Raw genomic sequence first — 115343 nt, forward strand, 5'->3', positions numbered from 1 at the left:
GCTCGACCCGGGCGCGGCGGCGGAGGCGATCGCGACATTGCGGCTACCCTACGACTTCCGCGCGGCGGTCCGTGCGCTGGCGCAGCGCGGCCCGGTCGAGCGCAGCCGGGCGTGACCCGCGGATCGTTTCACGCGTTGCTCGACGCCGACGACCGCGTGCTGAGCGGCGACGCCCGCTTCGTCCAGCTCAACGATCGGGCCGGCGGACGAACCGGGGCCGGGCTGGCGCTGGCCGCAGTCGGCGCGCTGGTGCGGATCGCGCGCGGGTTGCGCGTCCCGGTGGCACGAATCATCACGATCGGAGACGAAGACTGCGACGGGGAATGGCACGTCCGTGCGGTGCCCGGCGAGGACGCGACGGTGGCACTCGCCGCCTCGCTACTGCGCGAACGGCCGACCACGGCGTTGGCGCCGGGTGCGATCGTCGCCGCAGAGCCGCCCGCCGACGCTGCCTGGTCGTGGGAAGTCGATGCCGGGCTGCGCGTGCTGCGGGTTGATGCCGCGGCGGTGGCGCGGCACGGGATCGATCCCGTCGCGGTTCTCGGGCTGCCCATGACGAAGCTGTTCGTGCTGGAGGCGCGAGGTGACGGTGCGATGCCGCTGCTGGAGGCAATCTCGAACGTGCGCGACTTCGCGGGGCAGGCCGCGATGGTTCGCGCCAGCGGGGCGCATGTCGCACTGGCCGGACGGGTCCGCTACGACGCGGCGGGCGGCTTCGCGGGCTTCGTGGGCGGGGTTTATACCGGGGTCGCTGCCGGCGTGCGCGACGGGCTGACCGGCGCGTTCAATGCGCGGCTGCACCGCGTCCTGCGGGCGCCGCTCGATACGATCATCGCGCAGGCCGAAAGCATTGGCGCTGCCGCCGACGGCGCACTCGACCCGCATTATCGCGACTATGCTGCCGACATCGCCAGCGCGGGGCGGCATCTGCTGGGACTGGTCGACGATCTGGTCGACATGGAGGCGATCGAGCGCGGCGACTTGGCGGTGGCGCGCGACGCGATCGATCTGGCGACGCTGGCCCGCGAAGGAACGGGCCTTCTCGCTGCGCGCGCGGCGGAGCGGGGGGTGATGATCGCGCCGCTGGCGGGCGAGGCCGGCGCGCTTGCGTTCGGCGATTATCGGCGCGCGTTGCAAATCGTCGTCAACCTGCTGAGCAACGCGGTGGATTACTCGCCGGCGGGCGGGGTGGTGCGGTTGCGCGCGCGGCGCCGCGACGCGCAGGTGCGGCTAATCGTCTGTGACGAGGGGCGCGGCATCGCGGTACACGAGCAATCGCGGATCTTCGAAAAGTTCGTGCGCGGCGACGACAGCGTGCCGGGCGGCAGCGGCCTGGGTCTCTATATCGCGCGGCGGCTCGCGCAGGCGATGGGCGGGTCGCTGACCGTGGAAAGCGAGATCGGACAGGGCGCGTGCTTCACGCTCGCGCTGCCCGCGGCGTCAGCGCAGGCGCCGGGCGAGCAGGACCAGCAGCAAGCCGAAGATCGCTAGGCCGCTGCCGTAATCGGCCCAGATGCCGCGCCCCAGCATGAAGCTGGAGCGCGGCCAGTTCACATAACCCAGCCCCTGCGCGATCCACAAAGCGCCCATCAGCGTGCAGAGCACGCCGACGATGGTCAGGAGCGGGCGGAGCCGGAACATGCGGGCCTAGCGCTGCGCGACCGGAACGTAGCTGCGCTGCGTCGGGCCGGTGTAGAGCTGACGCGGACGGCCGATCTTCTGGTCGGGGTCGGTGATCATCTCGTTCCACTGCGCCACCCAGCCGACGGTGCGCGCCAGCGCGAACAGCACGGTGAACATGCTGGTCGGGAAGCCGATCGCCGACAGGATCACGCCCGAGTAGAAATCGACATTCGGGAACAGCTTCTTCTCGACGAAATACGGATCGTTGAGCGCGATCTCTTCCAGCCGCAGCGCGGTCTCGAACAGCGGGTCCTGGACGTTGAGCGCTTCGAACACCTCGCGCACCGTCTTCTGCATGACGGTCGCGCGCGGATCGTAGTTCTTGTACACGCGGTGGCCGAAGCCCATCAGGCGGAACGGATCGTTCTTGTCCTTGGCGCGCGCGATGAACTCGGGGATGCGCTCCGGCGTGCCAATCTCGTGCAGCATGTTGAGCGCTGCCTCGTTCGCGCCGCCGTGCGCCGGCCCCCACAGGCAGGCGATGCCGGCCGCGATGCACGCGAACGGGTTCGCGCCCGACGACCCGGCCAGACGGACGGTCGAGGTCGACGCGTTCTGCTCGTGATCGGCGTGGAGGATGAAGATCCGATCCATCGCCTTCTCGACCGCCGGGTTCACCACATAGGGCTCGGCCGGGACGCCGAAGGTCATGCGCAGGAAGTTGCCGGTGTAGGACAGCGAGTTGTCGGGATACAGGAACGGCTGTCCGACGCTGTACTTGTACGCCATCGCCGCGATCGTCGGCATCTTGGCGATCAGCCGGTGCGACGCGATCATGCGCTGCTGCGGATCGTGGATGTCGGTCGAATCGTGGTAGAAGGCCGACAGCGCGCCGACGACGCCGCACATGATCGCCATCGGATGCGCGTCGCGACGGAAGCCGCGGAAGAACTGCGCTAGCTGCTCATGAACCATCGTGTGGCGGGTGATCGTGCGCGAGAAGGAGTCGAGCTCGCCCTGATCCGGCAACTCGCCGTTGAGCAGCAGGTAGCAGACTTCCATGAAGCTCGACTGTTCGGCCAGCTCGCCGATCGGATAGCCCCGGTGGAGCAGGACGCCTTCGTCACCGTCGATATAGGTCAGCTTCGACTGGCACGAGGCGGTCGAGGTGAAACCCGGATCGTAGGTGAAGGCGCCGGTCTGCGCGTACAGCTTGCGGATGTCGACGACGTCCGGGCCGACGGAGCCCGAGAGGACCGGATAGTCGAGCTCGTTGCCCGACAGCGTGAACTTGGCGGCTTCGGTCATGATCTTCTCCTGTCAGGCCCCGGTCGGGGTCATGTGGTCCGCGATGCGGGCCAGGCTTTCCGCGCGTCCTAGAAGGACGAGTACGTCGAAGATGCCCGGCGAGGTCTTGCGGCCGGTCAGCGCGACGCGGAGGGGCTGGGCGACCTGACCAAGCTTGACGCCCGCGTCTTCGGCCACCGAACGCACCACCGCTTCGGTCGTCTCCGTATCCCAGTTGTGCACCGCGTCAAGCTTCGCGTGCAGGCGCGAGAGCAAGGCGGGTGCCTCGCCGCCGAGCAGCGGCTGCGCCGCTTCCTCGATCGGGAGCGGACGCGTTGCGAACAGGAAGGCGGTCGCGTCAGTCAGCTCGTTGAGGTTCGCGGCGCGCGGCTTGAGCGACGGCATTGCTGCGCAGAGGATCGAACGACGGGTATCGTCGTGATCGAAATCCAGTTTCTCCGCGACCAGATCGGCGAGCCGTGCATCGTCGGCGGCGCGGATATAATGGCCGTTGAGGTTCTCGAGCCTCTTGAGATCGAAGCGGCTCGGCGACTTGCCAACCCCGGCGAGGTCGAACCATTCGATCGCCTCCGCGCGCGAGATGATCTCGGCATCGCCATGCCCCCAGCCGAGCCGGAGCAGGTAATTGTCGAGCGCTTCGGGCAGGATGCCGAGCTCGTCCCGATATGCCTCGATCCCGACCGCGCCATGGCGCTTCGACAGTTTCGCGCCGTCGCTGCCGTGGATCAGCGGGATATGCGCGTAGACCGGATCGGACCAGCCGCCTTCTATAGCATTCATCGCGCGATAGATCGGCAATTGCCGGAAGGCGTTGTTGAGGTGATCGTCACCGCGAATGACGTGAGTCACGCCCATGTCGTGATCGTCGACCACCACCGCTAGCATATAGGTCGGCGTGCCGTCGGAACGGAGCAGGACGAGATCGTCGAGTTCGGCATTCTGGACGGTGACGCTGCCCTGGACGCGGTCCTCAATCGTCACCGCGCCCTCGGCCGGCGCGCGCAGGCGGACGACATAGGGCTTGTCGGCGGGATAGTCGGTGCGGTCACGCCATGGCGAGCGGATGCGCAGCGGCTGCTTGGCGGCCTGTGCCGCGGCGCGCATCGCGTCCAGCTCCTCCTGCGTCAGATAGCAGCGGTAGGCGTGGCCGTGCTCGACCATCGTCTGCGCGACCGCGGCGTGGCGATCGGCGCGTTCGAACTGGTAGACCTCCTCGCCGTCCCAATCGAGTCCGAGCCAGCGCATCCCCGACAGGATCGCGTCAATCGCGGGCTGCGTCGAGCGCGCGCGGTCGGTATCCTCGATCCGCAGGCGGAAGGTGCCACCGTGATGGCGGGCATACAGCAGGTTGAACAGCGCGGTGCGCGCGCCGCCGATGTGAAGGAACCCCGTCGGCGACGGGGCGAAGCGGGTGACGACGGCGCGGCCGTCCGCGCTGGCGGTTTTGTCGGTTGCGCTCAAGCGCGCTTGCTCCCAGGCTGGATAATCGGATGGCCAGTTCAGCCGCGCCCGCCTCTAGCAAAGCATCGTCGGCGCTTCAAATACGCGCCGCGTATGGCATCGCTTTGATACAGCAGGCGCTGGAGCAGCGACTGGAGGCCGAGCGCGATCAACTCGTCCTGTGGGTGCCGGTGGCGGTGGGGGCAGGAGCGGCGGCGTGGTTCGTGTTGCCCGATCCGCGGAGCTGGGCGGCGGTGCTGCTGCTCGCGCTCGCGACCGCCTCGGCGTCGCTGGCGGTGGCGCGGGGCGGGCGCACACCGGTGCTGGTAGCGGTGCTATCGCTGGCGGTGGCGACCGGGCTGACGCTGACCTGGGCGCGCGCCGAGCGCGTCGCAGCGCCGGTGCTGGCGCGGCCGACGATCACGTGGGTGACCGGGCGGGTCGAGCAGGCCGAGCCGGTTCCTGCCCGCCGGCTGACGCGCGTTACGCTGACGGTGCTGGCGTGGGACGGTGAAGGAAGCGCGCCGACGCGGGTGCGGATCAACCTGGATGCCCCCGCCACGCCGGTCGGACTGGCACGGGGAGCGACGATTCGGCTCCGCGCACGCCTGATGCCACCGGCGCCGCCCGCCGTGCCCGGCGCCTATGATTTCGCACGTGTGGCGTGGTTCGCGGGGCTGGGCGCGACCGGGCGCGGCTTCGCCCCGGTGCACGTCGTGACCCCCGCGGCAGCCGGAGCGACCGATATCCGGGCGGCGCTCACGCGGCACATCGAGGCGCGGCTGGCGGGCAGCGCAGGCGGGATCGCGGCGGCGCTTGCAACCGGCGATACCGGGGCGATCGATGAGCCCGATGCCGAGGCGATGCGGCGCGCCGGGCTGGCGCACCTGTTGTCGGTCAGCGGGTTGCACATCACGGCGGCGGTCGCACTGGTCATGTGGCTGACGCTGCGGCTGCTCGCATTGTCGCCGCGGCTGGCGCTGACCGGGCGCCTGCCGCTGGTCGCCGCGACAGCGGGGGCGGTCGCGGCGATCGGCTATACCTGGCTGACCGGGGCGCAGGTGCCGACGATCCGCAGCTGCGTCGCGGCATTGATGGTACTGGTGGCGCTGGTGCTGGGGCGCGAGGCGCTGACGCTGCGGCTGGTCGGCGCGGGCGCGCTGGTGGTGCTGCTATGCTGGCCCGAGTCGGTGGTGGGGCCGAGCTTCCAGCTGTCGTTCGCGGCGGTGACCGCGATCATCGCCTTCCACGAACATCCGCGCGTCAGCGGCTGGTTCGGCGCGCATGAGGAATCGCGGTCGCGCGCGCTGGTGCGCGAGGCGGCGTCGCTGCTGCTGACCGGGCTCCTGGTCGAGCTGACGCTGATGCCGATCGCGGTCTATCACTTTCATCAGGCGGGATTGTATGGCGCGGTCGCCAATATCGTGGCGATCCCGCTGACCACCTTCGTCGTCATGCCGGCGGAGGCAACGGCGCTGCTGCTGGACGCGATCGGCGCGGGCGCACCGGCTTAGTGGATCGCCGATCGCGCCCTCGCAGTGTTGTTGTGGATCGCGCGGACCGTGGCAGCCGCCCCGGGCGCGGTGACGCCGCTGCCGGTGATGCCGCCAGCGGCGTTCGGTGCGATCGTCGTGGGCGGGTTGTGGCTCGCGATCTGGCGGACGCGGTGGCGCTATGCCGGGCTGGTGCCGGTGGCGATCGGGGCGGTGTGGACGATGGCGACACCGGGGCCGGACCTGATCGTGACTGGCGACGGGCGGCATCTGGCGCTGCGCGGTGATGAGGGTGGCGTCGCAATTTTGCGTGATCGTACCGGGGATTATGTCCGCGACCTGCTGGCAGAGGCGGGGGGGCTGGACGGCGCGCCGGCGCTGCTGAGCGAAACGCGGCGCGCGCGCTGCAACCGCGATCTGTGCTGGATGGAGCGGCATGTCAACGGGCGCGTCTGGCGGGTACTGGCGACCCGCAGCCTGTATCTGGTCCCGGCTGGCGATCTGGTGCCGCTATGTCGACGGGCGGATGTGGTGGTCAGCGAGCGGCGGTTGCCGCGTCAGTGTCGCGGACGGTGGCTGACGCTCGACAGGACGACGCTGGCACGGACCGGCGGGGTGCGGGTGACGTTTGCGACCGGGCGGGTCGCCGCCGTGCGGGCGGCAGGGGATGCGCATCCGTGGATCGTCGGTGGTGAGCATGAAACACGGCAGGCGGCAAAAGGGTCGCCGATGCTGGCAGGGTGGTTGTCGATGTTGCCGGTTGCGCGGTCGGATCAGGCCCAACCGTGACGATCGTCGCTTGCGGCACCGAGCGCTGGCGGATGGCTGCGTGTTCGTTGAGCGGGCCGGGGTGCAGTTGGCGGGCCGTCGTATGTCATTGCAAAAGTTCGCCAAACTGGGCTCCGGCGTTCGCCGGGGTGGCGGGTGAGGGCGGCGCGCAGGCGCGCGCAGACGCTTCGATGTTTGCGAAGGTTGTGCAGAAACGGGTCGATTTGGCCTCGACATCGGAAGAAGGGGGCCCCGGATCAAGTCCGGGGCGACGGCCTGTATTCCTATGAGTAACGCCGCAGCAGGCCCGCGAGCTTGCCCTGCACGCGGACCTGCGCGGGGGCGTAGCGTTGCGGGTCGTAGGCGCGGTTGGCGGGGTCGAGGCGGATCATCGCGCCTTCGTGGCGGAAGTATTTGAGCGTCGCCTCGCTGTCCTCGATCAACGCGACGACGATCTCGCCGTCGCGCGCCACTTCCTGACGGCGGATCAGCGCATAGTCGCCGTCGAAGATGCCGGCCTCGACCATCGAGTCGCCCGCCACCTCCAGCGCGAAATGCTCGCCCGCGCCGAGCAGTGCGGCGGGCACCGGGAGCATCGTCGAGCCCTCGAACGCCTCGATCGGCACACCGGCGGCGATCCGGCCGTGCAGCGGGATCTCGACCACGTCGTTGGCGGGTTCGGGCATAGTGCGCTTGACCGAGGGCGGCGCAGGGCGCTTCGCCTCCGGACCACGCTCCGGCGCCTTGATGACCTCGAGCGCGCGGGCGCGGTTGGGGAGGCGGCGGAGATAGCCGCGTTCCTCAAGCGCGCTGATAAGACGGTGGACGCCCGACTTGCTCTTCAGCTCCAGCGCGTCCTTCATCTCCTCGAACGAGGGCGAGACGCCCGTGTCGGCGAGGCGGTCCTCGATGAAGCAGATCAGCTCGTGCTGCTTGCGCGTCAGCATGTCCGGGCGCCTTCCTAGTGAACGGAGTGCGAACCTTTATGGAACATAGCGCTGTCCGTCAAGCGATCATCAGGATTTCCGCCGAGTCGCCAGCGCGGGCCGCGGGGGCGTACGGATCGCGCACGATGAGGCAGGTCGAGCGCGCCAGCGTGCGCAACATCGAGCTGTCCTGGATGGTCGAGGCGAAGGCGCGACCGTCGCGCAATTCGGCGCGCAGATAGTCGGTGCGCTCGTTGTTGGCGGGCAGGTCCTGGCCGAGCAAGGCGCGGGAAACGGGCGGGAAGGGGTCGGTGGCGCCGGCGAGATGCGCGACGAGCGGGCGCACGACGAGCAGCGCGGTGACGAACGCCGACACCGGATTGCCGGGCAGCCCGACCACCGCCATGTCGCCGCGTCGCCCGGCGAGCATCGGCTTGCCGGGGCGCAGCGCGATCCGCCAGAAATCGAGCGTCGTGCCCGCCGCGAGCAGCGCCGGGCGGACGAGATCATGGTCACCGACCGACGCGCCACCGGTGGTGACGAGGACGTCGGCGTCGACGCTCGCGAAGGCGTCGGTCAGCCGGTCGAGCCGGTCGGGGAGGATGCCGAGATCGACGATCTCGACCCCGGTGCCCGCGAGCAAGGCGCGGAGCAGCAGGCGGTTGGATTCGGGGAGCGCGTCGCCGGGGGTGCCCGGCTCGACCAGTTCGTCGCCGGTCGCAGCGAGCGCGACGCGTACCGGCCGCGCGACCGCGATCCGCGCCACCCCGCCGGTTGCGGCGACCGCCAGCCGGGCGGGGGTAAGCCGCTGGCCTTGCTCGACGAGAACATCGCCCTCGGCGAAGTCGAGCCCACGGCGGCGGACGTTGCGGCCGCGATGCGCGGGGCCTTCGCCGTCGAGCGTGAGCGTATCGCCGTCACGCGCTGCTTCTTCCTGGACGAGCACGGTGTCCGTGCCTCGGGGCATCGCCGCGCCGGTGAAGATGCGGACCGCCTCGCCTGCACCGATCGTGCCGGAAAAGGGGGCACCCGCAGCACTTTCGCCGATGACGTTAAGCGGGCCGGGCAGGTCGGCGAAACGGAGAGCGTAGCCGTCCATTGCCGACAGATCGGCCGATGGCTGGGTGCGGCGGGCGATGACGGGGGCGGTGGCCCAGCGGCCAAGTGCTTGATCGAGCGGCACTTCGACCGTGTCGACCGGACGGCCAAGCGCGAGGACGCGCGCCTGCGCCTCGGCGACCGGGAGCAAGGTCACGGCGCGCGCCAGTCGCCGGAGCGGCCGCCGCGCTTTTCGAGCAGGCGAATGTCCTTGATCGTCATCGCCTTGTCGATCGCCTTGGCCATGTCGTAGACGGTCAGCAAGGCGGTGGAGACGGCGGTCAGCGCTTCCATCTCGACGCCGGTCTTGCCGTCGGTCGCGACGGTCGCGGTGGCGGTGATGCCGTCCGCGACCGGTTCAAGATCGAGCGATACGCGCGTGATCGGCAGCGGGTGGCAGAGCGGGATCAGGTCGCTGGTGCGCTTTGCGGCCATGATGCCGGCGACGCGGGCGACCGCAAGGACGTCACCCTTCTTGACCGCGCCGTCGCGGATCGCGGTCAGCGCCGTATCGGACATCGTAATCGTGCCGGTCGCGACTGCCTCGCGGCGGGTGACAGCCTTGTCGCCGACATCAACCATGTGGGCGGCGCCGTCGGCGTCGAGATGGGTAAGGTTCGTCACTTGGCGGTCGGCGTGCCGTGGGTACGTGCTTCGACAAGCTCAGCACGAACGGTTGGAAGGAAGCAGGGCATGTGGAGTGACGTCTAGCCGACCATCGCGCGCGTCGCGGCGGCGACGTCGGCGTGGCGCATCAGCGCTTCGCCGATCAGGAAGCAATGGACGTCATGCGCGGCCAGTTCGTCGAGGTCGGCGCGGCTGGTGAGCCCGCTTTCGGCGACGAACGTGCAGCCGGCGGGGGCGTGCGCGATCAGGTCGTAGGTGAGGCGGAAATCGACCGCGAAGGTGCGCAGGTCGCGGTTGTTGACCCCGATCAGGCGCGTCTTGAGGCGCGCGGCGCGTTCCATCTCGGCGGCGTCATGCACCTCGACCAGCACGTCGAGGCCCTGTTCGATCGCGGCGGCCTCGCATTCGGCCATGCAGGCGTCATCGATCGCGGCGGCGATCAGCAGGATCGCGTCGGCGCCGATGCTGCGTGCCTCGACGACCTGCCACGGGTCGACGGTGAAATCCTTGCGGAGCACGGGGAGGTCGCAGGCGGCGCGCGCGGCGATCAGATAATCCTCATGGCCCTGAAAATATCGGGCGTCGGTGAGCACCGACAGGCAGGTCGCGCCGCCTTCGGCATAGGCGCGGGCGTGCGCGGGCGGGTCGAAATCGGCGCGGATCAGCCCCTTGGACGGGCTGGCCTTCTTGATCTCGGCGATCAGCGCGTGGCGGCCAGCGGCGACGGTCGCGTCGAGCGCGGCGCGGAAGCCGCGCGGCGCGCTCTGGGCGGCGGCACGGGCGGTCAGGTCGGCGAGCGAGGTGGCGGCCTTGCGCGCGGCGACCTCAGTGCGCTTGGTGGCGCAGATGTCGGCGAGGATGGTCATGACCAGGCGATCCAGCGATCGAGGAGCGTGTTGGCGTGGCCGGCGTCGATCGCCTCGGCCGCCTGCGCCGCGGCGGCGCGCAGATCGGTCTGGCGACCGGCGAGCACCAGCGCGGCAGCGGCGTTGAGGAGCACGGCGTCGCGATACGCGCCGTGTTCGCCCGTGAGCAGGCGGCGCAGCGCGGCGGCGTTATAGGCGGGGTCGCCGCCGCGGATCGCGATCGTCGGGTGGCGCGCCACCCCGGCATCCTCGGGGACGATGCGTGGGGGTAGCGGCACGGCGCCGACCGTCACGACGCGCGTCGGGCCGGCGCCGGAGATTTCGTCGAGTCCTTCCTCGCCCGCGACCACGGCGGCGGCGTCGCTGCCGAGCTGCGCGAGCGCCTCGGCATAGATCGGCGCGTAATCGGGGCGCGCGATGCCGATCAGCTGGCGCGTGACATGCGCGGGGTTCGCGAGCGGACCCATCAGGTTGAAGATCGTCCGCCGACCGATCTTGCGGCGGATCGGGGTGATGCGGCGCATTGCGGGGTGATGATTGGCGGCGAACAGGAAGCAGATGCCGAGGTCGCGCAGCGTCGCCTCGGCCTGTGCGCCGGCACGCTCCATGTCGAGCCCGAGCATCTCGAGCGTGTCGGCCGCCCCGGCCTTTGAGGAGGCGGCGCGGTTGCCGTGCTTGGCGACCGGCACGCCGCACGCGGCGACGACGAGGCTGACCGCGGTCGAGACGTTGAGCGTGTGCTGGCCATCGCCGCCGGTGCCGCAGACGTCGATTGCATCGGCCGGGGCGGCGATCGGGATCAGCCGCTGGCGGAGGGCGCGCGCGGCCTCGGCGATCTCGATGCTGGTTTCGCCGCGTTCGGCGAGGCGGATCAGGAATTCGGCGACCGCTTCCTCACTGGTGCGGGCGTCGAGGATGTCGGCGAATGCCTGCGCCGCCGACTCGCGCGCCAGCGGCGACGACGGATCGGGCAGCAACGCCACGCTCGTCACGCGGCGATCCGACCCGCATGGTTGACGCCGGCGAGTCGCAGGAAGTTGGCGATCAGCTCGTGGCCGTGCTCGGTCGCGATGCTCTCCGGGTGGAATTGCACGCCGTGGATCGGCAGCTCGCGGTGGCGCAGCCCCATCACCGACGCGTCGCCGGCGGTGGCGTTGACGATGAGACTGTCGGGCACGTCGGTGACGATCAGCGAATGGTAGCGCGTCGCAGTGAACGGCGAGGGAAGCCCCGCGAAGACGCCGGTACCGTCATGCTCGACCGGGCAGGTCTTGCCGTGCATCAGCCCGCCACGCACGACCTTGCCGCCGAAATGCTGGCCGATCGATTGATGGCCGAGGCAGACCCCGAACAGCGGCCGGCGCGCCTCCGCGCAGGCGGCGACGAGATCGAGGCTGACGCCTGCCTCATTGGGCGTGCACGGGCCGGGTGAAATCAGGATCGCCTGCGCGCCGCTGGCCAGCGCCTCGGCGGCGGTGAGCGCGTCGTTGCGGACCACGCGAACCTCTGCGCCCAGTTCCATGACGTAATGGACAAGGTTCCACGTAAAGCTGTCGTAATTGTCGACCACCAGGATCATGCGTCCGCCATAGCCGATGCGCCGCCGACCGCAACCGCCGAGCGATGCGGCGCACCGAAGGAATGTTGCGTCGGCGCAAAGATTCGTCATGGCGGGGCAACCAGCGGCGCGGAGAAAAGCGCCCCCCTGCGCGTTCGCGGGATCAAGGAGAAAGACGATGCGCCGTCCGATGATCGCCCTGCTGAGTGCCGCAGTGCTGGCGTTGCCGACCGGGGTGGCGGCGCAGGTCCAGTCCGCCGGCGAGACCGGACGCGCGCCGCAGCGCGTGCGCAGCGTGACGCTGGAGGGCGACGAGAAATGTCCGGTCGCGCAGGGCGACGAAGTGGTGGTGTGCAGCCGTCTCAATCCCGACGAGCAGTTCCGCATTCCCAAGCCACTGCGCGACAGCGCCGAGCCGGCCGCGAAGAATCAGGCATGGGCGAACCGCGTCGCGACCGCCGATCAGGTGGGCCGCGTTGCGGGCGGGTTGCCCGATACGTGCTCGCCGGTCGGTTCGGGCGGGCAGACCGGTTGCGCGCTTTCGATGAACCGCGCGTGGGCGGCGGAGCGGCGTGCGGCGGAAAAGAACGATTCGATGATCCCCGGCGGGCGGTGAGCGGTCAGGGCAGATGATCGCCTTACCCGTCATCGGCGCCGTTCGTCGCCACGCCTCATGCTGGCGAGCGAGGGTAGAAGCACGATCCCGCATCAAGTCCGGGATGACGGCTGGGTTGTGGGCCCGCTAAGCAGGCAGGCATGTCCTTTCTCGATCGGCTGACGCTCGATCTGCCCTTGATCCAGGCGCCCATGGCCGGGGTTTCGACCCCGTTGCTGGCGGCGCGCGTGTCCGAGGCGGGCGGGCTTGGCTCGATCGGTGTCGGGGCGGTGGATGCCGTGGCGGCGCGGGCGATGATAGCGGAGGTGCGGGAACGCACTGCGCGCGCGTTCAACGTCAATCTGTTCGTCCACCAGCCGGCATCGGCCGATCCGGTGCGCGAGGCGAAGTGGCTCGCGTTTCTCGCGCCGGTCTTCGCGGAATATGGCGCGGCACCACCGGCATCCCTGCGCGAAATCTACCGGAGCTTCGCCGACGATCCCGAGATGCTGGCGATGCTGCTGGAGGTCGCGCCGCCGGTGGTCAGCTTCCACTTCGGACTGCCCGACGCCGACGTGATCGGCGCGCTACGGGCGCGTGGTATCTACACGATGGCGACGGCCACCAGCCTCGCCGAGGCGCGGTCGATCGCGGCCGCGGGGGTCGACGCGGTCGTGGCGCAGGGGATCGAGGCGGGTGGACATCGCGGCGTCTTCGATCCCGACGCGCCCGACGATGCGTTGGGAACAGTCGCGCTGACGCGGCTGCTGGTGCGCGAAGCGTCGCTTCCGGTCGTCGCGGCGGGCGGGATCATGGATGGCGCGGGGATCGCCGCCGCGCTCAATCTGGGCGCAGTCGCGGCGCAGCTCGGGACCGCGTTCGTCGCCTGCCCGGAATCGGCGGCGAGTGACGCCTATCGTGCCGCGTTGGCGGGAGAGGGCGGGTATCATACCGTGCTCACGTCGCTGATTTCTGGGCGACCGGCGCGGGCGCTCGCCACTCGGTTCACCGCGCTTGGCGAGCATCTCGCCGGGCGGCGGTCGCCCGCCTACCCGATCGCTTACGATGCGGGGAAAGCGCTGCACGCCGCGGCGGCGGCGAAGGGCGAACATGGGTTCGGGGCGCATTGGGCGGGGCAGGGCGCGCCGCTGGCGCGGGCGTTTCCGGCCGCCGCGCTTGTTCGGCTGCTGGGGGAGGAACTAGCGGCATCCCGGCAGTGAGCGGCTCACCGTTTAGACCTATCGCTCGCCCAGCAGCGACCCGATTGGCGAGCGGGGCAAGACCGGTGGCGTGTTGTCGGCGTAGGTGAGCCATTGTGCCCAGATCGCGAACGTCCGCAAGCGCGTCAGACGGATCTCGCAGTCCAGTTCCATCGTGCCGCGGATCGTTCCGCCGGACCAGTCGGCGAACACGGCGCCGCATTCTGCCTCGCGATACGACAGCCATCGCCGCTGTGAATCGACGAATTTGATCGCGACATCCTTGGCGCTGTTGCGCCGGAGACGAGCCAGCGCGGCGTCGTGGTAGCGGGCGAGTTCGGCCTCCTGCTTCGTCAGGTTCTGCCGGAGACAGGCTTCAACCGCCGGCGTGGTCTCGCCGCGACAGTCGATTGACCGGTCCTGATCAGCGAACAGGGTCAGGGCGGCGAGCAACAGCATGGCGAGTTCCCGCTAGGCGACAGCGCGATGCTAATCGTCGATCATTACGACTCGAAGGCCGAACGGGGTCGACGCGCAGCGCACCGTCATTGCCCGAAGTCCGGCGTCGATGCCTGCCGGACCGCCTCGCGCGCGGCGGCGAGGATCGCGCTGGCCTTGGCCTCGCATTCGCGCTGTTCATAGGCCGGATCGCTGTCGGCGACGATGCCCGCGCCCGACTGGACATGGATCGTGCCGTCCTTGACCACCGCGGTGCGCAGCACGATGCACGAATCCATCGACCCGTCCGGCGAGAAATAGCCGACGCCGCCGGCGTAGGCGCCGCGTTTTTCGGGCTCCAGTTCGGCGATGATCTGACAGGCGCGGACCTTGGGCGCGCCGCTGACCGTGCCGGCCGGGAAGCCCGCGAACAGCGCGTCGATCGCGTCATGCTCGGGTGCGAGCCGGCCGACGACGTTCGAGACGATGTGCATGACGTGGCTGTAGAATTCGATGCCGTAGCTGTCGGTCACTTGCACCGTGCCCGGGGAAGCGACCCGCCCGACATCGTTGCGGCCGAGGTCGAGCAGCATCAGATGCTCGGCGCGTTCCTTGGGATCGGCGAGCAGGCTGTCGCGGTTGGCGGCGTCCTCCAGCGCGGTCTTGCCGCGGGGGCGGGTGCCGGCGATCGGGCGGATCGTGACTTCGCCATCGCGGGCGCGGACGAGGATCTCGGGGCTCGATCCGGTCAGCGCGAAGCCGGGCAGGTCGAGGTGATAGAGGAACGGCGAGGGGTTGATGCGGCGCAGCGCGCGGTACAGCTCGAACGCGGGGAGCGGGAAGGGTGCGGTGAAGCGCTGCGCGAGCACCACCTGAAAGATGTCGCCGGCCGCGATATAATCCTGTGCACGCGCCACCATCTCGCCATAGCGGCCGGGGGCGAGCACGGGGGCGAGCGCGATGTCGGTGAGATCGGCGCGGGCGCGGGGCGGGAGCGCGGCGGCAGCGAGGCGCGCCTCGACCGCATCGAGGCGTTCCTCGGCCTCCGCGATCTGCGTGTCGGGCGCCTGCGCGGCATCGGGCCAGACCGGCGCGACGAGGAACAGCTCGTCGGCGAGGCGATCGAACATCAGGATCACGGTCGGGCGCACGAACATCAGATCGGGCAGGCCGAGCGCGTCCTGTTCGGGCTGCGGCAGTTTCTCGACCAGCCCGATCGTCTCATAGCCGAAATAGCCGACGAGGCACGCGAGCGCGCGCGGTAGCTCGGGCGGCAAATCCATACGGATCGAGGCGACGAGGTCGCGCAGCGCCGTCAGCGTGGGGGCGGCGCAGGGCGCGAAGGCGTTGCGGTCCTCCAGCCAGCGCGGGTTGATCTCGGCGCGGTCGCCTTGCGCGCGGAGCACGAGGTCGGGAGCGAGGCCGATCATCGAGTGGCGGCCGCGCACCGCGCCGCCCTCGACCGACTCGAGCAGGAAGTCGCCGCGCCCGGGCTCGATCAGCTTGAGCGCGGCGGCGACCGGCGTCTCGGTATCGGCGATCCGCCGCCGCCAGACGAGCGCGGGGCGGCCGGCGGCGAGCGCCGCAGCCGCCGCATCGGGGGCGTCACTGGCTGGCGTCGCCACCGAGCAGGTCCTTCTTCAGCGTGGCGATGGCGTCGGGATAGCGCTTGGCGCCCTGTGCGGCGGCGACAGCGTTGGCGAACTGCTGCGCATATTCGCCGCCGATCGCGCGGCCGAGATCGGCGCGGGTCGCCTGGATCGCCGCCGGCTGCTTGCTGGCGTCGCCGGGCACGATCTGCTCGACGCGCAGCACCAGCCAGCCGCGACCGTCGGGGGCCTGGATCGCGCGCGCGCTGCCCTGCTTCAGCCCGAACATCATCGCGAGCACCGGATTCACCTGCCCCTGATTGGCGGTGATCTGGGCGCGGGTCGCCTCGACGCGCTCGACCGGTGCCTTGACCCCGGCCTGTGCGACCGCGGCGGCGAGCGGGGTACCGGCGTTGACCCTGGCGACGATCGCGTTCGCGGCGGCCTGTGCGGCGCGGCGGGCGCGGTCGGCGGTGAGATCGGCGACTACCTTGGCGCGGGCCTGTGCGAGCGGGATCGGCGTGGCGGGGACGATGCGGTCGAGCGCGGCGATCGCGAATCCGCCGTCCTGCCCGATGCCGACCGTCGTCGGCGTGTCGCCGTCCTCGGCCGCGAAGCCGGCGGCGATCACCGGCGCGAGCGTCGCATCGGGCTGTGCCTGCGGCTGATCGGGGTTGATGCCGCTCGACAACACCGCCGGCGTGGCCTGCACGTTGAGCTTCTGGTCGCGCGCGACCTCGGCGATGTTGGCGTTGTCGGCCAGCGAATCCTCGACCGCGTCGCGGATCTTGCCGATCGCCTCGTTCGCTTTCTGCTTGGTCAGCGCGGCGACGATCTCCGGGCGGGCCTGCGCCAGCGTCTTGCCGGGGTCCTGCGTCGCCTTCTCGACGCGCGCGACGACGAAGCCGATCGAACCGCGCAGCGGACCGACGACATTGCCCTGCGACGCCGCGAACAGCGCGGCGGCGACCGCAGGCGAGGTCTGGGTGGCGAGCGCGGATTGCTCGACGGCGGTGATCGTGCGTGCTTCGAGCCCGGCGGCGCGCGCGGCGGTGGCAAGCGGGGTGCCGGACTTGACCTTGTCGGCGAGCGCCTGTGCCGCCTTTTGATCGAGCACGGTCGCCAGCGTCACGTCGCGGAGCGGCTTGGGCGCATATTTCGCCTTGTCGGCGTCATAGGCTTTCTGGATTTCGGCATCGCTCGGCACCGCCTGCGCCGCGACCTGCTGCGGCGTGACGAGCGCATAGCGGATCACGCGGCGTTCGGGCGTGGTGTAGCGCGCGACGTTGCGCTTGTACCAATCCTGCACCTCGGCCTCGGTCGGCGCGGGGCCGGATACCGCGGCGGGGATCAGCGCCGCCTGACCCGCGCGACGCTCGAGCAACAGCGAGGCGTAGCGGAGCGCGAGCTGCTGCGGGACCTGCGTGGCGCCGACCGTGGGGACGATCAGGAATTGCGCCATCGTCTCGCGGGCGATCTCACGCTGGACCTGCGCGTCGGTCATGCCGCGCTGCGCGATCAGGCGTAGATACGCCTGCTGGTCGAACTGGCCGGTCGCACCCGCGAAGGCCGGGATCGCCTTCAGCTCGCTGCCGACCAGCGCGCGGCTGACGCGCATGCCCTGTTCCTCGCCGAACGTCTCCAGCGCCAGCCCGGTCAGCGAGCGGGTGATGAGGCTCTCCACGCCACCGGCGCGCACGAAAGTCGCCATGTCGAGATCGGGCTGCTGCTGGCGCGCGGTGCGGATCTCGTCCTGCGCGCGGCGGCGGATGTCGTCCGCGGTGACCTTATCGCCGTCGACCGCGGCCAGCGGGTGGCCGAGCAGCCCGCCGCCGCTCGCCAGACCAGTGACGTCGCCGGCCGCGAACGCCAGCGCGATCACGATCAGGATGCCGAAGGTGACGATCATGCCGACCTTCGAATGGATGATGCCGCGGAGGAAGCTGAGCATGGAAGAGGCAGACCGGGACAGGAGTGAAGCTCGCCGCTTTAGGCACACGTCCGGCTGGCATCAAGCCGCGCACGCGTCTAACAGGTTTAACAACTGAATGGGGAGAAGCATGGTGCGGCGCAAGCTGGTGGCGGGCAACTGGAAGATGAACGGCGATCTGGCGTTGCTGGCGGAGCTGGACGCGGTGGCGGTGGCAGCGGCGCGGTTGCCCGAGGTCGACGTGGCGGTTGCGGTGCCGGCGACGCTGATCGCGCCGGCCGCCCAGCGGGCGCCGGGGCTGGCGATCGGTGCGGAGGACGTCCACGAGGCGGACAACGGCGCCTTTACCGGCTGCGTCTCGGCGGCGATGGTGCGCGAGGCGGGCGCGCGGTTCACGATCGTCGGGCATTCGGAGCGGCGAGAATATCAGAACGAGACGAGCCAGGACGCGTGGGCGAAGGCGGCGACGGCGCATCGTCATGGCCTGTCGGTGATTCTGTGTTGCGGCGAGACGGGGGCGGAGCGCGACGCCGGACGCGCCGAGCGCGTGGTGCAGGCGCAGATTGAGAAATCGCTGCCCGAGATGGCGAACGGCGACTGGCTGACGCTGGCCTATGAGCCGCGTTGGGCGATCGGCAGCGGGCGGACCCCGACGCTGGAGGAGATCGCCGCGATTCATGCGATCGCGCGCGCGAAGATGCGGCAGCTGATCGGCGAAGCGGCGGATGGGGTGCGGATTTTGTACGGCGGGTCGGTGACCGGCGACAATGCGCGCGCGATCATGGCGGTGCCGGATGTCGATGGCGCGCTGGTCGGGGGCGCGAGCCTGACCGCGGCGAAGTTCGTGCCGATTATCGAGGCGGCTGGGTGAGGGTGCCGGCGGTCGGGTAAGGTGGCGTCGCCCCTGCGGAGGCAGGGGCCTGTGGCTGTCTAGTTTTTTTGGGCGATTTGACTCACCGATGGGGGATCGTGTGTCAGGCCTTGCGCGGCACGACGCAGACATGGGCCCCTGCCTTCGCAGGGGCGACGGTTTCGAGACTGGAGTGCGCTTCTCTACCGTCGCCCCGGACTTGATCCGGGGCCCCGCTTCTTCTTGGCAGCCGGGCAGCAAGAAGCGGGATCCCGGATCAAGTCCGGGATGACGTAGAGAGTCGATTAGCCGAACTTTTTCTTTAGCAGCGCCCATGTCGCGCGAAGGCCGTAAGCCTCGCCGCCTTTCGGGCGACCCGGGCGCGCCGCCGGACGCCATGCGAAGGTGTCGAGATGCGCCCATGGCACGCTCGCCGGCACGAAGCGGCGCAGGAACAGCGCAGCGGTGATCGAGCCGGCGAAGCCGCCGTCGGGGGCGTTGACCATGTCGGCGACGTCCGACTTGAGCATGTCGTCGTAGCCGTCCCACAACGGCAGCCGCCACAGCGGATCGTAGACCGTCGTCCCCGCCGCGAGCAGCTCGCTCGCGAGCGTCTCGTCCTGCACGAACGTCGCAGGCAGATCGGGGCCGAGCGCGACGCGGGCCGCGCCGGTCAGCGTCGCGAAGTCGATCAGCAGGTCGGGGGCGCCCTCGACCGCCCTGGTCAGCGCATCGCCGAGGATCAGCCGCCCTTCGGCGTCGGTGTTGGTGTTCTCGACGGTCAGCCCCTTGCGCGTCGTGAGCACGTCGCCGGGACGGAAGGCGTTGCCGGCGATGGCGTTCTCGACCGCCGGGATCAGCAGGTGCAGCCGCACCTTGAGCCGCGCCTGCATGACCAGCGCGGCGAGCGCCAGCGCGTGCGCCGCGCCCCCCATGTCCTTCTTCATCAGCCGCATGCCCGACGACGGCTTGATGTCGAGCCCGCCCGAATCGAAGCACACGCCCTTGCCGACCAGCGCGACGCGTGGCGCAGACGGGTCGCCCCATTCTAGTTCGATCAGCCGCGGCGCGCGGTCCTTGCTCGCCGCCTGACCGACCGCATGGATCATCGGGTAACCGGTGGCGAGCGCGTCGCCGCGCGTGACGGTAACGGTCGCGCCATGTTGCGCGGCGAGCGTGTCGGCCTCCGCCTCCAGCTCGGCGGGGCCGAGGTCGCTCGCGCCGGTGTCGACCAGATCGCGGACGCGCGCGGTGGCGGCGGCGAGGCGGACGGTTTCGTCGATTGTCGCGACGTCGGTGGTGAGCAGCACGCGCAAGGCGGCGGGCTCGACCTTGCGGTAACGGGTGAAGCGATGCTGCGCGAGCAGCCAGCCGAGCCCGGCCGCGCCGGTCGCGCCGCCGTCGGCGAGCCGGTATGTGCCCTCGGGGAGCGTGTCGGCGAGCGAGGCGATCCGCCACGGCGAGTCGAGCGGCTCGTCGCAGACCAGCAGCATCGCCCACTCGTCCGCCGCGTCGCCGGGCAGGATCGCGCGATTGCCGGCGCGCCCGGTCACCTTGTTGGCGGCGATGGCGGTGCGGATGCGGACCGGCTGCGTCGCGAGCCAGTCGGCGAAGCGGTCGGGGTGGACGACGTGGATGTCGCGGGCGGGCTGGCCGCGATCGGGTTGGAGCAAAGCGGTAAAGTCGGTCATCGCGGGACCAAAGCAGGACTTGGGGCGGGGCGCAACGCGCGGTTCCCTTGCGCCACGCGCCATCCTACATCGCGCGCATGACGACACATTCGACTCGCATGTTGATCCTGGGCTCGGGCCCGGCCGGGCTGACTGCCGCGATTTACGGCGCGCGCGCCGGGATGGCGCCGATCGTGGTGCAGGGCATCCAGCCCGGTGGCCAGCTGACCACCACCACCGACGTAGAGAATTATCCCGGCTTCAAGGAGGTGATCCAGGGGCCGTGGCTGATGGAGCAGATGCAGGCGCAGGCCGAGCATGTCGGTACGCGGCTGATGTGGGACACGATCGTCGAGGTCGACCTGACCGCGCGTCCGTTCCGGCTGATCGGTGACGGCGGCGACGTGTATGAGGGCGAGGTGCTGGTGATCGCGACCGGCGCGCAGGCCAAGTGGCTGGGGCTCGACAGCGAGGATGCGATGAAGGGCAAGGGCGTCAGCGCGTGCGCGACGTGCGACGGCTTCTTCTATCGCGGCAAGAAGGTGGCGGTGATCGGCGGCGGCAATACCGCGGTCGAGGAAGCACTGTACCTGACCAATCACAGCGACGATGTGACGCTGATCCACCGTCGCGACACGTTGCGGGCCGAGCGGATCCTGCAGGAGCGGCTGTTCGCGCATCCCGGCATCAAGGTGCTGTGGAACAAGGAGGTTCGCGAGTTCGTCGACGGCGGCGGCACTGCCGGGCTGGTCGCGCTGACGCTGGAGGACACCGTCAGCGGTGAACATTCGCGGATCGATGTCGATGGCGGGTTCGTGGCGATCGGGCACCATCCGGCGACCGAGCTGTTCCGCGGGCATCTCGCGCTCGACGAGGACGGCTATATCGCAGTCGAGACGGGCTCGACGCGCACCAGCGTCCCCGGCGTGTTCGCGTGCGGCGACGTGATGGACAAGGTCTATCGGCAGGCGGTGACTGCGGCGGGGACCGGGTGCATGGCGGCGCTGGATGCCGAGCGGTTCCTGGCAGAGGCGGAGTTCGAGGCGATCAAGGAAGCGGCGGAGTAAGTCGTGTCGTCGCCCCGGACTTGATCCGGGGCCCGCTTTCTGGCTGCGGGCGAGAAGAGGAAGCGGAAGCGGAAGGCTAACGCTTTCAACTTCGTCATTCCCGCGCAGGTGGAAATCCAGACGCGCAGGTCTTCGTGAAAGTCGTAGCTGTCAGTGGTTCTGGATCCCCGCGGTCGCGGGGATGACGGAAGATCAAAACAGCGCCTTGCCCGCCACGAAGGTCACCAGTGCGCCAAACGTCTCAAGCATCTCGCCGTCGACTTCGTCGTCCTCGATGACGATGCCGAGCCGGTCTTCCAGTTCGGTCAGCACGCCGGCTACCGCCATCGAATCGAGCTCGGGCAGTGCGCCAAACAGCGGGGTGTCGGCGTGGAAGACGGCGACGCGCTCGGAGTCGAGCGCCAGCACGTCGACCAGCACTGCGCGCACGGTCGTCTCGATTTCGCTCGTTCCTTCGGGGATCACGCAACCTCCACCTTCGCCGCATCGGTCCGGCGGCAAGCCGGCGTCGCGTTAGGCGCAAGGGGTGGATTCCGCAACGCCTGAGCCTAGAAGCCGAACGCATGGTATCCCCTGATGCTACGCCGCGCCCGATCGACCATGTGCTGCTGGGAGCGCCGCATGCGCCCGCGCTGATCGATCGCGAGGGAGTGGTCGATTACGCCGCCGCCGAGGATGCGGTGGCGCGGCTGGCGGGGTGGCTGGCGGGGTTCGGGTTTGCGCCGGGCGCGCGGGTGGCGACGTGGCTGCCGAAGACGCGGGTGGCGTGCTGGATGCCGCTGGCGGCGGCGCGCGCGGGGCTGGTGCATGTGCCGGTCAACCCGGTGCTGCGGCGCGCGCAGGTCGCGCACATCCTTGCCGATAGCGGGGCGGCGCTGTTGCTGACACAGGCGGCGCGCGCGGCGACGCTGGAGGCGGGTGACGTGCCGGACGGGTGCCGGGTCGTGACCGAGGCGGGCGCGGGAAATCCTTTGCCGCGCTCGGACGCCGATCCCGATACGTTGGTCGCGCTCCTTTATACCTCGGGGTCGACGGGGCTGCCGAAAGGGGTGATGCTCAGCCATGCGAACCTGTGGCTGGGGGCGGTCGGGGTCGCGCACTATCTGGCGATCGCGCCCGACGATCGCGTGCTCGCGGTGCTGCCGTTCGGGTTCGATTACGGGCAGAACCAGTTGCTTTCGACCTGGGCGGCGGGGGCGTGCGTCGCGCCGCTCGATTATCTGACGCCGCGCGATGTCGTGAAGGCGGTCGCGCGAGTCGGGGCGACGACGCTGGCGGGGGTGCCGCCGCTGTGGACGCAGCTTCTGGAGAGCGACTGGCCCGACGACGTCGCCGGGCGGTTGCGGCGGCTGACCAACTCGGGGGGTGCGCTGACGCCGACGATGGTGCGCGCGCTGCGCGTGCGATTCCCGGCGGCGCGGCTGTTCCCGATGTACGGGCTGACCGAAGCATTCCGGTCGACCTATCTCGACCCCGATCTGGTCGATGCGCATCCCGAGTCGATCGGGCGCGCGGTGCCGTTCGCCGAGGTGCTGGTGGTGCGGCGCGACGGGTCGCTGGCGGCGGCGGGGGAGCCGGGCGAGCTGGTCCATGCCGGGCCGCTGGTCGCGCAGGGCTATTGGCGCGATCCGGAGCGGACCGCCTTGCGCTTTCGGCCAGCGCCGGCGGGGTCGCATTACGGCGGGATCGCAGTGTGGTCGGGGGACACGGTGCTGGCGGATGGCGACGGACTGTTGCGGTTCGTCGGGCGCGACGACGAGATGATCAAGAGCGCCGGTCATCGCATCAGCCCGCAGGAGGTCGAGGAGGCGGCGACCGCTGGTGCGGAGACGGCCGAGGCGGTGGCGGTCGGCGTTCCCGATGCGCGATCGGGGCAGGCGGTCGTGCTGGTCGCGCGCGGCGATCCGGCGGCGGAGGCCGCGCTGCGCGAGCGGCTCCGCCGCGAGTTGCCCGCCTACATGCAGCCGGTGCGGATCGAGTGGCGTGCGGCGCTGCCGCGCAACGCCAATGGCAAGCTGGACCGCGCGGCGATCGCGGCGGCGGTGAAGGAGGTGGGTGCATGAAGCCGATGGGGCCGATCCCGCCCGCCTTTGCTGCGCAGAGGGGCGCGCTGACGATCGGCGGGCACGATGCCACGGCGCTGGTCGCGGCGCATGGCTCGCCGCTGTTCGTGTACGACGCGGCGCTGATCGCGGCGCAGGTGGCACGGTTTCGTACGGCGATGCCGGCGGAGATCGACCTGCATTATGCGATCAAGGCCAATCCGTTGCCGGCGTTGCTGGAGCGGATCGCGCTGCTGGTCGACGGGCTGGACATCGCCTCGGCGGGCGAACTGGCGCGCGCGCTGGCGGTCAAGCCGGGCGCGGCGATCAGCTTCGCCGGGCCGGGCAAGCGTGACGACGAACTGGCGGCGGCGATCGCTGCGGGTGCGACGATCAACCTCGAATCCGCGGGGGAGGCGCGGCGCGCACTGGCGTCAGGCGAGCGGCTGGGCGTGGTGCCACGGCTCGCGGTGCGGGTGAACCCGGACCTCGAACTGCGCGGGTCGGGCATGAAGATGGGCGGGCGCGCCTCGCCCTTCGGGATCGACGCCGAACATGCCGCTTCGGTGGTGCGCGAGGTAATCGCGGCGGGAGCGGACTGGCGCGGCTTCCATATCTTTGCGGGTTCGCAGGCGCTGGACGTGGCGGCGGTGATCGAGACGCAGGCGGCGACGCTGGCGCTCGCGGCGCGGCTGGCCGAGGATGCGGGAGCGGTGCCGCCGCTGGTCAATCTCGGCGGCGGGTTCGGGGTGCCATATTTCGCAGGCGACGTGGCGCTGGATGTCGCGGCAGTCGGGGCGGCACTGGGCGAGGCGCTGGCGGTGCGCGGCGAGGTGCTGCGCGACAGCCGGTTTGCGATCGAACTCGGGCGCTGGCTGGTCGCGGAGGCGGGTGTCTATCTGACGCGCGTGGTCGACGTGAAGCAGAGCCGTGGCGAGACGTTTGTCGTGGTCGACGGCGGGCTCCACCATCAACTGGCGGCGAGCGGCAATTTCGGGACGGTGGTGCGCCGCAACTACCCGCTCGCGGTGGCGGCGCGGATGGGGACGGCGGCGGAAGGCGCGATGTCGGTGGTCGGCTGTCTGTGCACGCCGCTCGATCGGCTGGGTGACCGTATCGCGCTGCCCCCGGTCGCGGTCGGGCAGGTGATCGCGATCTTTCTGGCCGGCGCCTATGGTGCGACCGCCAGTCCGGCGGCGTTTCTCGGACATCCTGCGCCGGCGGAAATCGTGGTGTGATCCCGCGGTAGATGGTCATGCATGGCGATCAGGCGGCGAGGCCGGGGACGAAAGGAACGCCGTCCTGCTCGAGGCGGTCGCGCCCGCCGCGCTTCGCACGGTAGAGCGCGCGGTCGGCACCGGTGAGCAGATCGTTGAGCGTCGGGGTTACCGGGTCGCTTTCGGCGAGACCGATGCTGACGGTCATCCGCGCCGCGCCGGGCGTATGGCGCAGCTCGCGGACGCGCGCGGCGATGCGCAGGCCGAGCGCCGCTGCGTCGTCGCGCGATCCACCGGGCAACAGCACCGCAAACTCCTCCCCGCCGATCCGCGCCGGCACCGCCCCGACGACGCCGCCCGTCGCATCGAGCAACGCGCCCGCGAACAGGACCAGCGCACGGTCACCCGCCGAATGGCCCCAGAGATCGTTGACCTGTTTGAAATGGTCGATGTCGAGCATCAGCAAGGTCGCGCCGCGCGGATGCTCGGCGGCCGGCGTGGCACGTTCCAGGAATGCACGCCGGTTGAGCAGCCCGGTCAGCGAGTCGGTGGTGGCGGCCTCGCGTTGCCGCTGCGCCTCGTTGCCGAGTTCGAGCGAGGTGAGCGACAGCACGAGCGTGATGTAGATCGCGGTGTAGAGCAGCAGCCACAATCCCGGGAGCGACGAGGCGCTCGCAAGCGGGCGCACCTGCGCGCTATCCAGCCCCGAATAGCCGGCGAGCGCCAGCGAGGCAGCGGACACGAGCACGAGCAGCCCGCCGGTGAGCCAGCGCGCCGGCAAGCTGCGACCTTGGGCGTGGCGCAGCAATTCGCCGGTCATTGCCAGACAATAGAAGGTGAAGGCGAGCGTCGCGACGACGTTGCGCAGCGCCTCGGCGGCGAAGAACGCCGGGATCAGGCAGATCGTGGTCCATGCAAGGCTGCCGCTCCACACCACCCACGTCGGGCGCGATCGTGCGTGAACCAGCCGGACGCCGCCCCAAAGGAACGCGAAGACCTGAACGAAGCAAACCTGCGCCGCCCAGACGGTGATCCACGCCGGTGCGACGCCGCGCAGCATGTAGCAGAGACAGCCGAGCACCCCGGCGGTGATCGAACAGGCCACCCATAGATGAAGGCGCTGGTCGCGTCGGCCGAGCCACAGCGTCCAGAAATAAAGCGCCATGACCGCTTCGATCGCCATGCTGGCGATGAACAGCGTCGCCACGTCCAGCGTCACGGAATTCCCCCCGAATCACGGCCCCCCGGCGCGATATGGAGTGTATAGCCTTAACTTGACGCAAGCGGCAAGTGTCCGTCATATCTAGGTTTGTTATTTTATGTCGCGGCGCTCAATGAAAGAGCAGCGCGAGCGCACCGATCAAAGTCGCCCCGCCGATCGGCGCGATGAGCAGCAGCACGACGTTCAAGCCGATGATCACAGCCAGCGTCTTTTCCTGTTGCGCGGTCAAGCGCGGGCGGCGGCGCGGCGGCTGCCATGGCGGCGGTGGCGGCTGGTCGCGGAAGTCGACGAACATGCGCGTCCTTTGCGGGAGACCGTTGGAGGGCTGTGCCTCCGTAGCACGAAACGCTTTCTTCGTCGCCCCGGACTTGCTCCGGGGCCTCGCTTCTTGGCGGTAGGGGCAGATAGAAGCGCGATCCCGGACCAAGTCCGGGATGACGGGATAGCGGCGACGCTTACGCCGCTTGCGGGATCGGGTCGCGACGGCGGTGGCGGATATGGTCGTCGATCGCGGCGACGATCGGGTCGACCAGCTCGGGGGGCAGGGTGTGGCCCATGCCGTCGATCTCCAGCAGCCGCGCGCCGTCGATCGCCTGCGCCGTGGCGCGGCCGCCGGCAATCGGGACGAGCGGATCGTCGCTGCCGTGGATCACCAGCGTCGGCGCGGTGATCCGGCGCAGACGGTCGGTGCGGTCGCCGTCTGCGACGATCGCCGCCATCTGGCGCAGGAAGCCGGTCGGGCAGCGGTTGCGCAGCGTCTCGGCGCGGATCCGCTCGGCCATGATCGCGTCCTCGATCGGGAACCGTCCGCCGACCGCGCGCCCCGCCATCGTGCCGTGCGCAACGATCGCCTCGATATCGTCGCTCCTGGGGTGGCGCAGCAGCAGCGCGGTGGCGCGCATCGTCGGACGCGAGCAATGCGGGTGACCGGTCGTCGACATGATCGAGGTGAGCGTTCGCACCCGCTCCGGCCAGCGTGCCGCGATCAGCTGCGCGATCATCCCGCCCATCGAGGCGCCGACGACGTGCGCGCGCTCGATCCCGAGCGCGTCGAGCAGGCAGACCCCGTCCTGCGCCATGTCGGTAAGCGTGTAGGGAACCGCCGGTACGCGCCCGAACTGCATCTGCATCGCGGTCCATACGATGTGGGGCGTGCCGCATTCGTCGAATTTTGTGGAGAGGCCAACGTCGCGATTGTCGAAGCGGATCACGCGATAGCCATGCTCGACCAGGGCATCGACCATCGACTGCGGCCAGCGGACCAGTTGGGCACCAAGGCCCATCACCATCAGGATCGGTTGCCCGTCGCGCGGGCCTTCGTCTTCGAATTCGATCTGGATACCGTTCGCCGTGATCGTTGCCATCGTCTGCTCCGTTGCGCCTCCCGAATGTGACTCCGTGAAAGTGGACGAGTGTCCTTGTGCCCTGTGTCACATTAATGCAACGTTTCAGCTTCTGGTTCCGACCGTTTGTTTCATGTCCTTCGCGCAGGTGTCCCATGGCAGAACGCCTCCATCTCGAGCAGTTTCTCCCGTATCTGCTCTCGGTCACATCCAATCGCGTCAGCGGGCGGATCGCTGGCGCCTATGAGGCGTTGTTCGGTCTGACCGTGCCCGAATGGCGGCTGGTGACGCTGATCGCCGAATATGCGCCGGTGACGCAGGCGCAGCTCGGCGAGCGCAGCCGGATGGACAAGGTGACGGTCAGCCGCGCCGCGATCGCGCTGACCGAGCGTGGGCTGCTGACGCGCACCCCGAACGCCACCGACCGGCGATCGCACCATCTCCGCTTGAGCCCGGAGGGCGAAGCGCTGTACGCGCAGGTCGCGCCGCAGGCCGTCGCGCTGGAGCGCCGGATCTTCGGGCGTTTCGACGCGGACGAGCTGGCGCAGTTCACGGACATGCTGCGGCGGATCGACGCCGCGGCCGAGGAGGAAGACTGAATGGCGCAACTGCCGTTGATCGCGGGCGTGGAACTGGGCGGCACGAAGTGCATCGCGGTGCTCTCCAGCGGCCCCGACGCGATCCTGGAGGAAGTGCGCGTTCCGACCACCCGCCCCGAAGAGACGCTGCCGGCGCTCGAGGCGGCGATGGACAAGTGGCGCGGCGTCGCGGCGATCGGCATCGCCAGCTTCGGTCCGGTGTCGATCGATCCGCAATCGTCCGACTACGGCAAGATCACCTCCACGCCCAAGCCGCACTGGGCCGGGACGGACATCGCGCGGCGGCTGGCGGCGCGCTACGACGTGCCGGTCGGCTTCCACAGCGACGTGGTCGGCGCGGCGATGGCCGAGGCGCGCTGGGGCGCGGGGCAGGGGCTGGGCGATCTGGCCTATGTCACGGTCGGGACCGGCGTCGGCGCGGGGATGATCGCGCACGGGCGGCCGGTCGACGGGCTGACGCACAGCGAATTCGGCCACATCCGCCCGGTGCGGCTGCCCGGCGACGACTGGGCGGGATCATGCCCGTATCACGGCGCGTGCGTCGAGGGGCTGGCCGCCGGCCCGGCGATCGCGGCGCGGACCGGGATCAAGGGCGAGGACCTCCCGCACGATCACGCGGCGTGGGAGACGGTGGTCGGCGCGCTGTCGTCGCTGTTCGCGACGCTGACGCTGACCGGCGTGCCGCGGCGGATCGTGCTGGGGGGCGGCGTGATGGTCGGCAACCCGTGGCTGCTGCCGCGGCTGCGTGCGGCAACGGCGGCGAGCCTGAACGGCTATGTCGCACTATCGGCGGTGGCGGATATGGACACGTTCATCGTGCCCGCCGCGCTGGGCGGGAATGCCGGGCCGCTGGGCGCGGTGGTGCTGGGCGCGCAGGCACTGGAGGATCGGACCGGGACCAAGGTGCTGGTATCGTGACCATCGTCACCCCGGACTTGTTCCGCGGCGACGGGTGGCGCGGTGTGACCTCAACCTGATCCGTCATTGCGAGCGCAGCGAAGCAATCCAGAGTTGGACCAGGACGCCCTGGATTGCTTCGCTGCGCTCGCAATGACGATTGGCTTTGTGCCCTGATCAGCTCAGCGCATATGCCTCAGCCGCGGCGACCTGTTCGTCGCTGGGCCGCACGCCGGTGTAGAGGACGAATTGTTCCAGCGCCTGCAGCATCGCGATCTCCGCACCGGTGACGACCGTCTTCCCCGCCGCCTGCGCGGCGCGAAGCAGCGGCGTTTCTACCGGTTTGGCCACCGCATCGATGACGATCTGCGCCGCGGCGATCTGCTCGGGCGCGAAGGCAAGCGCGTCCTGATCCGCGCCGGTCATGCCGAGCGGGGTGACGTTGACGAGCAGCGCCGCCTCACCGTCCGCCTCCGCCTGCCAGCGGCAGCCGAGCCGGTCGGCGAGTGCGCGTCCGGCGACCTCGTTGCGCGCGACGATCGTGCCGTCGGGAAAGCCGGCGTCGACCAGCGCGGTGGCGACCGCCTTGCCCATCCCGCCGCTGCCGCGCAGCAGGAACGGCACGCGCGGCAGGTCCGCGATCAGGTCGCGCACCGCGCTGTAGTCGGTGTTGTAGCCGAGCAACTCGCCATCGGTGTTCACGATCGTGTTGACGCTGTCGATCGCCGCCGCGCTGTCGCGCAGCCCGTCGAGCATCGGGATCACCGCTTCCTTGAACGGCATCGACACTGCGCAGCCGCGAATGCCGAGCGCGCGGATCCCGGTGATCGCGCCGGCCAGATCGTCGGTGGAGAATGCCTTGTAGACATAGTCTAGTTCGAGCGCGTCGTAGAGATGATTGTGGAAGCGCGACCCGAAGGTGCCGGGGCGCGCAGCGAGCGACATGCAGAGGCGGGTGGCGGGGCCGATCGGCGGCTTCATCGGCAAATCCTTCGTTTTCAAAGCGGCAGCGCAGGCTGAACGACCTCTTCGTCGCGCAGGATGCCCGACAGCGTCAAGCCGAGCAGCCGGATTCCGCCCGGTGTCGGTAGCAGCGGCAAGAGCAGACCGCGCCCGAGATCGAGCAATTGTCCTCGCGTGTCGATCGTACCGGTGACCGAGCGGGCACGGGTGAGCGTGGTGAAATCGGCGCGGCGCAGTTTCAGCGTCGCGGTGCGCCCGCGCACGTCGGCACGCTCGACGCGCGTCCAGGCGGCAGCGGCGACCGTCTCCAGCGCCGCGTCGATCTCGGCCGGGTCGGTGAGGTTGGTGTCGAAGGTGCGTTCGGCGCCTACCGACTTAGCCTGACGCTCGGCACGGACCGGGCGGTCGTCGATCCCGCGCGCCGCGCCGTGGAGATAATCGGCGTGGCTGCCGAAATGCGCGCGCAGGAACTCGATCGGGCGGTCGCGCAGGTCGGCGCCGGTGTGGATGCCGAGCCGCGCCATCTTCTCGGCAGTGACCGGGCCGATCCCGTGGAAGCGCTTGACCGGCAGCGCGGCGACGAACGCCGCGCCCTTGGCGGGCGGGATCACGCACAGGCCGTCGGGCTTGTTCTGGTCCGAGGCGAGCTTGGCGATGAACTTGTTGTAGCTGACCCCGGCCGAGGCGGTCAGCCCGGTATCGGCCTTGATCCGCGCGCGGATCTCGGCCGCGATCGCGCTGGCCGAGCCGAGCGCGCGGCGATCCTCGCTGACGTCGAGATAGGCCTCGTCAAGCGACAGCGGCTCGATCGCGTCGGCGTAATCGGCGAAGATCGCGTGGATCTGCCGGCTGACCGCGCGATAGACGTCGAAGCGCGGCGGCACGAACACGAGGTCGGGGCAGCGTCGCGCCGCGACCACCGACGGCATTGCCGACCGCACCCCGAACTCGCGCGCCTCATAGCTCGCCGCTGCCACCACTCCGCGCGCGCGATTGCCGCCGACCGCGACCGGGCGCCCGCGCAGTTCGGGAGCGTCGCGCTGTTCGACCGACGCATAGAAGGCGTCCATGTCGATGTGGATGATCTTGCGAGCGGTGGCCACGGGTGGGTCGTGCTTTAGCAGCGGCTTACCCGGCTCGCCAGCATTTTGCGGAACAAAGCGGGTATATGGCCGGCGGGATGTGGTCGATTTACCGCCGTTTGCCCTAAGCCTGTCGAAGCCTGTCCTGAGCGCCTGCCTTGGCAGGCAGTCGAAGGGGGCGTGTTACGGCACACGTGCTTCGACAAGCTCAGCACGAACGGGGTGAGGGGGTGGCTTGGTGCGGATTTGGTGGGGGCGGCTCAGCGAACATTGAGGCCGCGCGCGCGGCCTCCTAGAGCGTGATGACGTCACCTTGATCCGTCATCGCGAGCGTAGCGAAGCAATCCAGAGCCGGACCAGGACCCCCTGGATTGCTTCGCTGCGCTCGCAATGACGGACGAACGGTTCCACTTCATGTCATCGCACTCTAGCGCAGCGCGCTGACGGCGGGCGTATCGAGGCAGGCGAGCATCGCCGCGGGCGTGGTCGTCGGCGCGGGGGGCGGCGTGGTCGCGAGGGGCACCTCGACCGTCCGTCCAATCGCCACCGCGTCGAAGCCGGTGCGGTTCAGGCACTTCATCGCCGCCGACAGCATCCGCGGCGGGGTGTCGCGCGCCTCGTAGGACAGCCGGAACGTGCCCCAGTGGATCGCCAGTGCGTGCGCCGCGCGCAGTCGCTCGAACACCAGTGCGGCGTGTGCGGGGCCGATGTGCGCACCCGACACCATCTGGCCGGGGACGAAGCGGAAGGCGCCGATCGGCAGCAGCGCGAGCCGGATCGGGCCGAGCGCGGCGGCTTCGGCGGGCCATTGCCCGTCGCCGAAGCCGGTGTCGCCGGCGAAAAACAGGTTACCGCCGGTGGGGAACTGCACGACGAAGCTCGACCACAAGGCGCGGTTGCGATCGGCGAACCAGCGGCTGCCCCAGTGATGGTTGCGGGTCACCGCGACGCGCACGCCGGGGCGAACCTGCACCGCGCCGCGCCAGTCGAGCGCGGTGGCGCGCGCGCCGGTCTGCGCGATGACGCTGTCGTTGCCGAGGCTGGTCACGATCGTTGGACGGTCGCGCTGCCAAAGTCGCTTGAGCGTCGCCTTTTCGAGGTGATCGTAATGATTGTGGCTGACCAGCACGAGATCGATGTGCGGCAGGTCCTCGAAGCGGATGCCGGGCGCGGCGACGCGGCGCGGGCCGAAGCCGAGCGGGCCGGCGCGTTCGCCCCAGACCGGATCGGTGAGGATGTTGAGCCCCTGCGTCTGGATCAGCACGGTGGCGTGGCCGACCCATGTGACGAGCATCCGCGTGCCGGCGACGCGCGCCGGCGGGCGGGCGGGCGTAACCGCGACGGTGTCGGGCCAGACGGGGCGGTCGTCGCTGCCGGTCAGTTGCCGCCACAGGAACCCGCCGCGGCTGCCGCCGGCCGGCGGGGCCATCGTGTCGTCGCCATCGGGGTTGAAAAAGCGCGCGCCGTCATAATGATCGGTCGCCGGGCCTTCGTAATAGAGCCGGTCGAGGAAGCGCGGGACGATCGTGATCGCAGGGCCGATCGCGATAACGAGCAACAGCATGGCGGCGAGAAGTGCCTTGGCGATCTTGCTGACGACCGGCACGCGCCGTTCCTTCCGCGGGAGGTGAGGTGCCGGAATGATCGCGGAGGCGGTTCGATCCCGTTGCGAACGGGCGTTCGTCATTGCGAGCGCAGCAAAGCAATCCATGGCGTCCTGGTCCGGCGCCGGATTGCTTCGCTACGCTCGCAATGACGGAAGCGAGCACGCGGCTGCCTCTTCTAGGGCCGATCGACATTTATCGGCTACCCGCCTTCTCGTCATCCCGGACTTGATCCGGGATCCCGCCTTAACCGCGATGGCGAAAGAAGCGGGGCCCCGGATCAAGTCCGGGGCGACAATAGCTGGCTTACTGGCAGGCGAGGCACTCGTCATAGTCGGTCGTCTCACCGATCGAGAATTTCGGCGTGGCGATCGTGTTGTCGGCCTCGACGCCGCCCGATCCTTCCGAGCCCGCGAAGCCGGCGCGCTGCACCGACTTGGAGCGGAGATAATAGAGCGACTTGATCCCCAGTTCCCACGCGCGGAAGTGGAGCATCAGCAGGTCCCACTTCTCGACGTCGGCCGGGATGAAGAGGTTCAGCGACTGCGCCTGATCGATGAACGGCGTGCGGTCCCCGGCGAGTTCGAGCAGCCAGCGCTGGTCGATCTCGAACGACGTCTTGAAGCAGTCCTTTTCCTCCGGCGAGAGGAAGTCGAGGTGCTGGACCGAGCCGCCGTGTTCGAGGATCGAGTTCCACACCGTCTCGGCGTTCTTGCTCTTCTCGTTGAGCAGCTTTTCAAGATACGGGTTCTTGACCGCGAAGCTGCCCGACAGTGTCTTGTGGGTGTAGATATTCGCGGGGATCGGCTCGATGCACGCGCTGGTGCCGCCGCAGATGATCGAGATCGATGCGGTCGGCGCGATCGCCATCTTGCAGCTGAACCGCTCCATCACGCCGACGTCGGCGGCATCGGGGCAGGGGCCACGCTCCAGCGCCAGCACCATCGACGCCTCGTTTACCTGCGCGTTGATCTGCTTGAACATGCGCAGGTTCCAGCTCTTGGCCATCGCCCCTTCGAACGGCAGCCCGCGTGCCTGCAGGAACGAGTGGAAGCCCATCACGCCCAGACCCACCGAACGCTCGCGTGCCGCGCTATAGGCCGCACGCTCCATGCCGGGTTCGTGGCGGTCGATGTAATCCTGCAGCACGTTGTCGAGGAAACGCATTACGTCCTCGACGAAACCCTTCTCGTCCTTCCACTGGTCCCAGGTTTCGAGATTCAGCGACGACAGGCAGCAGACCGCGGTGCGATCGTTGCCGAGATGGTCGGTGCCGGTCGGCAGCGTGATCTCGCTGCACAGGTTCGAGGTCGAGACCTTGAGCCCCAGTTCGCGGTGATGCTTGGGCATCGTCGAGTTCACATGGTCGGAGAAGACGATGTACGGCTCGCCGGTCGCGAGGCGGGTCTCGACCAGCTTCTGGAACAGGGCGCGCGCATCGACGGTGGCGCGGACGGTCTTGTCCTTTGGCGACAGCAGCTGCCATTCCGCGCCCTCGCGCACTGCCGCCATGAACGCGTCGGGGATCAGCACGCCGTGGTGGAGATTCAGCGCCTTGCGGTTGAAATCGCCCGAGGGCTTACGGATTTCGAGGAATTCCTCGATTTCGGGGTGCGAGATGTCGAGGTAGCAGGCCGCCGAGCCGCGGCGCAGCGAACCCTGCGAGATCGCGAGCGTCAGCGAATCCATGACGCGGACGAACGGGATGATCCCGCTGGTCTTGCCGTTGAGCCCGACCGGCTCGCCGATCCCGCGGACGTTGCCCCAATAGGTGCCGATCCCGCCACCGCGCGACGCGAGCCAGACGTTCTCGTTCCAGGTCTTGACGATGCCGTCGAGGCTGTCGGGAACCGAATTGAGGTAGCAGGAGATCGGCAGACCGCGCCCGGTGCCGCCGTTCGAGAGCACCGGAGTCGCCGGCATGAACCACAGCTTCGAGATGTAGTCGTACAGCCGCTGTGCGTGCGGCTGATCGTCGGCATAGGCGCTGGCGACGCGGACGAAGAGGTCCTGATAGCTTTCGCCCGGCAGCAGGTAGCGGTCCTTGAGCGTCTCCTTGCCGAAATCGGTCAGCAGCGCGTCACGGCTGTGGTCGACGTCGAGCGGGAAGGGCGCGGTGCGCGCGCCGTGCCTGGCGATCGCCTGTTCGGTGGCGGTCGCTTCGGCTACCGCCGAAGTCGCTGCCGCGGTCATCGTGTCGATCATGTCTGCGCTCATCGCCTCGGCGTCCGTGGTGGTGAAGTTCATGCTCGCGCGTCCCGCCTGTCAGTGGTGCGATCCGTGCGGATCGGCTGTTCGAAGTTCGTGGCCGGTCACGCCAGCGATGGGGGGCATCACGCGCCACCGTACCACTGCTAGCGGCGCGACCCGGCCTCTACCTCTACAGATTGTGGCAGATGGGCGGGACAGGCAAGACCCCCGTTCGTGTGCTGCGATCGCGCGGCAGCGGCGACGCGCGGACTTCCGCGGCTTTCCGAAAGCGCAAGGCGGCAAATTTTTTTTCGCCATCCCGGGTCGCCGGACGCACGACGCGCGGCGCTGTTGCCGCGCGACGAGCGCGCTTATAGAGCGTCGCCATGACGACCGTGATCCGTACCGCCGACCTGATCGAGAGCGTCGCCGACGCGCTCCAGTTCATCAGTTACTATCACCCGATGGATTACATCCGGGCGCTGGGCACTGCCTACGATGCGGAGCAATCGCCCGCCGCCAAGGACGCGATCGCGCAGATCCTGACCAACAGCCGGATGTGCGCGGAGGGGCATCGCCCGATCTGCCAGGACACCGGGATCGTCAACGTCTTCGTCAAATGGGGCATGGACTGCCGGCTCGACGACAACAGCCGCTCGATGCAGGAAGTCGTCGACGAGGGCGCGCGCCGCGCCTACCTCCACCCCGAGAACAAGCTGCGCGCCTCGGTGCTCGCCGACCCGGCGTTCACGCGCCGCAACACCAAGGACAATACGCCGTGCGTGCTGCACGTCGAGATGGTGCCGGGCACGACCGTCTCGGTCGATGTCGCGGCCAAGGGCGGCGGCAGCGAGAACAAATCGAAGTTCAAGATGATGAACCCCAGCGACTCGATCGTCAACTGGGTGGTCGAGATGCTGCCGCAGATGGGCGCGGGCTGGTGCCCGCCGGGGATGCTCGGCATCGGGATCGGCGGGACCGCCGAACATTGCGTGCTGCTCGCCAAGCAGGCGCTGATGGAGCCGATCGACATGGGACCGCTCAAGGCGCGCGGGCCCCGGAACGATCTCGAGGCGCTGCGGATCGAGATCTTCGACAAGGTCAATGCGCTCGGCATCGGCGCGCAGGGGCTGGGTGGTCTCTCGACGATCCTCGACGTCAAGATCAAGGACGCGCCGTGCCACGCCGCGGGCAAGCCGGTGGCGATGATCCCGAATTGCGCCGCGACCCGCCATGCGCATTTCACGCTCGACGGGTCGGGGCCGGCGTTCCTCGAAGCGCCGAAGCTTTCGGAATGGCCGGACGTCAACTGGACGCCCGACAAGGCCGCGATCCGCGTCGATCTCGACACGCTGACGCCCGAGGTGGTGCAATCGTGGAAGCAGGGCGACCGATTGCTGCTCAACGGCAAGATGCTGACCGGGCGCGACGCCGCGCACAAAAGGATCGCCGACATGCTGGCGAGGGGCGAGGCACTGCCGGTCGAATTCAAGGGGCGCGTGATCTATTATGTCGGCCCGGTCGATCCGGTCGGCGAGGAAGTGGTTGGGCCGGCGGGTCCGACCACCGCGACGCGCATGGACAAGTTCACGCGGATGATGCTCGATCAGGGCTTGCTCGCGATGGTCGGCAAGGCCGAGCGCGGCCCGGCCGCGACCGATGCGATCCGCGAGGCGAAGAGCGCGTATCTGATGGCGGTCGGCGGCGCGGCCTATCTGGTCGCGCGCGCGATCAAGGGCAGCAAGGTCGTCGGGTTCGCGGACCTCGGGATGGAGGCGATCTACGAATTCGAGGTGTCCGACTTCCCGGTGACGGTGGCGGTGGATGCCGAGGGCAACAACGTCCACCAGCTCGCGCCGCTGGTGTGGCGCGAGAAGATCGCGCGTGAGGGATTGCTGGTCGGGGCTTGACGACGTTTCATCATTGCGAGCGTAGCGAAGCAATCCAGGGCGTCCTGCGCCGACTCTGGATTGCTTCGCTACGCTCGCAATGACGGAGGGCGTTAGACGCGCGGCCGGCGGCCCCACGGCTCCTCGCGAAACCACTTGGTGATGATGTATTTGGTGCCCTCCAGCACCGCCATCCCCTCATGCAGTGTCGCGGTGTTCGGGCTGCCGTCGGGGTTCATATTGTCCCACGCCAACAGCATCCCCTTGCGCGGCGCGACGCGCAGGCCGCCCTTGGGGAACCAGGTCGCACCGCCCTCCTCGACATCGTTGAGGTAGATCATTGCGGTGAAGGTGCGCTGTCCGCCGTTCTCACGCATCGCCGGCCAGTAGCTTTCGGCCTCGTGGAAATAATCGTGGTGGGCGCGGAAGAGCTGACCCGGCGCGTAGCGCTGCCCCTGCATCGTCTCGCCGAATTCGGCCGCGATGCCGAGCGAGGCGGCGATATATTCGTCGATCTGGCGGATGCCATCGGCGTTGCGGTCCATGTCGCAACTGTCGCTGGTGCGGCTGGCGGGGCCGCCGCGATCGCTGAACAGCGTCGAGGGGCGGCGGTTGCCGTCGATCACCTGCACCAGCCAGTCGCAATTGGCGGCATCGAGGAAATCGGGGCAGCGCCATGCCGCGACCGTATCGCTGGGCAGGCGCTGCATCCGCGGATCGGCGTCAAGCCGCGCCGCCACCGCCGCGCCCTGCCGGGCACGGACGGCGGACGGGTGGCCGGGCGGAGTGGTGGCGAGCGACATGCCCACATCTGTGTCGCCCGGCCCTGCGACTTTCAAGCCACCACGCTCACTCGAAGATGCCGTGGATCACGTCGACCACCGTGCCGTCCTCGATGTCGACCAGCAGCGCGTCGTCGTAGTAGCGTACCCAGCGATACGGCTCCTCGGCATCGGGCAGGCTATAGGCATAGGGATCGTAGATCCAGTACCTTGGCGTGTAGAGCATTGGCGCGATCGCGATCCCGACGCCGAACCGGCGGTAGCCGCTGTCCCAGCCATAAGGCGCGTAATAGCGCGGCAGGCGGAAAACCGAACGTCGTTCGTTCCGGTAACGGTTCCAGTCATATTGCGGTTCGCGCCGCCAGCCGCGGTCCCACTGCCGATTGCTGTCGGCGCGCCAGACGGTCGCGGGCGGCCGCGGCGCGTCGCGACGCTCGTAGCCGCGGCGATCGGGATCGGCCCGCCACACGCGATCCGGCGCCTGCCGTGCAGGGTCGCGCCAGTCGTCGCGGCGTCCTTGCGGTTCGCGCCCGCCACGCCAGTCGCCACGCGGCGCGAGCGGGCGTTCGCTGCGCCAGTCGCCGTCAGGGGCCGGTGGGCGCGGCACGCCGTCGACCCGGCGGTCGCCGCGTGGTTCGGGAGAACGCCCGCTCCGCCAGTCGCCGTCCGGGGCAGCCGGGCGGAACGCGCCGTCGACCCGCCGATCATCGCGGGGCACGGGCGGACGCTCGCTGCGCCAGTCGCCGTTCCGCACGTCAGCCCCGCTGTCGCCGCGCCCCCAGCCGGCAGGGTCGCGGCGCTCCGGCGCGCCTTCGCGTGCCCAACGGCGCGGTGCCGGTTCCGGCGGGCGCGCGATCTCGGCAGCCGGAGCGGGGCGCGGCGCGGGTTCGGGGGCCGGGGCGGGGCGCTCGGCCCGCTCGCGCCGCCACTGCCCGCGATCCATCGACCGTCCGTCCTGCGCGAGCGCCGGCGGCACCAGCGCCGTCATCGACAACAACCCCGCGATCATCGCCTTCAGCATCGCCATCCTCCGACCATCATGGCGACCTTATGCGCTGCGATCCGACAACGAAGACTGAACCGGTCGTGCAGCCGATTGAAAGCCGCGCGTCACGCTTCGGCGAGGATCGCGCGTACGCGCTCCAGCAGCACCCGGCGAGGATAGGGTTTGCGGATCAGCCGATCCTCGCTGACCCCCTCCATGTCGGACGGATCGGCGTGACCGGTGACGAACAGCACAGCAACGCGCTCATGCAGATCCTGCAGCCGCCGCGCGAACTGGATGCCGGTCATGCCGGGCATCGCGATATCGGTAACCACCAGCCGGATCGCGGGTTCGTGGCGCAGCGCCTCCAGTGCCGACTCGCCGTCGGCGGCCTCGATCACGCGACAGCCCGCCTCGCGCAGCGCCTCGACCGCCACCTGTCGAACGCGATCGTCGTCGTCGAGCACCATCACCGTCGCGCCGTCGAGCGGCTCGGTCGCGGCCAGCGCGGGGGCGTCCTGCGCCGCATCTGCGGCGGCCGCGGCCCGCGGCACGAACACGCTGACGGTGGTGCCGCGCCCCGGCGCGCTGTCGATCCGCACCCCGCCGCCGGATTGCTTGGCGAAGCCGAACACCTGCGCCAGTCCCAGCCCCGAGCCCTTGCCGACTTCCTTGGTGGTGAAGAATGGCTCGAACGCGCGCGCCAGCACCGCCTCGGACATGCCGGTGCCGGTATCGGTCACCGCCACGCGCACGTAATCGCCCGCTGGCGGCTCCTCGGCGCGCTCGGGCGGGCCCAACGTCGCGTTGGCGACCGACAGCAGCAGCGTCCCGCCGCCGGGCATCGAGTCGCGGGCATTGATCGCGAGGTTGAGGATGATCAGTTCCATCTGCGTCGGGTCGACGAGCGCGGGCCAGATGCCGTGCGGGGTGTGCGTCTCGATTGCGATGTCGCGGCCCAGCGTGCCGCCGAGCAGTTCGAGCAGCCCGGTCACGCTGCGATTCATATCGACGACCTTGGCCTCCAGCCGCTGCCGCCGCGAGAAGGCGAGCAATTGCGCGGTCAGCGCAGCACCGCGCTCCGCCGCGATCCGGACATGCTCCAGCCGTGGTTCGAGCCGCGGGTCGAGCAACCCGCGCTTGCCCGCCGCGACCAACGAGTCGACGTTGCCGAGGATCACGGTGAGCAGGTTGTTAAAGTCGTGCGCCACGCCGGAGGTCAGCTGTCCGATCGCCTCCAGCCGCTGCATCTGATGAAGCGTTTCCTCGACGCGTTGGCGCTCGGCGATCTGCGCGGTCAGCTCGGCGGTACGCTCCGCGACTCGCGCCTCCAGCCGCTCGCCCGCGAGATGCGAGTCGGTCACGTCGATCGCGCAGGCGGTATAGCCCTGAAAGGCGGCGCCGATGAAGCGCGGGCGCGCCTCGATGTGCATCCAGCGCGTCCTGCCGTCGGGGGTGAGCAGCGGATGTTCGCCGCTCAGCGTGCGCGGGGACTCGAACCAGCCGCCGCGGGCCGACAGGGCGGCGTCGCGCCGGTCGGCGCGGAGCAGATCGCCCCAGCCGCGTTCCTCGATCATCTCGGGCGCAACGCCGAGGATCGTCTCGAATCCGCGGCTGGCGAAGGTGACCTGACCCTGCGGATCGGTCATCCACACCAGCGCGGGCAGACTGTCGGCGAGCGTGCGGAAGCGTGCCTCGCTCTCGCGCCATGCCTCGGTCTGCAATTTGCGCGCGGTGATGTCGATGATCGTGCCGACCACGCGCAAGCAGGTGTCGCCGTCGAAGATGCCGCGCCCGCGCACCGACAGCCAGCGGACGCCACCGACGCGTTCGTGCGCGACCCGGTATTCGACGTCGAAGAGCGCGCGCGTCGCCGGGTCGATCACCGGCAGGAACGCCTCCTGCAAGATCGGGCGATCATCGGGCTCGATCAGATTGCGGAATGCATCGCGGGACATCGGCGCACTGTTGGGCGGGAGCCCGTAGAGCGACATGCCGAGCGGCGAGCAGCTGAAGCGGTCGTGCCGCAGGTCATAGTCCCAGGTGGCGATCTCGCCGGCCTCGGTCGCCTGTTCGAGTGACGCGCGCCCGCGCGCCAGCGCCTCGCGTGCGCGGTGACGGTCGGTGCGGTCGATCCCCTCGATGAAGATCGCGGCGACCGCGCCACGCTCGTCGGTTATCGGCTGGCAGATGAAGTCGATCCAGAAGTCGCGCAGCATGCCCGGCGTCGCGCTTGGCAATTGCACCGGCATGTCGACCGCGCGGAACGGCTTGCCGGTGCGGCGGACCTCGTCGAGCTTGTCGATGAAGCCGATCGCGGCGACCTCGGGCAGCGCCTCGGCGTAGCGTCGCCCGACCAGCTCGCGACCGCCGCTCATCCGCCGGTAGGTCGCGTTCGCCAGCTCGATGACATATTCCGGGCCGCGCAGCACCGCGATAAAGCCCGGGGCCTGGTCGAACATCTGGCGCAGCCGTTCGCGCTCGCGCGTCGCGGCCTCGACGGTACGGGTGCGCTCGGTGACGTCCGACACCACGCCCAGCACGCCGCCCACCGTTTCGTCGTCGAGCATCACCGCGGAGAGCGAGATGTCGAAGTGCACGGCGACGGGCTGACCGTCGGCGAGAATTTCGAAGCGGCGATTGCCGAGCGTCAGCGTCCGTGCGGTCGCGAAAACCTCGTCGACCATCGGCGCCACCTCGTCCCACGCGCGATGCCAGCGCTTGTCCGCGGGTTGACCGAGCGCGCCGGGATGGCGTTCGTGGAGCAACGCGGCATAGGCGTCATTGTAGAAGACCCGGCGCTCCGGCCCCCAGACCAGCAGCGTCTGCGCGCCGACCGGCAGCATCAGCTCCAGAGCCGCGCGGAGCGGCGCCGGCCACGCCGCGATCGGCCCCAGCGACGTGCCCGACCAGTCCATCGACCGAAGCAGCTTCCCGACTTCTCCTGCGCGCGCAAAGGGTTGCCGGGCGCTGTCCTCGCGGGGAAGGGAAGGCATCATCCTCACTGATGTAGCTTAGGCGAGGCGCCGCGAACAGTTGGCAAAGTTACCTCGCGCCCGGTATTCGATCGCGATGAACCCAGCCTTCCGCTCGCTGCATCGCCACGGCATGGTGCGCGTCGCCGCCGCCACCCCGCTCGCCACCGTCGGCGACCCCGCCACCAACGCCGCAACCGCGATCGCGATCGCGCGCACCGCACACGACGCGGGCGTCGATCTGGTGGTTTACCCCGAGCTGAATCTCAGCAGCTACGCAATTGACGACCTGCACCTGCAATCGGCGTTGCAGTGCGCGACGCGCGAGGCGATCACGGCGGTGGTGGCGGCGAGCGCGGGGCTGCGCCCGGTGCTGCTGGTCGGTGCCGCGCTGGAACGAAGCGGGCGGCTCTACAATTGTGCGCTGGCGATTGCGCGCGGGCGCGTGCTGGGGGGGGTGCCCAAGACCTTCCTGCCCAATTACCGCGAATATTATGAGAAGCGCTGGTTCGCGAGCGGGGCGGGGCTGACCGGGCTGACGGTCGTGATCGACGGCGAGGAGGTGCCGTTCGGCACCGACCTGATCTTCGCCGCCGACGACCTGCCGCATTTCGTGATCCACGCCGAGATTTGCGAGGATTATTGGTCGCCGACCCCGCCCTCGACTCACGGTGCGCTGGCGGGGGCGCTGATCTGCGCCAATCTGTCGGCATCGAACGTCGTGATCGGCAAGTCGCGTGAGCGAATGATGCTGTCGGCGTCGCAATCGGCGCGCGCGATGTGCGCCTATGTCTATTCCGCCGCCGGCCCGGGCGAAAGTACGACCGATCTGGCGTGGGACGGGCAGGGCAGCGTCCATGAACTGGGCGAGCTGCTGGCGACCTCGGAACGCTTCGCGCACGAGCCCGGGCTGACGATCGCCGACGTCGATACCGAGCGGCTGGTGCAGGAGCGATTGCGCAACGGTACCTTCAACGATGCCGCCGCCTTCGCCGGGCACCCCGAGAAGCGCTTCCGCCGCATCACGTTCCGGCACGAGCCCGACTTCGCCGACGTCGGGCTGAAGCGCGAGATCCGCCGCTTCCCGTTCGTGCCCAACACCCCCGACAAGCTCGACGAGGATTGCTACGAAGCCTTCAACATCCAGGTCGAGGGGATCGCCAAGCGACTGGTCGCGGCGCGCGCGCAGCGGCTGGTGATCGGTGTGTCCGGCGGGCTCGACAGCACGCACGCGCTGATCGTCGCCGCCAAGGCGCTCGACCGGCTCGGGCGGCCGCGCAGCGACATCCTCGGCATCACCATGCCCGGCTTCGCGACCAGCGCGGGGACGAAGGGCAACGCGTGGAAGCTGATGCGCGCGCTGGGGATCACCGCCGAGGAGATCGACATTCGCCCGGCCGCGACGCGGATGCTGGAGGACATGGGGCACCCGTTCGGGCGCGGCGAGCCGGTCTATGACGTGACGTTCGAGAACGTGCAGGCCGGGCTGCGCACCGATTACCTCTTCCGCATCGCCAACCAGCGCGACGGGCTGGTGGTCGGCACCGGCGACCTTTCGGAGCTGGCGCTCGGCTGGTGCACCTATGGTGTCGGCGATCAGATGAGCCATTATGCGGTCAATGCCGGCGTGCCCAAGACGCTGATCCAGTTCCTGATCCGCTGGGCGATCGGCACCGACCAGTATGATCGGGAGACGGACGCGGTACTGGAGGCCATTCTCGGGCAGGAAATCAGCCCCGAACTGGTCCCCGGCGAGGAATTGCAGAGCACCGAAAGCAAGATCGGGCCGTATCCGCTCAACGACTTCTTCGCGCATTATCTGATCCGCCACGGTCTCGCGCCGTCGAAAGTCGCCTTTCTCGCGTGGCATGCGTGGCATGATGCCGCAGCGGGACGCTGGCCGCTCGGTTATCCGGAGAGCGCGCGCACCGCTTATGATCTGGCGACGATCATGCACTGGCTGGAACGGTTCCTGATCCGTTTCTTCCAGACCAGCCAGTTCAAGCGCTCGGCTATCCCCAACGGTCCGAAGGTCTCGGCCGGCGGAGCGCTGTCGCCGCGTGGCGACTGGCGCGCGCCATCGGACGGGACGGCGGCGGCGTGGCTGGCGGAATTGAAGGCGAACGGGCCGGAGCTTTAAGCCGGATTGACGATCCGTCATCCCGGGCTTGATCCGGGAGCCGGCTTCTTCCTCCTCAACCGCGCAGAAGAAGCGGGCCTCGGATCAAGTCCGGGGCGACGAGAGAGGGAGGCGGGTGGTGTCACTCGGGATCGCTCGCAGGCTTCCCTTCCTTACAACCGGGTCGTAGAAGGCGGCATGCTACAGGCAAGCCCGGGTTTCTCGCTGTCCACGCGTCCGGCGGCGCTCGCGCGCTGGCTCTATTGGGTCGCGGCGCTGATCGTGGCGATGGTAGTGGTGGGGGGGATCACCCGCCTCACCGAATCCGGGCTGTCGATCACGCAGTGGAAACCGATCAGCGGCGTGGTCCCGCCGCTCACGCAGGTGCAATGGCAGGCCGAGTTCGCCCATTACCAGCGCATTCCCGAATATCAGCAAATCAATCGCGGCATGACGCTCGACGGCTTCAAGGCGATCTTCTTCTGGGAATATCTGCACCGGCTGCTCGGGCGCGTGATCGGGCTGGCGTTTGCGCTGCCGCTATTGTGGTTCGCGGTCAAACGACAGATCCCGCGTGGTTACGGGTGGCGGCTGAGCGCGCTGCTCGCGCTTGGCGGGCTGCAGGGCGCGATCGGCTGGTGGATGGTTGCCTCCGGCCTGTCGGTGCGTACCGACGTCAGCCACTTGCGGCTTGCGACGCATCTCGGGACCGCTTTGTTCATCCTCGGCGGGATCATCTGGACCGCGCGTGACCTGAGCGCGCTCGCCGCCAATCCGCTGGCGCGCCCCGCGGCGCTGCGCACGGGTCCGGCACTGGTGATCGCGGCGCTGGCGGTGCAGATCATCCTCGGCGCGCTCACCGCCGGGCTCGACGCGGGCTATGCCTTTTCGAGCTGGCCGCTGATGGGCGATGCGTGGTTCCCCGTCAACGTGCCAATGCTGACGCCCGCCTGGAGCAATGCGGTCGACAATCCGGTTGTCGTCCAGTTCCTTCACCGCTGGATCGCGTTCGTCGCGGCCGGGGCGCTGGTGTGGCTGGCGTATCAAGCGCGCAAGATGCGGGCGGATCGAGTCGCCGCGACGGTCGCGCTGCTGGTCGTGGTGCAGATCGCTTTGGGCATCGCGACGCTGCTGTCGGGCGTCGAGATCGTCGTCGCCGTGGCGCATCAGGCCAATGCCGCGCTGTTGTTGATCGCCACCGTTGTCGCCGCACACACCGTGAGCCGACGGCGCGCCTGACGGCTGTCGAGCGCGCGCTGCCGTCGCAGCGATAGCCTTATGGTATCAGAGTACCTGTCAGCAAAGCCGCGGAAACCTTGACAGGATCGACCTTCCGCTGCATTGCGCCGCCATCGACGCGTGCACCCGGCGGGGTGGCGCGTTTTTCTCTTTCGACGCGAAATGAAGGTCACCAGGCACCATGAAGGCGCTGATGAAGACCACCAAGGCGGCCAAGCCGCACGAGGTGGAAAAGAAGTGGCACATCGTCGACGCCACCGACCTCGTGGTCGGTCGTGCGGCGGTGGTGATCGCCAACGTGCTGCGCGGCAAGCACAAGACCAGCTTCACCCCGCACGTCGATTGCGGTGACAACGTCATCGTCATCAACGCCGACAAGGTGCGGTTCACCGGCAACAAGCTGACCGACAAGGTCTATTACAAGCACACCGGTTATGCCGGCGGCATCAAGGGCATCACGCCCGCCAAGGTGCTGGAGGGCAAGTTCCCCGAGCGCGTGCTGGAAAAGGCCGTCGAGCGCATGATCCCGCGCGGTCCGCTGGGCCGTCAGCAGATGCGCAACCTGCGGATCTTCGCGGGCGCCGAGCACCCGCACGAAGCACAGAACCCGGAAGTCCTCGATATCGCGGCGATGAGCCGCAAGAACAAGGTGGGCGCATAATGTCCGACAACCGCCAGTCCCTTTCCGATCTGGGTGCGGCGCTCCAGCAGCAGCAGCAGGCCACCGACGGCGCGCCGGTCGAAGCCTCGGCCGATGCGTATCTGGCCGGCGACGTGCAGGAGCCGGTGCAGCGTGCGCCGCTGCGTGCGCAGGAAATCGACAAGTACGGCCGCGCCTATGCGACCGGCCGTCGTAAGGATGCCGTCGCGCGCGTCTGGCTGAAGCCGGGCTCGGGCAAGATCACGATCAACGGTCGCGATCAGGAAATCTATTTTGCGCGTCCGACGCTGCGGCTCGTCATCAACCAGGTGTTCGGGATCACCGAGCGCGAAGGTCAGTATGACGTGATCTGCACCGTCAAGGGCGGTGGCCTGTCGGGTCAGGCCGGCGCGGTGAAGCACGGCATCAGCCAGGCGATCACCCGCTACGAGCCGGCGCTGCGCGCCCCGGTGAAGGCGGCTGGCTTCCTGACCCGCGATCCGCGCGTCGTCGAGCGTAAGAAGTACGGTCGCGCCAAGGCACGTCGTAGCTTCCAGTTCTCGAAGCGCTAAGACACAGGCGGTTCCGGATTGCCGAAGCGATCCGGGCCGTTCTGGCGCTGCTGGTTATCACAGAGGAGCGGTCCGGCAACGGGCCGCTCCTTTCGTATCTGAGCGGTGAGGGGCGGTGGACACGACGCGCGCTGATTAGTCATCAGGACGACCTCGTCCGCTCTTACCCTCCCCATCATGACGTTGACGGACCTGCTCGTGCCGACTTACCGGCAGATGCTGCAAATGCTGCGCGGCTTGCTGGAAAAAGCGCAACAACAATTGCCTGATCAGGCGGAAAGCCTGCTGACGGCACGCCTGGCGGACGACATGTTGCCACTCGCCGCGCAGGTGCGTTTTGCGGCCTTTCAGGCGCAGGAAGCCATCTTCCGGCTGCGCGGGCAACGTATTCCCGAATGGCTGGACGCGATCGCTGCCGAAGGGCGTCACGCCGGGGATTCACCCGGCACGATCGCAGATGCCACGGCCCGGCTCGACGACGCGCTGTCCATGCTGGCCGAGGTGTCAGCCGAGGCGCTGGATGGTGCCGCGGATCTTGCGATCTCGATTGCATTGCCCGGCGGTCTGACGTTCGACATGACGGGTGTGCGATATGCGCGCGATTGGGCGTTGCCGCAGTTCTACTTCCACGTCGTCACCGCCTATGCGATCCTCCGTCACCAAGACGTGGCGATCGGCAAGGCAGAATATGTGCCATACATGTTTGCCTATCGGCGGCCTGATGCGGCTGTCGCAGGGTAGGTGCAAGCGTCTCCTTGTTCTTTCGCGTGAGGGAAAATCCGACCGGCGTAGCGTCGTTACCCCGCGCCGCTTTCGTTCAAGAACGTCCGCAGCCGATCGGCCATGTCCTGCAGCGTCACTTGCGCGATGTCGTCGACAGCGCCATGCGAGGTGCGCAGCAGGTCGGCGATCGCCAGCTGGATCTGCGTGATATGATCGATACGCTGAAGGCTCGCCATGTGCCGGCGCAGCGTCGCGCCGTCGCTGCCCAGATCATAGGCGAGATCGGCCAGCATGCTCGATGCGAGCACCAGCTCGGCGGCGAGCGCCTGCGCGAGCGGGCGCGGCACGCCGCCGGCCGATACTTCCCCGTGTGCGGGGAGCATCGCCGCCGCGGCGCTCATTTCGAGCACATCTTCATGACGCCCGCCACCAGCGCGTCACTGGCGACCGGCTGCGAAACCATGCCGCGCGTCAGCGTATAGCCGCCGCCGCTCTCCGCCGGGGCGAAGGCATAACCGCCCGCGGCATTGAGCGCGCGCAAGCCGCCCGCGCCGTCTTCGTTCCCGTCGAGCAGCAGCACGCCGACCGCATTCGCCGCCGCTGCTTTCGCCGCAGAGGCGAACAGCAGCGAAATCGACGGGCGCTCGCCGGCGACTGGATCCTTGGGGAGCAGGCGCAGCGTGCCGTTTGGCCAGCTGTCGATGACCAGATGCGCGTCGCCATGCGGGGCGAGATAGATCGTGCCCTGTTCCGGCTTCACGCCGTCGGTCGCGACGACCACCTTCGCGGCGCATTGCTCCGCGAGCTTTTCGGCCATGCTCTCGACCATGCCCGGTCCGAGATGCTGGACGACCACGGTCGGCGGACAATTGGCCGGGAAGCCCGAGAACAGGTCGAAGATCGACTTGGTATTCGATGCATCGCCGCCCACCAGCAGCAGGCGACCGTTCCAGTCGATCGGCGGCGACTTGGCGGACTTTGGCGCGCTCTTCGGCTTCAGGTCGGCCTTCTTGGCAGCCTTCAGCCGCTTGGCGAGCTTGGCGATGATCGCGTCCAGCTCGGCCGGCGCCGCGACGCGCGGCTTGGGGAAGCAATCGATCGCGCCGAGCCGCAGCGCCTCGATCGATTCCGCCGCGCCGTCCTGCGTACGGGTCGAGAACATGATGACCGGCATCGGCTTGGTGTCCATGATCTCGGCGAGGTAATCGAGGCCGCTCATCCCCGGCATCTCGACGTCGAGCGTCATCACGTCGGGGCGGGTGCTCTCCACCAGCCCGCGCGCTTCCGCCGCACCATCGGCCATGCCGACCACCTCCACGCCCGGGATCCGCTCGAGAGCGCCCGAGATCAGCGCGCGCATGGTCAACGAGTCGTCGACCACCAATACTTTCGTTCCAGCCATGACCCCGTCCTACATTACGCGCGTTAACTATGTGTTTTCAGGCGGCATCCGCCATGGCGGCGCGCTCGACCAGCCGCTCCAGCGCCAGTACCAGGATCAGCCGCTGGTCGATCGTTGCCAGCCCGTCGAGGAATTGCTGCGCCGCCGAATCGCCCATGTCGGGGAGCGGCTGCATGTCCTCGTTCTGGACGGTGACGATGTCGTTGACCGCGTCGACGATGATGCCCTGCAACTGCTCGCCAATCCGCACGACGATGATGACATGACGCGCGGTCGGGTCGGTCATGCCCCAGCCGAGCCGGTGGCGAAGGTCGAGCACCGGGAGCACCACGCCGCGCAAATTTACCACGCCGCGCACGTGGCTGGGCACGTTCGGGAGCGGGGTGGCCGGCGACCAGGCACGGATCTCGCGGATCGCCATGATATCGACGCCCAGATACTGGTCGCCGAGCTGGAAGGTGATGAGCTGACGGGACATGGGGTTCGTTCCTTGTATCATCAGTGCAGGACGCGGCGGATCGCGGCGGCGAGCTTTTCGGGGTGGAAGGGCTTGACGATCCAGCCGGTCGCGCCGGCCTGGCGGGCGCGCTGCTTCTTCTCGTCGGAGCTTTCGGTGGTCAGCACCAGGATCGGCAGCGTGCGGCGGCCGTCGGCGCGAACGTTCTCGATCAGCCCGAAGCCATCCATGCGCGGCATGTTGATGTCGGTGATGAGCAGGTCGGGCTCATCCTCCTCGTCGAAGCTGGCGAGCGTCTCCAGCGCATGGACGCCGTCCTCGGCCTCGACGACGTGATAGCCGAGGTCGGTCAGCGCGGCGCGCAGCAGCATTCTCATGCTCGGCGAGTCGTCCACGGTCATGATCGTCTTGGTCACGGGTACTGGCTCCTGGGCAGAATTCGGGTCGAAATCAGAAGAACTCGACGTCGCCGAGCGACGCGGGCGGCGGCGGCGGGGCAACCGGGCGGACGCGGACCACCGGCGCCGGGATCGACTGTTCGGTCACGACGCGGCATCGGGCGAGACCGACGGCCGGACGAAATTCGACGCGCCGCGCCCCATTGCCGCCGACGTCCTCGCCGACCAGCGGGATGCGCTCGTCGCGCAGGAAACGACGCGCGAACGCGATGTTGTCACCACCGATGTCGCGAAAGCCGGAGCGCATCGTGGCGCCGCCGAAAATTCGTGCCTTGAGCCGCGATCGCGCGCCACCCATCGCCAGCATCGCGTTGATGAGGACTTCCATCGCATAGACGCCGTAGCGCTGCATCGAGGCGGGATCGGAGGCATGTCCCTCCGCTAACAGATAGTGGTTAATACCTCCTACCTTGGCGATCGGATCGTAAAAACAGGCGGCGATGCAGCTGCCGAGCACGGTGGTGAGTATCACGTCGGTCTCGTGGCTGACGCGGGTCTCCCCCTGTGCGACGGTGATGCGGCGAAAGCCGTCGCGAAGCGCGAGGCCCGTCATGCACGACACTCCTGAAGCAACCGGGCGGCGATCCGGCGCAGCGGCATCTGCTGGACGACCGCGCCGATGCGGTGGGCGACCGCGGGCATTCCGTAGACGACGCTAGATGCCTCGTCCTGGCCGATCGTCACCGAACCGACGTGCCGCATCGCCAGCATGCCCTCGGCACCGTCGGCGCCCATGCCCGTCAGGATCGCGCCGACCGCATCGGCGCCGGCGACGCGCGCGACCGACTGGAACAGCACGTCCACCGACGGCTGGTGCCCGCTCATCTTCGGTCCGGCGAGCAAGCGGCAATAGCGGCGGGTGGCCGGACCGGCGATCTCCAGATGCTGGTCACCACCGGGCGCCAGATAGACCTTGCCCGGACGCAGCACGGCGCCGGCACGCGCTTCCTCGACGCTCGGCTTGCACAAACGGTCGAGTCGCGCAGCAAAGCTGGCGGTGAAGCTGGGCGGCATATGCTGCACGATTACCGTCGGCGGGCAGTTGACCGGGAAGCCCGACAACAGCTCGATCAGCGCCTCGACTCCACCGGTCGACGCGCCGACCGCGATCATCGACTGGTCACGCGGCGTGTAATCGGCCGCAGGCGCCGGTTCGGGCGCCCGCGGCGCCGATGCGACGCTACGTCCGCGCGATCCCGACGCGGCGCGGACCAGCGCGGGCAGCCGGATCGCGTCATCGGGGCGGCGCAGGGCCAGCTTGTCGAAGCATTCGAAGGCACCCAGTTCGAGCGCGGCGATGCTGGCGTCGGCGCCTTCCGAGGTCAGTGTCGACAGCATCACGACTGGAGTCGGGCGCAGCCGCATCAGCCGCTCGAGGAAGTCGAGGCCGTTCATGCCGGGCATTTCGATGTCGAGCGTGACGACGTCGGGATCGAGTTCCTTGATCCGGGCGCGCGCTTCCTCCGCGCTCGACGCGGTGCCGACGACCTGGATATCCGGGTCGCAGGCGAGCGTCCGCTGGATCAGCGCCTGCATGGTCAGCGAGTCGTCGACGACGAGGGTGCGGACGCTCATGCGCGCACCTTCAGATAGGCGGTGCGGCCCACGCAGTCGAACCGCGAGGCAACCTCGGGCGACAGCCGCTCCGAATGGCCGATGTACAGCATCCCCCCGGTCTCCAGATGGTCGGCCAGCCGTGACTGCAGCTTGGCCTTTGTTGGTTCGTCGAAATAGATCATGACGTTGCGGCAGCAGATCGCGTCGAACTTCCCCTTCATCGGCCACGGACCGAGCAGGTTGAGCGGGCGGAACGAGATCACGTCGCGCAGCGTCGGGTCGACCACTAGCCGGTCGCTGACCCAGGTCGCGCGCAGCTTGGCCGGCACGGTGCGCAGCGTGTCCGCCGAGTAGCGGCCGGCGCGCGCCGTCTCCAGCACGCTGGGCGACACGTCGGTGGCGAGCATCCGCAGATCGCCCTTGAGCATCCGCTGCGCCGCCGACCGGTCGTGGCCGAGCGCAGCCATCAGCCAGGTATAGGGTTCCTCGCCGCTCGAACAGGCCGCCGACCACAGCCGCACGCGTCCGCCATTGGCAAGGCGTTGCGACAGCGTCGGCCACATCCGTTCGACGAAGTCCTCGAAGTGATGCGCCTCGCGGAAGAAGCTGGTGTGGTTGGTGGTCAGCGCATCCAGCATCCGGTTGCGCTCGTCCTCGTCCTCCTCGATCACCTTCAGATAGGCGGAGACGCTGGTCAGCCCGCAGGCGCGCACGCGCGGCGCGACCCGGCCATAGACCAGCTGCGACTTGCCCTCCGGCAGCAGGATGCCGAGCGTTTCGTAGACGATCCGCGCGATCTTCTGGTGATCGGCTGGCGAGAAGTCGAATTCCCGTTTTGCCGAGGAAATGGGGAGGGCGAGCGCGACCGTCACGCGGCGTGCGCCAGCTGGCCGCGGCGCGAGCGCTGCGAGGTGAGCGCATCGACGTCGATGATGAGCGCGACGCGCCCGTCACCGAGGATCGTGGCCCCCGCCAGCCCGTCGATCGCCTGATAATTGGCCTCGAGGCTCTTCACGACCACCTGCCGCTGGTCCTGGATCGAGTCGACCAGCAACGCTGCCTGACCCTGATCGCCCTCGACGACGATCAGCACCGCTTTTTCCGGGTTGCGCTCGCCGCCGCCAATCCCGAGCTGCTCGGCGACCGGGTAGATCGGCACGTAGGAGCCGCGCACGTCGAGCACCGAACCGTTGATGCCGATCGCGGTGACCGAGCGGTCGGATGGACGCAGGCTCTCGACGATATGGCTGAGCGGGATCACGAACGTCTGGTCGCCGACCGTGACGATCATCCCATCGACCACGGCGAGCGTCAGCGGCAGGCTGAGCGAGAAGCTGGAGCCGGAACCGAACTTCGAATGGATGCCGATCCGGCCGCCGAGCGCCTGGACGTTCTTGCGCACCACGTCCATGCCGACGCCGCGGCCCGAGATGTTCGAGACGGTCGCCGCGGTCGAGAAGCCGGGCGCGAAGATCAGATTGTCGACTTCCTCGTCGCTTAGCACCGCATCGGGCAGGATGATCCCGCGCTCGACCGCCTTGGCGCGCACGCGCGTGCGATCGATTCCGCGACCGTCGTCGGCGACGGTGATGACGATCCGGCCCGAATGATGCGCGGCCGACAGCGTGACAACGCCGGTTTCGGGCTTGCCCGCCTTGATGCGCTCCTCGGTGGTTTCCAGACCATGGTCGACCGCGTTGCGGATCAGGTGGGTCAGCGGTTCGCCGATGCGCTCGACGACCGTCTTGTCGACCTCGGTCATCTCGCCCTCGATGTCGAGGCGGACGCGCTTGCCGGTCTCGCCTTCCAGCTCGCGGATGATACGCGGTACGCGGCTGAAGACGGTCTTCATCGGCTGCGCGCGGATCGCCATCGTCGATTCCTGAAGCTCGCGCGTCAGGTGATCGAGATCGGTCAGCTCGGAGATGCCCGCCATCTCGTTTTCGCTCAGCCGCTGCGCGAGCATTGCCTGCGTGATGACCAGCTCGCCGACCAGATTGACGAGCCGGTCGAGCTTGTCGAGATCGACCCGAATCGTTTGCGCGACCGGGGTCGGTGGCGGCACCGGCGCGACGGCGACCGGGCGCGGTGCGGCGGCGGCAGCGGGCGCTGCGACGGGCGCAGCGGTGGCGGGAACAGGCACCACGGCCGGTGACGGCGCAGCGGCCGGGGCCGGGGCCGCCGTCGGGGCGATGACCGCCGGCTCGGGAGCGGCGGGCGCAGCAAGCGGTGCGACCTTCGGAGCCACGGCGACCACGATCGTCGGCGGCGCTGCAACCGGCAAGGTCGCGACGCGCTCCAGTGTCAGCGCGCACCCATCGGTGAATTCGAACACCGCGCGGATATCGTCTTCCTCGACGGTGCCGGGCAGCGCGATGCGCCACGCCAGATACGACCGCTCGGGATCGAGCGTCGCGAGCGGCGGCAGCGTGTCGGCGTCGCACGACAGCACCTTGGCGTCCATCCGCAGCAGTTCACGCAGCAGCAACAGCGGCTCGCCGCCATTGTCCAGCGCGTTGGCGGGCGGACGGAAGGTCAGCAGCCAGCCGGGCGTCGGCGGCGCCGAGTCGAAATCCTCGAGTTCGAGCGGCGGCGGCGCGTTGACGCCGTCCAGCATCGCCATCAGATCGTCGAAATCGTCGCTGACGCCGACCGGGGCGTCCTCGATCACCGCGGCAGGCGCCGGAGCCGGAGCCTCGACCGCCGGGGCAGCGCCGCCCGGCGCCTCGCCGGTCGATGCCGCGATCAGCCTTGCCAGCATCGCCGCGTCGTCCGGCGCATCGCCGCCATCGCGCGCCGCGGCGACGTGATCGGCCAGCATGTCGAACGCCGCGACGATCAGGTCCACCAGCGGCGGGGTCAGCGCGAGCGACTCGCTGCGCAGCAGATCGAGCAACGTCTCGTACTGATGGGTATAGGCCTGCAGCCGTTCGTGCCCGAACGCGCCCGCGCCGCCCTTGATCGAGTGGACCGCACGGAAGATGCCGTTGATCGTCTCGCCGTCATATTGCTGGTCGCGAAGCGCGGCGAACGCGCTTTCCATGCCGGCCAGACCTTCCTCACATTCCTGGAAGAAGATCTGCTGGATTGCATCGAGGTCCAAGGTCGGGCTCCTGCGCGAAAAATGTCTTGAGGTCAGGCGGCGGTAAGGACGTCGATCGCGGCGATCTCGCCGGCCTCGACCATCGCGACGCTCGGAAAGGCGACCTGCCACGACAGGCAGCGCGCCACCGCGGCGGCGCGCGCCGCGGCCAGTACCTGCAGGCACGCCTGTCCGATCTGGTCGACGGCCGCGGCATCGATCGCGACCGGGGCGCCGGCCTCGATCAGCTTTTGCAACGACTGGCGCAGCGGCGCGGCCGCGGCGGTATCCAGTCGGGGGCTCAGGACGATCGACATCGCGAAATTTCCTGTCAGATGACGGTAGGATAGGCGGGGTCGAAGCGATGTACGGTCATGATCGTCCTTCCCTTCCCGGATGAGCCGACCGCACTTTTTTACAAAGACGGCAGACCAGTCAGCGGTGGATGTGCACGATCTCTCCTAAGATGACGTTAAATGTCCCGGCCGGGGTGATGCCGCCCTGAAAGCATTCGGCAGTTAATACGATCACAACCAATGCCTTGCATGGGTTTGGGTGTGATCGGCGAGGATGTCGGCGGGGTAGTATGTTGTTGCAGACATCGAGGACGGCCATGCCGGAATGGGGAACGGGAGAATTGCTGCGGCAGTCCGCCGTGATGCGGGCGATCGGGTCGCCGTTCGTCGCAGGGATACTGGCGGCGGCGGAGCGACAGCTTCATCACGCGCCGCGCACGCAGGCGATGCTGCTGGACTGGCCGGGGGATCCGGCGGCAGCGGCGGTCGCGATGCGGTTGAACGCCGCGCTCCACTTGCTCGCCCGGCGCAATACGCCGCCGGTGCTGGGCGCGCTGTATCGCGGCGAACATGGCGATGTCGACGGTGCGGTGCGCGCCGCTTTCGTCGCGCACGATGCGCTGGTGGCGCAATGGCTGCGCGACACGCCGCAGACCAATGAGGTCGGGCGCGCGGCGGCGATCCTCGCGGCGCTGAAAGAGGTGGTCGCGCGCGCCGAGCTGCCGGTCGAGCTGATTGAACTGGGATCGAGCGCCGGGCTCAACCTCAATCTGGCGCGCTATCGCTACGATCTGGGCGGAGTCGTCGCCGGGCCGGCCGAGGCGGCGGTGTATGTCGCCCCCGAATGGCGCGGCGCGCCGCCGCCGGACCGGGCTGTCGAGGTCGTCGCGGCCGAGGGCGTCGACCTTCATCCGCTCGATGCGAACGACACGGCGACGTGCGAGCGATTGATGGCCTATGTCTTCGCCGATCAGCCGGCACGCGCCGCGCGCCTTGCCGCCGCGCTTGAGGTTGCGCGGCGTTTTCCGCCGCGGATCACGCGCGCCGATGCCACGACGTGGCTGGCGCAGCGGCTCGACACCGTGCAGCCCGCCGGTCGCTGGCGGGTGATCTTCCACTCGATGGTGGCGCAATATGTCGGAACGGCCGAACGCGCGGTGCTGGAGCGCAGCATCGCTGCCGCCGGGGCGCGCGCCAATGCGGCACAGCCGCTGGCGCGAATCGCCTTCGAGTGGAACCCGGGTCGCACCGCGGTTGAGCTGCGACTCACCTGCTGGCCCGAGGGCGACACCCGCGTGCTGGCGATCTGCCATCCCTATGGCGCGTGGATTGAATGGCTTAGGTGAAAACGGCGCCTTTATGGATGTTTAACTAAGCCGCGTTAATCGCGTCATGATCAACGGGCCCGTCGGGCAGAAAGACCAGAGATGTTCAAAACCCTGAGCATACCGAGGAAGCTTGGCTTCTCCTTCCTCGTTATCAATGCCTCGGCGGCGATCATGATGGTCGTCTTCTTCGCCAACATCTGGATGATCCGTGCGGCGACGGCGAACAACAACCACAGTCAGGAAGTCTATGCCAAGGCGCTGACGCTGGAGACGTCGATCCTGCGTGAGAACAGCCAGTTGCGCGGCTATCTGGTCACCGCGGATCCGTCCTACCTCAAATCGTACAACGAAGCGCGCGAGGAATATGATCAGACCACCGTCGCGCTGGAGAAGCTGCTGTCCGATCCGGTGCGCCGCGCGCTGGTCCTGACCTCGCGTGAGGAAACCGCCAAGTGGCGGGAGGCGTGGAGCAATCGGCTGGTCGCGATGGTGAAGGCCGGGCAGCGCGAGGCTGCCGAACAGGCGGTCCGCGACGCTGGCAAGAAGGTACTGACCAGCGCGGTCGTGTTGCCGCTACGCGATCTGCGCGAGCAGGAAACCGCGGCCATCGAGGAGAATGCCGCAAGCCAGGCGCAGGCGCTGACCACCGCGACGATCGCGCTGGTGCTGGGTGGCATCGCGCTGATCGGGATCGCGGTCATGCTTCAGATGGCGCTGAGCCGCAGCATCGTGCGCCCGATCAGCGCGCTGACCCGCCGCATGGCTGATCTGGCCGCAGGCAAGAGCGCGATCGACGTGCCCGATACCGCGCGGGCCGACGAACTGGGCGATATGGCGCGCGCGGTGCTCGTGTTCCGCGACGCGGCGCAGGCCAAGCTGACCGCGGATCAGGAACGCGAACTGGCGATGCGCGCGATCGGTGACGGCTTGCACCGTCTGTCGGAGGCGGACCTGACCGTGCGGCTGACCGCGCTGCCGGGTTCCTATGCGGTGCTGTCGAAGGATTTCAACGGCGCCGTCGGCAAGCTGTCCGACCTGACCTGCAACGTGCGGCGTAGCGTCGAGACGATCAAGCAGAATGCCGAGGAGATCAGCCAGTCGGCGCGCGATCTGTCGGCACGCAGCGAGCAGCAGGCGTCGAGCCTGCGCGAGACCGCCGCGGCGATGGACGAGATCACCGGCACGGTGCGCGAAGGCGCGACCAACGCCGCCGACGCGAACAAGGCGATGGCCGAGGCCCGCGACGCCGCGCAGCAGGGCGGCGAGGTCGTCCGCAAGTCGGTCGAGGCGATGAACGGCATCGACAAGGCCAGTCGCGAGATCGCCGACATCATCAGCGTGATCGACGGAATTGCTTTTCAGACCAACCTGCTCGCGCTCAACGCGGGGGTCGAGGCCGCGCGCGCGGGTGAGGCGGGCAAGGGCTTTGCGGTGGTCGCGAACGAAGTGCGTGCGCTCGCGCAGCGTTCCGCCGACGCCGCTGCCGATGTGAAGACGCGCATCCTGTCGGCAATCCACCACGTCAAATCGGGCGTCGATCTGGTCGACGAGACCGGGCAGGCACTGGAGCAGATCATCGACCGCGTCGGCAGCGTCAGCGTCATCATGGCAACGATCGCACGCGCCTCCGACCATCAGGCCGAGAGCCTGGGTCAGGTGAACATCGCGATCAACGAGATGGACGGCGTAACGCAGCAGAATGCCGCCATGGTCGAGGAGTCGACCGCCGCCGCGAGCCTGTTGGCCCGCGAATCCGAGCAGCTGGCGGGCGCGGTGGCGATCTTTACCGTCGACGAACCTAACGCCCGCCCGGTGCCGTTGCCGTTGCCGGTGAGCACGCCACGCGCCCGGCACATCACCGCCCCGACGCGCCCGGCGCCGCGCACCATCGGTAATACCGCGCTGGCGACGAGCGAGGACGACTGGTCGGCGTTCTGACCATTTGTGCGCTGCCCCGGATTGGTCCGGGCAGTATTATTTCGATCCGGACACGCTCTTTCGTCATTGCGAGCGTAGCGAAGCAATCCAGGGCGTCCTGGTCCGGCCCTGGATTGCTTCGCTACGCTCGCAATGACGATAGCAGAAGAAGCGAGGCTGCGGATCAAGTCCGGGGCGTCGATTGGATGTCAGGCGATACTTACCCCGTAAACGCGCCGATCTCGGCCACCGTCAGATTTCCCGCCGGGATCGCCGGTGCCGCGAAGCGCAGCCGCAGGAAGCGCGCCTGCCGTACCGCGAACGGCACGCGCTGCGTGGCGAGCGCATAGGCGATGTTGCCGAACTCGCCGGTTGCCGCCGGCACCCAGCTTTTGCCATCCACGCTCGTCTCCGCATCATAGCCGCGCGGTGGTGCGGTGTCCTTGGCGATGGTGCGCGACGGCGTCAGGCTGAAGCCGGCGAGCGCCAGCACGCGGCCGAGATCGATTGTCACGCTGGCGGGGTTAGCGGCAGTCGGTGCCGGCACCGTCCAGCGGGTTTGGGCGTCGCCGTCGATCAACCTCTCCGCGCCATTAGCGGTGGCGCTGACGATCGACCAGCCCTGCCGGGGGATGATCGTCGGATCGGACACCTTGGGCGGTGCGACAGGGATGGGCTGGACCTGTCGGAACAACGATATTTCGCTGATCGCCGGACAGGCGGGGGCGTCGAGGATGCGCAACCGCAGCCGGCGTGCCGACGAGGGTGTGGGCAAGCGCACGATTCGCTGCGCGCTGATGCACTCATGTTCGGCGACGGTGCGCCATTGGCCGCTTTCCTCGAGGTCAATCGCGAACTTGGTGACGCGAACGCCGAGCGGAAGATATTCGCGCAACCGGATTACGTCGAATTTCCGGCCCGGCGGCAGGTCGAGCGTCAGCGTCGGTGTCGTGTCGCCATCGGGGGTCGACCAATAGGTGTCGCGCTGCCCGTCGAGCACCCGCGACGCGGCGAAGGCGCGCCCGCGCTCGGCGCTGGCATGCGCGACCGCGCCCTGCGCCAGATCGCGCGCATAGGTTCGCGCCTGTGCTTCGCCAAAGCTCTTGAGCACCGCCGCGTCATGGTCGGCGACACGGCCGCGGCGATCGGGTGGGATATTGAGGTGCATGTTGGTGCCGCGTCCGACCGACTCGTCGAAATAGCGCAGCAGGCGGGCGGGGCTCTTCACCTTGGCATCCTCGTCGGCGTGATAGAACCAGCCGGGGCGGATCGAGGTGTTGGTTTCGGCGGGCCACCACAAGGGTGCGCCGCGCACGCCCGAATTGCCTTCGGACTGGACGTAGGGATGCGCTGGCATCGTCGGCCAGCACGGATCGCCCGCGACGCCGTCCTCGTTGCCGACCCAGCGGATGTCGGCGCCGTACGGGTCGAAGGTGCACGCCATCGGCTGATGCTGGTGGACCAGCGCGATGATCGACGGCCAGTTGTAATATTTCGGCGCGTCGATCTTCCGCGTCTCGCGCGCACCGCCATAATAGCCGTCACCGCCGTTCGCGCCGTCGAACCAGAATTCGAACAGCTCACCATAGCGGGTGCAGAGTTCGACCACTTGCTTGCGGTAATAATCGATGTACGCCGGGCGACCATATTCGGCGTGATTGCGATCCCAAGGCGACAGATACAGGCCGAAGGCGAGCCCGGCGCGGCGTGTCGCCTTCTCCATCTCGCCGACGATATCGCCCTTGCCGCCCTTGTAGGGGCTGTTGCGGATGCAATGTTCGGTCTGCAGCGTCGGCCACAGACAGAAGCCGTCGTGATGCTTCGCGGTGAGGATGATCCCGCGCATCCCGCCCGCCTTGGCCGCAGCGACGATCTGGTCGGGGTCGAAGTCGGTGGGGTTGAAGAGCTTGGGGCTCTCGTCGCCGTAACCCCATTCGCGATCGGTGAAGGTGTTGATCGAGAAATGGATGAATGCGTATTGCTCGCGCATGTGCCATGCGGCCTGCCGCTTGGAGGGCGTCGCGCCCCACGGGCGTGGCGCGGCAGTATTCTGCGCGAACGCGGGCAGCGCGGTGGTGGCGGCACCGGCGGCGATCAGCGCGCGGCGGGTGAGATCGGTCATCGGGGGCTCCTGATGAGATTACTTGCCGTCACCCCGGCGAAGGCCGGGGCCCAGTTGGGGCACGTCGCCGTATCTCGCGAGCGGCCCGATACTGGACCCCGGCCTTCGCCGGGGTAACGGTAGAGGGTGGGGTGACGACGATCGGGGGCGAGGCGGCTGGAGAGCGGCATTATGCCGGCGTCCGCCCGAACGATGGCGGACGATCCGCCAACGCGCGGCCGAATGCCGGGTTCGGCGCCTCGCTCATCGTGAAGCGCAGCGTCCCACCCTTCACCAGATCGGCGTGCGCGATCCAGCTTTTCGTCCACGGCCGGCCGTTCCACGTCACCGCAGTCACATAAGGCGTGGCGGCCGTGTTGCCGGGTGCCTCGACCACCAGCCTTTTGCCCCCGGGCAGCGCCAGCGTCGCGCGCTCGAAGAGCGGCGAGCCGAACACATAAACCGCCTCGACCGGATCGACCGGATAGAAGCCGAGCGACGACATCACGAACCACGCGCTCATCTGCCCGCAATCGTCGTTGCCGATCACGCCGTTCGGGTCGTTCCTGTACATCTCGGCGAGCAGGCGGCGCACCATCCGCTGTGTCTTCCACGGCGCGCCGACATAAGCGTAGAGATAGGCGACATGCTGGTCGGGCTCGTTGCCGTGTGCATATTGGCCGACCAGCCCGCTGATGTCGGGCGGCGCGTTCTTTGGCAGCGTCGACGGCGCGGTGAACAGCGCGTCGAGCTTCGCCTCGAAATTTGCGTCGCCGCCGATGTGCGCGATCAGGCCATAGACGTCATGCTGGTTGAGGAACGTCGCCTGCCAGCCGTTCGCCTCGGTATAGTCGCGCCACCACGGCTTGGGCATGTGGCCAAGCTGGATCGGGTCATAGTCGTTCCACCACGACCCATCCGCGAAGCGCGGGCGCGCGAAGCCGATCGAGGCGTCGATGACGTTGCGCCAATTCCCCGAGCGCTTGAGCAGCCGTGCCGACTCGGCCTCGGCACCCGCGACGCGCGCGATCTTCGACGAGGCCCAGTCGTCATAGGCATATTCCTGCGTCCGGCTGACGCTCTCGAACCATTTGTCGGCCGGGACATAGCCCTTGGCGTCGTACAGGTCGCGGCCCTTGCTGTTGTCGAGATCGGGCGCGCTGAAGTCGAACGAGCGTTTGGCGATCGCCGGCCACGCCGCGGCATAATCGGCGGGGATGCCCTTGGCGTGCGCCTCGGCGAGCACCGACACCCCGTGCCAGCCCATCATCGTACCGGTCTCGACCCCCTGCAACGGCCAGACCAGCGGGCCATACGGGCTCTGCTGCGTTTGGCGGATCAGGTCGTCGACCAGCGACTTGACGCGATCCGGCGCGACGATCGTCAGCAGCGGGTGGAGCGCGCGATACGTGTCCCACAGCGAATAGGTCGAATAGGCGCGCTGGCCGGCGGGAACGGTGTGCACCTGCCGGTCGAGCCCGACATAGCGGCCGTCGACATCCGAGAAGAGCGTCGGCGCGACCATCGTGTGGTAGAGCGCGCTCGCCATGATCGTGCGCTGGTCGGCGGTGCCGCCCTCGACGGTGATCGCGCCCAGCGCCCCGGCCCAGCGGCGCGCGGCGGCGCGACGGACGCTGTCGAAGTCACCGCGCCCGGCTTCGGTCTTCAGGTTCGCGCGCGCACCTGCGACATCGACCGCCGAGATGCCGCAGCGGACGACGATCGGCGCGGCGCCGGCATCGTCGTAGAACAGCACCGCCTTGACGCGCTTCGCCGCGACGCCGGTTGCGCCCTTCGGCTGCTCTGCATCATCGTCGCCGTAGAAGACGACGCGGTCGGGCTTGCGGGACAGCTGCATCGCCAAGTGGATGCGCCGGCCCTTCGCCCAGCGATGCACGCGGCGGCTGCCGGTCAGCGTGCCGTCGGCGTCGAGATTGAGGCTGCCGTCGTCGATCAGCGGCCCGCTGTCCCATTTATCGAGGATCATGTGTGCCATGTCGATCAGGATGTGACCGGCGCCCTTCGGGAAGGTGTAGCGGTGCCAGCCGGTTCGCTCCGTGACGGTCAGCTCGGCGCGCACGCCGCTTTCCAGCGCAACGCGGTAATAGCCCGGCTCGGCATGTTCGTCCGAGTAACGCTGGCGGTAGCCTTGATCCGGCGCCTCGATCGGGCCGGGCTGAAGTCGCACCGGCCCACGCGTCGGCACGACCAGCACATCGAGCATATCGCCGATACCGGTGCCCGACAAATGCGTGTGGCTGAACCCCATGATCGAGCCGTCACCATGGTGATAGCCCGAACAGGTGTCCCAGCGCGCGACGTCGGTGTCGGGCGACAGCTGCACCATCCCGAACGGCAAGGTCGCGCCGGGATAGGTGTGGCCGTCGCCGCCGGTGCCGACGAACAGGTTCGGCGCGGCGCGGCGCGGCGCGGCGGCGAAAGCCGGCAGCGGGGTGACCGCGACGGTGGCAGTAGTCGCGAGCAAGGCGCGGCGAGTGAGCATTTACAGGGCTTCCTTGAGGATCTCGGGGTTCGTGCGCGCGAGCCGCACGATCAGTTCGCCAAACAGTCCGTTCGCCCAGGCGAACCAGTGACGTGTCCATCTGGCGGGGTCGTTCATGTCGAGGGTCTCGTGCATGAAGCCGGTGCCCGCATCGGTGTCGCGCAAGGTTTTCAGGCAGATGCGGATCGTGGCCGCATCGGTGGTGGAGAGCGCGCGGACGATCAGCGACATTGGCCAGATCTGCCCGAGCCCGACGTGCGGCCCGCCGATTCCTTCGCCCGCCGTGCCGCGGAAGAAATAGGGGTTGGCCTCGCTCCACGCCGCCGCCTCGGTGCGCCGCCAGAGCGCATCGTCGGTGGCGACGCAGCCGAGGTAATTGAGGCCCGAGAGCGAAGGGACATTGGCATCGTCCATGAAGAGTGCGTTGCCGAAGCCGTCGACCTCGAATGCCCACACCTCACGACCGTCACGCAGCCGCATCGTGCCCCATTGCTTCAGCGCGGCTTCCACCTCGGCTGCGAGCGTGGTGGCGTCGGTGGCGAGCGCATTGTCCTGCGCGGCCTCGCTGGCCACGCGCGCCATTTCACGTAGCGCGGTGACCGCGAACAGGTTCGACGGGATCAGGAACGGATATTGGCAGGCGTCGTCGGAGGGGCGGAAACCGGAGACGATCAGCCCCACCGGGCGCATCGGATTGCCCCATCCTTCCAGCGGCATCATCTCGGTGTTGCGGTTCGAGGTACGCAGGAAGCTGTACGGGCCGCGACCGCCCTTGCGTTGCTGCTCGCGGAAGGTGCGGACGCTTGCACGTGCGGCCGCGGCCCATGTCTTGTCGAAGGGACGGGCGTCGCGCGTCGCCTGCCAGTAACCGTGCGCGAGCCGCATCGGATAGCAGAGCGAATCGATCTCCCACTTCCGCTCGGCGACGCCCGGCTTCATGTCGGTCTGGTCCTTGAGCGACCATTCGAGGTCGGTTTTGGCCGCCGGGTCCTGCATGAAGGCATTGGCGTAAGGATCGATCAGGATCGACCGCGCCTGCCGCGCGATCAACCCGCGGAACAGCTCGCCGAGCTTCGGGTCGTCCTTCGCCAGATGCAGGTACGGCGTGACCTGCGCCGAGCTGTCGCGCAGCCACAGCGCGTTGATGTCGCCGGTGATGACGAAGGCATCGGGCCGGCCGTCGACGGTGTCCATCTTGACGGTAGTGTCGAGCGTGTTCGGATAGCAATTGCCGAACATCCAGCGCAGCTTCGGGTCGGCGATCTGCTTCGACACGCGTGCGAGTTCCCGCTCGACCGCGGGCGAGGTGAAGCGACGGTCGGCGAGCGCGGGGCGCTTGCTGGCGAAGTCCGGCGCGGCGCTGAAGGCGGGCGTCGCGGCGAGCGCGGCGCTGCCGGCGAGGAAATGGCGGCGGGTCGGGGTCATGAGCTCGTCCTTGCGTACATCGTCATTGGGAGAGCGGCGACGCAATCGAGGGCCAGCGCGCGACGCTCTGGACTGCTTCGCTGCGCTCGCAAAGACGGGGAATGAGGCGGAACGTCACGGCACGCACTGCCGTCACCCCGGCGAAGGCCGGGGCGCAGGTGGGAAGGTCGTCGTAAAGGAGCGCTGCGCGTCGTCATTGGCGTTCCGTAGCCGGGCTCCGGCCGCCGCCGGGGAACAGGTCGCGGGCGCTCACTTCGGCAGATCCACGTCCGCCCCGGTCACCTTGAATTCGGTCCATGCCCCCGCAGCACTCCCCGGCTGGCCGCCGCCGACCCACAAGCGATAGGCCCCCGGCACGATGTGGCGGCGTCCGTCACGCTCGACGACGCTCATCATCCGCGGGTCGATCGTGAAGCGGGCGGTGGCGCTCTTGCCCGCGCGCAGCGGCACGCGCTGGAACCCGACCAACTGGCGTTGCAACGTCGGCGCGGTCATGCCGCCGCCGTCGACGCGCGGTGGAACCAGATACGCCTGCACCACTTCCTCGCCGTCGCGCCGCCCGGTATTGGACACGCGCGCGGTAACGGTGAGCGGCTGTCCGCTTGCGACGCTCGCCGCGCTCGCCACCCGGTCATAGTCGTAAGAGGTGTAGGACAGGCCGTGCCCGAAGCCCCACAGCGGCGTGCCGGTGAAATAGCGGTAGGTGCGCTCCTTCATCCCGTAATCGACGAAGGCGGGCAGGTCGGTGGTTGCCTTGTAGAAGGTGACCGGCAGCCGGCCCGACGGGTTGGCCGCACCCGTCAGCACGTCGGCGAGCGCGGTGCCGCCCGCCTCGCCCGGATACCAGAGCGCGAGCACCGCATCGGCGACGTTCGGGTCGACCGTGACCGCGCTGCCGCTCGCCAGCACCAGCACGATCGGCTTGCCGGTTGCCTTGAGCGCGGTCAGCAGGCGTTGCTGCGCGAACGGCAAGGCGATGTCGCTGCGATCGCCGCCGATGAAGCCGGGAACCTGCACCTGCAACGCCTCGCCCTCCAGATCGGGCGACAGGCCACCGACCACCACCACGACGTCGGACGCCTGCGCCGCCTTAACCGCCTCGGCGATCAAGGGTGCCTCGGGCGGGAGCCACAGCAGGCGGAACGTCTCGTCCTGGCTGCTGTGGTTGAGCGTCAGATCGAACGGCTGCGGCTGGCCGTCGCTGTCCCACGCGATCTCCACGCGACCCTTGGCAATTGCGCCATCGTGGAGCACGCGCCCGCCGACCGACAGCGTCGCGGTGTCGTGCGTCCGGCAATCCTTCCAGCATTGCGCCTGATCGAGCACCAGCCGGTACGCGCCCGGTCCCGGCGGGGTCAGCGTGCCGGTCCAGCGCGCGACATAGCCCTGCACCGGCAACCCGGGGGCAGGGGAAACGCGGGTCAGGTCGAGGTCGATGTGCCGCTCGGCGCGCTTCAGCACCTCGCGTCCTTCCACGCTGTAGCTGGCGGTCAGTCCCGCGAGCGCGGTCTCCGGGAGCACGACCGGCGCGCCATCGGCGAGCACCGAGCCCTGCGCATAAGCTACGTTCGCGAACCGCTGACGCAAGCCCGCCAGCGGCGTGACCGGCTGGACCGCGGTGCCGTGGTAATTGCCCTGTAACACGCCGAGATCGTCGGCATTCGCGCCGATCACCGCCAGCTTGGTGCCTGGCGCGAGCGGCAGCCGCTGGCCGTTGTTCTGGAGCAGCACGATCGCCTTGCGCGCCGCTTCCAGCGCCAGCGCGCGATTGGCGGGGGTATTGAGGGCATCGGCCTTGATCGACGCCCAGGGGCTGGTCGCGCCGAACGCGATCCCCAGCCGGCGGCGCGCGTCGAGCGAGCGGTGGAGCGCGGTATCGACCTCCGCCACGCTGACCAGCCCGCGCTCGACCGCGTCGGGCAGTGCCGCATAGGTGTTGCCGCAATTCAGGTCGTTGCCGCCCTTGACCGCCGCCGCCGCAGCAGCAGCAGCGTCGAGCCGGTAGTGGTGGAACATGTGGATGTTCGCGACCGCGTCACAGTCCGACACGGTGAAGCCCGTGAACCCCCAGTCGCGCCGCACGCGATCGTTGAGCAACGTGCCCGATGCGCACGCCGGAGTGCCGTGGATCGAATTGTACGCGCACATCAGTGACTGCGCCTTGCCCTCGGTCACCGCCATGCGGAACGCGGGGAGATAGGTCGCCTCGAGATCCTGCGGGCTGGGATCGACGTCGAAGCCGTCGCGACCGGCCTCGGGCCCGCTGTGCACCGCGAGATGCTTGGGCGTCGCGATCACCTTCGGGTGGAGCGGGTCCGGCCCCTGCAGCCCGGTGACGAACGCGACCCCCAGCTTGCCGGTCAAATACGGGTCCTCGCCGTACGTCTCCTGCCCGCGGCCCCAGCGCGGATCGCGGAAGATGTTGATGTTGGGCGACCAGATCGTCAGCCCTTCGTAGATGCGGCGGTTGGCGCCGACCGGCTGCGCGTTGAACTTGGCGCGCGCCTCGGTGGCGACGACATCGCCGATCCGGTGAACCAGCGCGGTGTCCCAGGTCGCCGCCATCCCGATCGCCTGCGGGAAGACGGTGGCATGGCCGTTGCGTGCGAGCCCGTGCAACCCCTCGTTCCACCAGTCATAGGCGGGCAGCCCGGCCTTGGCATCGGCGGGCGCGGTGCTTTGCAGTTGCGCGGCTTTCTCCTCGATCGTCATCGTCGCGATCGTCGTCGCAACCGGGTCGGCGGCGGCGCTTGCCAACAGCAGCCAGATCATTTGCGTCCTCCCAGCGAGCGCAGAGTCAGCGCGCGCGTCAATTGTGCGGGCGTCGCGGTCGACTCCACGCGGATCGTCCGGCTCTCTCCGGGCAGCAGGTCGAAGCCGTCGTCCGACGGCTGCGCGGGCGTCGCGCCGAAATCGAGCATCACCGCACGCGCGAGCCGCGTCGCAATGATCGTCACCGTCCGCCCGTCCCAGCGTGTCGACAGGCCGGGATCGGGCCAGTGGATGTCCTTGGGCAACGCACGCTCGACGAGGCGGCGGTGCAGCAGCCGGTCGCCAGCGTAGAGTTCGGCGACGCCATAGCTGTCTGCCGCTGCCGCCGTGCCGAACAGCTCGGCATCCGCTACTGACGCGACGTCGGCAGCGGCGAGCGGCGCGAGCGTCACGTCGCCGCCGCGCTCGCCCAGCATCCGCCCGTCCATCGCATAGCCGCGGACGCGCCAGCGGGCCGCGACCGGCGTCGTCGCATCGGATACGAGCGCGACGCGCGTTGCGGCGTCCTTGTGCTCGGTGACGATCACCTGATCATCGAAGAAGCGTCGCGCGGCGTATTGGAGCAGCTTCCAGCGCCCGTCATAGTCGATGCTCGACCATGAGATCGCTGGCCAGGTGTCGTTCAACTGCCAGTAGAGTGACCCCATCGTCACTGGCCGACAGGCGCGATGATGCAGCGCCGCCAGCTCGATCGCCTGTGCCTGATTGACCTGGCTTAGGTAGACGAAATCCGCCAGTCCCTTCGGCGCGCCGAGCCGCTCGCGGATGTAGAACAGCAGCCGGTCGTTGCCCGCGCCGCCGAGAAACTTCTGGTGCGCCTTCATCACTGCGTCGGTTGGCGTCACGTCGAGCGATCCCGCGAAGCCCTTGATCGTCGCGAGATCGGGCATCGCCTGAAAGCCATATTCCGACATGAAGCGCGGACAGCTGTTCAGGTAATTGGCGACCGGCTTCGATCCCGACCACACATCCCAGAAATGACGGTCGCCCGCCGCATCGGTATCCACCGGGCCTTCGTAGTCGGTCGATGGTGAACCGGGCCAGTATGGCACCGCCGGATCGAAGTCGCGCACCGCCTGCCGCAGCACGCGGTCGAACAGCACCGTCATGCCGGTGCCGATCCGCTCCTGCTCGTCGGCGCCGACTTCTTTCTTGAACGCTTTGCGGTCCGACCAGTTCTCCCAGCCCGACAGCACTTCGTTGCCGCCCGCCCACAACACGATCGAGGGGTGGCCGGAGACGCGCGCGACCTGCTGCTCGGCCTCAATGCGGACGTTTTCCCGAAACGCCGCATCGGGCGGCGTCACCGCACCGCCGAACATGAAGTCCGACCAGATCATCAGCCCGAGTTCGTCAGCGGCGTCGAAGAACGCATCGGGCAGGTAATAACCGCCACCCCAGATGCGGATCATGTTCATGTTGGCCGACTTTGCATCCGCGAGCAGCCCGCGCATCCTTTCGGACGTGACGCGCGCCGAGAAATTGTCGAACGGAATCAGATTGGCGCCCTTGGCGAAGATCGGCGTGCCGTTGACCTTGAAGCCGAATGCTCCACCGCCGCGGATCAGCTCGACGGTGCGTAGCCCGATGCGGCGCTCCGCCCGGTCGCTTTCCACCCCGCCCTCGACCAGTGCGCCGGCCACGCGGTAGAGCGGCTGTGCGCCATAGCCGACCGGCTGCCAGCGTTGCGGCTGCGGGATCGTCAGCGGGACGGTGACGCGATTGTCGCCGGCTGCCAGTGTGACGTTCTGCTCGGCGGTGACGGCTTTGCCGTCCGGCGCGGTGATCGTCGCGCGCAGCCGCGCCGGGCCGCTGCGATCGGTGACCACGTCGAATTTGGCGTCGAGCCGCGCCTCGGCGTCGTTCAGCGCGACCTGCTCGACGCGCATTTGCGCCAGCCTCGTATCGTCCCATGCCTCCAGCCGCATCGGCTGCGTCGGGCCGATATTGATGATCCGCGGTCCCCAGTCCCAGCTCCAGTCGTATTTGGGTTTGCGGATATAGGGCGAGGTCTGCTTGCCGGCCGGCTCGTCTCCGAACGCCGATTCATACTCCCCGGGCAGCGGGTGCGGATCGGCCAGCACCTTCGGCTGCATCGTTCTGATCGGCGACGCGAAGGTGAGGGTGATCGTGTTCTCGCCGGGCTTGAGCCAGCGCTTGGCGTCGACACGCCACTGCCGGTGCGCATTGTCGGTGCTCAGCACCTGCTCGCCGTTGACCGCGACGGTCGCGAACGTGTCGAGCGCATCGAAAACGAGATCGAGATGGTCGCGCGCGATCTGCGCCGGGCTCAGCCGGAGCGTGCGCTGATATTGCCAGCCGGTCAGCCCGGCCCATTGGACCGCCGCCTCGTTGGTACCCTTGAAGGGATCGGGCACCTGCTTGGTCGCGATCAGCGCCTGCTGCACGCTGCCCGGCACCGTCGCGCGAAACCATGTGGCGGCACGCGGATGCGCCTTCGCCGCCTCGGCATCCTTCGGATCGATGCGGACCTGCCAATCCTGATCGAGCGGCGTCACCGTCTTCGGCGCCGCCACCGCCGCCGTCGAGGCGAGCAGCAGCGGAACGGCGAGCCACCGCATCAATGGCGCTCGGTCAACTGGACGCTGGCCACGGCGTAATAAGGATCGCTGAGCGGTGAAGTGAACTGAAAACAAATGTCCTGATCCCCGGTCATCTTCGGCAAGGTGCCTTCAAAGGTGAAGCGTTGCGGCGCGTTGGCCGGATCGGGCAGCGGGAACGCCCCGATCGCGACCGGCCTCGCGGTCTTGTCTCCCGCCTCCTGCGCCTTCGTCGCGGCGGCGCAGCCGAACTGGACCAGCAACTCGCCATGCGGCGACACCGCATAATGCTGGCGTAGCTTCCCGCCATCGTGCCCGAGCGCCCAGTTGCGCGCCAGCCGCACCACCTCGACCCTGTAGCCACCCGCGACGTCCAGCGGTGCGGCCGGATAGACCGCGCAGGTGTTGAACAGATTGAGGTTGAAGGCGGGCGACGTCCCGGTCGCGTCCGGTGTCACTGGCACGCGCAGCCCGAACGGTCCGGTCCCGCAAGGCGCGAGATCGTTGTTGCCGCGCAGCAGCAGCGCGGTGCGCGAGGTATCGAACTGGCGTACCGTGGCGGTCGGCAGCCCGGCGGCGTCAAAAGCAGCCGCACGTACCGTTACGCCCGGCGCCAGCGACAGTGGCGCACGATACGCGCGTGACCTTGCCGTCGGCGTGCTGCCATCGGTCGTGTAGCGGATCGTCCCGAAACCCGCCTGCGTCGCGAGCGTCAGCGGCACGCGGTTCGCGCGCAGCGCCGCGCCGCGCGTACCGGTCACATTGAAGTCGACGGCGAACGCACTGTCGGCGACGGTCACGCCGGCCTCGGACCAGCGTGCCGCCTGTCGTTGCACGCGCGGCAGGAAGGCAGCGAGGCCGCGCTTGTCCTTGGCCGACCAGGTGATCTCGGCGATCGCCGCCGCACGCGGGAACAGGTGGAACTCCACCTCCGCGGGCGTGATCATATATTCGCTCCACGCATTGCCCTGCGCGCCGAGCACATGATGCGCACGATCGGCGGGGATGCCGGCGGGCATCGGATCATAGGCATAGACGTCGGCCAGCGAGCTGACGACGTTCTGCCCCGGCACTTCGGTGGGAAGGTTGCTCTGCACGCGGTCGAGATACAACGGCGTGCCCGGCGACAGCACCACGTCATGCCCCAGATTGGCGGCAGCGACCGCTCCCTGTTCGCCGCGCCACGACATCACCGATGCCGACGCCGGCAGCCCGCCCTCGAGGATTTCGTCCCAGCCGATCAGGCGACGGCCCTTGCTCTGAAGGTAGCTGCCGAACTGGTCGATCATCCAGCTTTGCAGCGCATCCTCGTCTTTGAGGCCCAGCGCCTTGATCTGCGCCTGCACGTCGGGACTACGCTGCCACTGGTCCTTGAGCGCTTCATCGCCACCGAGATGGACATAGGTGCCGGGGAACACGTCGGTCAGTTCGTCGAGCACTTCCTTGACGAACGCGATCCCCTTCGGTCCGGGATTGAACAGATAGGGCTCGATCCCCCAGCGATTGCCGACCGGCGGGCGATCACCGAGCATCCCCAGCTCGGGATAGGTCGCGACCAGTGCGGTGGCGTGGCCGGGCAGGTCGATCTCCGGCACGATCGTGATGCCACGCTCGCCAGCGTAGGCGACCAACGCGCGCAATTCGTCCTGCGTGTAGAAACCGCCGACCCGCGTGGTCGGGGCGGGGCCGCCGGTCGAGGGCGGGGTGCGCCACGCGCCGGTTTCGGTCAGCTTGGGATAGCGCTTCACCTCGAACCGCCAGCCCTGGTCGTCGGTCAGGTGCAGGTGGAGCGTGTTGAGCTTGACCGCTGCCATCTGGTCGACGATCCGCCGCAGATCGGGCATCGGCAGGAAGTGCCGAGCGGGATCGATCATCAACCCGCGCCACCCAAAACGCGGTGCGTCGTCGATCGTCACCGCCGCGACGCGGACCGGATCGCCCATGCGTGCATCGGGGCTGAGCAATTGCACGAGCGTCATGGCACCATGGACGAACCCGGCCGGGGTGCTTGCGAGAATACGGATCCCGTCACGTGTTGCGATCAGGCGGTAGGCCTCGGCACCGGTGACGCCCGCATCCTGCACGAAACGGATACGCGCCGCTGTATCGCCAAGGGCGAGACGCAAGCCACGCGTGGTGCGAACATGTTCGACCAGCAGCTGCGCGGCCGCCGCGGCCGCGGCCGGAGCGCTGACGGTCGCGCCATCACCGATCGTAACGCTGCCTGCGCCGGGCACCATCTTCTGCGGCAGCGGCAACAAGGACTGCGCGACCGCGGGTGTCGCAAGGCAAGTCATTGAAATGGCCGCAATCGCGGTCACGCGGAGACGGTGCATCGCTGCTCCCTGGTTCTGTTTTGGTATTGAGGCCATCATGCCGACCGCAGCCCCGCGCGTCCATGCCGCGGGCAAAAAAAATGGGCCCCCGCTATCGCGGAGGCCCAGGGCAGGAAACGAACTAAGTTGCTCAGGTCACAGGCGGAACGTGACGCTGCCAACAAAGGTCCGGCCGTTCTTGTAAAACGCCGACGGGCGATCGGGGGTGCCGCTGTATTGCAGGTAGGTCTCGTCCAGCAGGTTCTGCGCGTTGACGGTCAGCGAGATGTTCCTGGTCAGCGCCAGCGAGGCCGACGCGTCGAGCTGGTTGTACGGCGCCACCATCTCGAACGAATTCAGCCGGCCGATCGAGCGGAAGTAGGACGAGCGATAGTTGTAGCTGACGCGCGCCTGGAACGGCCCTTTCTCAAAGTACGGGATGACGTTGACGGTGTGCTTCGACAGGTACGGCAGGTTCAGCGAACCCTCGATACCCGGGATCACCGACGTCGAGCTGTCCTGATAGGCATAGTTCGCCTGGATGCCGAACCCGCCCCAGATTTCCGCCTGACCGTTGATCAGCACGCCGTTAACCTTCGCCTTGCCGGCATTGATCGGGCTGTTGACGCGATAGGTGTTGACGACCCGGCCTTCGAGCGAATTGTAGAAGCTCTGACCGGTCCGGGTCGTGGTGATGATGTAGTTGTTGATCTCACGACGGTAGAGTTCGACTGATAGCAAGGCACCGGCGCGCGGATAGAATTCGGCGGTGATCTCGTAATTGGTTGACTCGTACGGTTTCAGGTTCGGGTTACCACCCCCGGCATCAAGCGTGACGTCATTCTGCGAGATCGACGCCGCCAGATCCTGATACCGCGGACGCGAGATCACCTTGGCCGCGGCGCCGCGCACGATGAATTGCGGCGAAATTTCATAGGCAACGTTCAGCGCCGGCAGGAACTTCAGATAGTCGGTCGAGGTGCTGGTCGGCACCGGCGTCGGGTTCTGATTGGTCGCGGTCGGCAGCGACAGCGCGTAATAGGACGCGTCATGAGTGTAGACCAGACGACCGCCGAGGTTGCCGCGCAGCCCGCCCTGATCGAAATTGACCTGGACGTAGCTCGCCGCGGTCCGCTCCTCGACGCGCGTCGAAGCACCGACTTTGTAGAACAGCGGCGTGTTGATGCTGTTGGCAAGGATGTCGATCACCGCCTCGCGCGGCAGGTTGAGATACTTGGTCGCGGTGCCCGAGCCGCCCGAGCCGTCGAAGATCCCGTCCGGCGTGGTCAGCGTGGTGACGCCGAGCTGCGAGCCGTCCTTCGACGTGGTCAGATAGCTGTTGATGCCGCGCGCATCGATCTTGTTCACGTGATCGGTGATCCGCGCGCCGATCAACACCTGCTTGAAGAAGCCGTCGCCAAGCGGCACAACCGCGTCGAAGCCGCCGAACGCGTCGCGATCGGTGGTGACGCTGTAATCCTGCCCGCCGATCTGCGCCGCGTTGAGCTGCGTACCGTTCACGTTGAAGGGTTTGCCCTCGATCGTGACCAGGTTGTTGCTCGGGTTGGTGAAATAGTTCGCCGGGTTGGTCAGGTCGCCGGTGAAGTTCACTTCCGCCGTGGTCGGTGAGATGGCGTAGCTGAACGGCAGCTTGGTCTGCACATTGAACAGATATTCGGGGTTGCGCCCACCGGTCGCCTTGCTCCAGCCACCGACGAACGACACCTTGGCGCCGTCGTCGCCTTCCCAGTCGGCAAAGAAGTTCAGATTGTCGGTCTTCAGCTTGGTGGATCGCACCAGCGTGTCGAGCTGCGCGTTGCGCTGGCTGGTCGCCGCGCCGAAGCTGGCGTTGGTCACGACGCCGTTCGAGATCGTCGCCGATTGCAGGTCCGCGCCGCTCCATGCACCCGGAATGGTGTACATCGACTGGCTGTAATTGTTGTAATTGCCGTCGATGTGCAGACCGTTCAACGTCAGGGTCAGATTGCTGGCAGGACGATACTGGACGGTGCCCGAGACGCTGGTCCGCTCGCGCTGCTGCTGGAAGTATGCGTAGTTGATGCCGAACGGCAGCGTTGCCGCGGCGAGATCGTTGCGCGTACCGCCCGTGACGGTCGCGTTCGGGTTCTTCAGCACCGCTTGCCCGCTCGCATCGCGAACGAGATTGAGATTGCCGTTGGCGTCGCGGGTCGGATCGCCCTTGGCGTCGTTGATGGTCTGGAACAAACGTCCGTCAGCCTGTTCGTAGCCGAAGAACTCCACACCGGCGCGCACCAGCTGCTGCTTGTCATAGGTGGCGGCGACCAGGAAGCCGAACGTCTCGTCCTGGTTCTTCCAGCTGTACAGGCCCGAGCCGCGGACGCTGCCCTTCTCCGAACGGTCGTTATAAGTGTAGCCGCCCGATGCGAACAGAGAGTTGGCGTCGAGCTCAAGCGGACGCCGCGTGCGCACGATCACCGTGCCACCCAGGCTGCCGTCCTCAAGCCGCGCTTCGGGCGACTTGTAGACTTCGAGACGGTCGACCAGCTCCGGCGCGAGCAGCGAATAGTTGAAGGTACGGCTAGACGGATCGTTGTCGTTGCCGCCCCAATCGGCCGAAGCGAGCGCGTGACCGTCGAGCAGCATCCGGTTGAGCGCCGGATCGGTGCCGAGGATCGCGACCTTCTCGCCCTCGCCGAAGCGGCGGTCGATCGAGACGCCGGGTATGTGTGCAAGCGATTCGGCGACATTGCGATCGGGGAACTTGCCGATGTCTTCGGCCGAGATCGCATCGACGACGGCGTTGGCATTGCGCTTCAGCTCGATTGCCTGACGAAGGCTTCCGGCATAACCGGTGACGACAATGTCGTCGCCGACAGCGCCGTCGGCCTGCGTGGTCTCGGCGGCGGTGCTCGACGGCGCGGTGGCGGGTGCCTGCTGCGCCTGCGCGCTGGCGGTGAAGCCGATCATGGCGGTGGAAACCAGCATCATCTGACGCAAGCGCATAATTGAACCCCCTCATATGCCCGTCCGCGCGGGCGTTCTGGAAACGGACCTCGAACCAGACGTTTGCCGCGGCAGACTGCATCGGTTCTGGAGTGGTCTTATAACCAATTTGGATCAGCGCGGACATACCTCGTTACGAAATTGTTTCACCGGCAAAAGGATATTTTAAGCTTTTCTCGATTGGTGTGCTTTTTAGGCGACATCTGGACGATCGCGGCGCCCGGACGGCCATGTGGCTGGTAGCTGCGATACAGACCACGGGGTTGCGCCGCGTCCGGCTTGGGCTACGGTCCGGCCAAAGCGATACGCGCGCGAGGATGCGGCGACAGGAAGGAACGCGGATGGCCTTTTCGGACGAGGTGGGACGGTTTCGGGAGGGCAATGCCGCACCGCTCTACCTCCAGCTGCAACAGGTGATCCGCGAGGCGATTGACGGCGGCATCCTCAACCAGGGCGATGCGATCCCGGCCGAGCGCGATCTGGCGGTCGAATATGACGTGTCGCGGATTACGGTACGCAAGGCGATCGGCGGGCTGGTCGAGGACGGGCTGCTGACGCGACGGCGCGGCGCGGGGACGTTCGTCGCGGGGCGGGTCGAGAAGAGCTTCTCCAAACTCTCGTCCTTCTCCGAGGATATGGCGGCGCGCGGCAAGACCGCGTCGAGCAGCTGGATCAGCCGCGTCGCCAGTACCGTGAACCCCGAGGAGAGCATGGCATTGGGCCTGTCGCCGGGTGCGCCGGTGTTCCGCTTCCAGCGTATCCGCCATGCCGATAACGAGCCGATGGCGCTGGAGGTGTCGACGATCGCGGGGTACTGCCTTCCATCGGTCGAGGCGGTCGAGGATTCGCTCTACAGCGCGCTCGACAAGGCGGGCAGCCGCCCGGTGCGCGCGTTGCAACGCCTGCGCGCGGTGCCGTTCGGGCCCGATCATGCCAAGATGCTGGGGGTCGACGCCGGCCATGCCGGGCTGTTGATCGAGCGCCGCGGCTTCCGCCGCGACGGACGCGCGGTGGAGTTCACGCGCTCTTATTATCGCGGTGACGCGTATGACTTCGTCGCGGAACTGTCGGACCTGTAACTGCCGCTTGTCGTCCCGGACCTGATCCGGGACCCCGCTTCTTCTCGACAGGCGCGACGGGAGCGGGACCCCGGATCGAGTCCGGGATGACCTTCACTCGGTCAGTGCCGCCGCATCGGCCACGAGCAGGTGCAGCGTGCCATCCGCCGGCCGTGCTACGGCGCGGACGCCCAGCGCGCGCAACGCCGCCTCGTCGACCGGTGCCGCGGCCAGCGTCACCCGCACCCGACCGGGATGGACGCTCGACGCCCGCACATTCGCCGCACCGCCCAGCGCAGCCAGCGTCGACCGCGACAACACGACCGGCGCGTCGGCGGCGTCATCGACGACATTCACCGCCGCGACCGTCACCCCGCCCGCCGCGAGCGCATCGCGGATCTCGACCGCGACGACATCGGCGATCGGACCGAGCACGACCTGCAACGCGGTGGGCGAGGGGCGGATCAGCCCGCGCGCGCCGAGCGCCTTGAGCGCGGCATCGTCGACCGCCTGCTGGTCGCGGACGTTGAGTCGCAGCCGGGTGGTGCAAGCTCCGACCTCGGTGAGGTTCGCCGCGCCGCCCAGCGCGCGCGCGAACGCTGCGCCACGTTCGCCAACGGCGACCGTCACCGCCGCCTCACCCTCGCCCGGCTCGCGACCCGGCGTCTTGAGGTCGAAGCGCGCGATGAAGAAGCGGAACAGCCCGTAATAGAGCGCGAAATACACCGCACCGACCGGGAGCAGCAGCAACGGTCGCGTCGCGAGCCGGAAGTTCAGCACATAGTCGAGCAGCCCCGCCGAAAAGCCGAAGCCGAGCTTGACGCCCAGCGCGTCCATCAGCGCCATCGATATGCCGGTCAGCACCGCATGGACGACATAGAGGAGCGGCGCGAGGAACATGAAGCTGAACTCGATCGGCTCGGTCACGCCGGTCAGCATCGAGGTGAGCGCGAGGCTGAACAGCATCCCGCCGATCGCCTTGCGCCGCTCGGGCAGCGCGGCATGGTACATCGCGAGGCAGGCGGCGGGCAGGCCGAACATCATGACCGGGAAGAAGCCGGCCATGAACGCGCCAGCGCTAGGGTCCCCAGCGAAGAAGCGCCGCAGGTCGCCGGTGCTGCCGTGATAGTCGCCCATCACGAACCACACGATATTGTTGAGCAGATGGTGCAGCCCGGTGACGAGCAGCAGCCGGTTGAGCAACCCGAACAGGAACAGCCCCGCGCCACCGGACGCCGCGATGCCGTAGCTGAGGTGATCGATCCCGCTGGCGATCGCCGCGAAACCGGCGCCGATGATGACCGCGAGCGCCAGCCCGGCCAGCCCGCTGACGATCGGCACGAACCGCCGCCCGCCGAAAAAGGCGAGATATTCGGGCAGCTTGATCGTCGAGAAGCGATTGTAGAACAATCCCCCGACCAGCCCCGAGATGATCCCCGCGGGCACGTCGAGCCGCGCGATCGCCTTTGCCTTCCACGCCGCAATGGCCAGATCCGCCGACGGGCCGGCCAGACCGGCGGTGGTGTCGGGCGGTACGACCAGCAGCACCTTGGCCGCCTCGGTCGCGACGAGGAAGCAGACCACGCCCGCCAGACATGCCGCGCCATTGCCGTCGCGTGCGAACCCGGTCGCCACGCCGATCGCGAACAACAACCCGAGGTGCGAGAAGATCGCATCGCCCGCCGCGCTGACGAACGCGATGTTCAGCAGGTCGGGCTGACCAAGCCGCAGCAGCAGCCCGGCGATCGGCAGTACCGCGATTGGCAGCATCAACGCACGGCCGAGCGGCTGGAGGGTGCCGAGGATCGACTTCATCGCGCAAACTCCCGTGCAAGGCGGCGGACGGCGGCGGCGTCCGGGCAGGCGAGCGCCGCACGCGCGTGATCGCGCGCCGCCGACAGATCGAGGTCGCGCACCAGCGCCTTGATCTCCGGCACCGCGGCGGGGGCGACCGACAATTCGGTGACACCGAGCCCGAGCAGGATCGGCACCGCGAGCGGATCGGAGGCAAGGCTGCCGCACACGCCGGTCCAGCGGTGGCGCAGCGCCCCGCCGCGCACCGTCTCGCCGATCAGACGCAGCACCGCCGGATGCAGCCCGTCGAGCGCGCCGGCAACCGCCGCATTCCCGCGGTCCATCGCCAGCGTGTATTGCGTCAGGTCGTTGGTGCCGATCGACAGGAAGTCGGCCTCTGCTGCAAGCAAATCGGCGCCGATCGCGGCGGCGGGCGTCTCGACCATCACGCCCAGTTCGACGTCACGCGCGCCGCCGGTCAGCCGGTCGAGCACCGCGCGGACCTTGAGCAATTCGTCGACGCCCGCGATCATCGGGACCATGATCCGGCAACGCCCGAGCGGGCGAACCGCGAGGATCGCCTTGAGCTGGTCCTCAAGGATGTGCGGATGCGCGAGCACGACGCGGACGCCGCGCAGACCGAGCGCGGGATTTTCCTCGCCCTCGATCGGCAGATAGGGAGCGGGTTTGTCGCCGCCGATGTCGAGCAGCCGAATGATGAGCGGCCGCCCGTCGAGCGCATCGACCACCGCCTGATAATCGGCGGTCTGTTCTGCCACGTCGGGCGCGGTATCGCGGTCGAGGAATAGCAATTCGGTGCGCAGGAGCCCGCAGCCCTCGGCGCCGTTGCGCACCGCATAGTCGGCGTCGGCGGCGGAGCCGCAATTCGCGAACAGCTCGATCCGCGCACCGTCGGCGGTGCGGCATTCCTCGCCGGCGCGGGCGAACGCCTCGGCACGGCGCGTCGCGGCGGCGGAGACGCGTGCTTCGGCATCGGCGAGCGTCTCGGGCGAGGGGACGGGATGGAGCCAGCCGGCCCCGGCGTCGAGGATCACGCGGGAGCCGATGGCCACCGCGCGCAGCGCGTCGCCGAGCGCGACCAGCGTCGGCACGCCGCGCGCGGCGGCGAGGATCGAGACGTGCGAGGTCGGCCCGCCGCGCATGATCGCGAGCCCGGCCAGCCGGTCGAGGTCGAGCGCCATGAACTGCGACGGCAACAGGTCCTCGGCGAGGAGGATCGCGCCTTCGGGCAGCGTCAAGCCCGCGTCCTCGATGCCCATCAGCCGCGCGATCAGCTGGCGTTCGAGGTCGCGCATGTCGTCGGCGCGCTCGGCGAGGCGCGGATCGCCGCCGGCGCGGAGCGCATCGGCCTGCGGACGGATCGCGGCGCGCCACGCATAGGCTGCGCTGTGCCCGTCGGCGATCGCTGCCCGCGCGGTGTTGAGCAGCGCATCGTCGGACAGCATCGCGGCGTGTGCGTCGAGGATCGCGCGCATCGGCCCGCTCGCTGCCGCGGCCTTGCCGGTAAGTTCGGCCGACAGCGCGGCGCACGCCTGCGTGAAGGCGGCCTCCTCGGCGGCGATCCCGCAGCCTTCGGGCGGCACGTCGAGGTCGTGAACGTCCCAGCGTGCGACCGTGCCGATCGCGAGCCCCGGTGCGGCGGTGACGCCTGCGATCGCGCCCGCTGGCACGTCGCGAGGCGCGGGCGGCGTCGGGCGGGGCGGCGTGGGAGCGGCGTCTTCCTTGATGCCGTGGAGGATCAGCTCGGCGACGGCCTCGACGGCCGCTTCCGCCTGTGCGCCGGTTGCGGCGATCGTCACGCGGTCGTTATGCGCGACGATCAGCGACAGCAAACCGACCGGGCTGGTCGCGGCGACCGGCGCGCCGTCCTTCGCCAGCGTGACAACCGCGTCGAAGCCGCGCGCGACCTCGGCGATGCGCGCCGCGGGGCGGGCATGGATACCGTGCGGCAGCGGCACGACGATCGTGCGCGTCGCCGCGGGGCAGCCACCCGCCACCGGCTGCGCGTGCGCCTCGCGCGCGGTCAGCGTCATCACGGGATCGCCCGACGCGACGATCGCGCCGGTCGCGCGGTGCGCGATCGTGAAGCGGTCGCCGTTCGTGACGACGATCGGAGTCACTGCCGCGCGCGCCTCGCGGACGATCCGGTCGAGGTCGAAGCGGATCAGCGGCTGGCCGCGGGTTACTGTGTCACCGGCCACGACCAGCGTCTCGAACCCTTCGCCCTTCAGCGCGACGGTATCGAGCCCGATGTGGATCAGCAGCTCCGCGCCCTCGGCGGTGCGTAGCGTGATCGCATGGCCGGTCGGCTGCACCGTCACGATGCGTGCATCGCAAGGCGCGATCAGCGTGTCGCCGGTCGGGTCGATCGCGACGCCGTCGCCCAGCATCCGCTCCGCGAACACCGCGTCGGGCACCTCGTCGAGCGAGCAGGCCCAGCCTTCGAGCGGTGCGTAGAGCGAGAGGGAAGCCATGGCGTCTCCGGTATTGATCGGGGGGTCAGGCGACCGGCTGCGCGCCGATCCAGGTGCTGGCGGGGTACAGGTCGCGGGTCAGGATCGCCCAGTCGGCGCGCTGCCCGACCGCCAGCGTCCCGCGCTCTTCGGACAGGCCGAGGAATGCCGCCGGGCTGGTCGCCGCCAGCCCCGCCGCTGTTTCCGGCGATAGCCCGAGCCGCGTCACCGCACCGCGCACCGCGCCGGCCATGTCGAGGTCCGATCCGGCGAGCGTCCCGTCCGCGCCGACGCAGCGGCCGCCCTCGACGTGGATCGGCTTGCCCTGCAGCACGAAGTCCTTGGTCTCGGCGCCGACGCACGGCATCGCATCGGTCACCAGCATGAACCGGTCGGCCGGGCGTGCGCGCAACGCGATCCGCAGCGCGGCATCGTCGACGTGGAAGCCGTCGACGATGATCCCGCACCATGCGCTGTCGTTGTCGAGTGCCGCGCCGACCACGCCGGGCGCGCGGTGGTTCAGCGGCGACATGGCGTTGTAGAGATGCGTCACTCCGCTCGCGCCCGCCGCGAAGGCAGCGGTGGCGGTGGCGTAATCGGCGTCGGTATGGCCAAGGCACACGCGCACGCCGGCCGCGACCAGCGCCGCGATCTGTTCGGTCGACACGCGCTCGGGCGCGAGCGTCACCATCACCCGCCCGCGACGCGGCGCGGTGAGCAGCGCGAGCATGTCGTCGTCCAGCGCGCGGAAGCGCGCCGGGTCGTGGATGCCCTTGCGCGCGACATTGATGACCGGACCCTCGACATGGATGCCGATCACGCCGGGCACGCCCGCCTCGATCGCGGCATCGACCGCGTCGAGCCCGCGCGCGATCGCATCGGGCGTGTCGCTGATCAGCGTCGGCATCGTCGCGGTGGTGCCGTAGCGCGCGTGCGCCATCGCGATCGCGGCCAAACCCTCGATGGTCGGCGTGTCGTTGAACAGCACCCCGCCGCCGCCATTGACCTGCGTGTCGATGAAGCCGGGCATCACCCAGCCGCCAGCGAGATCGGCCGCACCGGTATCGGCTTCAGCGTCGATCGCGGTGATGATCTGGTTCTCGACCGTGATCGTCGCGGCCGACAGCGTGCCGCCAGGCGTGACGATATGGCCGTTGGTGAAGCTGTGCCGCGTCATAGCGTGCGGGTGACCTTGCTCAGATGGCGGGGCGCGTCCGGGTCGAGCCCGCGCGCGACCGACAGGTCGTTGGCCATGCGATAGAAGCTCTGGATCGTCAGGATCGGCTCGATCGCGGGGTGATCGGCGAGCGCGGGCGGGTGGCTGGCGCCATCGGCACGCGCGTCGGCAAGCGCAACGCGCGCGCCGCGCGCCGCGAACTCCGCCGCCGCCTCGCGCACGCCGTCGCCGGCGACGTCGGAAGTGGCGAAGGCGAGCAGCGGGAAGCCTTCGTTGACGATCGCCATCGGGCCATGGCGCACCTCGGCGGCGCTGAACGCCTCGGCATGGAGCGAGCAGGTTTCCTTGAGCTTGAGCGCCGCCTCCTGCGCGACGCCGAAGCCGAGCCCGCGGCCGATCACGAACAGGTTGTTGGCGTCCACCAGCAGATCGACCACCTCGCTCCAGTCGAGCGCCCAGGCGGTGGCGAGCCGATCGGGCAGCGCATCGACTGCATTGCGCAAACCCGCGTCGTCCGACCATTCGGCGACCAGCAGCGCCAGCGCGGCGAGCGCAGTGATATAGGATTTGGTCGCCGCCACCGACTTCTCCGGCCCGGCCATCAGCGGCACGACCGTATCGGCGGCCTCGGCGAGCGGCGAGGTGGCGTCGTTGACCAAGGCGACGACCCGCGCGCCCGCCGCCTTCTGCGCGGCGACGGTGGCGAGCAGGTCGGGGCTGCGCCCGCTCTGCGAGATCGCAATGCACAAGGGCGCTGCCGGGGTCTTCACCGCCGATTCGTAGACCGACGCCACCGAGGGCGCAGCGGAGGCAACCGGTACGCCGACGAACGTCTCGATCAAGTATTTGCCATAGGTCGCGGCATGATCCGACGAGCCGCGCGCGCAGGTGACGACCACCGCCGGCGGCGTCGCGCGCAGATCGCGCGCCAGATCGCGCAGCGTGTCGCGGTTGGTGGCGAGCGTCCGCGCGACCGCGGCAGCGGACTCGCCCGCCTCGGCGAACATCAACGTCTGGTCGGCGTCGGGCATGTGGCTGCTATTCCCTGGCGATCGGCGCTGCTCCGGTATGCCGCGCTTCTGTCGCGAACCGGTTAAGTCATACATTGGTATTGTTCAAGTCTCTGTCGTGCGAAGCATCGTCGCCAACGTCGCGACGGCGGCGATATCGGTCTGCCGGGCGACTGGCGGATTGAACCCGAAGCGGGTCAGCGCGGGATCCTGCTCCGGCACTGCGCTGCGGCATGAGGCATGGGCTTCCGAAATCCCGGAGGCCAGAATGGCGGGCAAGGTCGCGGCGGAAACGCCGCTGCCCGCAAGAATGCCGATCCGCCCGGCGGCACGGTCCACCAGCGTGGTCAGGGTCGGTATCGCATCGACGGCCTTCGGCTGTCCGCCCGACGTGAGGATGCGATCGAAGCCGAGCGCGACGGCGGTTTCCAGCGCCGCGGCAAGATCGGGCGCGAGATCGAACACGCGGTGCAGCGTCAGCGACAACGGTTGCCCACGCGCCGCGCCAAGATCGCGTGCGAGCGCAATCCACGCCGACAGCGTCTCGGCATCGAGGCGATGGTCGGACAGGCTCGCGCCGATCACCACGCCGGCCAGCCCCGCCTCGGCGGCGGTACGGATGTCGTCGGCGACCAGCGCGCGTTCGGCGGTGTCGTGCACGAAGCCGCCGGCGCGCGGACGGGCGAGCAGGTGGACGGGTAGGGGCGCCTGCGCAGCGGCGCGCACCAGCGAGGCGGGCGGGGTCAGCCCGCCGATATCGAGCGCCGCGCACAGCTCGATGCGATCCGCGCCCCCGGCGACCGCCGCGGCGATGCCGCGCGCATCCTCGACGCAGACCTCGAGCAACCGGCGGGTCATGCGGCGAACAGCGACGGTGCCTTGTGGACGACGGTGCGCCCGGCGGCGTCGGTGACGGCATAGGTGAAGCCGGGCAGCAGGCAGAACGCCCCGACATTGCCGCGCGGGTCGAGCGCCAGGAAGCCGACCTGCACGCCCTTGATCGCGTCTCCGCGCAAGCTGGCGATGTGGCGCACCACCTCCTCGCACGCGCGCTGCGGCGACAGCCCCGCCCGCAGTGACGCGACGACGCGCGCACTGCCCGATACGCGCGTCACTTCCTCCCCGACACCCGTCGAGGTCGCTCCGCCAACGCCGCGCTCGACGTACAGCCCCGCGCCGACCTGTGGTGAGTCGCCGACGCGGCCGCGCATCTTGAACGCCATGCCCGAGGTGGTGCACGCCCCGGCCATCCGCCCGCCCGCGTCGCGTGCCAGCAGCCCGATCGTATCATGATCGAGCGCGCCACCCGGTGTCACATGCCGCGACGTGCCGTAGGTGCCGGTTTCGCTGTTCGCGACCGGCTGATACTTCGCGGTCTTCAGCCAGTCGCGCCACGCCTGCTCGGCCTCAGGGGTCAGCAGCTTCTCCTGCGGAAAGCCCTGATCCCGGGCGAAGCGTGTCGCGCCTTCGCCGACCAGCAAGGTGTGCGGCGTCTTCTCCATGACGCGGCGCGCGACCGAGATCGCGTGCGTGGTATTCTCCAGCGCGGCGACCGCGCCGACTGCTCCGGCATCGTCCATGATGACCGCGTCCAGCGTCACGTGCCCGTCGCGATCGGGATAACCGCTATAGCCGACCGAATGGTTGCTGGGGTCGGCCTCCGGCACCTTCGCGCCGGCTTCGACCGCGTCGAGCAGCGAGCCGCCCGCTTTCATTGCGGCGAATGCCGCCTCGTTCGCCGCCGCGCCAAAATCCCATGTCGAGACGATCAGCGCCGGGGCCGCACGCGCTGCCGCTGCCGGCACTGCGGCGCCCAGCGCCGCCAGTCCGGTCATCACCGTCCGCCTGTCCGTCATCCGACCCGCCCTTCGCTTAGTATCATCGCCTACCATGCACGTCCGCGTGTTCGTCGCAACAGCAACCGTCATTGGTCCTGTACCTGGTCCTGTCGCGGTATGGCTGCGGGAACAGGACGCCGGCAAGTGGCGAACGCGGCCGGTGCCGGCTGGACAACAAAAAGGCCGCGGGCGAACCCGCGGCCTCCTGCTTACGTTCGCGGCGTCATCGGGCAGCGCCCGCGATGACCGGCGACGGCAGCTCTATCGCTGGGGCGCGCGACGGGCGAGAACCACGACCATCGCCAGCGTGCCCAGGGCACCGATCGCGCCGACACCGACCACCATCATGCTTGGTACGTCCATCATCCTCTCCCTGTCGCATCGAGGCGACTTTTGTCTTGTAGACGGGAGAGTGAACGCAAGCCGGCGCCTCCGCAACAATTAACTCAGCCTGATCTCATTACAGCGCCGCGCCGCTATTCGAGGTCGCTTTCGCTGACGATTACCGGCTGCGCGTCGGCGTTGCGGGCCAGTGCCGAAAGGGCAGCGTCGACGATCGTGTCGGAGAAGCGGTTGAACATGTCGATGGCGTCGCCATCGGGCGCGTCGCCGCTCAACGCTTCCAGCACATCATATTGGACGGCAAACTCATATTCGTCGCCATCGGCTTCGCCGCTGAACTCCACCTGACGCTCGTCGATGTTGTCGAGCAGCGTGGCCATATCGATCTCGAGCCGGTCGATCGCCATTCATCCGTCCTTTCCTTGTGGTCAGCAGCCAAAAACCGCAGTCGCGTCGATGTTCCAAGCTTTGATGGGGTTCGCCGTAACCACACTGGCGCATGCCGCGCACGTCCGGTCGCAGCGTGGATGGTCGGCGGGGCGGCGATGGATCAGCGATGACCGGCCAGGGAGACGGCGCAGCGATCCTAGATCGCTGATGTCAGAGGGAGAAAGATTTCATGCGTCATCGTTCGATCATGCTCGCGGCCTGCGGCATGTTGATGCTGGGGGCCTGCGCCAAGAAGGCGCCGCCGGCCCCGCCGCCGCCGCCACCCCCGCCGGGCGCGGTTGCCGGCAGCCATGCGGCGGATCGCGACGGCGACGGGATCGTCGACGGCTATTACACGTCCGACGGTATTTACCACCCCTATGCGGCGCCGACACCGCCGCCGCCGCCCGCGCCGACGCGCCGCGGCGAACGGGGCTGACCCTGCGGGCGACGGGAGGGCGGCGGTGCCGCTCTCCCCTTGCCGCGATTGGGATCGTGCTGGCGGTGACCGCCCCCGCGACGTCAGCGACGGGGGCGACCAAAGCCAAAGCCGTTGCCGGCAAGGCGGCAAAGCCGAAGAAGGCCGGCACCAGCGTCAGGAAGACCGCCCCGGCCAAAGCCGCGCGGTCCGCCGCCGAGATCGCGCGCGACCGCGCCGTGGCCGGCGCGATCCACGCGTCAGCGGATGGCTGGATGGCGCGCGTCTATGCGCAGCGCAGCTATGCGCCGTTATGGGTGAGCGGCGGGCGGATCGGCCCGGCCGCGGACAGGCTGATCCATTATCTCGGCGATGCCGATCTCGATAATCTCAAGCCGTCCTCCTACGGCATCGAAAAGCTGCGAGCGCGGCTCGATGCGGCGCGCGGCGGCGATCCGGCGCGCGTGGCAGCGGCCGAGCTGGCGCTGTCCGATGCGTTCGTCCTCTATGTGCGCGATCAGCGCAAACCGCGCGATGTCGGGATGAAATGGGCCGACGCGGCGCTCAAGCCGAAGCGTCCCCGGCCCGAGGCGGTGCTGCGTGCCGCAACCTTCCCCAAGTCGTTCACCGCTTACGTCGAGGACATGGGCTGGATGAGCCCGCGCTACGTGGAGCTGCGTCAGCTTTCCGCGCAGGCACGCACCGGCGGCATCGCGACCGCCGCTTTGGGGCGACTGCGGCTGAACCTCGATCGCGCCCGCCTGTTGCCCGGTCCGTGGACGCGGCATGTCGAGGTCGATGCCTCTTCGGGGCGGCTGTGGTATTATGAGGCCGGCGCGACCAGGGGCACGATGCGCGTCGTGGTCGGGACGCGCGAGACGCAGACGCCGATGCTTGCCGGCACGCTGCAATGGGCGATCCTCAATCCCTACTGGAACGTCCCTGACTATCTGGTCCGCAAGAACATCGCCACCAAGGTACTTGCCGGGCGCACACTGGCATCGCTGCACATGGAGGCGCTGAGCGACTGGACCGCCGCCGCGCGCCCGATCCCGGCCAGCGCGATCGACTGGCCGGCGGTGGCGGCGGGCAGGCGCGAGCTGCGGCTGCGTGAGCTGCCGGGGCCGGCCAATTCGATGGGCAAGGTCAAGTTCCTGTTCCCCAACGACGAGGGCATCTACCTTCACGACACCCCGAACCGCCCGCTGCTGCAGAAGGACGACCGGCATTTCAGCAACGGCTGTATCCGGCTGGAGGATGCAGCGCGGCTCGGACGCTGGCTGATGGGCAGGCCACTCAATCCGGGGAAGAAGCCCGAGCAGGCGGTGGCGCTGACGGCGCCGACCCCGGTCTATCTTACCTACCTGACCGCCACCGGCGGGGCGGGGCGCACCCTCGGCTTCCGTGACGATGTCTACGGCCGCGACAGGTGACGTCAGCGGCCTGACGGCGGGTCGAGTGCCGGCACGTGCCGGGCGGCCTCCGCCGGATCGATCCCGGGCCGCGGGGCCGCCGGAAGGCGCTCGTCGCCGCGGATCGCGCGCCCGGCGCGCTGAATCGCCTCCACCAGCCGCGGATAAATCCCGCAGCGACAGATGTTGGTGATCGCGGCGCTGATCGCCTCGTCGGACGGCATCGGGTCTCGCTTCAGCAGCGCGGCGGCGGCCATGGTGATGCCGGGGATGCAATAGCCGCATTGCGGCACGTTCGCGGCGATCAGCGCGAGCTGGACCGGATGCGACCGCTCACGCGACAGCCCCTCGATCGTCGTGACGAACGTTCCCTCGACCTGCCGTAACGCCACCTGACACGAACGCACCGCCTTGCCGTCGACATCGACGGTGCAGGCACCGCAGCTGCCGGTGCCGCAGCCATATTTGGTTCCGGTCAGGTTGGAGGCGTCGCGCAACGCCCACAGCAACGGCGTGTCCGGCGCCAGCCGGTATTCGACGGCCTCGTTGTTGACGGTCAGGCGGGTCATCGCGTTGCGTTATCGCCGCGCGCAGCCCGCAACAAGCGGCCAGCGCACCGCCGGTGTTCAAACGCACGCCGCCCGGGTCAGGCGGAACGCTGGTCTAACCGTCGCGACGACGATAGGCGTGGTGGATGTTGTTGAACCAGCCTGCGCTCACCTTCGCTCCGGCGGCGCCGCGATCGCGCGGCCTGCGCGCCTCGGCCAGGTCGATCGCACCCTTGGTGAAGTGCAGCCCCGCGAGGGTGGCCGATGTCCACATCACCTCGGCAGGCAAGCCGGTCAGCGATCCCATCGTGACCTCCAGAAGATCGCCTTTGGTAAGCTCGCCCGGATTGTCGATGCAGGCGCCGGTGACCGAAAGGTTGCGGACGCGCGCCTCCACCGACCGGTCGCGTTGGTCGATACGCGCATAAAGGATGACGCTGCTGCGCGGTTCGCGGGGCGGAGAATCAGACATCGGACGATCCCCTTAGCATGGTCATGGCAAACAGGCCGTTAAAACCATTCGCTGTCCCGCACACGAGCAACCTGGTTTAATCCCTTAATCTGCGTAAGAATGGTTGCCAGCCGCTGCACCGTTGCCATACTGCCGTCGGATGGATCCGCAATTGGCGTCGGGTGACGCGCTTCCTTCGGCGGTCAGTGCCCTTACGCCTTGCGATCGCGAGCCCATTCATCTGGCAGGCGCGGTGCAGCCGCACGGCATGATGCTCGTCGCCGATCCGCGCACGCTGCGCGTCGTCGCGGGCGCCGGCGCGATCGAGACGGTGCTCGGGGCAGACTGGCTCGACGCGGATCTGTCGACCTTGCTGGGGCAGGACGTCACGGCGCTGACCGACACGACCCCGGGGCCGGGCGGCACCGTGCTGGGCGCGCCGGTGGTCGGGCATGACGTGGCATTGCACCTGGCGGGCCCGTGGCTGATCGCCGAACTCGAGCCGAGCGAGGCGCAGCCGGGCACCGTCGCCGCGACGCTCGGCTGGCTCGATACGATCGCGCTGGGGTTCGAGCGCGCGGGCACGCTGCGGATGCTGACCGATCGTGCCGTAACCGCGTTCCGCGCGCTGACCGGGTTCGACCGCGTCATGATCTACCGCTTCCTCGATGACGAGGCCGGATGCGTGGTGGCCGAGGATCGCGATCCCGCCCTGGGCTCGTTCCTCCACCATCATTTTCCTGCCAGCGACATCCCGCGGCAGGCGCGCGCGCTGTATGTTCGTAATCGCACGCGCGTCATTCCCGACGTCGGCTATGTCCCCGCACCGCTCCGTCCGGCCGGGTTCGAGCAGGTCGACCTCAGCGATGTCGCAATCCGCAGCGTCTCGCCGGTGCATGTCGAATATCTGCGCAACATGGGCGTACAGGCATCGGCGTCGATCTCGATCGTCAAGGACGGGCTGCTGTGGGGCTTGGTCGCCTGCCACAACATGACGCCGCGGCTGATGCCGCGCAGCGTGCGGGCGGCGGCGTCGGCGATGGCGAGCGCGCTCGCGCGGCAGATCCTCGCCAAGGAAGAGGCGGAGGCGTATCGCGTCCGGCTCGCGCTGCGCAGCGAGGAGGATGCGCTGCGCCCGCTGCTGCAACAGAGCGATCCGTTCCGGGTGCTGGCGGAACGCGGCGACGAACTGCGACGGATGTTCGACGCCGACGGGCTGGTGCTGGTCCGCGACCGGACGGTCACCGCCACGGGGGTGGCGCCGGCCGATCTCGAGGTGCTCGATCTGCTGCGCTGGGCCGCGCTGCGCGAGGATGGCCCGGTCTTCGCCACCCGCGAACTGGCGATCGACTGGCCGGCGGCAGGCGCGTTCGGACCGATCGCGGGCGTGCTGGCGCTGCGCATCGACGATCGCCACACCTTGCTGTGGCTGCGCGTCGAGCAGATCGAGGAGATCGAATGGGCCGGCAACCCGCACAAGGCCGTCCCGCACGATCCCGAAGCGACGCTTCATCCACGTGCGTCGTTTGAATCCTGGCATGAAACCGTGCGCGGGCGCTCACGGCGGTGGACGCTGGAGCAGGTCGAGGGCGCCAACCGCCTCCGCCGCCTGCTGCGCGAGGCGCGCGTCTCGAACGAACTGCGCCGGCTGAATCAGGAACTTGAGCGAACCGGCGCCGAGAAGGACGCGTTGCTGGCGCAGAAGGACCTGCTGATGCGTGAGGTCGACCATCGCGTGCAGAATAGCCTGCAGCTCGTCTCGTCGTTCCTCGGGATCCAGGCGCGCGACGCCGGGCCGGGCGTGGTTGCCGATCAATTGCGCGAGGCGCGCTCCCGGCTGTCGGCCGTCGCGCTGGTCCACCGGCGGCTGTATCGCGACGACCAGATCGAGACGATCGATCTTAGCCGTTATCTGGGCGAGTTGCTCGACGATCTGAAGCAATCCCTCGGCGAGGAATGGTCGCGGCACATGTTGCTGTCGATCGCACCGGTGCTGATCCCGACCGATCGTGCGGTCAACATCGGACTGATCGCCGCCGAGCTGGTCATCAACGCCACCAAATATGCCTATCCCGGGCGGCCGGGCGGCCCGATCGAGATCACGCTCGAACAATATCGCAACCGCCTGCGCCTGATCGTCGCGGATCAGGGTGTCGGCAAGCGCGGCGTCGGCGAGGGATTTGGCAGCCGGATGATGCGCGCGGTGATCCAGCGCATCGACGGGGAAATGGATTATCTCGACAACGAACCCGGCCTGCGCGCCGTGCTGACCGCGCCGATCGAGGCGGCTTAATTCAAGTGTTGATCAAAACAGATGTGGCCAGAGCAGTCGTCATTGCGAGCGTAGCGAAGCGATTCAGGGCGTCCTGATCCGGCTCTGGATTGCTTCGCTGCGCTCGCAATGACGGATTACGTCAGGCTGGCGAGTCCACCGCCGCCGCCTCGGCATAAAGCGCGAAGGTGGCGAGCGCGCCCGCGATCATCCGTGCCGACCAGTCGCCGTCCTTGCCAGCGGCCGCTTCGTCCAGCGCGATCCGGATCGCGCGCCACTGGCCGGACGCATGGACCGCGCCGAGATACCGCCCCGGCAGCTCGGCCGGCACCTGTCGCGCGAGCATCGCGCCCCCCAGCCGAGAGCCTTCGACGACATAGAGCACGCCCCACAGCGTCGCCGCGTCGTCACCCGGCGCGAAGGGCAGGCAATCGGGCACCGCGACACCCAACTCCTCAAGGTCCGCGGCCAGCAACCCCGCGCGCGTCGGCAGCGTCCGCGCGAACGGCAGCGCCGCCATCACCCGCTCCGCCGCCGGCAGCGCGCGACCATGCGCGAGCAGGAAGCGCCGGTACGCCGCGGGGGTCGCCAGATCGTGCGCGCCGAACGCGGCGTCGACCGCCTCATGCGCCGCGCCGGTGGCGTTGCGCAGCATCGTCATCGCGGACATCGGCGTCAGTCCAGCCCACGCTCCAGAAAGCGTTCCGCCACCGCGCAGTGCATCGCGACCCCGGTGGCGAGCACATTCTCCTCGATCGTCATCCGCGTGTTGTGGAGCGGCGGGTTCGTGCGCCAGTCGCTGCCCGGTGCGGCGACCCCGACGAATGCCATCGCGCCCGGCACCTCGCGCAGCACATAGCTGAAGTCCTCACCGCCCATCATCGGCGCGGGCATCGCGGTCCAGCCGGCACCACCCGGCACCTTCGACGACAGCTCGCGCAGCAGCCGCGTCGCGCGTGCGTCGTTGACCGTCACCGGATAGCCTTCGTCGATCGTGGTTTCGGCGACGCAGCCATGCGCGGCGGCGATCCCCTGCGCGATCTGGTGGAACGCCTCGCGCATCGCGGTGCGCGTCGCCTCCGACAGCGTGCGCAGCGTCCCCATCAGCTTGACCTCTTCGGGGATGATGTTGTGCGACGATCCGGCGTGGATCTGCGTCATCGTCAGCACCGCCGGATCGGCGACCGGCACCCGACGCGCGACATGCTGTTGCAGCGCGGTGACGATCGCGCAGGCGACCGGGATCGGATCGATCGCGTCGTGCGGCATCGCGGCATGGCCGCCCTTGCCGCGGATCGTCGCCAGCACTGTGTCGGTCGAGGCGAGCATCGCGCCCTCGCGGCCCACGAACACGCCCGCCGGCGCGTTGGGGAGGATATGCAGCGCGAATGCCGCTTCCGGCCGCGCGACGTCGAGCAGCCCGTCGGCGATCATGTGTCGCGCGCCGTGGTGGCCTTCCTCGCCGGGCTGGAACATGAAGACGATCGTCCCCGACAGATCGTCGCGCCGGGCGCTCAGCGCCTTCGCTGCGCCGACCAGCATCGCGGTATGCGCGTCATGCCCGCAGGCGTGCATCTTGCCGGGGATGGTGGAGGCGAACGGCAGCCCGGTCTCCTCGCTCATTGGCAGAGCGTCCATATCGCCGCGCAGCAACACCGTGCGCCCGTTCGACGCCGCGCCACCGGTCCGCGCGCCGCGCAGAATCGCGACGAAGCCGGTCGTGCTGGTGCTGTCGTGGATCTTGAGCGGCAGACCGGCGAGCGCCGCCTTCGCCTTGGCGGTGGTCAGCGGGCAATGCAGCCCGACCTCCGGCTCGGCATGGATCGCCCGGCGCAGCGCGATCACGTCCGCCAGTTCGGCGGCGCCGATCGCGGTCCAGTCGGTTCGGGTGGCGAGCGTGCTGGTCATGACGGACTCCTTCGGTCAGCGCTGTAACCGATCCGTCATGCCGGCGGAAGCGTCAGGGCGCGCGGCGCGCGCTGGTGACGCGGATCGCGGGCGCGAGCATCTGCCCCTTCATCGCGCCTTCACCCAGCGTCGGTGAGGTGGGGGCGAGCAGGATCCTGCGGATCACGTCCATCCCCTCCAGCACGCGCCCGAACGCGGCAAAGCCGGGCTGGCCGTCCCTGGCGTCCATCGAGGTCAGGTCGCCGACCACCACGAAGAAGTCGCCGGTCGCGGTGTTGGGCGCTGCCATCGCCATCGAGATCGTGCCGTCGGTGTGGCTGAGGCCGGTCTGCGTGGTCGGCTCGAACTTGATCGGTGGCAGGGTACGTTTGGCGTCGTTGCGCGTCCCGAACTGGACGATCCCGTAGCCGTCCGCGACCTTCACCGCGCGATAGAAGGACACGCCGTCCAGCTTCTTGCCGTCGACATATTTCAGGAAGTTGGCGGCGGTGATCGGCGCAGCCTTGCTGTCGACTCCGATCACGATCGGCCCGGCGTCGGTGGTCAGCACGACGCGGCTGAGCATCGTTGCGACAGGCGCGGTCGCCGCTGCCGACGGTGCGACCGGGGCGGCGGGGGCCTCTTGCGGTGCAGCGAGTGCGAGCGCGACGAGTGCCGCGATCATGCCGCACCCTCCGGTGCGGGCGCGATCAGCACCGGCAGCGTGTTCGTCGCCGCGCCGGTCAGTTGCAGGACGTAGCGTCCGGGGGCGAGGCGGTAATCGACGATCTTGCGGATGCCGCTGCATGCCGGACCGTGGCCCTGCGCCGTGGCGGGCAAGGGACGTCCGCCACGCACCACCTCGATCCACGCCGGTCCGCCCAACGCGATCCGGTAGGTGCCGGGACGGGTTACCTGGAACAATGCGACGCCGGCATTGGTCCCGGTGCCGAGATCACGCGTCGGCGGCGCGGCCGGGGCGAGCCGGTCGAGCGGCACCAGCCGCAGCTCGGCGGCGCGCCCGACTGCGAGCACCGGCGCATGGCGCGTGGCTGCCCCGGCCTCCAGCGCGACCCGCGTGCTCCAGCCTTCAAAGCCGACCGGCAAAGCGGGGCGCAGCGCGTTGCACGACGGCTCGGGCGCGGGCAGGTCCTGCGCGGAGAAGGGTGCTGACGCGAGCAGCAGGGACAAGGCGAACGACATTTACGGGCTCCAGGGTACCCGTGCTCCATACCCGCCCCGGACCGTCGCCACCAGCCCGGTGATCGACCGACGGCGGCAACCAACCACCGGCTTGCCGTGTTCAGGCCGAAGGTGCAGCCTGACCCGCTTCAAAGGGAGAGCAACGATGACCGATCAACACAACGACATGGGCCGCGCAGCCGCCGATGCGGCGCAGCAGGCGACCGACCGCCTGCGCGCTTCGGGACAGCACATGATGGAAAGCGGCCAGACGATCAGCACCAAGATCCTCGATCAGGTCGAAGCCAATACGCAGGAGGCTTTTTCCGCGATGCGCGCCGCCGCGCAGGCCAAGGACCTGTCGCAGGTGATGCAGATCCAGAGCGATTTCCTGCGCACGCAGAGCCAGCGCTCGATGGAGCAGGCGCGCGAGATCGGCCAGCTCATCATGCAGTTCGGCCGTGCGGCGGTGGCGCCCGGCAGCGGGAATGACTCCAACGCCTGACATTTTCGTCATCCCGGACAAGATCCGGGATCCCGCTTTTCGCGACGGAAAAGGGAGGAGCGGGGTCCCGGATCAAGTCCGGGACGACGAACAAGGGTCAGCCACCCACCGGCCGCGGGCCCTGATCGGTCACGTCGAGCAGCGAGTCCCCGCCCAGCGTGCGGTACAGCGTCACCAGATTGGTCGCGCGCACCAGTTGCGTCGCCACCAGCGTACGTTGCGCTGAATACAGCTGCCGCTGCGCGTCGAGCGACGTCAGATAGGTGTCGATCCCGCCGCGATAGCGCGCGTTGGTCAGGTTCAGCGTGTCGACCGCCGCGGTATAGAAACGCTGGTTGGCGGCGAGCTGTTCGGTGATCGTCCCGCGCCGCGCGAGCGCGTCGGACACTTCGCGGAACGCGCTCTGGATCGTCAGCTCGTAATTGGCAAGCGCGGCGTCGCGCTGCGCTACGCTATAGTCGACGTTCGCGCGTCCCGCGCCGGCGCGGAAGATCGGGTAGCTGGCGTTGGGCGCTACCGACCAGTTGAACGCATCGCCCGAGAACAGGGTGCGCAGCGCAGTGCTCGCGAACCCGACCAGCCCGGTCAGCGAGATGCGCGGGAACAGCGCCGCGCGCGCCGCGCCGATCTCGGCATTGTAGGCGCGCAGCGAATATTCGGCCTGCACGACGTCGGGGCGGCGCAGCAGCACGCCCGAGTCGATCCCGGCGGGCAGCTCGCCGATCGTTTGCGCGGCCTGCTCGATCCCGGCCGGCAGCTGCGCGGCGTCGATCGGCGCGCCAACCAGCAGTTGCAGCGCATTGACGTCCTGCGCCAGCGCGGTGCGCTGTTCGGCGAGGTCGGCCTCGGCAGTGGCGAGGATCTGTTCGGCCTGCCGCACGTCGGTGCGCGGCGAGACGCCGCCCTGACGGCGCGCATCGGTCAGCCGCACGCTGGCGCGTGCCGCGACCGCGGTCTGTTCGGCGACGGTCAGCAGGCTCTTGTCGGCAGCATAGTTGAGCCACGCGCTGGCGATGTCGCCGATCAGCGTCAGCCGCGTCGCGCGTGCCGCCGCCTCCTGCGCGAAATAGCGCGACAGCGCCGCACCGGTCAGCGAGCGGACCCGCCCGAACAGGTCGATCTCGAACGCGGTAACGCCGAGCTGCGCCTGGAAGGTGCTGTTCGATCCGGACACGATCGTCGTTCCGCCGGCGCCGGTGCCCGTTCCGCCCGTTCCCGTTCCGGTGCCACCGGTGCCGGTCCCACCCGTCCCGGTGCCGCCGGTGCCGCCGCTGCCGCCGCTGCCGGTGCCGGTCCCGCCGGCGTTGACCCCGGTGTTCACGCCCGAGCGGCTGCTCTGGCGATAGCTATAGGCGCCGGTGGCATTGAGCTGCGGGAACAGGTCGGCGCGCTGGACGCGATATTGCGCGCGCGTCGCCTCGATGTTGGCGACCGCGATCCGCAGATCGCGATTGTTGACCAGCGCCTGCTCGATCAGCGCCTGCAACCGTGTGTCGCGGAAAATGTCGCGATAGGTGACGCTTGGGAGCGCAGCCTCGCTCTGCCGCAGATAGGCGTCGCCGATCGGCCAGGAGGTCGGCACCGGCGGGGCAGGGCGGACATAGCTGGGCGCAAGCGAACAGCCCGCCAGCGCGACTGTCGCGGTCAGGGTAGCGAATCGGCGAAACATCATGCCCCCCCCGGCGCGGGGAGCGCCGGCCTGTCGATCGGACGCGGCAATTGCTTCGGCGCGTCGGGTGCCGCGTGGCCGCTGTGGTCGTGCGGGCCGTCGTCGTCGGGGCCCGGCTCTGAACTGGGATCGGCACCGCGGCGCAGTCCCTTCCAGCCGTCACGGAAGCCGCGGCGCACCAGCACGAAGAACAACGGGATGTAGAAGATCGCCAGCACCGTGGCGGTGATCATCCCGCCGATCACCGACGTGCCGATCGCGATGCGGCTGTTCGCACCCGCGCCGGTCGAGATCGCCAGCGGCAGCACGCCGAAGATGAAGGCGAGGCTGGTCATCAGGATCGGCCGCAGCCGGATGCGCGCCGCCGACAGCGCGGCGTCGATGACGCGCTTGCCCTTCTTCTCCTCCTGCTCGGCGAATTCGATCATCAGGATCGCGTTCTTCGCCGCCAGCCCCATCGTCGTCAGCAGCCCGATCTGGAGATAGACGTCGTTGACCAGCCCGCGCAGCGTCGTGAACAGGATCGCGCCGATCAGCCCGAGCGGGATCACCAGCAACACCGCGAACGGGATCGACCAGCTTTCGTATAGCGCCGCAAGGCACAGGAAGACGACGAGGATCGACAGTCCGTACAGCAACGGCGCCTGACCCGACGACAGCCGCTCCTGAAACGACAGCCCCGCCCATGACACGCTGGTGCCCGGCACCTGTCCGGCCAGTTCCTCGATCCGCGTCATCGCGTCACCCGAGCTTTTGCCCGCGGCGGCGGCACCCTGGAATTCATAGGACGGGATGCCGTTGAAGCGCGACAGCGTCACCGGGGCCTGGCTCCACCCGATCTGCGAGAACGCCGCGAACGGTACCATCTGCCCGTTCGATCCGCGCACGAACCACTGGTTCAGATCGGTCGGCGCGGCGCGATACGGCGCGTCGCCCTGCACGAACACGCGCTTGACGCGCCCGCGGTCGACGAAGTCGTTGACGTAGCGGCCACCCCAGGCGGTCGACAGCGTCGTGTTGACGTCGGCCTGCGTCAGCCCCAGCGCCGCGAGCTTCTGCTGGTCGATGTCGATCTTCAGCGTCGGCGTATCCGGCAATTCGGTCAGCCGCACCGAGGCGAGCGCGGGATCGGCGTTGGCCGCCGCGAGCAATTTGTCCTTTGCGGCGCCGAATTCCTCCTGCGTTAGCCCGCCGGAGTTCTGCAATTCCATCGTGAAGCCGTTCGACTGGCCCAGCCCGCGCACCGCCGGCGGCACCAGCGCGAAGACGCGTGCGTCGCGCAAGCCGCGGAACGCCGCCGAGGCACGCGCCACGATCGAATCCGCGGTGTTCTCCTTGCCCTCGCGCTTGTCCCACGGCGCGAGGTTGACGAAGCCCTGACCGGTGTTCTGTCCGCTCGCGCCACCACCGCCGCCGCCGCTGACCGTGAACATCGTAACGACGTTCTTGCCCTCGCTGGTCGCCAGATAATCCTCGACCTTGTGCTGCACCTCTTCGGTGCGCGAACGGGTGGCACCGGCGGGAAGCTGAAATTGCACCAGCGCCGATCCCTGATCCTCGGTCGGCAGGAAGCCGGTCGGCATCCGCAGGAACAGCACCGCCAGTAGCGCGACCGTCAGCAGATAGATCAGCAGGAACAGCGCCTTGCGATCGATCACGCGCCGCACGCCCGCGACATAGCGCGCCACGCCGCGATCGAACGTATTGTTGAACCCGTCGCGCGCGCGCTCCAGCCCGTGCGCGACGCGCGGGTATTTGCGGCCGATCCAGCTTTCCTCGATCGGATCGCCATGCTGGTCGTGCGTCTGCTTGAGCAACGTCGCGGTCAGCGCAGGCGACAGGATGACCGCCACCAGCACCGACAGGATCATCGCCGAGACGATCGTCAGCGAGAATTGCCGATAGATCACGCCGGTCGATCCGCCGAAGAACGCCATCGGCATGAACACCGCCGACAGCACCAGCGCGATCGCGACGAGGGCGACCGTGATCTCCTTCATCGACTCGATCGTCGCCTCGCGCGGGGTCATGCCGGGGTTTTCCTCCAGCAAGCGCTCGACATTCTCGACGACGACGATCGCGTCGTCGACCAGCAGCCCGATCGCCAGCACCAGCCCGAACAAGGTCAGCGTGTTGATCGAGAAGCCCGCGACATAGAAGACCGCGAACGTGCCGAGCAGCACCACCGGCACCGCGATCGCCGGCACCAGCGTCGCGCGCCAGCTTTGCAGGAACACGAACATGACGATGACGACGAGGATGATCGCCTCGATCAGCGTCTTGACCACTTCCTCGATCGACAGCTTGATGAAGTCGGTGGTGTCGTTGGCGAAGGCATAGGTGACGCCGGGCGGGAACGCTTTCGACGCCTGCTCGACCTGTGCCTTGACCAGCTCGGCGGTCTTGAGCGCGTCGGCGCCCGGCGCCAGCAGCACCGCGATGCCCGCGCCGGGGTGGCGGTTGACGCGGCTGAATGCGTTGTAGCTCTCCGCCCCCAGTTCGATCCGCCCGATATCGGCGAGGCGGACGGTGCCGCCGTCCTGCTCGGTCTTGAGGATGATCTTGGCGAACTGATCGGGGGACTGGAGCCGCGACTGCGCGGTGACGACCGCGTTGAGCATCTGGGTCGACGGGCTCGGCTGACCGCCGATCTCGCCCGCCGCCACTTCGGTATTCTGGTTCTGGATCGCGGTGATGACGTCGCCGGGCATCAGCTGGTAGCTGTTGAGCTTCGCCGGATCGAGCCAGATCCGCATCGCATATTGCGAGCCGAAGACGTTGGTGTCGCCGACGCCCTTGGTGCGGCCGAGCGGGTCCTGCAGGTTGCTGACCAGAAAGTCGGAGACGTCCTGATTGGTCAGCTTGTCGGTCGTGTCATAGACGCCGACGATCAACAGGAAGTCGGGGTTCGACTTGCGGACCACCAGCCCCTGCTGCTGCACCTGTTGCGGCAGGCGGCTCAGCGATTGCTGGACCTGATTCTGGACCTGCACCTGCGCGATGTCGGGATCGGTGCCCTTGTCGAAGGTGGCGGTGATCGTCACCGACCCGCGGCTCGACGAACTCGACTGGAAATACAGCAGGCCGTCGATGCCGGTCAGCTGTTGCTCGATGACCTGCGTGACGCTGTTCTGGATCGTCTGCGCGTTCGCGCCGGGGAAGGTGGCGCGGATCGAGACCTGCGGCGGCGCGACGTCGGGATATTGCGCGATCGGCAGCGACAGGATCGCACCGACCCCCGCCAGCATGACGATGATGGCCAGCACCCATGCGAAGATGGGGCGGTCGATAAAGATGCGGGACATGCCGGCTTAGCCCGCCTTGCCCCGGCCACTTTGACCGCTACCGCCACCGGATTGTTTCTTCATTTCCTCAGGCGAGGGGGCCTTGACCGGTTGCGGCGCATTGGCGGGCACCGCGCGGATCTGTGCGCCGGGGCGCAGGTTGGCGAGGCCCTGCGTGATGATCTTCTCGCCGGGCTTCAGCCCGTCGGTGACCACCCAATAGGCACCCTGCGTGCGGTCGGCCTTGACGTTGCGCTGCTCGGCCTTGCCGTTCGCGCCGACCACGAACAAGGTCGCGTTGCCCTTGGCATCGCGGCTGATCGCGGGTTGCGGCACGAGGAAAGCGTTCTTCAGAATCGACTGCGCGAACTCGGCACGTACGAACATGCCCGGCAACAGCAAACCCTGCGGGTTCGGGAAGCGCGCCCGCAGCGTGACCGTGCCGGTGCTCTGGTCGACGACGACCTCGGCGAACTCGACCGTGCCCTTGATCCCGTAATCGCTGCCGTCCTCCAGCTTGAGTGTCACCTCGGCGCGCGCCGGGGCGGCACCACCCGCCGCGAGCGCGCGGCGCAATGCGAGCAGGTTGGTGCTCGATTGCTGGATATCGACGAACATCGGATCGAGCTGCTGGATCGTCGCGAGCGGATCGGCCTGCGTCGCGCTGACCAAGGCGCCGACCGTGAATAGCGAGCGTCCGATCCGCCCGGTGATCGGCGCAGGGACGGTCGTGAAGCGCAGGTTGACGCGCGCGCTGTCGAGCTGCGCGCTGTTGACGCCGATCTGCGCCGAGGCCTGCCGCTGCTGCGCGACGGCGTCGGTATAATCCTGCGCGCTGATCGCTTCCATCTCGGCGAGCGGCTTGTAGCGGTCGGCGCGGATCTTGGCGGCGGCGAACGTCGCCTGCGCGTTGGCGACATTGGCCTGCGCCTGATTGGCGGCGGCGCGATAGAGCGACGGGTCGATCTGATAGAGCGGCTGGCCGCGCTTCACCAGCGCACCCTCCGTGAAGAAGCGCTTCTGGATCACGCCGGTGATTTGCGGCCGGACCTGCGAGCTTTCGTAGGCGACGGTCCGGCCGGGCAGTTCGCTGATCGTCGGCACCGCGGTCGGCTGCACCACGACATAGCCGACCGTGGTCGGTCCGCCGCCGCCGGGGCCGCCTGCGCCGCTTTTGCCCTTGGCCTGTCCGCTGTCGCTGCCACCGCTACAGGCGGACAGGGCAAGCGCTGCCGCAAGGCTCGCCAGCCCGGCCGCAGCGCGCATCCGCCGTACCGTCAAATTTCTTGTCACTCTGTGCCTGTCCGAACCCGAGGGTGTCCTCGGCTAAGCGCTATTTGTCGCAAATGTTTCGCACCGGCGAACATTTATTCGTCAGGTCCGTCGGAAACGTCCCGGTCGCCGCTCAGCAACCGACTTCAATCCCTCACGAAAATCGTCGGTTTGCATCAGCCGGTCCTGCTCGGCGCGCTCATGCTCGGTCCGCTCGCGCACCGCCTCGGCCAGCCCCGCGCGCAGTGTCGCGCGCGTCGCCTCGACCGCGAGTGGCGCATTGGCGGCGATCTCGACGGCCAACGCCTGCGCCGCCACAAGCGCGTCGGGCGCGATCTGGTCGACGAGCCCGTAGCGGAGTGCCTCGTCCGCCTTCACGCGCCGTCCGGTCAGCAGCATCAGGCTGGCGTGCTGTCCGCCGATCACGCGCGGCAGGGTCAGGCTGATTCCGAACCCTGCATGGAAGCCGAGCGTCACGAAATTGGCCGAGAACTTCGCCTCGGGCGCGGCGACGCGAAAGTCGGCGACCAGTGCGAGCCCCAACCCGGCACCGACCGCCGCGCCCTGGATCGCCGCGACGATCGGCTTCTTCGCCGAAAACAGCCGCACCGCCCCGCGATACAGCGCCGGCGTCTCGCTCTCGCCCTGCTCGTCGACCAGCGGCTTGTCGCCGGTCAGGTCCGCGCCGCCGCAGAACACGCGCCCCTCGGTCGCCAGCACTACCGCGCGCACCTCCGCATCGGTGTCCAGTTCGTCGAGGACGTCGGCGAGCGCATGGATCAGCGCGGCATTGACGTGATTGTGCGGCGCGCGGTCGATGACGACGGTCGCGACATGGGTCGACGCGTCTCGAATGACGGACAGATGCTGCTTCATGCGCGGGTTCCCAGAAGGTTGCGGGCCACAACCCAGTTATGGATCTCGGTCGGGCCGTCGTAGATCCGCATCAGGCGGATGCGTGCCGCCATCTGCGCCAGCGGCAGTTCGCGGGTCATCCCCATCGCGCCGAACGCCTGCATGACATGGTCGAGCACTTCCCACGCCATCTCCAGCGCGAAGCTCTTGAGCATCGACACCTCGGTGCGCGCGTTGCGACCCTGATCGATCTTCCACGCGCAATCATAGGCCATCAGCCGCGCGGCATGGATGCGGATCGCGGCATCGGCGACCCAGTTCTGCACCGTCTGTCGCTCGCTCAACGGCTTGCCGAACGTCGTCCGCTGCGGGGCATAGTCGACCAGCATGTCGAGCGCGCGCGCCGCCATCCCGATCGCATTCGCCGCCATCTCGGCGCGGCGCGTGTTGAGGCGAAGCTGCATCGGCGCGAACCCCTGACCCTCGGTGCCCAGCAACTTCCACCCCGGCACGCGGCAATCGTCGAGCGCGACCTCATAGGTGGTCTCGCCGCCGATCATCGGGATCGGGCGCACGACCGAGAAGCCGGGCGCATCGCGGTCGACCAGAAACGCGCTCATCCCGCCACGCTGGCGCTTTTCCTTGTCGGTCACCGCGATGACGATCGTGAAATCGGCGCGATCGGCCTTGGTGATCCAGATCTTGCGGCCGTTGAGCACCCAGTCGTCGCCGTCGCGCACCGCGGTCGTCTTCATGCCGGCGGGGTCGGAGCCCGCGCCGGGCTCGGAAATGCCGATCGCCGAAATCGTTTCGCCGCGCACATAGGGGGCGAGATACGCCTCGCGCTGGCGGTCGTCGACGGTGGCGGCGAGCATCCGCAGGTTCGGGCTGTCGGGCGGCAGCGTCCACGGCGCGATCGTCCGCCCCAGCGCCTCGTTGACCGCCACCATCGCCACTGCGGGCAGGTCGGTCCCGCCGACATCGGCCGGCGCATCAAGCCCCCACAGCCCCAGCTCGCGCGAGATACGATCGACATTTGCGCGCTCGTCCGCGGTCAGCTCCAGCCCGTGCCCGCGGGCGTCGCGCTCCAGCAGGCCGTTCTCCAGTGGCACCAGCTCGTCATCGACGAAGCGCCGCACCAGCTCGGCGATCATGCGGTGATCGTCGTCGAGATCGAAATTCATGCGCTCTCCCAGCGTTCGTTGCCGCCGGCTCTAAGCGCTTGACGGGGCGTGCGCCAGCGGCGTCGATGATGGCTCCCCCCGCCGTCATCCCGGACTTGATCCGGGATCTCGCTTCCTCTTTTCGAGGGTCGCAGGAAGAAGCTGGGCCCCGGATCAAGTCCGGGGTGACGGGGGAAAGCAATGTGCAGATCGGGGACGGCGGGGGGCCGTAACGGAATCCCGGACGTCGTCTACCTAGCCCTCGCAACCGTTTCGCCGGTGGATCGTTGCTGTGGCACGGGAGACCAGAACCGGATTGCCGGACTCTCTCGTGCAAAGGGGCGTTGTTCTTGGTTTCTTCGGTACGTCATTTCCGTTTGCTCCTGGCCAGCGCCGGGATCGCGTTGATCGCCGGACAGGCGCAGGCCCAGATGCAGACGCCGGGCACCGCCCCGGCGCGTGGGCCAGATGCGCCGCGAGAGACGCGGCCCGCCGCCGATCCGCAGAATGACGCGCCGATCGTCCCCGATGCCGAGTTCGACAAGGCGCTGCCGCCGCTCTCCGGCGACATCAACGCGCCGCTGGAGCCGATGCCGGCCGACGCCACCACGCCGGCGACGACCACCCCCGCCGCGGACGCCGCCGCGCAACAGCCGATCACCCCAGGCGCACTGCCGCCGACACCCGCGGTCGACCCCGCACTCGCCCAACCGCTCGAACCACTGTCGACCTTCAATACCGAGCCGCTGCGCTCGGTCGCCGACGTCAAGGACGAGAACGCGCCCGACATCCGCTACACCAACGAGGTGCGCGGGCTCGACCCGCTCGGGCTGACCGACGAGTTCAACTCGCTGTCGGCGCTGCGCGAGGGCAAGGGCAAGGCCGACAATGCCACGCAAGTCGCGGCGCGCGGGCGCGAGGACGAGCAGCTCGCGGTGCGGCTGATGAAGTCGCTCGGCTATTATGACGCGACCGCAATCTCGACGATCGAAACCGTCCCCGGCGCCGACCAGAAGATCAAGGCGATCGTCAGCGCGACGCCCGGGCAGCAATACAAGCTCGGCACGATCACGGTGAAGGCCGATCCGACCACGCCGCCCGATCTGGTCCGACGCGAACTGCCGCTGCGCACCGGCGATCCGATCGAGGCGCTGCGCGTACAGGGCGCCGAGGCGAATGTCAGCCTGAAGCTGCCGCAACAGGGCTATCCGTTCGTCAAGGTCGGCGAGCGCGACATCCTGCTCGACGAACAGACGGCGCGCGGCGACTATACGCTGCCGGTCGACACCGGCCCGCGCTCGTCGTTCGGCGTGCTGCGCACCGAGGGCGAGCCGGTGTTCGACCTCAAGCACCTCAACGTCTTCCCGCGCTTCGATCAGGGCGAGCTTTACGACAATCGCAAGGCCGATGACCTGCGCGAGGCGCTGGTCGCGACCGGGCTGTTCAACGGCGTCGGGGTCCAGCCGGTCCGCACCGGCACGGTCCTGCCGGACGGTACGGAGCAGGTCGACCTGATGGTCCGCCAGACGCGCGGGCCTGCCAAGAGCCTGTCGGGCGGCGCCGGCTTCCAGACCGGGCAGGGCGTCACGGTCGAGGGCACGTTCACCAACCGCAATCGCTTCCCGCCCGAGGGCGCGCTGATCCTCGGCGCGATCGCGGGCACGCAGCAGCAGGGCCTGTCGGCGACCTTCCGCCGCCAGAACGCCGGCAAGCGCGACCGCACCGTGACGGTGGTCGCCAGCGCGCTGCGCGCCAATTACGACGCGTTCGAGGCGTTCACCGGCACGCTATCGGGGCGGATCTCCTACGATTCGACTCCGATCTGGCAGAAGAAGTTCACCTACGCCTATGGCTTCGAGCTGGTCGGCACGAACGAAAGCGTTTTCGACTTCGCCGAGAACGATCGCGTCCGCCGCACCTATGGCGTGCTCGCGCTGCCGGGGCAGGTGCAGTTCGACACTTCCGACAATCTGCTCAACCCGACCCGCGGCTATCGCCTGAAGCTGAGCCTCAGTCCCGAGACCTCGGTGCAGGGTTCAGTGCGGCCCTATGGGCGAAGCCTCGTCGAGGCGACCGCTTATTATCCGGTTTCCGACAGCCTCGTCATCGCGGGACGTGTCCGCGCCGGCAGCATCTTCGGGATCGCGCGCGACGACATTGCGCCATCACGGCGCTATTACGGCGGCGGCGGCGGGTCGGTGCGCGGTTACGGTTTCCAGCGGCTTGGGCCGCTCGAACCCGAAAGCTCGCTGGTGCCCGACGACAAGGATCGCGACGAGGTCAAGGACCTGCGTCCGATCGGCGGCCGCAGCCTCAACGAATTCTCGCTCGAGGCGCGCTATCGCTTCGGCAATTTCGGGATCGTGCCGTTCATCGACGGCGGCAACACCTATGAAAGCACCCTGCCGAACGGCAGCGACCTGCGCTTCGGCGCGGGCATCGGCGGGCGTTTCTACACCAATTTCGGCCCGATGCGCGTCGACGTGGCGACGCCGCTCAACCCGCGACCCGGCGATGCCAAGGTCGCGCTCTACATTTCGATCGGGCAGGCGTTCTGATGACTGACGAGACGCTGGCGCCGGGCGAGGGCACGATCGTGGTGGAGCGCCGCCCCGTGTGGCTGCGCATCCTCAAGTGGATCGGCATCGCGATTCTCGGCCTGCTCGTGCTCGTCGTCGCAATTGTGCTGGGGATCAACACCGATCCGGGCCGTCGCTTCGTCGCCGACCAGATCGGCGGCTACACCACCGCCTCGGGGCTCAACATCAAGGTCGGGCGCGTCGACGGATCGCTCTACGGCCAGATGCGGCTCAGCGACGTGCGGGTCAGCGACCCCAAGGGCGTATTCCTCACCTCGCCGCGGCTCGACGTCGACTGGCGGCCGTTCGCGTTCATCAACAATCACGTCGACGTGCGCTCGGTGTCGAGCCAGCTCATCACCTTGCGCCGCAATCCCGAGCTGAAGCCGTCGACCGAGCCGACCGACCCCAACGCGCCCCTTCTCCCTGATCTCGATATCGACATCAACCGCCTGCAAGTCGCGCGCTTCGTCATGGAGCCGCCGGTGTCTGGCGCACGCCACATCGCGCGCTTCGACGGTCAGGCGCATATCGCCGATCGCCGCGCGCAATTGCTGGTCGATGCGGTGACGCTCCGCGCCCCGGGTGTTGCCGGTGGCGATGTCGCGCGCGTCAAGATCGAGGCGGTTCCCGACGACAACAAGCTCGACGTCGACGTGCGCCTCACCGCCCCGGCGGGCGGGATGGTCGCGCAGCTCGGCGGGCTGAAGGCGCCGCTGACCGCGACCGTTACCGGGCGTGGCAGCTGGGCGTCGTGGCAGGGTCGCGCGCTGGCCACGCTCGGCGGCGGGCAACTCGCCGACCTCGCGCTCACCGCGCGCAACGGCCATTTCGAGGTGCGCGGCCCCACGCGCCCCGGCCTCTATCTCGAAGGCCCGGTGGAGCGGCTGACCGCCCCGGCCTTGCAGGTCGCCGCCGACGTCACGCTCGGCGAACGCAGCGCCGACACGCGTATCAAGCTGACGTCCAGCGCGCTGGCGGTCGACGCGGGCGGGATGCTCGACCTCAAGAACAGCCGCTTCGGCAATTTTGCGGTCGACGCGAAGTTGCTGACACCCGGCGCGATCGCCCCTAACGTGCGCGGGCGTGACGTACTGGCGCGCGTCGTGCTGAACGGCGCGTTCGCGACGCCGACGGTGGACTATAAGGTTCGTGCCACCTCGCTCGGCTTCGGCGAAATGAGCGTCGAGAATCTGTACGCCGAGGGGCTGGCACGCGTGAACAGCGACCGCATCCTCGTGCCGGTCCATGCGCGCGCGAAGCGGATCGCAGGGCTCAACCCGGCGCTCGGCGGGCTCACCACCAATGCGCGGATCGATGGTGACCTGGCGATCCAGATGCCGAACATCCTGTCGGACAATCTGCGCATTCGCTCCGACACGATCGACGCCACCGCGATCATCGCCGCCAATATGGAAACCGGCCGCTACACCGGCGGATTGCAGGGACGCGTCAACAACTTCCGCGTCGACAGCGTCGGCATCCTCAACATCCAGACCGATGCGAAGCTGGTACCCGGCGCGCGCGGCGGGTTCGGGATCAGCGGCCGCGTCGCGGTGCAGACCAAGCAATTGTTCAACGAGGGCGCACGCAACTTCCTCGGCGGCAATGCGGTGCTCAGCACGCGCTTCGGCTATTCGCCCGAGGGTGTGGTCACCTTTGAGAGTCTGAAGATGAACGCGCCGCTGTTCCGCATTACGCGCGGGCAGGGGCGGTTCGATCCGGCAAGCGGCGCATTGCTGGTCGATGCCGACGCTTACTCCAGGCAATATGGTCCGCTGTTCGCGCGCGTCACCGGTTCGGCGACCGCGCCGGTGGTGCGGCTCCGCGCGCCACGGCCGGGGGTCGGGATCGGGCTTGCCAATCTCGACGCGCGTGTGGTCGGCCGCGGGGGCTCGTATCAGGTCAATGCGACCGGCGGCACCAATTACGGGCCGTTCAACGCCGACGTACTGGTCACGCCGGGCAAGCAGCTTGCGGTCGACATCCGCCGCGTGCTGTTCGCGGGCGTGCAGTTCGCGGGGCGTGTCGTCCAGACCGCCGCCGGGCCGTTCGCCGGGCAGGTGCGCTTCAACGGTCAGGGGCTGAACGGCCTCGCGACACTGGGTGCGCAGGGCAAGTATCAGCGCGCCAGCGTCAACGCGCGTGCGCTCGCCGCGAAGATCCCGGGCGCGGTCGACTTCACGATCGGGCGCGCGCTCATCAACGCCGATATCGTGCTCTACGACAAGCCGCAGGTCCGCGCCGACGCGCAGGTCGCCGACATGCGTTATGGCGCGACCGTGATCGAGACCGGGCGCGTGCGGGTGAACTACGCCAACGGCTCGGGCGCTGCGCAGGCGCTGCTGACCGGCTCGAACAGCGTGCCGTTCCGCCTCGCCGCCAATGCGCAGCTGTCGCCGTCACAATACCTCGTGGCGCTGCAAGGCGCGGCCAATGGTGTCAACTTCCGCACCGCTTCCCCCGCCCGTATCGTGCCTGACGGCAAGGGTTACCGCCTCGATCCGGCACGCCTCGACTTCGACCGGGGCTCGATGCGGCTCGCGGGCAAGTTCGGCGGCGGTGCGACCACGGCGCAGCTGCGGCTCGACCGGCTCGACCTCGCCTTGCTCAACGCGCTCGTTCCCAATCTCGGGCTCGGCGGGCAGGCGACCGGCAGCGTCGACTATGTCCAGCAGGCCGGTCAGGCGTTCCCGACAGCCGACGCGCGCGTCAACATCGCAAACTTCACCCGCTCTAGCCTCACTTCGGTGTCCGAGCCGGTCGACGTGGTCTTCCAGGGCCGGCTGACCAGTGCCGCGGGCGAGGGGCGGGCGCTCATCAAGCGCGGCGGGACTCCCGTCGGCCGAATGGTCGCGACGCTGACGCCGACCGGCAGCGGCAGCTGGACGACGCGGCTGATGCAGGGGCCGCTGTCGGGCGGGATCCGCTACAACGGGCCGTCTGGCGTGCTGTTCAGCCTCGCCGGGCTCGCCGAGCAGCAATTGTCGGGACCGATCGCGATCGCGGCCGACTTCGGCGGAACGGTTGGTGCGCCGCGCATCAACGGCCTGATCCGCGCCGACAATCTTACCTACACCAACGAGACCTATGGCACCCGCCTGACCAACATGCGGATCGGTGCGCGCTTCAACAACGACCGGCTGGAGCTGTCGCAGCTTCAGGCCAAGGCCGGCGACGGCACCGTGCAGGCGCAGGGTAATGTCAGCCTCGCCGCCGCGCAGGGCTTCCCGCTCGACGTCCGGGTGGCAATGCGCGACGCGCGGCTGGCGAAGTCCGATGCGCTCGGCGCGACCGCCACCGGCGACATCCGCATCCAGAACAATGCCAACGGCGGGCTGATCTCGGGTGACATCCTCGTCCCCAACGCGCGTTACGAGATCATCCGTCAGGGCGCTGCTGAAGTGCCCGAGCTGACCGGCATCCGCCGCAAGAGCGATACGCCGCGCGCCGGTAAGCCGACCGACCGTCCCGCCGCACCGGCGGTGGGGCTCTTCAAGCTCGACCTGCGCGTCCACGCCGACAACCAGCTGTTCGTCTCGGGGATGGGGCTGGAGAGCGAATGGTCGATGGACCTGCGCATCGGCGGCACCAGCGCGGCGCCGACGATCGGCGGTGGGCTTGATCTGGTCCGCGGCACCTATTCGTTCGCGGGCAAGCGCTTCGAGGTGTCGCGCGGGCAGGTGCGCTTCCGCGGCGGCGCGGCGCTCACCGATCCGGACATCAACATCCTCGCCACCACCAGCAACGATGGCGTGACGTTCAACATCAACATCACCGGCACCGGACAGCGCCCGCAGATCGCGTTCACCTCGACCCCGTCGCTGCCGCAGGACGAGGTGCTCAGCCGCCTGCTCTTCGGCACCAACCCGGAGAACCTGTCGGCCACGGAGGCGCTGCAACTTGCCTCCGCACTCAATTCGCTGCGCGGGTCGGGTGGCGGGCTCAACCCGCTCGGCAAGCTGCGCTCGGCGACCGGCTTCGACCGGCTGCGCATCCTCGGCGCGGATGAGGCGAGCGGGCGCGGCTCGGCGCTGGCGGCGGGCAAGTATCTGACGAACGATATCTATATCGAGATCGTCACCGATGCCCGCGGCTTCACCGCCACCCAGCTGACGATCGCGCTGACCAGGTCGATCAGCCTGTTGTCGCAAGCCGGGTCGTTCGGCGGCTCGAACGTCCAGCTCCGTTACTCGCGCGACTGGTAATCTCCGTCGCCCCGGACGCGATCCGGGGCGACGCTTGGTCACGCCCGCTGCGATGAAGTGAAAGCCGGGGTTCCCGCGGTATAGCGGCAAAGACGCCGGGCTCGTCGCCCGGACCTGATCAGGAGCTCTGCTTCTGGTTGGCGGCCCGTGTAGAAAGCGGAATTCCGGATCATGTCCGGGACAACGGAAGCGGGCAGGCGGTCACCGAAAATGCAGGAAAGGCGCCGGGTCCGCGTCGACGGCCGCTTCTGGGCGGCCCGATTGCTCATACTCGCGCGCATGGCATCGCCACTGCCCGTCGCTGGTTCGGCGGTCCTGTCGTCAGACCGGACCGCCGCTGGAATTACCAGGGCTTGATGACGATACCGACAGCAAGCGCGACGATGAAAGCGAGCATGGGTCTCTCCCTTATGTGACCCCCCGAAGGGTGACTTCTACTTAATTGATCGTTAGGCATGGCTCAATGGTGTTAACCCTTTATTCACCATCGGGCATGACGACTTAAGTCATTCTTCAAGAGTGGGTTCTACGATCGCGAAGGATATGGCCAGCCTGTACCATCTTGCTCCGTTGACGCCGCTTGACGGTGACCCCGTGCCACCCGCGCGGCAGCGGGGCTGCGTTTTGGTAAAAGCTCGCGATTACAACGTGTTGCGTAGGGATATGGGGGTCGTGGTGATGCCACGGCTGATGCAGGCGCTCGTCGCACGGATCGTTGCGGCGCTTCCCGACGCCGTTGTGGCGACCGTCTCGCGCGATGTGATCGAAGTCGCTTTCACCGCGACGACGGAGGACGCCCTGGCGCTCGTCATCGCGATCTGTCGGACCGCGTGCGTCACGCCGGTACAGATCGACAATTTTTCTTGTGTACCCAAATTGGTGGCCGCTGGTGCGATCGGTTCAGTCCATGGCGACTCGACGCTGCTGATCGAGCGGGCCGAGGCCGCGCTCGAAGAAGCCGAGCTGGCCGCCGCCGTCCCCGCCGCCATAATGCCTGGCGCTGTCGACGAAGGCCTGGTCGCCGAGGTCGAACACGCGCTCGATCGCGGTGAGATGGTGCTCCATTACCAGCCAAAGGTGCACATCCGCCGACAGGCGATCGACTGTGTGGAGGCTCTGGTTCGATGGGCGCATCCGGAACGTGGACTGGTGCTTCCGGGCGAGTTCCTGCCGGCTGCCGAACGCGCCCAGCGGATGGAACGGCTGACGCTCTGGACGATCACGCAGGCGATCTCCGACCAGCGCGCGCTGCGCGCGCTGGGGCAGGACGTCCGCATCTTCATCAACATGTCCGGCCACTTGCTCGCCGACGCCGAGTTCGTCCGGCTGGCCTGCGCGGCGATCACCGCTGCGCCCGACGCGCGGCTTGGGTTCGAGGTCACCGAGACTTCGGTAATCCGCGATCCCGCCGGGGCGATCGCGCACCTTCGCGAATTCGACCGGATCGGCGTGCGGATCTCGATCGACGATTACGGCGCTGGACTGTCGAGCCTCGCCTATCTCAAGCAATTGCCGGCGTGCGAGCTGAAGATCGACAAGCTGTTCATTACCCAGCTGACCAGCTCAAACCGCGATCCGCTGATCGTGCGCTCGACGATCGATCTCGCGCATGCGCTCGACATGGAGGTCGTCGCCGAGGGTGTCGAGACGCAGGCGGCGCTCGCGCTGCTGTCCGTGATGGGCTGCGACATGGCGCAGGGCTATTTCATCAGCCCGCCGCTCGCCCTCGCGCCGCTGGCTGTCTTCCTCGCTGCCGAACAGCATCGCCAGGCGACGCAGGATGTACGTGGCTCGTTCACGCGCCGCGCTGCCGGGTGGAAGCGCGGATGAGCCGGTCGGCGCGGGCCGCGCTCGGCGCCGTCCTCGCCGCGCTGGCGCTGGTCACGATGCCGGTGCAGGCCGCGCCAGCCGACATCGCCGCGATCGAGAAACGCATGGCGAGCGACCCCGAGGCGGCGCTGTCGCTGGCGCAGGCGGCGCGTGCACGCCTTTCGCCGGCCGCAACGGACGCTGTCGAGGAGGCGACGTTGCTCTGGCTGGCGGGCGAGGCGCAGGTCCGGATCGGCGATCCGCGCGGTGCGCTGCGCACGCTCGATGAGGCGCGCCGTGTCGCGGTGCACGCGCCGTCCGCAGCACGATTGCTCGCTGACATCACCTTGTCGCAGGGCGGGGCCCTCACTGATGCCGGCCAGATTGCCGACGCCTTGTCGACGCTCCAGCGCGCGCACCGCATGTTCGTGGCGTTGCAGGATCATCGCAGCCAGGCGCGTGCATTGATCCTGATCGCGCTTCTCTACGCGAGCGCGCAGGATCATGCGATGGCGCTGCGCTACTTCGATCAGGTCGACGGCGGCTATCCCAACGATCCCGGGCTTGCGGTATCGGTCGAGAGCGGACGCGGCAACGCGCTGCTTGCGCTCGGGCGGTTTGCCGAGGCGCAGCACGAGTTCCGCGAGGCGCTGACGGCCGCGCGCCGCCTGCGCAGCGTGCCGGGCGTGACGCAGTCGCTCGGTGACCTGTCGCTGGCACAGTTACGCGGCGGCGATCTCGCGGGCGCCGCGCGGAGCGTCGAGGCAGCGCTGGAAATCGCCCGTCGCCCCGATGCCGCGGCGATCCGGCCACAGGTGCTTGCGGCCGCGGCGGATGTGGCGTTGCGCAGCGGCGATCGCGCGCGCGCGCGGCGGCTGGTCGAGCAACGCTTCGCCGGGATCGACCTGAGCCATACGATGCTGGCCGACCGTCACGCGCACGACGTCGCATACCGGACCTTCCTCGCCACTGACGATCCCGCCGCGGCGCTGCCGCACCTCGCCGCGATGCAGCGGCTGGACGCGCAGGCGACCGAGATCGCGCGCTCGACCAGTGCGGCGCTGGCGGCCGCGCGGTTCGATTATGCGAATCAGGAACTGCGGATCACCCGGCTGAAGGCGGCCGGGCTGGCGCGAACAATCGAGTTTCAGCGCGCCACCGCGCGGTCGCAGCGACTGATCCTGTTCGGCGTCGTCGGCGCCACGCTGCTCGTGATCGCGTTGCTCATCACCGGACTCGCCCTGATCGGGCGCAGCCGCAACCGCGAGCGTGCCGCCAACCGCGATCTCGCCGCCAGCAACGCGCAACTCGAAAAGCTGTCGCTGGCCAAGACCGAGTTCCTCGCCACCACCAGCCACGAGATCCGCACGCCGCTCAACGGCATCCTCGGGATGACACAGGTGATGATCGCCGACCGGACGCTCGACCCGCTCGTGCGCGAGCGGCTCAACGTCGTGCATGGCGCGGGGCAGACGATGCGCGCGCTCGTCGACGACATCCTCGACATGGCCAAGATCGAGACCGGCCGGCTGACGCTGGAGACGGCGCCGTTCGATCTGCATGCAACGCTCGAGGATGCGGCGCGACTGTGGCGCGACCCGGCGCTTGCCAAGGGATTGCGCTTCGAGGTCGATGTCGCGGATGCACCGCAATGGATCGCGGGCGATGCGGCGCGGCTGCGGCAGATCGTCTTCAACCTCCTGTCGAACGCGGTGAAGTTCACCGAGATCGGGCTCGTCTCGCTTCACGCCTCGTCTGCGCAGGGGCGGCTGCTGATCACGGTCACCGATAACGGCATCGGCATGGACGGCGCGACCCAGCGGATCATCTTCGAATCGTTCCGCCAGGCCGATGCCAGCACCACTCGCCGGTTCGGCGGCACCGGACTGGGGCTGGCGATCTGCCGCAATCTCGCGCGCGCGATGGACGGCGACGTCACCGTCGAGAGCCGGCCCGGCGAGGGCGCACGCTTCACGGTCGACGTGCCGCTGCACGTTGCTGACGCCCCCGCATCGGTCGTCGCCATGGGCGGACTACTGATCGTCGAGCGCCAGCCGATTGCGCGCGCGATGCTGCGCGCCCTCTTCGCCGCCGAACCGCTGGTGACCTTCTGCGACGCTGACGACGCCGTGACCCGCGTCGCGGCTGTGCGACCGCGCGGCGTGCTGGTCGACGCGGGCACGTATGGCCGCATCCCCGCCGATCTCGCCACGCTGGTCGCCGCGGCTCACGGCGCGCCAATTGCCTTGCTCGGCCCGGCACTCACGGATGACGAGCGCAGGGAAGTGTCCGAGGCCGGTATCACAAATGTTATCGAAAAGCCTGTTTCCAAACAGGTGTTGGTGGACGCAATAGGTGCCATGCTCAGGCACCCCGTCAGGGACGCCGCGTGACGGGCATTCACGGTCGGCGCCCTCGCCGTCGTGGTGTGATGTAGGGAAGGCAAGACATGGCGGCGATGACGGTGCTGTTCATCGAGGATGACAGAATGAACCGTCGTGTCGTTCGCGACATGCTGGACGTCGCCGACGTCGAGATGGTGGAGGCCGAAAGCGCCGAGATCGGTCTGGCGCTGATCGACGAGCATGATTTCGCCATCGCGCTGATCGACCTGCGAATGCCGGGCATGGACGGGCTTACCGCGATCGGTCACATCCGCGCCCGGACCGACGCTAAGGCCCGGCTGCCGATCATCGTCGTCACCGCCGATACCGCGGTCGACCTGCGTCAGCGCTGCGTCGCGGCGGGCGCCAACGACGTGATCTTCAAGCCGGTGGCGATGGACGAGCTTTTCGACGCGATGGGGCGCCTGCTGGCCGAGGATGGCGATGCCGCGCTGATCTGATCGCTACGCCGTTACCCGGCGCGTCAGCCGGGGTCCGATGATGCCTGCGTCGGTCGCAGTGCCGCCGCAAGCGACGTTCCCGCACTGCCGCGCCGCGCCGGCTGTGGCTGATCGGGCGACGGCGACCAGCCGGTCAGGAAGATGAGGTCGAAGCGTTCGGCGGTCCGTCCGTCCGGCGCCGCCCGCGCCGCAAAGGCCGCCGCCGCCCGCGCCAGCACGTCGCGGCGCAGCGCGTGGCGGGTGGCGAGCACGTTGCTACCCGCCATGCCGCGCAAATCGTCCAGCAGCCGTCCGAACGCACCGTATCGCACGGTCAGCGTCTCGCTGTCGGCGACCGGCAGCGTCAGCCCGGCCCGCACCAGCAGATCGCCCGCCGAGCGCAGGTCGACCTGCGGATGCAGCCGTGCGACCGGCCGCTCCCCCTCGGCCTCACGCAACACGGCGCGCAGCGTCGACAGGCTGTTGCCGCCGACAAACGCGCCGAGGAACAGCCCGTCGGGGCGCAAGGTCCGCCGGAGCAACGTCAGCGCACCGGGCAGGTCGCCGACGCTGTCGAGCGTCCCCGCCGCGACCACCAGATCGAACGCGCCATCGGCGAACGGCAAGCGATCCTCGTCGCCCTGCACCCCGCCCGCCGCACGCGCGAATGCGAAGCCCGGATCGAAGCGTGCCACCCGCGTGCCGGCCGGCGGCACGAACGATGCGTCGAAACAGCCAAGATCGAGCACGTCGCTAAAGTCGCGCTTCACCACGTCGAGCCGGTCGGCGATCCCCTCGATCATCGCGGCGCGCAGGAAATCATGCCCGGCATAGCCGCCGGCGGCACGATCGCGGCGGTGGCGGCGCGCGGCGCGGTCGAAGATGTCGGGGGAGGCCATGATGCGCGCGGCTTGTGCCCGTTCGCGGCGCGCGCCACAAGGCCGGGTGTGCCCGGCCACCTGCTCGATCTCGTTCTGCCGCCGCGCTGTCCCGGCTGCGGCGCCACCGTGGCGGGGCAGGGGCGTTTCTGTGCGTCGTGCTGGTTGCGCCTGCGCTTCCTTGCACCGCCGTGGTGTGCGGGCTGCAACCTGCCGTTCGCGTTCGATCGTGGTGAGGGCGCGCGCTGCGCGACCTGCCTCGCCGATCCGCCCGGCCACGCCGGTGTCCGCGCGGCGGTCGCCTATGGCGAGATCGCGCGCACCGTGGCGCTGCGGCTCAAATATGGCGGTCGGCCCTTCTATGCCGCGACAATGGCGGCGCTGATGCAGCGCCATCTGCCCATCGATGCGACATGCCTGGTTCCGGTGCCGCTTCATCGCCGCCGGATCTGGTCCCGCGGCTACAATCAGGCGGCGATGATCGCGAGCGAACTGGCGCGCCGCGCGCAGGTGCCCGTCGCACTGCACGCGCTGGAGCGTCATCGCGCGACCCCGCCGCTGCGTGATCGCTCCGCGCGCGAGCGTCGGGCCACGGTCGCGGGCGCGTTCCGCGTCGCGCCGGGCGGCCGAACGATGGTGAGAGGGGCATCGTTGGTGCTGGTCGACGACGTTTATACCAGCGGCGCGACTGCCGAAGCGTGCGTCAAGGTGCTGCGCGCCGCCGGGGCGGCATCGGTGACGATCCTTGCCTGGGCGCGGGTGATCGAGGACGCAACCGATTGACAGGGCGGGCTGTCGATCACACGTAGGGTGGATGGCACACGTCGAGATCTACACCAAGGCATTCTGTCCGTATTGCGCGCGCGCGATGAACCTGCTGGCGTCGAAAGACGTCGCGGTCGACGAGACGGACATCGGCATGAACACTGCAAAGCGCGGCGAGATGATCGAACGTGCCGGTGGTCGCACCACCGTCCCGCAGATCTTTATCGACGGCACCCACGTCGGTGGCTCGGACGATCTCGCGGCGCTGGAGCGTGCGGGCAAGCTCGACGCAATGCTCGGCCGCTGACCCGCGCCGCGATGCGATGATCGTCTTCGATCTGCGTTGCGCGCGCGACGGCCATGTGTTCGAGGCGTGGTTCGCGTCGTCCGCTGCGTATGACGAACAGCGGACGCGTGGCTTGCTGACGTGTCCGTCGTGCGGCGCGGGCGAGATTGACAAGGCGGTAATGGCACCGAACGTCGCGCCCAAGAGCAATCGCAGTGTCGCGCCCGCCGAAGCAAGGGACTTGCTCGCCAAGGTTGCCGAGGCGCAGCGCCGCGCGCTCGCCGGCTCGCGCTGGGTCGGGGGCAACTTCGCCGCCGAGGCGCGCGCGATGCACGCCGGCGACAAGCCGGATGCACCGATTCACGGGCAGGCGAGCCTCGCCGAGGCGAAGCAACTCGCCGACGAAGGCGTCCCGATCGCGCCGCTCCCGCTGCCGGTTACCCCGCCGGAGACGGTGAACTAGAGCGGTCTCCGATCGATCTGTATCATCGTGATGGCGTCAGGAAGGTTGCTGGCGAGGAGTGGGGCGAAGCATTGGCTGGTATTTCCCTGCGAGCGTCGCGACGACGTCCAGCGGCCTTCCTGACGCAACCCCTTCGGGGCGGGCCGATGTTGACCCGTGGCGGCGTCGCTCGTCAGTCACGGGGCAACATCCGCCCGCTCCTTCCTCACGCCTTGCCACGAATCGAAATCGGCTCCGTCACGATGATGCAGATCGGTCGGAAACCGCTCTGGCCGCTTCTCGTGTGGCTCGCGCACCTGAACGTTCGTGCTGCGCCCGTCGAACACGTGCCCGGTCATCTGCCCTTCGACAAGCTCAGGGCGAACGGCGTGCGACAATCGGATCTGCGAGGAAGAAGTCGCGGCGTGTGCAGTTGCTACCGTTGCCGTCATTGCAAGCGCAGCGAAGCAATTCAGGACGTCGTGGTCCGGCTCGGGATTGCTTCGCTACGCTCCTGATGATTGCAAGAGGGGGCAGTGTCAGGCGCCAGCCACCATCCGCTCGTTCAACAACAGCGCGCCGTCCTCTGCGACTTCGACCGACAGCGCGTCATAATCCACGACGCTGCCATGCCTCGTCTCAAGCCGGGCATGATGCGTCGCGGTGATGACCATGACGTCCGCGCCGGCCGCCTCGCCCGCAGCGATCCCGGCGGGCGCATCTTCCCACACCAGACAATCGCCGGCCGCGACGCCCAGCCGCGCCGCGGCGAGCAGGAAGCAATCTGGGGCGGGCTTGCCACGCTCGACATCGTCGGCGGTCACCATCACGGCCGGCGGGGTCAGTCCCGCCGCGCGCAGCCGGACTTCCGCCAATGACCGCGGGGCGGAGGTGACGATCGCCCAGCGATCTGCCGGCAGCGTGCGGGTGAAGGCGGCGGCACCGGAAATCTCGACCACATCGGCGACATCGTCGATCTCGGCCTGCAACAGCGCCTCGAACTCCGCCTGCGGATCGACACCCGGCGGTGCGAAGCGGCGGATCGTCTCGATCGCGCGGACGCCGTGCATCACCGCCATCAATTCCTCGACGTCGATCGCGTGCCGCTCGGCCCAGGCTGTCCACGCGCGGATCGCCGACGGGATGCTGTTGATGAGCGTCCCGTCCATGTCGAACAGGAACGCGGCGTAGCGGCGCGTCACGCGCGGTTCGCCGCGGAGAGCAC

General features: G+C 68.6%; 94 protein-coding genes (2 of these 94 running past the window's edge). 33 read left to right on the top strand and 61 right to left on the bottom strand.

What is annotated here, in order from left to right; genetic code table 11:
- Positions 1-115, top strand: partial view of a DUF2336 domain-containing protein gene (locus BACI71_RS08805; protein ID WP_159757704.1) — the 3' portion only. 956 nt of this gene lie to the left of the window's left edge; the window shows 115 of its 1071 coding nt (coding positions 957-1071); its start codon lies off the left edge, out of view; it ends in the stop codon at positions 113-115.
- Positions 112-1491 carry a sensor histidine kinase gene (locus BACI71_RS08810; RefSeq protein WP_159757707.1) on the top strand — a complete coding sequence of 460 codons (1380 nt, stop codon included), beginning with the start codon at positions 112-114 and terminating at the stop codon, positions 1489-1491. The genes BACI71_RS08805 and BACI71_RS08810 overlap by 4 nt, the downstream gene beginning before the upstream one ends.
- Here BACI71_RS08810 and BACI71_RS08815 read toward each other — a convergent pair.
- Genes BACI71_RS08815 through gltX form a run of 3 tightly spaced genes read right to left on the bottom strand, consistent with a single transcriptional unit; the run spans position 1441 to position 4392 of the window.
- Positions 1441-1641, bottom strand: a complete 201-nt coding sequence (locus BACI71_RS08815) for a hypothetical protein (RefSeq protein ID WP_159757710.1) — start codon at positions 1639-1641, stop codon at positions 1441-1443. The genes BACI71_RS08810 and BACI71_RS08815 overlap by 51 nt on opposite strands.
- A gap of 6 nt (positions 1642-1647) precedes the next feature.
- Entirely contained in the window at positions 1648-2931 is a 1284-nt protein-coding gene (gltA, locus tag BACI71_RS08820) for a citrate synthase (RefSeq protein WP_159757713.1), read from the bottom strand.
- A gap of 12 nt (positions 2932-2943) precedes the next feature.
- Positions 2944-4392 (bottom strand): glutamate--tRNA ligase, encoded by a 1449-nt coding sequence (gene gltX, locus BACI71_RS08825; RefSeq protein WP_159757716.1) that lies wholly within the window; start codon positions 4390-4392, stop codon positions 2944-2946.
- A 104-nt stretch (positions 4393-4496) separates the two neighbouring features.
- Between gltX and BACI71_RS18135 the strand changes: the two genes are divergently transcribed.
- Together BACI71_RS18135 and BACI71_RS18140 are read left to right on the top strand one after the other, a co-directional pair.
- The gene (locus tag BACI71_RS18135) at positions 4497-5885 is read left to right on the top strand and encodes a ComEC/Rec2 family competence protein (RefSeq protein ID WP_328804022.1); all 1389 of its coding nucleotides are present in this window, start codon (positions 4497-4499) and stop codon (positions 5883-5885) included.
- A gap of 48 nt (positions 5886-5933) precedes the next feature.
- Positions 5934-6653, top strand: a complete 720-nt coding sequence (locus BACI71_RS18140; protein WP_328804023.1) for a hypothetical protein — start codon at positions 5934-5936, stop codon at positions 6651-6653.
- Between the two features lie 263 nt (positions 6654-6916).
- On the opposite strand, the gene lexA is transcribed toward BACI71_RS18140, so the two are convergent.
- The 6 genes from lexA to BACI71_RS08860 all read right to left on the bottom strand — a co-directional run bounded on the left by lexA (position 6917) and on the right by BACI71_RS08860 (position 11728).
- The gene (gene lexA, locus BACI71_RS08835; RefSeq protein WP_159757719.1) at positions 6917-7579 is read right to left on the bottom strand and encodes a transcriptional repressor LexA; all 663 of its coding nucleotides are present in this window, start codon (positions 7577-7579) and stop codon (positions 6917-6919) included.
- Positions 7580-7637: 58 nt separating this feature from the next.
- Positions 7638-8813, bottom strand: coding sequence for a molybdopterin molybdotransferase MoeA (locus tag BACI71_RS08840; RefSeq protein ID WP_159757722.1), 1176 nt, complete (start codon positions 8811-8813; stop codon positions 7638-7640).
- A complete protein-coding gene (gene moaC / locus BACI71_RS08845; protein ID WP_159757725.1) occupies positions 8810-9280 on the bottom strand; it encodes a cyclic pyranopterin monophosphate synthase MoaC in 471 nt (156 codons plus the stop codon). Before moaC ends, BACI71_RS08840 begins: the two co-directional genes overlap by 4 nt.
- A gap of 83 nt (positions 9281-9363) precedes the next feature.
- Entirely contained in the window at positions 9364-10149 is a 786-nt protein-coding gene (gene trpC, locus BACI71_RS08850; protein ID WP_159757728.1) for an indole-3-glycerol phosphate synthase TrpC, read from the bottom strand.
- Positions 10146-11141 (bottom strand): anthranilate phosphoribosyltransferase, encoded by a 996-nt coding sequence (gene trpD, locus BACI71_RS08855; protein WP_159757731.1) that lies wholly within the window; start codon positions 11139-11141, stop codon positions 10146-10148. The genes trpC and trpD overlap by 4 nt, the downstream gene beginning before the upstream one ends.
- Entirely contained in the window at positions 11138-11728 is a 591-nt protein-coding gene (locus BACI71_RS08860; RefSeq protein ID WP_159757734.1) for an anthranilate synthase component II, read from the bottom strand. The genes trpD and BACI71_RS08860 overlap by 4 nt, the downstream gene beginning before the upstream one ends.
- Before the next feature lie 157 nt (positions 11729-11885).
- On the opposite strand from BACI71_RS08860, the gene BACI71_RS08865 reads away from it, so the two are divergent.
- Positions 11886-12323, top strand: coding sequence for a hypothetical protein (locus BACI71_RS08865; protein WP_159757737.1), 438 nt, complete (start codon positions 11886-11888; stop codon positions 12321-12323).
- Between the two features lie 140 nt (positions 12324-12463).
- Positions 12464-13522 carry an NAD(P)H-dependent flavin oxidoreductase gene (locus tag BACI71_RS08870; RefSeq protein WP_159757740.1) on the top strand — a complete coding sequence of 353 codons (1059 nt, stop codon included), beginning with the start codon at positions 12464-12466 and terminating at the stop codon, positions 13520-13522.
- An 18-nt stretch (positions 13523-13540) separates the two neighbouring features.
- Here the strand turns inward: BACI71_RS08870 and BACI71_RS08875 are convergent, their stop codons facing one another.
- The 3 genes from BACI71_RS08875 to BACI71_RS08885 all read right to left on the bottom strand — a co-directional run bounded on the left by BACI71_RS08875 (position 13541) and on the right by BACI71_RS08885 (position 17479).
- Entirely contained in the window at positions 13541-13960 is a 420-nt protein-coding gene (locus BACI71_RS08875) for a lysozyme inhibitor LprI family protein (RefSeq protein WP_159757743.1), read from the bottom strand.
- An 86-nt stretch (positions 13961-14046) separates the two neighbouring features.
- The gene (locus BACI71_RS08880) at positions 14047-15564 is read right to left on the bottom strand and encodes an anthranilate synthase component I family protein (RefSeq protein ID WP_159757746.1); all 1518 of its coding nucleotides are present in this window, start codon (positions 15562-15564) and stop codon (positions 14047-14049) included.
- Positions 15545-17479, bottom strand: coding sequence for a peptidylprolyl isomerase (locus BACI71_RS08885; RefSeq protein WP_159757749.1), 1935 nt, complete (start codon positions 17477-17479; stop codon positions 15545-15547). The genes BACI71_RS08880 and BACI71_RS08885 overlap by 20 nt, the downstream gene beginning before the upstream one ends.
- Before the next feature lie 109 nt (positions 17480-17588).
- Between BACI71_RS08885 and tpiA the strand changes: the two genes are divergently transcribed.
- Positions 17589-18329: a triose-phosphate isomerase gene (gene tpiA, locus BACI71_RS08890; protein ID WP_159757752.1), complete on the top strand. Its 741-nt coding sequence runs from the start codon at positions 17589-17591 to the stop codon at positions 18327-18329.
- A gap of 284 nt (positions 18330-18613) precedes the next feature.
- Here tpiA and BACI71_RS08895 read toward each other — a convergent pair whose 3' ends face one another.
- The gene (locus BACI71_RS08895) at positions 18614-19999 is read right to left on the bottom strand and encodes a leucyl aminopeptidase family protein (protein WP_159757755.1); all 1386 of its coding nucleotides are present in this window, start codon (positions 19997-19999) and stop codon (positions 18614-18616) included.
- A 98-nt stretch (positions 20000-20097) separates the two neighbouring features.
- Between BACI71_RS08895 and trxB the strand changes: the two genes are divergently transcribed.
- Complete coding sequence (trxB, locus tag BACI71_RS08900; protein ID WP_443018460.1) at positions 20098-21045, top strand: NAD(P)/FAD-dependent oxidoreductase; 948 nt, start codon at positions 20098-20100, stop codon at positions 21043-21045.
- Positions 21046-21237: 192 nt separating this feature from the next.
- Here trxB and BACI71_RS08905 read toward each other — a convergent pair whose 3' ends face one another.
- Entirely contained in the window at positions 21238-21510 is a 273-nt protein-coding gene (locus tag BACI71_RS08905; protein ID WP_159757761.1) for an acyl carrier protein, read from the bottom strand.
- Positions 21511-21608: 98 nt separating this feature from the next.
- Here BACI71_RS08905 and BACI71_RS08910 point away from each other — a divergent pair, with 98 nt between their 5' ends.
- The gene (locus tag BACI71_RS08910) at positions 21609-23108 is read left to right on the top strand and encodes an AMP-binding protein (RefSeq protein ID WP_159757764.1); all 1500 of its coding nucleotides are present in this window, start codon (positions 21609-21611) and stop codon (positions 23106-23108) included.
- Positions 23105-24325 (top strand): pyridoxal-dependent decarboxylase, exosortase A system-associated, encoded by a 1221-nt coding sequence (locus BACI71_RS08915; RefSeq protein ID WP_159757767.1) that lies wholly within the window; start codon positions 23105-23107, stop codon positions 24323-24325. The genes BACI71_RS08910 and BACI71_RS08915 overlap by 4 nt, the downstream gene beginning before the upstream one ends.
- Before the next feature lie 28 nt (positions 24326-24353).
- Here BACI71_RS08915 and BACI71_RS08920 read toward each other — a convergent pair whose 3' ends face one another.
- The 3 genes from BACI71_RS08920 to BACI71_RS08930 all read right to left on the bottom strand — a co-directional run bounded on the left by BACI71_RS08920 (position 24354) and on the right by BACI71_RS08930 (position 26890).
- Positions 24354-25523: a GGDEF domain-containing protein gene (locus tag BACI71_RS08920; RefSeq protein WP_159757786.1), complete on the bottom strand. Its 1170-nt coding sequence runs from the start codon at positions 25521-25523 to the stop codon at positions 24354-24356.
- Between the two features lie 112 nt (positions 25524-25635).
- Positions 25636-25821 carry a hypothetical protein gene (locus tag BACI71_RS08925; RefSeq protein ID WP_159757789.1) on the bottom strand — a complete coding sequence of 62 codons (186 nt, stop codon included), beginning with the start codon at positions 25819-25821 and terminating at the stop codon, positions 25636-25638.
- Between the two features lie 160 nt (positions 25822-25981).
- Positions 25982-26890 (bottom strand): alpha/beta fold hydrolase, encoded by a 909-nt coding sequence (locus BACI71_RS08930; protein WP_159757792.1) that lies wholly within the window; start codon positions 26888-26890, stop codon positions 25982-25984.
- A gap of 134 nt (positions 26891-27024) precedes the next feature.
- Here BACI71_RS08930 and BACI71_RS08935 point away from each other — a divergent pair, with 134 nt between their 5' ends.
- On the top strand, positions 27025-27468 hold the full coding sequence (locus tag BACI71_RS08935; RefSeq protein WP_159757795.1) for a MarR family winged helix-turn-helix transcriptional regulator: 444 nt from the start codon (positions 27025-27027) through the stop codon (positions 27466-27468).
- A complete protein-coding gene (locus tag BACI71_RS08940) occupies positions 27469-28386 on the top strand; it encodes an ROK family protein (protein ID WP_159757798.1) in 918 nt (305 codons plus the stop codon).
- A gap of 156 nt (positions 28387-28542) precedes the next feature.
- Here the strand turns inward: BACI71_RS08940 and BACI71_RS08945 are convergent, their stop codons facing one another.
- From BACI71_RS08945 to BACI71_RS08960, 4 genes are all read right to left on the bottom strand, one after another.
- The gene (locus BACI71_RS08945; protein WP_159757801.1) at positions 28543-29352 is read right to left on the bottom strand and encodes a shikimate 5-dehydrogenase; all 810 of its coding nucleotides are present in this window, start codon (positions 29350-29352) and stop codon (positions 28543-28545) included.
- A gap of 11 nt (positions 29353-29363) precedes the next feature.
- Positions 29364-30431 (bottom strand): DNA polymerase IV, encoded by a 1068-nt coding sequence (gene dinB / locus BACI71_RS08950; protein WP_268894062.1) that lies wholly within the window; start codon positions 30429-30431, stop codon positions 29364-29366.
- A 406-nt stretch (positions 30432-30837) separates the two neighbouring features.
- Positions 30838-31974 carry an MBL fold metallo-hydrolase gene (locus tag BACI71_RS08955; protein WP_159761035.1) on the bottom strand — a complete coding sequence of 379 codons (1137 nt, stop codon included), beginning with the start codon at positions 31972-31974 and terminating at the stop codon, positions 30838-30840.
- Between the two features lie 346 nt (positions 31975-32320).
- The gene (locus tag BACI71_RS08960) at positions 32321-34261 is read right to left on the bottom strand and encodes a ribonucleoside-diphosphate reductase subunit alpha (RefSeq protein WP_159757804.1); all 1941 of its coding nucleotides are present in this window, start codon (positions 34259-34261) and stop codon (positions 32321-32323) included.
- Between the two features lie 329 nt (positions 34262-34590).
- Between BACI71_RS08960 and BACI71_RS08965 the strand changes: the two genes are divergently transcribed.
- A complete protein-coding gene (locus BACI71_RS08965; RefSeq protein WP_159757807.1) occupies positions 34591-36114 on the top strand; it encodes a fumarate hydratase in 1524 nt (507 codons plus the stop codon).
- A 92-nt stretch (positions 36115-36206) separates the two neighbouring features.
- On the opposite strand, the gene BACI71_RS08970 is transcribed toward BACI71_RS08965, so the two are convergent.
- The 3 genes from BACI71_RS08970 to BACI71_RS08980 form a co-directional block, all read right to left on the bottom strand.
- Positions 36207-36896, bottom strand: a complete 690-nt coding sequence (locus tag BACI71_RS08970) for a prolyl hydroxylase family protein (protein ID WP_159757810.1) — start codon at positions 36894-36896, stop codon at positions 36207-36209.
- Positions 36897-36942: 46 nt separating this feature from the next.
- A complete protein-coding gene (locus tag BACI71_RS08975; RefSeq protein ID WP_236552911.1) occupies positions 36943-37902 on the bottom strand; it encodes an RcnB family protein in 960 nt (319 codons plus the stop codon).
- 83 nt (positions 37903-37985) lie between these two features.
- Complete coding sequence (locus BACI71_RS08980) at positions 37986-40778, bottom strand: PAS domain-containing hybrid sensor histidine kinase/response regulator (protein ID WP_159757813.1); 2793 nt, start codon at positions 40776-40778, stop codon at positions 37986-37988.
- A 154-nt stretch (positions 40779-40932) separates the two neighbouring features.
- Between BACI71_RS08980 and BACI71_RS08985 the strand changes: the two genes are divergently transcribed.
- From BACI71_RS08985 to BACI71_RS09005, 5 genes are all read left to right on the top strand, one after another.
- Positions 40933-42975: an NAD(+) synthase gene (locus BACI71_RS08985; protein ID WP_159757816.1), complete on the top strand. Its 2043-nt coding sequence runs from the start codon at positions 40933-40935 to the stop codon at positions 42973-42975.
- A gap of 177 nt (positions 42976-43152) precedes the next feature.
- The gene (locus tag BACI71_RS08990; protein ID WP_159757819.1) at positions 43153-44193 is read left to right on the top strand and encodes a COX15/CtaA family protein; all 1041 of its coding nucleotides are present in this window, start codon (positions 43153-43155) and stop codon (positions 44191-44193) included.
- Between the two features lie 181 nt (positions 44194-44374).
- Complete coding sequence (rplM, locus tag BACI71_RS08995; protein ID WP_028965246.1) at positions 44375-44854, top strand: 50S ribosomal protein L13; 480 nt, start codon at positions 44375-44377, stop codon at positions 44852-44854.
- Positions 44854-45405 (top strand): 30S ribosomal protein S9, encoded by a 552-nt coding sequence (gene rpsI / locus BACI71_RS09000; RefSeq protein ID WP_159757822.1) that lies wholly within the window; start codon positions 44854-44856, stop codon positions 45403-45405. Before rplM ends, rpsI begins: the two co-directional genes overlap by 1 nt.
- A gap of 177 nt (positions 45406-45582) precedes the next feature.
- Positions 45583-46146: a DUF1993 domain-containing protein gene (locus BACI71_RS09005; protein ID WP_159757825.1), complete on the top strand. Its 564-nt coding sequence runs from the start codon at positions 45583-45585 to the stop codon at positions 46144-46146.
- A 56-nt stretch (positions 46147-46202) separates the two neighbouring features.
- On the opposite strand, the gene BACI71_RS09010 is transcribed toward BACI71_RS09005, so the two are convergent.
- From BACI71_RS09010 to BACI71_RS09050, 9 genes are read right to left on the bottom strand one after another with little or no spacing between them, the layout of a single operon-like run.
- Complete coding sequence (locus BACI71_RS09010; protein WP_236552912.1) at positions 46203-46529, bottom strand: hypothetical protein; 327 nt, start codon at positions 46527-46529, stop codon at positions 46203-46205.
- On the bottom strand, positions 46526-47530 hold the full coding sequence (locus BACI71_RS09015) for a chemotaxis protein CheB (protein WP_159757828.1): 1005 nt from the start codon (positions 47528-47530) through the stop codon (positions 46526-46528). Before BACI71_RS09015 ends, BACI71_RS09010 begins: the two co-directional genes overlap by 4 nt.
- A 37-nt stretch (positions 47531-47567) precedes the next feature.
- On the bottom strand, positions 47568-48008 hold the full coding sequence (locus tag BACI71_RS09020) for a chemotaxis protein CheW (RefSeq protein ID WP_159757831.1): 441 nt from the start codon (positions 48006-48008) through the stop codon (positions 47568-47570).
- 20 nt (positions 48009-48028) lie between these two features.
- Positions 48029-48403, bottom strand: a complete 375-nt coding sequence (locus BACI71_RS09025) for a response regulator (protein ID WP_159757834.1) — start codon at positions 48401-48403, stop codon at positions 48029-48031.
- Between the two features lie 34 nt (positions 48404-48437).
- Entirely contained in the window at positions 48438-48998 is a 561-nt protein-coding gene (locus tag BACI71_RS09030) for a chemotaxis protein CheD (RefSeq protein WP_159757837.1), read from the bottom strand.
- Positions 48995-50020, bottom strand: coding sequence for a protein-glutamate methylesterase/protein-glutamine glutaminase (locus BACI71_RS09035; RefSeq protein ID WP_159757840.1), 1026 nt, complete (start codon positions 50018-50020; stop codon positions 48995-48997). The genes BACI71_RS09030 and BACI71_RS09035 overlap by 4 nt, the downstream gene beginning before the upstream one ends.
- Entirely contained in the window at positions 50017-50874 is an 858-nt protein-coding gene (locus BACI71_RS09040; RefSeq protein ID WP_159757843.1) for a CheR family methyltransferase, read from the bottom strand. Before BACI71_RS09040 ends, BACI71_RS09035 begins: the two co-directional genes overlap by 4 nt.
- A complete protein-coding gene (locus BACI71_RS09045) occupies positions 50871-53105 on the bottom strand; it encodes a chemotaxis protein CheA (protein WP_159757846.1) in 2235 nt (744 codons plus the stop codon). The genes BACI71_RS09040 and BACI71_RS09045 overlap by 4 nt, the downstream gene beginning before the upstream one ends.
- Before the next feature lie 32 nt (positions 53106-53137).
- Complete coding sequence (locus BACI71_RS09050; RefSeq protein ID WP_159757849.1) at positions 53138-53401, bottom strand: STAS domain-containing protein; 264 nt, start codon at positions 53399-53401, stop codon at positions 53138-53140.
- 296 nt (positions 53402-53697) lie between these two features.
- Here BACI71_RS09050 and BACI71_RS09055 point away from each other — a divergent pair, with 296 nt between their 5' ends.
- Together BACI71_RS09055 and BACI71_RS09060 are read left to right on the top strand one after the other, a co-directional pair.
- Positions 53698-54726, top strand: a complete 1029-nt coding sequence (locus BACI71_RS09055; protein WP_159757852.1) for a DUF2332 domain-containing protein — start codon at positions 53698-53700, stop codon at positions 54724-54726.
- Between the two features lie 81 nt (positions 54727-54807).
- On the top strand, positions 54808-56646 hold the full coding sequence (locus BACI71_RS09060) for a methyl-accepting chemotaxis protein (RefSeq protein WP_236552913.1): 1839 nt from the start codon (positions 54808-54810) through the stop codon (positions 56644-56646).
- Between the two features lie 199 nt (positions 56647-56845).
- On the opposite strand, the gene BACI71_RS09065 is transcribed toward BACI71_RS09060, so the two are convergent.
- The 7 genes from BACI71_RS09065 to BACI71_RS09095 all read right to left on the bottom strand — a co-directional run bounded on the left by BACI71_RS09065 (position 56846) and on the right by BACI71_RS09095 (position 73287).
- Positions 56846-58747, bottom strand: coding sequence for an alpha-L-fucosidase (locus BACI71_RS09065; protein ID WP_159757855.1), 1902 nt, complete (start codon positions 58745-58747; stop codon positions 56846-56848).
- Between the two features lie 169 nt (positions 58748-58916).
- Positions 58917-61229: a GH92 family glycosyl hydrolase gene (locus tag BACI71_RS09070; RefSeq protein WP_159757858.1), complete on the bottom strand. Its 2313-nt coding sequence runs from the start codon at positions 61227-61229 to the stop codon at positions 58917-58919.
- Entirely contained in the window at positions 61230-62654 is a 1425-nt protein-coding gene (locus BACI71_RS09075) for a glycoside hydrolase family 125 protein (protein WP_159757861.1), read from the bottom strand.
- 249 nt (positions 62655-62903) lie between these two features.
- Positions 62904-65426 carry a glycoside hydrolase family 3 C-terminal domain-containing protein gene (locus BACI71_RS09080; protein WP_159757864.1) on the bottom strand — a complete coding sequence of 841 codons (2523 nt, stop codon included), beginning with the start codon at positions 65424-65426 and terminating at the stop codon, positions 62904-62906.
- Positions 65423-68008 (bottom strand): beta-mannosidase, encoded by a 2586-nt coding sequence (locus tag BACI71_RS09085; RefSeq protein ID WP_159757867.1) that lies wholly within the window; start codon positions 68006-68008, stop codon positions 65423-65425. The genes BACI71_RS09080 and BACI71_RS09085 overlap by 4 nt, the downstream gene beginning before the upstream one ends.
- The gene (locus tag BACI71_RS09090) at positions 68008-70323 is read right to left on the bottom strand and encodes a beta-N-acetylhexosaminidase (RefSeq protein ID WP_159757870.1); all 2316 of its coding nucleotides are present in this window, start codon (positions 70321-70323) and stop codon (positions 68008-68010) included. The genes BACI71_RS09085 and BACI71_RS09090 overlap by 1 nt, the downstream gene beginning before the upstream one ends.
- A 135-nt stretch (positions 70324-70458) precedes the next feature.
- The gene (locus tag BACI71_RS09095; protein WP_159757873.1) at positions 70459-73287 is read right to left on the bottom strand and encodes a TonB-dependent receptor; all 2829 of its coding nucleotides are present in this window, start codon (positions 73285-73287) and stop codon (positions 70459-70461) included.
- A 341-nt stretch (positions 73288-73628) separates the two neighbouring features.
- On the opposite strand from BACI71_RS09095, the gene BACI71_RS09100 reads away from it, so the two are divergent.
- Positions 73629-74366 (top strand): GntR family transcriptional regulator, encoded by a 738-nt coding sequence (locus BACI71_RS09100; RefSeq protein WP_159757876.1) that lies wholly within the window; start codon positions 73629-73631, stop codon positions 74364-74366.
- 93 nt (positions 74367-74459) lie between these two features.
- Here the strand turns inward: BACI71_RS09100 and nagE are convergent, their stop codons facing one another.
- The 7 genes from nagE to BACI71_RS09135 all read right to left on the bottom strand — a co-directional run bounded on the left by nagE (position 74460) and on the right by BACI71_RS09135 (position 83387).
- On the bottom strand, positions 74460-76160 hold the full coding sequence (gene nagE, locus BACI71_RS09105; protein WP_159757879.1) for an N-acetylglucosamine-specific PTS transporter subunit IIBC: 1701 nt from the start codon (positions 76158-76160) through the stop codon (positions 74460-74462).
- Positions 76157-78634: a phosphoenolpyruvate--protein phosphotransferase gene (gene ptsP / locus BACI71_RS09110; protein WP_159757882.1), complete on the bottom strand. Its 2478-nt coding sequence runs from the start codon at positions 78632-78634 to the stop codon at positions 76157-76159. Before ptsP ends, nagE begins: the two co-directional genes overlap by 4 nt.
- Positions 78635-78659: 25 nt before the next feature.
- Entirely contained in the window at positions 78660-79790 is a 1131-nt protein-coding gene (nagA, locus tag BACI71_RS09115) for an N-acetylglucosamine-6-phosphate deacetylase (RefSeq protein ID WP_159757885.1), read from the bottom strand.
- A complete protein-coding gene (locus BACI71_RS09120) occupies positions 79787-80821 on the bottom strand; it encodes an SIS domain-containing protein (RefSeq protein ID WP_159757888.1) in 1035 nt (344 codons plus the stop codon). The genes nagA and BACI71_RS09120 overlap by 4 nt, the downstream gene beginning before the upstream one ends.
- An 84-nt stretch (positions 80822-80905) precedes the next feature.
- Positions 80906-81658: a copper homeostasis protein CutC gene (locus tag BACI71_RS09125; protein ID WP_159757891.1), complete on the bottom strand. Its 753-nt coding sequence runs from the start codon at positions 81656-81658 to the stop codon at positions 80906-80908.
- Entirely contained in the window at positions 81655-82656 is a 1002-nt protein-coding gene (locus BACI71_RS09130; protein ID WP_159757894.1) for a N(4)-(beta-N-acetylglucosaminyl)-L-asparaginase, read from the bottom strand. The genes BACI71_RS09125 and BACI71_RS09130 overlap by 4 nt, the downstream gene beginning before the upstream one ends.
- 458 nt (positions 82657-83114) lie before the next feature.
- The gene (locus BACI71_RS09135) at positions 83115-83387 is read right to left on the bottom strand and encodes a DUF1488 family protein (protein ID WP_159757898.1); all 273 of its coding nucleotides are present in this window, start codon (positions 83385-83387) and stop codon (positions 83115-83117) included.
- 212 nt (positions 83388-83599) lie between these two features.
- Between BACI71_RS09135 and BACI71_RS09140 the strand changes: the two genes are divergently transcribed.
- Positions 83600-83848 carry a hypothetical protein gene (locus BACI71_RS09140; RefSeq protein ID WP_159757901.1) on the top strand — a complete coding sequence of 83 codons (249 nt, stop codon included), beginning with the start codon at positions 83600-83602 and terminating at the stop codon, positions 83846-83848.
- A 56-nt stretch (positions 83849-83904) separates the two neighbouring features.
- Entirely contained in the window at positions 83905-85260 is a 1356-nt protein-coding gene (locus BACI71_RS09145) for a L,D-transpeptidase family protein (RefSeq protein WP_236552914.1), read from the top strand.
- Positions 85261-85262: 2 nt separating this feature from the next.
- On the opposite strand, the gene BACI71_RS09150 is transcribed toward BACI71_RS09145, so the two are convergent.
- Together BACI71_RS09150 and BACI71_RS09155 are read right to left on the bottom strand one after the other, a co-directional pair.
- Complete coding sequence (locus tag BACI71_RS09150; RefSeq protein WP_159757904.1) at positions 85263-85808, bottom strand: (2Fe-2S)-binding protein; 546 nt, start codon at positions 85806-85808, stop codon at positions 85263-85265.
- A gap of 94 nt (positions 85809-85902) precedes the next feature.
- Positions 85903-86259: a PilZ domain-containing protein gene (locus tag BACI71_RS09155; RefSeq protein WP_159757907.1), complete on the bottom strand. Its 357-nt coding sequence runs from the start codon at positions 86257-86259 to the stop codon at positions 85903-85905.
- Positions 86260-86398: 139 nt separating this feature from the next.
- On the opposite strand from BACI71_RS09155, the gene BACI71_RS09160 reads away from it, so the two are divergent.
- Entirely contained in the window at positions 86399-88531 is a 2133-nt protein-coding gene (locus BACI71_RS09160) for a histidine kinase dimerization/phosphoacceptor domain -containing protein (RefSeq protein ID WP_159757910.1), read from the top strand.
- A gap of 121 nt (positions 88532-88652) precedes the next feature.
- On the opposite strand, the gene BACI71_RS09165 is transcribed toward BACI71_RS09160, so the two are convergent.
- From BACI71_RS09165 to BACI71_RS09180, 4 genes are read right to left on the bottom strand one after another with little or no spacing between them, the layout of a single operon-like run.
- Positions 88653-89180, bottom strand: coding sequence for a biliverdin-producing heme oxygenase (locus BACI71_RS09165; protein ID WP_159757913.1), 528 nt, complete (start codon positions 89178-89180; stop codon positions 88653-88655).
- A gap of 5 nt (positions 89181-89185) precedes the next feature.
- Positions 89186-90418: a M20 metallopeptidase family protein gene (locus tag BACI71_RS09170; protein ID WP_159757916.1), complete on the bottom strand. Its 1233-nt coding sequence runs from the start codon at positions 90416-90418 to the stop codon at positions 89186-89188.
- A gap of 52 nt (positions 90419-90470) precedes the next feature.
- Complete coding sequence (locus BACI71_RS09175; RefSeq protein WP_159757919.1) at positions 90471-91082, bottom strand: peptidylprolyl isomerase; 612 nt, start codon at positions 91080-91082, stop codon at positions 90471-90473.
- On the bottom strand, positions 91079-91600 hold the full coding sequence (locus BACI71_RS09180; protein ID WP_159757922.1) for a homogentisate 1,2-dioxygenase: 522 nt from the start codon (positions 91598-91600) through the stop codon (positions 91079-91081). Before BACI71_RS09180 ends, BACI71_RS09175 begins: the two co-directional genes overlap by 4 nt.
- A gap of 145 nt (positions 91601-91745) precedes the next feature.
- On the opposite strand from BACI71_RS09180, the gene BACI71_RS09185 reads away from it, so the two are divergent.
- Complete coding sequence (locus BACI71_RS09185) at positions 91746-92084, top strand: phasin family protein (protein WP_159757925.1); 339 nt, start codon at positions 91746-91748, stop codon at positions 92082-92084.
- Between the two features lie 97 nt (positions 92085-92181).
- On the opposite strand, the gene BACI71_RS09190 is transcribed toward BACI71_RS09185, so the two are convergent.
- The 5 genes from BACI71_RS09190 to BACI71_RS09210 all read right to left on the bottom strand — a co-directional run bounded on the left by BACI71_RS09190 (position 92182) and on the right by BACI71_RS09210 (position 100348).
- Positions 92182-93753, bottom strand: a complete 1572-nt coding sequence (locus BACI71_RS09190; RefSeq protein WP_159761042.1) for an efflux transporter outer membrane subunit — start codon at positions 93751-93753, stop codon at positions 92182-92184.
- Positions 93753-97058 carry an efflux RND transporter permease subunit gene (locus BACI71_RS09195; RefSeq protein WP_159757928.1) on the bottom strand — a complete coding sequence of 1102 codons (3306 nt, stop codon included), beginning with the start codon at positions 97056-97058 and terminating at the stop codon, positions 93753-93755. Before BACI71_RS09195 ends, BACI71_RS09190 begins: the two co-directional genes overlap by 1 nt.
- A gap of 6 nt (positions 97059-97064) precedes the next feature.
- On the bottom strand, positions 97065-98303 hold the full coding sequence (locus BACI71_RS09200; protein WP_159757932.1) for an efflux RND transporter periplasmic adaptor subunit: 1239 nt from the start codon (positions 98301-98303) through the stop codon (positions 97065-97067).
- A 108-nt stretch (positions 98304-98411) separates the two neighbouring features.
- Positions 98412-99185, bottom strand: a complete 774-nt coding sequence (locus BACI71_RS09205) for an enoyl-CoA hydratase/isomerase family protein (protein WP_159757935.1) — start codon at positions 99183-99185, stop codon at positions 98412-98414.
- On the bottom strand, positions 99182-100348 hold the full coding sequence (locus tag BACI71_RS09210) for an acyl-CoA dehydrogenase family protein (protein WP_159757938.1): 1167 nt from the start codon (positions 100346-100348) through the stop codon (positions 99182-99184). The genes BACI71_RS09205 and BACI71_RS09210 overlap by 4 nt, the downstream gene beginning before the upstream one ends.
- 410 nt (positions 100349-100758) lie before the next feature.
- On the opposite strand from BACI71_RS09210, the gene BACI71_RS09215 reads away from it, so the two are divergent.
- From BACI71_RS09215 to BACI71_RS09235, 5 genes are all read left to right on the top strand, one after another.
- Positions 100759-102885 (top strand): autotransporter assembly complex protein TamA, encoded by a 2127-nt coding sequence (locus tag BACI71_RS09215; RefSeq protein WP_159761044.1) that lies wholly within the window; start codon positions 100759-100761, stop codon positions 102883-102885.
- A complete protein-coding gene (locus BACI71_RS09220; protein WP_159757941.1) occupies positions 102885-107114 on the top strand; it encodes a translocation/assembly module TamB domain-containing protein in 4230 nt (1409 codons plus the stop codon). The genes BACI71_RS09215 and BACI71_RS09220 overlap by 1 nt, the downstream gene beginning before the upstream one ends.
- Positions 107115-107792: 678 nt before the next feature.
- Positions 107793-108944 carry an EAL domain-containing protein gene (locus BACI71_RS09225; protein ID WP_236552916.1) on the top strand — a complete coding sequence of 384 codons (1152 nt, stop codon included), beginning with the start codon at positions 107793-107795 and terminating at the stop codon, positions 108942-108944.
- Positions 108941-111316 (top strand): ATP-binding protein, encoded by a 2376-nt coding sequence (locus BACI71_RS09230; protein ID WP_159757944.1) that lies wholly within the window; start codon positions 108941-108943, stop codon positions 111314-111316. The genes BACI71_RS09225 and BACI71_RS09230 overlap by 4 nt, the downstream gene beginning before the upstream one ends.
- A 65-nt stretch (positions 111317-111381) precedes the next feature.
- On the top strand, positions 111382-111768 hold the full coding sequence (locus tag BACI71_RS09235; RefSeq protein WP_159761048.1) for a response regulator: 387 nt from the start codon (positions 111382-111384) through the stop codon (positions 111766-111768).
- A gap of 23 nt (positions 111769-111791) precedes the next feature.
- Here BACI71_RS09235 and BACI71_RS09240 read toward each other — a convergent pair whose 3' ends face one another.
- Entirely contained in the window at positions 111792-112646 is an 855-nt protein-coding gene (locus BACI71_RS09240) for a class I SAM-dependent methyltransferase (RefSeq protein ID WP_159757947.1), read from the bottom strand.
- 48 nt (positions 112647-112694) lie between these two features.
- Between BACI71_RS09240 and BACI71_RS09245 the strand changes: the two genes are divergently transcribed.
- Genes BACI71_RS09245 through BACI71_RS09255 form a run of 3 tightly spaced genes read left to right on the top strand, consistent with a single transcriptional unit; the run spans position 112695 to position 114139 of the window.
- On the top strand, positions 112695-113408 hold the full coding sequence (locus tag BACI71_RS09245) for a ComF family protein (protein WP_159757950.1): 714 nt from the start codon (positions 112695-112697) through the stop codon (positions 113406-113408).
- Between the two features lie 31 nt (positions 113409-113439).
- Positions 113440-113697, top strand: coding sequence for a glutaredoxin 3 (gene grxC, locus BACI71_RS09250; RefSeq protein ID WP_159757953.1), 258 nt, complete (start codon positions 113440-113442; stop codon positions 113695-113697).
- A gap of 16 nt (positions 113698-113713) precedes the next feature.
- The gene (locus BACI71_RS09255) at positions 113714-114139 is read left to right on the top strand and encodes a DUF1178 family protein (protein WP_159757956.1); all 426 of its coding nucleotides are present in this window, start codon (positions 113714-113716) and stop codon (positions 114137-114139) included.
- 518 nt (positions 114140-114657) lie between these two features.
- Here BACI71_RS09255 and BACI71_RS09260 read toward each other — a convergent pair.
- Positions 114658-115320 carry an HAD-IA family hydrolase gene (locus tag BACI71_RS09260; protein WP_236552917.1) on the bottom strand — a complete coding sequence of 221 codons (663 nt, stop codon included), beginning with the start codon at positions 115318-115320 and terminating at the stop codon, positions 114658-114660.
- Positions 115317-115343, bottom strand: partial view of a 2-isopropylmalate synthase gene (leuA, locus tag BACI71_RS09265; protein WP_159757962.1) — the 3' end only. 1632 nt of this gene lie beyond the right edge of the window; 27 of the gene's 1659 nt are visible here — the last part of the coding sequence; the start codon falls outside the window, past its right edge; its stop codon occupies positions 115317-115319. The genes BACI71_RS09260 and leuA overlap by 4 nt, the downstream gene beginning before the upstream one ends.

The sequence above is a fragment of the Sphingomonas sp. 8AM genome (assembly GCF_902506455.1).
In the GTDB taxonomy this organism is placed as follows: Bacteria; Pseudomonadota; Alphaproteobacteria; order Sphingomonadales; family Sphingomonadaceae; genus Sphingomonas.

Excerpts from the sequence above, each read along its gene's own strand:
- BACI71_RS08815 (WP_159757710.1), bottom strand. The coding sequence starts at position 1,641 with ATGTTCCGGCTCCGCCCGCTCCTGACCATCGTCGGCGTGCTCTGCACG.
- gltA (WP_159757713.1), bottom strand. The coding sequence starts at position 2,931 with ATGACCGAAGCCGCCAAGTTCACGCTGTCGGGCAACGAGCTCGACTAT.
- lexA (WP_159757719.1), bottom strand. The coding sequence starts at position 7,579 with ATGCTGACGCGCAAGCAGCACGAGCTGATCTGCTTCATCGAGGACCGC.
- trpC (WP_159757728.1), bottom strand. The coding sequence starts at position 10,149 with ATGACCATCCTCGCCGACATCTGCGCCACCAAGCGCACTGAGGTCGCC.
- BACI71_RS08860 (WP_159757734.1), bottom strand. The coding sequence starts at position 11,728 with ATGATCCTGGTGGTCGACAATTACGACAGCTTTACGTGGAACCTTGTC.
- BACI71_RS08865 (WP_159757737.1), top strand. The coding sequence starts at position 11,886 with ATGCGCCGTCCGATGATCGCCCTGCTGAGTGCCGCAGTGCTGGCGTTG.
- BACI71_RS08870 (WP_159757740.1), top strand. The coding sequence starts at position 12,464 with ATGTCCTTTCTCGATCGGCTGACGCTCGATCTGCCCTTGATCCAGGCG.
- BACI71_RS08875 (WP_159757743.1), bottom strand. The coding sequence starts at position 13,960 with ATGCTGTTGCTCGCCGCCCTGACCCTGTTCGCTGATCAGGACCGGTCA.
- BACI71_RS08885 (WP_159757749.1), bottom strand. The coding sequence starts at position 17,479 with ATGCTCAGCTTCCTCCGCGGCATCATCCATTCGAAGGTCGGCATGATC.
- tpiA (WP_159757752.1), top strand. The coding sequence starts at position 17,589 with ATGGTGCGGCGCAAGCTGGTGGCGGGCAACTGGAAGATGAACGGCGAT.
- BACI71_RS08895 (WP_159757755.1), bottom strand. The coding sequence starts at position 19,999 with ATGACCGACTTTACCGCTTTGCTCCAACCCGATCGCGGCCAGCCCGCC.
- trxB (WP_443018460.1), top strand. The coding sequence starts at position 20,098 with ATGTTGATCCTGGGCTCGGGCCCGGCCGGGCTGACTGCCGCGATTTAC.
- BACI71_RS08910 (WP_159757764.1), top strand. The coding sequence starts at position 21,609 with ATGGTATCCCCTGATGCTACGCCGCGCCCGATCGACCATGTGCTGCTG.
- BACI71_RS08915 (WP_159757767.1), top strand. The coding sequence starts at position 23,105 with ATGAAGCCGATGGGGCCGATCCCGCCCGCCTTTGCTGCGCAGAGGGGC.
- BACI71_RS08925 (WP_159757789.1), bottom strand. The coding sequence starts at position 25,821 with ATGTTCGTCGACTTCCGCGACCAGCCGCCACCGCCGCCATGGCAGCCG.
- BACI71_RS08930 (WP_159757792.1), bottom strand. The coding sequence starts at position 26,890 with ATGGCAACGATCACGGCGAACGGTATCCAGATCGAATTCGAAGACGAA.
- BACI71_RS08935 (WP_159757795.1), top strand. The coding sequence starts at position 27,025 with ATGGCAGAACGCCTCCATCTCGAGCAGTTTCTCCCGTATCTGCTCTCG.
- BACI71_RS08940 (WP_159757798.1), top strand. The coding sequence starts at position 27,469 with ATGGCGCAACTGCCGTTGATCGCGGGCGTGGAACTGGGCGGCACGAAG.
- BACI71_RS08955 (WP_159761035.1), bottom strand. The coding sequence starts at position 31,974 with ATGCTGTTGCTCGTTATCGCGATCGGCCCTGCGATCACGATCGTCCCG.
- BACI71_RS08960 (WP_159757804.1), bottom strand. The coding sequence starts at position 34,261 with ATGAACTTCACCACCACGGACGCCGAGGCGATGAGCGCAGACATGATC.
- BACI71_RS08965 (WP_159757807.1), top strand. The coding sequence starts at position 34,591 with ATGACGACCGTGATCCGTACCGCCGACCTGATCGAGAGCGTCGCCGAC.
- BACI71_RS08970 (WP_159757810.1), bottom strand. The coding sequence starts at position 36,896 with ATGTCGCTCGCCACCACTCCGCCCGGCCACCCGTCCGCCGTCCGTGCC.
- BACI71_RS08975 (WP_236552911.1), bottom strand. The coding sequence starts at position 37,902 with ATGGCGATGCTGAAGGCGATGATCGCGGGGTTGTTGTCGATGACGGCG.
- BACI71_RS08980 (WP_159757813.1), bottom strand. The coding sequence starts at position 40,778 with ATGGACTGGTCGGGCACGTCGCTGGGGCCGATCGCGGCGTGGCCGGCG.
- BACI71_RS08985 (WP_159757816.1), top strand. The coding sequence starts at position 40,933 with ATGAACCCAGCCTTCCGCTCGCTGCATCGCCACGGCATGGTGCGCGTC.
- BACI71_RS08990 (WP_159757819.1), top strand. The coding sequence starts at position 43,153 with ATGCTACAGGCAAGCCCGGGTTTCTCGCTGTCCACGCGTCCGGCGGCG.
- rplM (WP_028965246.1), top strand. The coding sequence starts at position 44,375 with ATGAAGGCGCTGATGAAGACCACCAAGGCGGCCAAGCCGCACGAGGTG.
- rpsI (WP_159757822.1), top strand. The coding sequence starts at position 44,854 with ATGTCCGACAACCGCCAGTCCCTTTCCGATCTGGGTGCGGCGCTCCAG.
- BACI71_RS09005 (WP_159757825.1), top strand. The coding sequence starts at position 45,583 with ATGACGTTGACGGACCTGCTCGTGCCGACTTACCGGCAGATGCTGCAA.
- BACI71_RS09010 (WP_236552912.1), bottom strand. The coding sequence starts at position 46,529 with ATGAGCGCCGCGGCGGCGATGCTCCCCGCACACGGGGAAGTATCGGCC.
- BACI71_RS09015 (WP_159757828.1), bottom strand. The coding sequence starts at position 47,530 with ATGGCTGGAACGAAAGTATTGGTGGTCGACGACTCGTTGACCATGCGC.
- BACI71_RS09020 (WP_159757831.1), bottom strand. The coding sequence starts at position 48,008 with ATGTCCCGTCAGCTCATCACCTTCCAGCTCGGCGACCAGTATCTGGGC.
- BACI71_RS09030 (WP_159757837.1), bottom strand. The coding sequence starts at position 48,998 with ATGACGGGCCTCGCGCTTCGCGACGGCTTTCGCCGCATCACCGTCGCA.
- BACI71_RS09035 (WP_159757840.1), bottom strand. The coding sequence starts at position 50,020 with ATGAGCGTCCGCACCCTCGTCGTCGACGACTCGCTGACCATGCAGGCG.
- BACI71_RS09050 (WP_159757849.1), bottom strand. The coding sequence starts at position 53,401 with ATGTCGATCGTCCTGAGCCCCCGACTGGATACCGCCGCGGCCGCGCCG.
- BACI71_RS09055 (WP_159757852.1), top strand. The coding sequence starts at position 53,698 with ATGCCGGAATGGGGAACGGGAGAATTGCTGCGGCAGTCCGCCGTGATG.
- BACI71_RS09060 (WP_236552913.1), top strand. The coding sequence starts at position 54,808 with ATGTTCAAAACCCTGAGCATACCGAGGAAGCTTGGCTTCTCCTTCCTC.
- BACI71_RS09065 (WP_159757855.1), bottom strand. The coding sequence starts at position 58,747 with ATGACCGATCTCACCCGCCGCGCGCTGATCGCCGCCGGTGCCGCCACC.
- BACI71_RS09070 (WP_159757858.1), bottom strand. The coding sequence starts at position 61,229 with ATGCTCACTCGCCGCGCCTTGCTCGCGACTACTGCCACCGTCGCGGTC.
- BACI71_RS09075 (WP_159757861.1), bottom strand. The coding sequence starts at position 62,654 with ATGACCCCGACCCGCCGCCATTTCCTCGCCGGCAGCGCCGCGCTCGCC.
- BACI71_RS09080 (WP_159757864.1), bottom strand. The coding sequence starts at position 65,426 with ATGATCTGGCTGCTGTTGGCAAGCGCCGCCGCCGACCCGGTTGCGACG.
- BACI71_RS09085 (WP_159757867.1), bottom strand. The coding sequence starts at position 68,008 with ATGCGGTGGCTCGCCGTTCCGCTGCTGCTCGCCTCGACGGCGGCGGTG.
- BACI71_RS09090 (WP_159757870.1), bottom strand. The coding sequence starts at position 70,323 with ATGCACCGTCTCCGCGTGACCGCGATTGCGGCCATTTCAATGACTTGC.
- BACI71_RS09095 (WP_159757873.1), bottom strand. The coding sequence starts at position 73,287 with ATGCGCTTGCGTCAGATGATGCTGGTTTCCACCGCCATGATCGGCTTC.
- BACI71_RS09100 (WP_159757876.1), top strand. The coding sequence starts at position 73,629 with ATGGCCTTTTCGGACGAGGTGGGACGGTTTCGGGAGGGCAATGCCGCA.
- nagE (WP_159757879.1), bottom strand. The coding sequence starts at position 76,160 with ATGAAGTCGATCCTCGGCACCCTCCAGCCGCTCGGCCGTGCGTTGATG.
- ptsP (WP_159757882.1), bottom strand. The coding sequence starts at position 78,634 with ATGGCTTCCCTCTCGCTCTACGCACCGCTCGAAGGCTGGGCCTGCTCG.
- nagA (WP_159757885.1), bottom strand. The coding sequence starts at position 79,790 with ATGACGCGGCACAGCTTCACCAACGGCCATATCGTCACGCCTGGCGGC.
- BACI71_RS09120 (WP_159757888.1), bottom strand. The coding sequence starts at position 80,821 with ATGCCCGACGCCGACCAGACGTTGATGTTCGCCGAGGCGGGCGAGTCC.
- BACI71_RS09125 (WP_159757891.1), bottom strand. The coding sequence starts at position 81,658 with ATGACCCGCCGGTTGCTCGAGGTCTGCGTCGAGGATGCGCGCGGCATC.
- BACI71_RS09130 (WP_159757894.1), bottom strand. The coding sequence starts at position 82,656 with ATGACGGACAGGCGGACGGTGATGACCGGACTGGCGGCGCTGGGCGCC.
- BACI71_RS09135 (WP_159757898.1), bottom strand. The coding sequence starts at position 83,387 with ATGGCGATCGACCGGCTCGAGATCGATATGGCCACGCTGCTCGACAAC.
- BACI71_RS09140 (WP_159757901.1), top strand. The coding sequence starts at position 83,600 with ATGCGTCATCGTTCGATCATGCTCGCGGCCTGCGGCATGTTGATGCTG.
- BACI71_RS09150 (WP_159757904.1), bottom strand. The coding sequence starts at position 85,808 with ATGACCCGCCTGACCGTCAACAACGAGGCCGTCGAATACCGGCTGGCG.
- BACI71_RS09155 (WP_159757907.1), bottom strand. The coding sequence starts at position 86,259 with ATGTCTGATTCTCCGCCCCGCGAACCGCGCAGCAGCGTCATCCTTTAT.
- BACI71_RS09160 (WP_159757910.1), top strand. The coding sequence starts at position 86,399 with ATGGATCCGCAATTGGCGTCGGGTGACGCGCTTCCTTCGGCGGTCAGT.
- BACI71_RS09165 (WP_159757913.1), bottom strand. The coding sequence starts at position 89,180 with ATGTCCGCGATGACGATGCTGCGCAACGCCACCGGCGCGGCGCATGAG.
- BACI71_RS09170 (WP_159757916.1), bottom strand. The coding sequence starts at position 90,418 with ATGACCAGCACGCTCGCCACCCGAACCGACTGGACCGCGATCGGCGCC.
- BACI71_RS09175 (WP_159757919.1), bottom strand. The coding sequence starts at position 91,082 with ATGATCGCGGCACTCGTCGCGCTCGCACTCGCTGCACCGCAAGAGGCC.
- BACI71_RS09180 (WP_159757922.1), bottom strand. The coding sequence starts at position 91,600 with ATGTCGTTCGCCTTGTCCCTGCTGCTCGCGTCAGCACCCTTCTCCGCG.
- BACI71_RS09185 (WP_159757925.1), top strand. The coding sequence starts at position 91,746 with ATGACCGATCAACACAACGACATGGGCCGCGCAGCCGCCGATGCGGCG.
- BACI71_RS09190 (WP_159761042.1), bottom strand. The coding sequence starts at position 93,753 with ATGTTTCGCCGATTCGCTACCCTGACCGCGACAGTCGCGCTGGCGGGC.
- BACI71_RS09195 (WP_159757928.1), bottom strand. The coding sequence starts at position 97,058 with ATGTCCCGCATCTTTATCGACCGCCCCATCTTCGCATGGGTGCTGGCC.
- BACI71_RS09200 (WP_159757932.1), bottom strand. The coding sequence starts at position 98,303 with ATGCGCGCTGCGGCCGGGCTGGCGAGCCTTGCGGCAGCGCTTGCCCTG.
- BACI71_RS09205 (WP_159757935.1), bottom strand. The coding sequence starts at position 99,185 with ATGAAGCAGCATCTGTCCGTCATTCGAGACGCGTCGACCCATGTCGCG.
- BACI71_RS09210 (WP_159757938.1), bottom strand. The coding sequence starts at position 100,348 with ATGAATTTCGATCTCGACGACGATCACCGCATGATCGCCGAGCTGGTG.
- BACI71_RS09215 (WP_159761044.1), top strand. The coding sequence starts at position 100,759 with ATGCAGACGCCGGGCACCGCCCCGGCGCGTGGGCCAGATGCGCCGCGA.
- BACI71_RS09220 (WP_159757941.1), top strand. The coding sequence starts at position 102,885 with ATGACTGACGAGACGCTGGCGCCGGGCGAGGGCACGATCGTGGTGGAG.
- BACI71_RS09225 (WP_236552916.1), top strand. The coding sequence starts at position 107,793 with ATGCCACGGCTGATGCAGGCGCTCGTCGCACGGATCGTTGCGGCGCTT.
- BACI71_RS09230 (WP_159757944.1), top strand. The coding sequence starts at position 108,941 with ATGAGCCGGTCGGCGCGGGCCGCGCTCGGCGCCGTCCTCGCCGCGCTG.
- BACI71_RS09235 (WP_159761048.1), top strand. The coding sequence starts at position 111,382 with ATGACGGTGCTGTTCATCGAGGATGACAGAATGAACCGTCGTGTCGTT.
- BACI71_RS09240 (WP_159757947.1), bottom strand. The coding sequence starts at position 112,646 with ATGGCCTCCCCCGACATCTTCGACCGCGCCGCGCGCCGCCACCGCCGC.
- grxC (WP_159757953.1), top strand. The coding sequence starts at position 113,440 with ATGGCACACGTCGAGATCTACACCAAGGCATTCTGTCCGTATTGCGCG.
- BACI71_RS09255 (WP_159757956.1), top strand. The coding sequence starts at position 113,714 with ATGATCGTCTTCGATCTGCGTTGCGCGCGCGACGGCCATGTGTTCGAG.